The 113,662-nt window shown below is 73.4% G+C and carries 99 protein-coding genes, 4 tRNA genes, 1 pseudogene and 1 CRISPR repeat array (1 of these 105 cut by a window edge); of the genes and pseudogenes, 30 read left to right on the forward strand and 74 right to left on the reverse strand.

The window, feature by feature from the left end; genetic code table 11:
* Nucleotides 1–49 precede the first annotated feature (49 nt).
* The 8 genes from rplL to JQN72_RS11215 form a co-directional block, all read right to left on the reverse strand.
* On the reverse strand, nucleotides 50–445 hold the full coding sequence (gene rplL / locus JQN72_RS11180; RefSeq protein WP_204135276.1) for a 50S ribosomal protein L7/L12: 396 nt from the start codon (nucleotides 443–445) through the stop codon (nucleotides 50–52).
* 64 nt (nucleotides 446–509) lie between these two features.
* A complete protein-coding gene (gene rplJ / locus JQN72_RS11185; protein WP_204135277.1) occupies nucleotides 510–1,124 on the reverse strand; it encodes a 50S ribosomal protein L10 in 615 nt (204 codons plus the stop codon).
* Between the two features lie 296 nt (nucleotides 1,125–1,420).
* Nucleotides 1,421–2,233, reverse strand: a complete 813-nt coding sequence (locus tag JQN72_RS11190; RefSeq protein WP_204135278.1) for a hypothetical protein — start codon at nucleotides 2,231–2,233, stop codon at nucleotides 1,421–1,423.
* Nucleotides 2,234–2,422: 189 nt separating this feature from the next.
* Nucleotides 2,423–3,139 (reverse strand): 50S ribosomal protein L1, encoded by a 717-nt coding sequence (rplA, locus tag JQN72_RS11195; RefSeq protein ID WP_204135279.1) that lies wholly within the window; start codon nucleotides 3,137–3,139, stop codon nucleotides 2,423–2,425.
* Nucleotides 3,140–3,242: 103 nt separating this feature from the next.
* The gene (gene rplK, locus JQN72_RS11200; protein ID WP_204135280.1) at nucleotides 3,243–3,674 is read right to left on the reverse strand and encodes a 50S ribosomal protein L11; all 432 of its coding nucleotides are present in this window, start codon (nucleotides 3,672–3,674) and stop codon (nucleotides 3,243–3,245) included.
* 87 nt (nucleotides 3,675–3,761) lie between these two features.
* A complete protein-coding gene (nusG, locus tag JQN72_RS11205) occupies nucleotides 3,762–4,679 on the reverse strand; it encodes a transcription termination/antitermination protein NusG (RefSeq protein ID WP_307812628.1) in 918 nt (305 codons plus the stop codon).
* Nucleotides 4,680–4,742: 63 nt separating this feature from the next.
* A complete protein-coding gene (secE, locus tag JQN72_RS11210) occupies nucleotides 4,743–5,009 on the reverse strand; it encodes a preprotein translocase subunit SecE (RefSeq protein ID WP_204135281.1) in 267 nt (88 codons plus the stop codon).
* 107 nt (nucleotides 5,010–5,116) lie between these two features.
* Nucleotides 5,117–5,189 (reverse strand) — tRNA-Trp (locus JQN72_RS11215).
* Nucleotides 5,190–5,387: 198 nt separating this feature from the next.
* On the opposite strand from JQN72_RS11215, the gene JQN72_RS11220 reads away from it, so the two are divergent.
* The 3 genes from JQN72_RS11220 to JQN72_RS11230 all read left to right on the forward strand — a co-directional run bounded on the left by JQN72_RS11220 (nucleotide 5,388) and on the right by JQN72_RS11230 (nucleotide 8,256).
* A complete protein-coding gene (locus JQN72_RS11220) occupies nucleotides 5,388–6,689 on the forward strand; it encodes an aminotransferase class I/II-fold pyridoxal phosphate-dependent enzyme (RefSeq protein ID WP_204135282.1) in 1,302 nt (433 codons plus the stop codon).
* Nucleotides 6,690–6,694: 5 nt separating this feature from the next.
* The gene (locus JQN72_RS11225; RefSeq protein WP_204135283.1) at nucleotides 6,695–7,186 is read left to right on the forward strand and encodes a DUF5709 domain-containing protein; all 492 of its coding nucleotides are present in this window, start codon (nucleotides 6,695–6,697) and stop codon (nucleotides 7,184–7,186) included.
* A gap of 86 nt (nucleotides 7,187–7,272) precedes the next feature.
* The gene (locus JQN72_RS11230) at nucleotides 7,273–8,256 is read left to right on the forward strand and encodes an adenosine deaminase (protein WP_239100540.1); all 984 of its coding nucleotides are present in this window, start codon (nucleotides 7,273–7,275) and stop codon (nucleotides 8,254–8,256) included.
* Between the two features lie 307 nt (nucleotides 8,257–8,563).
* Here JQN72_RS11230 and JQN72_RS11235 read toward each other — a convergent pair whose 3' ends face one another.
* From JQN72_RS11235 to JQN72_RS11275, 9 genes are all read right to left on the reverse strand, one after another.
* Nucleotides 8,564–9,229 carry a hypothetical protein gene (locus tag JQN72_RS11235; protein ID WP_204135285.1) on the reverse strand — a complete coding sequence of 222 codons (666 nt, stop codon included), beginning with the start codon at nucleotides 9,227–9,229 and terminating at the stop codon, nucleotides 8,564–8,566.
* A gap of 405 nt (nucleotides 9,230–9,634) precedes the next feature.
* Nucleotides 9,635–10,720: a UDP-N-acetylmuramate dehydrogenase gene (locus tag JQN72_RS11240; protein WP_204135286.1), complete on the reverse strand. Its 1,086-nt coding sequence runs from the start codon at nucleotides 10,718–10,720 to the stop codon at nucleotides 9,635–9,637.
* A complete protein-coding gene (locus JQN72_RS11245) occupies nucleotides 10,720–11,142 on the reverse strand; it encodes a MaoC/PaaZ C-terminal domain-containing protein (protein WP_204135287.1) in 423 nt (140 codons plus the stop codon). The genes JQN72_RS11240 and JQN72_RS11245 overlap by 1 nt, the downstream gene beginning before the upstream one ends.
* Nucleotides 11,142–11,591 carry a MaoC family dehydratase N-terminal domain-containing protein gene (locus JQN72_RS11250; protein WP_204135288.1) on the reverse strand — a complete coding sequence of 150 codons (450 nt, stop codon included), beginning with the start codon at nucleotides 11,589–11,591 and terminating at the stop codon, nucleotides 11,142–11,144. The genes JQN72_RS11245 and JQN72_RS11250 overlap by 1 nt, the downstream gene beginning before the upstream one ends.
* A 96-nt stretch (nucleotides 11,592–11,687) precedes the next feature.
* A complete protein-coding gene (gene rpmG, locus JQN72_RS11255) occupies nucleotides 11,688–11,858 on the reverse strand; it encodes a 50S ribosomal protein L33 (RefSeq protein WP_204135289.1) in 171 nt (56 codons plus the stop codon).
* Between the two features lie 121 nt (nucleotides 11,859–11,979).
* Nucleotides 11,980–12,053 (reverse strand) — tRNA-Met (locus JQN72_RS11260).
* 50 nt (nucleotides 12,054–12,103) lie between these two features.
* A tRNA-Thr gene (locus JQN72_RS11265) sits at nucleotides 12,104–12,176 on the reverse strand.
* A 50-nt stretch (nucleotides 12,177–12,226) separates the two neighbouring features.
* Nucleotides 12,227–13,000 (reverse strand): helical backbone metal receptor, encoded by a 774-nt coding sequence (locus JQN72_RS11270; protein WP_307812630.1) that lies wholly within the window; start codon nucleotides 12,998–13,000, stop codon nucleotides 12,227–12,229.
* Between the two features lie 2 nt (nucleotides 13,001–13,002).
* Nucleotides 13,003–13,764, reverse strand: coding sequence for an SDR family NAD(P)-dependent oxidoreductase (locus JQN72_RS11275; RefSeq protein WP_204135290.1), 762 nt, complete (start codon nucleotides 13,762–13,764; stop codon nucleotides 13,003–13,005).
* 238 nt (nucleotides 13,765–14,002) lie between these two features.
* On the opposite strand from JQN72_RS11275, the gene JQN72_RS11280 reads away from it, so the two are divergent.
* Both JQN72_RS11280 and JQN72_RS11285 read left to right on the forward strand, forming a co-directional pair.
* Nucleotides 14,003–14,629, forward strand: a complete 627-nt coding sequence (locus JQN72_RS11280; protein ID WP_204135291.1) for a nucleotidyltransferase domain-containing protein — start codon at nucleotides 14,003–14,005, stop codon at nucleotides 14,627–14,629.
* Nucleotides 14,626–15,030 (forward strand): hypothetical protein, encoded by a 405-nt coding sequence (locus tag JQN72_RS11285; RefSeq protein WP_204135292.1) that lies wholly within the window; start codon nucleotides 14,626–14,628, stop codon nucleotides 15,028–15,030. The genes JQN72_RS11280 and JQN72_RS11285 overlap by 4 nt, the downstream gene beginning before the upstream one ends.
* 109 nt (nucleotides 15,031–15,139) lie before the next feature.
* Nucleotides 15,140–21,343: direct repeats of the CRISPR family, unit length 28 nt; unit sequence GGATGACCCCCGCGTGGGCGGGGACGAC.
* Between the two features lie 9 nt (nucleotides 21,344–21,352).
* On the opposite strand, the gene cas2e is transcribed toward JQN72_RS11285, so the two are convergent.
* The 10 genes from cas2e to JQN72_RS11335 form a co-directional block, all read right to left on the reverse strand.
* On the reverse strand, nucleotides 21,353–21,640 hold the full coding sequence (gene cas2e / locus JQN72_RS19050; protein WP_204135293.1) for a type I-E CRISPR-associated endoribonuclease Cas2e: 288 nt from the start codon (nucleotides 21,638–21,640) through the stop codon (nucleotides 21,353–21,355).
* Nucleotides 21,637–22,626 (reverse strand): type I-E CRISPR-associated endonuclease Cas1e, encoded by a 990-nt coding sequence (gene cas1e / locus JQN72_RS11295; protein WP_204135294.1) that lies wholly within the window; start codon nucleotides 22,624–22,626, stop codon nucleotides 21,637–21,639. Before cas1e ends, cas2e begins: the two co-directional genes overlap by 4 nt.
* Nucleotides 22,627–22,630: 4 nt before the next feature.
* A complete protein-coding gene (gene cas6e / locus JQN72_RS11300; RefSeq protein ID WP_204135295.1) occupies nucleotides 22,631–23,392 on the reverse strand; it encodes a type I-E CRISPR-associated protein Cas6/Cse3/CasE in 762 nt (253 codons plus the stop codon).
* A 3-nt stretch (nucleotides 23,393–23,395) separates the two neighbouring features.
* Entirely contained in the window at nucleotides 23,396–24,166 is a 771-nt protein-coding gene (gene cas5e / locus JQN72_RS11305) for a type I-E CRISPR-associated protein Cas5/CasD (RefSeq protein ID WP_204135296.1), read from the reverse strand.
* Entirely contained in the window at nucleotides 24,163–25,278 is a 1,116-nt protein-coding gene (gene cas7e / locus JQN72_RS11310; protein WP_204135297.1) for a type I-E CRISPR-associated protein Cas7/Cse4/CasC, read from the reverse strand. Before cas7e ends, cas5e begins: the two co-directional genes overlap by 4 nt.
* Nucleotides 25,275–25,847, reverse strand: coding sequence for a type I-E CRISPR-associated protein Cse2/CasB (gene casB / locus JQN72_RS11315; protein ID WP_204135298.1), 573 nt, complete (start codon nucleotides 25,845–25,847; stop codon nucleotides 25,275–25,277). Before casB ends, cas7e begins: the two co-directional genes overlap by 4 nt.
* Nucleotides 25,844–27,445, reverse strand: coding sequence for a type I-E CRISPR-associated protein Cse1/CasA (gene casA, locus JQN72_RS11320; RefSeq protein WP_204135299.1), 1,602 nt, complete (start codon nucleotides 27,443–27,445; stop codon nucleotides 25,844–25,846). Before casA ends, casB begins: the two co-directional genes overlap by 4 nt.
* Nucleotides 27,446–27,615: 170 nt before the next feature.
* A complete protein-coding gene (locus JQN72_RS11325; RefSeq protein ID WP_204135300.1) occupies nucleotides 27,616–30,396 on the reverse strand; it encodes a CRISPR-associated endonuclease Cas3'' in 2,781 nt (926 codons plus the stop codon).
* A gap of 5 nt (nucleotides 30,397–30,401) precedes the next feature.
* Entirely contained in the window at nucleotides 30,402–30,689 is a 288-nt protein-coding gene (locus JQN72_RS11330) for a hypothetical protein (protein ID WP_204135301.1), read from the reverse strand.
* A gap of 123 nt (nucleotides 30,690–30,812) precedes the next feature.
* Entirely contained in the window at nucleotides 30,813–34,379 is a 3,567-nt protein-coding gene (locus JQN72_RS11335; protein ID WP_374190896.1) for an ATP-binding cassette domain-containing protein, read from the reverse strand.
* A 113-nt stretch (nucleotides 34,380–34,492) separates the two neighbouring features.
* Here JQN72_RS11335 and JQN72_RS11340 point away from each other — a divergent pair, with 113 nt between their 5' ends.
* Both JQN72_RS11340 and JQN72_RS11345 read left to right on the forward strand, forming a co-directional pair.
* On the forward strand, nucleotides 34,493–34,837 hold the full coding sequence (locus JQN72_RS11340) for a Fic family protein (protein ID WP_204135302.1): 345 nt from the start codon (nucleotides 34,493–34,495) through the stop codon (nucleotides 34,835–34,837).
* Nucleotides 34,838–34,857: 20 nt separating this feature from the next.
* The gene (locus JQN72_RS11345) at nucleotides 34,858–35,097 is read left to right on the forward strand and encodes a hypothetical protein (protein ID WP_204135303.1); all 240 of its coding nucleotides are present in this window, start codon (nucleotides 34,858–34,860) and stop codon (nucleotides 35,095–35,097) included.
* Between the two features lie 21 nt (nucleotides 35,098–35,118).
* Here JQN72_RS11345 and icmF read toward each other — a convergent pair whose 3' ends face one another.
* Nucleotides 35,119–38,358, reverse strand: coding sequence for a fused isobutyryl-CoA mutase/GTPase IcmF (gene icmF, locus JQN72_RS11350; protein WP_204135304.1), 3,240 nt, complete (start codon nucleotides 38,356–38,358; stop codon nucleotides 35,119–35,121).
* A 71-nt stretch (nucleotides 38,359–38,429) separates the two neighbouring features.
* Nucleotides 38,430–39,551 carry a 5-methyltetrahydropteroyltriglutamate--homocysteine S-methyltransferase gene (locus JQN72_RS11355; protein WP_204135305.1) on the reverse strand — a complete coding sequence of 374 codons (1,122 nt, stop codon included), beginning with the start codon at nucleotides 39,549–39,551 and terminating at the stop codon, nucleotides 38,430–38,432.
* Between JQN72_RS11355 and JQN72_RS11360 the strand changes: the two are divergent.
* Nucleotides 39,548–40,054: pseudogene (locus tag JQN72_RS11360) on the forward strand (alpha/beta fold hydrolase); the annotation flags it as partial. The gene JQN72_RS11355 and the pseudogene JQN72_RS11360 overlap by 4 nt on opposite strands.
* Nucleotides 40,055–40,058: 4 nt before the next feature.
* On the opposite strand, the gene JQN72_RS11365 reads toward JQN72_RS11360, so the two are convergent.
* Nucleotides 40,059–41,066 carry a phosphotransferase gene (locus JQN72_RS11365; protein ID WP_204135307.1) on the reverse strand — a complete coding sequence of 336 codons (1,008 nt, stop codon included), beginning with the start codon at nucleotides 41,064–41,066 and terminating at the stop codon, nucleotides 40,059–40,061.
* Between the two features lie 358 nt (nucleotides 41,067–41,424).
* On the opposite strand from JQN72_RS11365, the gene JQN72_RS11370 reads away from it, so the two are divergent.
* Nucleotides 41,425–41,760 (forward strand): helix-turn-helix transcriptional regulator, encoded by a 336-nt coding sequence (locus tag JQN72_RS11370; protein WP_204135308.1) that lies wholly within the window; start codon nucleotides 41,425–41,427, stop codon nucleotides 41,758–41,760.
* Nucleotides 41,757–42,272 carry an SRPBCC domain-containing protein gene (locus JQN72_RS11375; protein WP_204135309.1) on the forward strand — a complete coding sequence of 172 codons (516 nt, stop codon included), beginning with the start codon at nucleotides 41,757–41,759 and terminating at the stop codon, nucleotides 42,270–42,272. Before JQN72_RS11370 ends, JQN72_RS11375 begins: the two co-directional genes overlap by 4 nt.
* A 30-nt stretch (nucleotides 42,273–42,302) precedes the next feature.
* On the opposite strand, the gene aroQ is transcribed toward JQN72_RS11375, so the two are convergent.
* The 4 genes from aroQ to JQN72_RS11395 all read right to left on the reverse strand — a co-directional run bounded on the left by aroQ (nucleotide 42,303) and on the right by JQN72_RS11395 (nucleotide 47,254).
* Nucleotides 42,303–42,746, reverse strand: a complete 444-nt coding sequence (gene aroQ / locus JQN72_RS11380; protein ID WP_204135310.1) for a type II 3-dehydroquinate dehydratase — start codon at nucleotides 42,744–42,746, stop codon at nucleotides 42,303–42,305.
* 47 nt (nucleotides 42,747–42,793) lie between these two features.
* The gene (locus JQN72_RS11385; protein WP_307812632.1) at nucleotides 42,794–45,418 is read right to left on the reverse strand and encodes a DUF4153 domain-containing protein; all 2,625 of its coding nucleotides are present in this window, start codon (nucleotides 45,416–45,418) and stop codon (nucleotides 42,794–42,796) included.
* Between the two features lie 23 nt (nucleotides 45,419–45,441).
* Entirely contained in the window at nucleotides 45,442–46,134 is a 693-nt protein-coding gene (locus JQN72_RS11390; RefSeq protein ID WP_204135312.1) for a response regulator transcription factor, read from the reverse strand.
* A 166-nt stretch (nucleotides 46,135–46,300) separates the two neighbouring features.
* Nucleotides 46,301–47,254 carry a GlxA family transcriptional regulator gene (locus JQN72_RS11395; RefSeq protein ID WP_204135313.1) on the reverse strand — a complete coding sequence of 318 codons (954 nt, stop codon included), beginning with the start codon at nucleotides 47,252–47,254 and terminating at the stop codon, nucleotides 46,301–46,303.
* An 82-nt stretch (nucleotides 47,255–47,336) separates the two neighbouring features.
* Here JQN72_RS11395 and JQN72_RS11400 point away from each other — a divergent pair, with 82 nt between their 5' ends.
* Nucleotides 47,337–47,540 (forward strand): hypothetical protein, encoded by a 204-nt coding sequence (locus JQN72_RS11400; protein WP_204135314.1) that lies wholly within the window; start codon nucleotides 47,337–47,339, stop codon nucleotides 47,538–47,540.
* On the opposite strand, the gene JQN72_RS11405 is transcribed toward JQN72_RS11400, so the two are convergent.
* The 11 genes from JQN72_RS11405 to JQN72_RS11455 form a co-directional block, all read right to left on the reverse strand.
* Complete coding sequence (locus JQN72_RS11405) at nucleotides 47,524–48,279, reverse strand: SRPBCC family protein (protein ID WP_204135315.1); 756 nt, start codon at nucleotides 48,277–48,279, stop codon at nucleotides 47,524–47,526. The genes JQN72_RS11400 and JQN72_RS11405 overlap by 17 nt on opposite strands.
* Nucleotides 48,280–48,286: 7 nt before the next feature.
* Nucleotides 48,287–49,132: a xanthine dehydrogenase family protein subunit M gene (locus tag JQN72_RS11410; protein WP_204135316.1), complete on the reverse strand. Its 846-nt coding sequence runs from the start codon at nucleotides 49,130–49,132 to the stop codon at nucleotides 48,287–48,289.
* Nucleotides 49,129–51,609, reverse strand: a complete 2,481-nt coding sequence (locus JQN72_RS11415) for a xanthine dehydrogenase family protein molybdopterin-binding subunit (protein ID WP_204135317.1) — start codon at nucleotides 51,607–51,609, stop codon at nucleotides 49,129–49,131. Before JQN72_RS11415 ends, JQN72_RS11410 begins: the two co-directional genes overlap by 4 nt.
* Nucleotides 51,606–52,091, reverse strand: a complete 486-nt coding sequence (locus tag JQN72_RS11420) for a (2Fe-2S)-binding protein (protein WP_204135318.1) — start codon at nucleotides 52,089–52,091, stop codon at nucleotides 51,606–51,608. The genes JQN72_RS11415 and JQN72_RS11420 overlap by 4 nt, the downstream gene beginning before the upstream one ends.
* A gap of 171 nt (nucleotides 52,092–52,262) precedes the next feature.
* Entirely contained in the window at nucleotides 52,263–53,411 is a 1,149-nt protein-coding gene (locus JQN72_RS11425) for an XdhC/CoxI family protein (protein ID WP_204135319.1), read from the reverse strand.
* Nucleotides 53,404–54,537: a VWA domain-containing protein gene (locus JQN72_RS11430; protein ID WP_307812634.1), complete on the reverse strand. Its 1,134-nt coding sequence runs from the start codon at nucleotides 54,535–54,537 to the stop codon at nucleotides 53,404–53,406. The genes JQN72_RS11425 and JQN72_RS11430 overlap by 8 nt, the downstream gene beginning before the upstream one ends.
* Before the next feature lie 3 nt (nucleotides 54,538–54,540).
* The gene (locus JQN72_RS11435; RefSeq protein WP_204135320.1) at nucleotides 54,541–55,431 is read right to left on the reverse strand and encodes a MoxR family ATPase; all 891 of its coding nucleotides are present in this window, start codon (nucleotides 55,429–55,431) and stop codon (nucleotides 54,541–54,543) included.
* Nucleotides 55,432–55,495: 64 nt separating this feature from the next.
* The gene (locus JQN72_RS18910) at nucleotides 55,496–55,834 is read right to left on the reverse strand and encodes a DUF202 domain-containing protein (protein ID WP_204135321.1); all 339 of its coding nucleotides are present in this window, start codon (nucleotides 55,832–55,834) and stop codon (nucleotides 55,496–55,498) included.
* Nucleotides 55,831–56,211, reverse strand: a complete 381-nt coding sequence (locus tag JQN72_RS11445) for a YidH family protein (protein ID WP_204135322.1) — start codon at nucleotides 56,209–56,211, stop codon at nucleotides 55,831–55,833. The genes JQN72_RS18910 and JQN72_RS11445 overlap by 4 nt, the downstream gene beginning before the upstream one ends.
* A 52-nt stretch (nucleotides 56,212–56,263) precedes the next feature.
* Nucleotides 56,264–56,854 (reverse strand): NTP transferase domain-containing protein, encoded by a 591-nt coding sequence (locus tag JQN72_RS11450; protein ID WP_204135323.1) that lies wholly within the window; start codon nucleotides 56,852–56,854, stop codon nucleotides 56,264–56,266.
* Nucleotides 56,855–56,900: 46 nt separating this feature from the next.
* Nucleotides 56,901–58,511 carry a choice-of-anchor I family protein gene (locus JQN72_RS11455; protein WP_204135324.1) on the reverse strand — a complete coding sequence of 537 codons (1,611 nt, stop codon included), beginning with the start codon at nucleotides 58,509–58,511 and terminating at the stop codon, nucleotides 56,901–56,903.
* A 144-nt stretch (nucleotides 58,512–58,655) separates the two neighbouring features.
* Here JQN72_RS11455 and JQN72_RS11460 point away from each other — a divergent pair, with 144 nt between their 5' ends.
* On the forward strand, nucleotides 58,656–59,762 hold the full coding sequence (locus tag JQN72_RS11460; RefSeq protein WP_204135325.1) for a DNA glycosylase AlkZ-like family protein: 1,107 nt from the start codon (nucleotides 58,656–58,658) through the stop codon (nucleotides 59,760–59,762).
* Nucleotides 59,763–59,814: 52 nt separating this feature from the next.
* Here JQN72_RS11460 and JQN72_RS11465 read toward each other — a convergent pair whose 3' ends face one another.
* A complete protein-coding gene (locus JQN72_RS11465; RefSeq protein ID WP_204135326.1) occupies nucleotides 59,815–60,237 on the reverse strand; it encodes a hypothetical protein in 423 nt (140 codons plus the stop codon).
* A gap of 284 nt (nucleotides 60,238–60,521) precedes the next feature.
* Here JQN72_RS11465 and JQN72_RS11470 point away from each other — a divergent pair, with 284 nt between their 5' ends.
* Nucleotides 60,522–60,800, forward strand: coding sequence for a DUF4212 domain-containing protein (locus JQN72_RS11470; protein WP_204135327.1), 279 nt, complete (start codon nucleotides 60,522–60,524; stop codon nucleotides 60,798–60,800).
* Nucleotides 60,797–62,500, forward strand: a complete 1,704-nt coding sequence (locus JQN72_RS11475; RefSeq protein ID WP_204135328.1) for a sodium:solute symporter family protein — start codon at nucleotides 60,797–60,799, stop codon at nucleotides 62,498–62,500. Before JQN72_RS11470 ends, JQN72_RS11475 begins: the two co-directional genes overlap by 4 nt.
* 299 nt (nucleotides 62,501–62,799) lie before the next feature.
* Here the strand turns inward: JQN72_RS11475 and JQN72_RS11480 are convergent, their stop codons facing one another.
* From JQN72_RS11480 to JQN72_RS11530, 11 genes are all read right to left on the reverse strand, one after another.
* Nucleotides 62,800–68,346 carry a carboxyl transferase domain-containing protein gene (locus JQN72_RS11480; protein ID WP_204135329.1) on the reverse strand — a complete coding sequence of 1,849 codons (5,547 nt, stop codon included), beginning with the start codon at nucleotides 68,344–68,346 and terminating at the stop codon, nucleotides 62,800–62,802.
* A gap of 73 nt (nucleotides 68,347–68,419) precedes the next feature.
* Nucleotides 68,420–69,148, reverse strand: a complete 729-nt coding sequence (locus JQN72_RS11485) for a TSUP family transporter (protein WP_204135330.1) — start codon at nucleotides 69,146–69,148, stop codon at nucleotides 68,420–68,422.
* A 3-nt stretch (nucleotides 69,149–69,151) separates the two neighbouring features.
* Nucleotides 69,152–70,591 (reverse strand): NAD-dependent succinate-semialdehyde dehydrogenase, encoded by a 1,440-nt coding sequence (locus tag JQN72_RS11490; RefSeq protein WP_204135331.1) that lies wholly within the window; start codon nucleotides 70,589–70,591, stop codon nucleotides 69,152–69,154.
* A 28-nt stretch (nucleotides 70,592–70,619) separates the two neighbouring features.
* The gene (locus JQN72_RS11495) at nucleotides 70,620–71,717 is read right to left on the reverse strand and encodes a Xaa-Pro peptidase family protein (RefSeq protein ID WP_204135332.1); all 1,098 of its coding nucleotides are present in this window, start codon (nucleotides 71,715–71,717) and stop codon (nucleotides 70,620–70,622) included.
* The gene (locus tag JQN72_RS11500) at nucleotides 71,710–73,983 is read right to left on the reverse strand and encodes a glycoside hydrolase family 31 protein (RefSeq protein WP_204135333.1); all 2,274 of its coding nucleotides are present in this window, start codon (nucleotides 73,981–73,983) and stop codon (nucleotides 71,710–71,712) included. Before JQN72_RS11500 ends, JQN72_RS11495 begins: the two co-directional genes overlap by 8 nt.
* Nucleotides 73,984–73,989: 6 nt before the next feature.
* The gene (locus JQN72_RS11505; RefSeq protein WP_204135334.1) at nucleotides 73,990–74,805 is read right to left on the reverse strand and encodes a carbohydrate ABC transporter permease; all 816 of its coding nucleotides are present in this window, start codon (nucleotides 74,803–74,805) and stop codon (nucleotides 73,990–73,992) included.
* A gap of 13 nt (nucleotides 74,806–74,818) precedes the next feature.
* Nucleotides 74,819–75,772, reverse strand: a complete 954-nt coding sequence (locus JQN72_RS11510; RefSeq protein ID WP_204135335.1) for a carbohydrate ABC transporter permease — start codon at nucleotides 75,770–75,772, stop codon at nucleotides 74,819–74,821.
* Nucleotides 75,773–75,782: 10 nt separating this feature from the next.
* Nucleotides 75,783–77,084 carry an ABC transporter substrate-binding protein gene (locus tag JQN72_RS11515; RefSeq protein ID WP_204135336.1) on the reverse strand — a complete coding sequence of 434 codons (1,302 nt, stop codon included), beginning with the start codon at nucleotides 77,082–77,084 and terminating at the stop codon, nucleotides 75,783–75,785.
* Nucleotides 77,085–77,087: 3 nt separating this feature from the next.
* Nucleotides 77,088–78,536, reverse strand: coding sequence for an L-fucose/L-arabinose isomerase family protein (locus JQN72_RS18915; RefSeq protein WP_204135337.1), 1,449 nt, complete (start codon nucleotides 78,534–78,536; stop codon nucleotides 77,088–77,090).
* On the reverse strand, nucleotides 78,533–79,423 hold the full coding sequence (locus JQN72_RS11525; protein ID WP_307812636.1) for an aldolase: 891 nt from the start codon (nucleotides 79,421–79,423) through the stop codon (nucleotides 78,533–78,535). Before JQN72_RS11525 ends, JQN72_RS18915 begins: the two co-directional genes overlap by 4 nt.
* A gap of 27 nt (nucleotides 79,424–79,450) precedes the next feature.
* On the reverse strand, nucleotides 79,451–80,380 hold the full coding sequence (locus tag JQN72_RS11530) for a carbohydrate kinase family protein (protein ID WP_204135338.1): 930 nt from the start codon (nucleotides 80,378–80,380) through the stop codon (nucleotides 79,451–79,453).
* A 103-nt stretch (nucleotides 80,381–80,483) separates the two neighbouring features.
* On the opposite strand from JQN72_RS11530, the gene JQN72_RS11535 reads away from it, so the two are divergent.
* A complete protein-coding gene (locus JQN72_RS11535; protein ID WP_204135339.1) occupies nucleotides 80,484–81,320 on the forward strand; it encodes a DeoR/GlpR family DNA-binding transcription regulator in 837 nt (278 codons plus the stop codon).
* 48 nt (nucleotides 81,321–81,368) lie between these two features.
* Here JQN72_RS11535 and JQN72_RS11540 read toward each other — a convergent pair.
* A tRNA-Tyr gene (locus JQN72_RS11540) sits at nucleotides 81,369–81,449 on the reverse strand.
* Nucleotides 81,450–81,514: 65 nt separating this feature from the next.
* Between JQN72_RS11540 and JQN72_RS11545 the strand changes: the two genes are divergently transcribed.
* The 3 genes from JQN72_RS11545 (at nucleotide 81,515) to JQN72_RS11555 (ending at nucleotide 85,809) form a co-directional block, all read left to right on the forward strand.
* Nucleotides 81,515–82,009, forward strand: coding sequence for a YajQ family cyclic di-GMP-binding protein (locus JQN72_RS11545; RefSeq protein ID WP_204135340.1), 495 nt, complete (start codon nucleotides 81,515–81,517; stop codon nucleotides 82,007–82,009).
* 345 nt (nucleotides 82,010–82,354) lie between these two features.
* Nucleotides 82,355–83,779 (forward strand): AAA family ATPase, encoded by a 1,425-nt coding sequence (locus JQN72_RS11550; protein ID WP_204135341.1) that lies wholly within the window; start codon nucleotides 82,355–82,357, stop codon nucleotides 83,777–83,779.
* On the forward strand, nucleotides 83,776–85,809 hold the full coding sequence (locus tag JQN72_RS11555; protein ID WP_204135342.1) for a VWA domain-containing protein: 2,034 nt from the start codon (nucleotides 83,776–83,778) through the stop codon (nucleotides 85,807–85,809). Before JQN72_RS11550 ends, JQN72_RS11555 begins: the two co-directional genes overlap by 4 nt.
* An 18-nt stretch (nucleotides 85,810–85,827) precedes the next feature.
* Here JQN72_RS11555 and JQN72_RS11560 read toward each other — a convergent pair whose 3' ends face one another.
* A complete protein-coding gene (locus JQN72_RS11560) occupies nucleotides 85,828–86,250 on the reverse strand; it encodes a hypothetical protein (RefSeq protein ID WP_204135343.1) in 423 nt (140 codons plus the stop codon).
* A gap of 14 nt (nucleotides 86,251–86,264) precedes the next feature.
* Nucleotides 86,265–87,143, reverse strand: a complete 879-nt coding sequence (locus tag JQN72_RS11565; RefSeq protein ID WP_204135344.1) for a CPBP family intramembrane glutamic endopeptidase — start codon at nucleotides 87,141–87,143, stop codon at nucleotides 86,265–86,267.
* A 275-nt stretch (nucleotides 87,144–87,418) separates the two neighbouring features.
* Here JQN72_RS11565 and JQN72_RS11570 point away from each other — a divergent pair, with 275 nt between their 5' ends.
* Both JQN72_RS11570 and JQN72_RS11575 read left to right on the forward strand, forming a co-directional pair.
* Complete coding sequence (locus tag JQN72_RS11570; RefSeq protein ID WP_204135345.1) at nucleotides 87,419–87,982, forward strand: hypothetical protein; 564 nt, start codon at nucleotides 87,419–87,421, stop codon at nucleotides 87,980–87,982.
* Nucleotides 87,983–87,995: 13 nt separating this feature from the next.
* On the forward strand, nucleotides 87,996–88,151 hold the full coding sequence (locus JQN72_RS11575) for a hypothetical protein (protein WP_204135346.1): 156 nt from the start codon (nucleotides 87,996–87,998) through the stop codon (nucleotides 88,149–88,151).
* Nucleotides 88,152–88,172: 21 nt separating this feature from the next.
* Here JQN72_RS11575 and pepN read toward each other — a convergent pair whose 3' ends face one another.
* Nucleotides 88,173–90,665, reverse strand: coding sequence for an aminopeptidase N (gene pepN, locus JQN72_RS11580; protein ID WP_204135347.1), 2,493 nt, complete (start codon nucleotides 90,663–90,665; stop codon nucleotides 88,173–88,175).
* A 99-nt stretch (nucleotides 90,666–90,764) separates the two neighbouring features.
* On the opposite strand from pepN, the gene JQN72_RS11585 reads away from it, so the two are divergent.
* From JQN72_RS11585 to JQN72_RS11625, 9 genes are all read left to right on the forward strand, one after another.
* Nucleotides 90,765–91,886 carry an alcohol dehydrogenase catalytic domain-containing protein gene (locus tag JQN72_RS11585; protein WP_204135348.1) on the forward strand — a complete coding sequence of 374 codons (1,122 nt, stop codon included), beginning with the start codon at nucleotides 90,765–90,767 and terminating at the stop codon, nucleotides 91,884–91,886.
* Nucleotides 91,883–92,329, forward strand: a complete 447-nt coding sequence (locus tag JQN72_RS11590; protein ID WP_204135349.1) for a thioesterase family protein — start codon at nucleotides 91,883–91,885, stop codon at nucleotides 92,327–92,329. The genes JQN72_RS11585 and JQN72_RS11590 overlap by 4 nt, the downstream gene beginning before the upstream one ends.
* Before the next feature lie 79 nt (nucleotides 92,330–92,408).
* On the forward strand, nucleotides 92,409–93,530 hold the full coding sequence (locus JQN72_RS11595) for an ROK family transcriptional regulator (RefSeq protein WP_204135350.1): 1,122 nt from the start codon (nucleotides 92,409–92,411) through the stop codon (nucleotides 93,528–93,530).
* Between the two features lie 53 nt (nucleotides 93,531–93,583).
* Nucleotides 93,584–94,936 carry an extracellular solute-binding protein gene (locus JQN72_RS11600; protein ID WP_204135351.1) on the forward strand — a complete coding sequence of 451 codons (1,353 nt, stop codon included), beginning with the start codon at nucleotides 93,584–93,586 and terminating at the stop codon, nucleotides 94,934–94,936.
* 122 nt (nucleotides 94,937–95,058) lie between these two features.
* Nucleotides 95,059–95,952 (forward strand): carbohydrate ABC transporter permease, encoded by an 894-nt coding sequence (locus tag JQN72_RS11605; RefSeq protein ID WP_204135352.1) that lies wholly within the window; start codon nucleotides 95,059–95,061, stop codon nucleotides 95,950–95,952.
* Nucleotides 95,952–96,791: a carbohydrate ABC transporter permease gene (locus JQN72_RS11610; RefSeq protein ID WP_204135353.1), complete on the forward strand. Its 840-nt coding sequence runs from the start codon at nucleotides 95,952–95,954 to the stop codon at nucleotides 96,789–96,791. Before JQN72_RS11605 ends, JQN72_RS11610 begins: the two co-directional genes overlap by 1 nt.
* On the forward strand, nucleotides 96,788–98,191 hold the full coding sequence (locus JQN72_RS11615; protein ID WP_204135354.1) for a glycoside hydrolase family 3 N-terminal domain-containing protein: 1,404 nt from the start codon (nucleotides 96,788–96,790) through the stop codon (nucleotides 98,189–98,191). Before JQN72_RS11610 ends, JQN72_RS11615 begins: the two co-directional genes overlap by 4 nt.
* Nucleotides 98,188–99,096 carry an ROK family protein gene (locus JQN72_RS11620; protein ID WP_204135355.1) on the forward strand — a complete coding sequence of 303 codons (909 nt, stop codon included), beginning with the start codon at nucleotides 98,188–98,190 and terminating at the stop codon, nucleotides 99,094–99,096. Before JQN72_RS11615 ends, JQN72_RS11620 begins: the two co-directional genes overlap by 4 nt.
* 10 nt (nucleotides 99,097–99,106) lie before the next feature.
* Nucleotides 99,107–99,892 (forward strand): glucosamine-6-phosphate deaminase, encoded by a 786-nt coding sequence (locus tag JQN72_RS11625; RefSeq protein WP_204135356.1) that lies wholly within the window; start codon nucleotides 99,107–99,109, stop codon nucleotides 99,890–99,892.
* Nucleotides 99,893–99,912: 20 nt separating this feature from the next.
* Here the strand turns inward: JQN72_RS11625 and htpX are convergent, their stop codons facing one another.
* From htpX to JQN72_RS11670, 9 genes are all read right to left on the reverse strand, one after another.
* On the reverse strand, nucleotides 99,913–100,797 hold the full coding sequence (htpX, locus tag JQN72_RS11630; protein ID WP_204135357.1) for a zinc metalloprotease HtpX: 885 nt from the start codon (nucleotides 100,795–100,797) through the stop codon (nucleotides 99,913–99,915).
* Nucleotides 100,798–100,837: 40 nt separating this feature from the next.
* The gene (locus JQN72_RS11635; protein WP_204135358.1) at nucleotides 100,838–102,298 is read right to left on the reverse strand and encodes a proton-conducting transporter membrane subunit; all 1,461 of its coding nucleotides are present in this window, start codon (nucleotides 102,296–102,298) and stop codon (nucleotides 100,838–100,840) included.
* On the reverse strand, nucleotides 102,295–103,764 hold the full coding sequence (locus tag JQN72_RS11640) for an NADH-quinone oxidoreductase subunit M (protein WP_307812637.1): 1,470 nt from the start codon (nucleotides 103,762–103,764) through the stop codon (nucleotides 102,295–102,297). The genes JQN72_RS11635 and JQN72_RS11640 overlap by 4 nt, the downstream gene beginning before the upstream one ends.
* Nucleotides 103,761–105,641: an NADH-quinone oxidoreductase subunit L gene (locus tag JQN72_RS11645; protein WP_204135360.1), complete on the reverse strand. Its 1,881-nt coding sequence runs from the start codon at nucleotides 105,639–105,641 to the stop codon at nucleotides 103,761–103,763. Before JQN72_RS11645 ends, JQN72_RS11640 begins: the two co-directional genes overlap by 4 nt.
* Nucleotides 105,638–105,955, reverse strand: coding sequence for an NADH-quinone oxidoreductase subunit NuoK (gene nuoK / locus JQN72_RS11650; RefSeq protein WP_204135361.1), 318 nt, complete (start codon nucleotides 105,953–105,955; stop codon nucleotides 105,638–105,640). Before nuoK ends, JQN72_RS11645 begins: the two co-directional genes overlap by 4 nt.
* Nucleotides 105,952–106,491 (reverse strand): NADH-quinone oxidoreductase subunit J, encoded by a 540-nt coding sequence (locus JQN72_RS11655; protein WP_204135362.1) that lies wholly within the window; start codon nucleotides 106,489–106,491, stop codon nucleotides 105,952–105,954. Before JQN72_RS11655 ends, nuoK begins: the two co-directional genes overlap by 4 nt.
* On the reverse strand, nucleotides 106,488–106,958 hold the full coding sequence (locus tag JQN72_RS11660) for a 4Fe-4S binding protein (protein WP_239100559.1): 471 nt from the start codon (nucleotides 106,956–106,958) through the stop codon (nucleotides 106,488–106,490). The genes JQN72_RS11655 and JQN72_RS11660 overlap by 4 nt, the downstream gene beginning before the upstream one ends.
* A gap of 74 nt (nucleotides 106,959–107,032) precedes the next feature.
* The gene (locus JQN72_RS11665) at nucleotides 107,033–107,989 is read right to left on the reverse strand and encodes a complex I subunit 1 family protein (RefSeq protein ID WP_204135364.1); all 957 of its coding nucleotides are present in this window, start codon (nucleotides 107,987–107,989) and stop codon (nucleotides 107,033–107,035) included.
* Nucleotides 107,986–108,507: an NADH-quinone oxidoreductase subunit C gene (locus JQN72_RS11670; protein ID WP_204135365.1), complete on the reverse strand. Its 522-nt coding sequence runs from the start codon at nucleotides 108,505–108,507 to the stop codon at nucleotides 107,986–107,988. The genes JQN72_RS11665 and JQN72_RS11670 overlap by 4 nt, the downstream gene beginning before the upstream one ends.
* Nucleotides 108,508–108,675: 168 nt before the next feature.
* Between JQN72_RS11670 and JQN72_RS11675 the strand changes: the two genes are divergently transcribed.
* Nucleotides 108,676–109,104 carry a hypothetical protein gene (locus JQN72_RS11675; protein WP_204135366.1) on the forward strand — a complete coding sequence of 143 codons (429 nt, stop codon included), beginning with the start codon at nucleotides 108,676–108,678 and terminating at the stop codon, nucleotides 109,102–109,104.
* Here JQN72_RS11675 and JQN72_RS18920 read toward each other — a convergent pair.
* The 4 genes in view from JQN72_RS18920 to JQN72_RS11695 are tightly spaced (at most 31 nt apart) and all read right to left on the reverse strand, a layout consistent with a single transcriptional unit that may run on beyond the window.
* Entirely contained in the window at nucleotides 109,093–111,414 is a 2,322-nt protein-coding gene (locus JQN72_RS18920) for a transglutaminase domain-containing protein (RefSeq protein WP_204135367.1), read from the reverse strand. The genes JQN72_RS11675 and JQN72_RS18920 overlap by 12 nt on opposite strands.
* On the reverse strand, nucleotides 111,411–112,610 hold the full coding sequence (locus tag JQN72_RS11685) for a DUF58 domain-containing protein (protein ID WP_204135368.1): 1,200 nt from the start codon (nucleotides 112,608–112,610) through the stop codon (nucleotides 111,411–111,413). Before JQN72_RS11685 ends, JQN72_RS18920 begins: the two co-directional genes overlap by 4 nt.
* Before the next feature lie 4 nt (nucleotides 112,611–112,614).
* On the reverse strand, nucleotides 112,615–113,592 hold the full coding sequence (locus JQN72_RS11690; protein ID WP_204135369.1) for a MoxR family ATPase: 978 nt from the start codon (nucleotides 113,590–113,592) through the stop codon (nucleotides 112,615–112,617).
* Nucleotides 113,593–113,623: 31 nt separating this feature from the next.
* Nucleotides 113,624–113,662: the final stretch of an Ig-like domain-containing protein gene (locus tag JQN72_RS11695; RefSeq protein WP_204135370.1), read on the reverse strand. The gene runs 6,144 nt beyond the window's last position; the window shows 39 of its 6,183 coding nt (coding positions 6,145–6,183); its start codon lies off the right edge, out of view — the gene reads right to left on this strand; its stop codon occupies nucleotides 113,624–113,626.

Here is a 113,662-nt window from a genome sequence, read left to right on the forward strand (position 1 = left end):
CGGGGGGGCCCCCACGGGTGGAGCGAGCGGCCCCCTCACGGGGACGGACTCACTTGAGGGTGACGGTGGCGCCGGCGCCCTCGAGCTGCTCCTTGGCCTTCTCGGCCGCGGCCTTGTCGACCTTCTCGAGGACGGGCTTCGGGGCGCCGTCGACGAGGTCCTTGGCCTCCTTGAGGCCGAGGGAGGTCAGCGCGCGGACCTCCTTGATGACGGCGATCTTCTTGTCGCCGGCGGCGTCGAGGATGACGTCGAACTCGTCCTGCTCGGCGGCGTCGCCGCCACCGGCCTCGCCACCCGCGGCGGCGGGGGCCGCACCGGCGACCGCGACGGGCGCGGCGGCGGTGACGTTGAAGGTGTCCTCGAACTGCTTGACGAACTCGGAGAGCTCGATGAGGGTCATCTCCTTGAAGGCGTCAAGGAGCTCGTCGGTGCTGAGCTTGGCCATGATGGGCGTCCTTTCTCTGCTGTTCTGCCGTGAGTGGCGGTTTCGGGGGTGAGCCGACCGGAGGTCAGCTCGCGTCGCCACCCTCGGCGACGTCGGTGGCCGGGGCGTCGGCCTCGGCGGGGGTCTCCTCGGCGGCCTCGGCAGGGGCGCCGGCGACCGGCCCCTCCGCCTCGACCTTGGCCCGCAGCGCCTCGACCACACGGGCCGTCTGCGACAGCGGAGCCGCGAAGAGGGAGACAGCGTTGCTGAGCGAGGCGTTCATGGCGCCGGCCAGCTTCGCGAGGAGCACCTCGCGGGACTCGAGGTCCGCGAGCTTGGTGATCTCCGCGGCGGAGAGGGCCTTGCCCTCGAGCACGCCGCCCTTGATCACCAGGAGGGGGTTGGCCTTGGCGAAGTCACGCAGACCCTTGGCGGCCTCCACCGCGTCGCCCTCGACGAAGGCGATCGCGGACGGACCGACGAGCTGACCGTCGAACGCGGTCACCCCGGCGTCCTTGGCGGCGAGCTGGGTCAGCGTGTTCTTGACCACGGCGTAGGTCGCGTTGCCACGCAGGGTGTTGCGCAGCTCGGTGATCTGCGCCACCGAGAGCCCCCGGTACTCCGTGAGGACGGCGGCGTTGGAGCTCTTGAACTTCTCCGAGAGCTCGGCGATGGCCGCAGCCTTGTCGGCACGTGACATTCGGGCCTCCTTCCGTCGGGTCGGACCGTCGGCGAGGGCCCCGGGAAAGAGAACGAGCCCCGGCGCAGGGCACGGGGCTCACGGGGGCGCGGACGGCTCTCGCCGCCCCGGCGCCCGGGGAACTACGCGGCCTACGCTGGCGCCCGCTCTCGCGGGACCTTCGGTCTCGGGCGGGAGCCCTCGACAACCGGCGGTCTTCGGTCGGGGTCAAGCGTACGGGACCGTGGCCCATGGCCCCAAATCACGGCGGCACCCGCATCGGACGCCGCCGTGATGTGAGTGTGTCGATGTGCGCGTCAGCCCAGGTCGGGCATCTGGAACGTCCCGACCTCGCTCGCGGGTGGGGCCGCGATGTCCACCTTCTTGCCCCAGTCGGAGTAGGTGACCGTCACCGCCTCGCCCGCGATGTCCATCCCCATGGACAGCGGCAGCCCCTCGGCGTCGAGGGTCATCTCGTAGGACATGCCGTCAGGCATCTGTGCGAGACCCTCCTTCGTGAGCCCGGGGATCGACTCGGCCTGCGTGTCCAGCGCCTCGTCGAGCTGCTCCTCGGTCAGCACGACCGAGTAGGTGACCGTGTCGGCGTCGACGGCGATGACCTCGGCCTCGGTGCCCTCGAAAACGATGAACTGGTGAGCCGGGTCGACGGTCGACGCCATCTGCTCCAGGACCGGCGCCATCATCCGGGACATCATGTCCTCGCCGTCCGGGTCGATCTTGATCCACGACCTGCCCCCGGTCATCTCCCCGACCGAGTCACCGGTCATGTACATGACGCCGTCGACGAGGAGCATCCGCACGGGCTCGTCCGCCTCGGCCGTCATGGTCATGGACATGGCCGGCGACCCGCTGCTGTAGTCGACGTCGATCTCCGACGAGCCGTCGCCCCCTGCGGCCACGGTCACGTGCGAGGTGCCCTGGGCCTCGACGGCTGCGGCGGTCGACTCCGCGAGCTCGGCGAGGTCGACGGTGTCACCCACCTGGACGCCCGTGGCCGCGGGGGCCTGCGAGGGCGTGCTCTCAGCACCGGTGTCGGCGACGGTCGAGCCACACGCCGCGAGTGCCATGGCGCCGCACAGAGCGACGACGGAGTGGATGGTGCGCTTCATGCGGTGCTCCCCCGGTGAGGTGTTGATGGACGAAGCCGCCGATCGGACGCTCCGATGGGAACAGCGTAGGGGCCGGGCCGGGGACGGATGGACCGGTTCGGCCGGTTCGAGCGAGGTCGTCGGAGCCGGGACGCGCCGGAGCCCGTCACACCCTGGCAGGGGTGACGGGCTCCGGCAGAGGGGCGGCGGTCAGGCGTCCACCGGCTCCTCAGTGAGGTTCTTCGTCTTGGCGGCGTCGAGCGGGATGCCCGGGCCCATCGTCGTCGACAGGGTCGCCTTGGTGATGTACCGGCCCTTGGAGGACGCCGGCTTGAGCCGGAGGACCTCGTCGAGGGCGGCGGCGTAGTTCTCGACGAGCGACTTCTCGTCGAAGGACGCCTTGCCGATGATGAAGTGGAGGTTCGCGTGCTTGTCGACGCGGAACTCGATCTTGCCGCCCTTGATGTCGGAGACGGCCTTGGCGGTGTCCATCGTCACGGTGCCGGTCTTCGGGTTCGGCATGAGCCCGCGCGGACCGAGGACCTTGCCGAGCCGGCCGACCTTGCCCATGAGGTCGGGCGTGGCGACGACGGCGTCGAAGTCGAGCCAACCGCCGGCGACCTTCTCGAGGAGGTCGTCGGAACCGACGAAGTCGGCGCCGGCCGCGGTGGCCGCCTCGGCCTTGTCGCCGTTGGCGAAGACGAGGACGCGGGCGGTCTTGCCCGTGCCGTGCGGGAGGTTGACCGTGCCGCGGACCATCTGGTCGGCCTTGCGGGGGTCGACGCCGAGCCGCATCGCGACCTCGACGGTCTCGTCGTACTTGGCCGACGCCGCCTTCTTGGCGAGGCGGACGGCCTCGAGCGGGCTGTACAGGGCGTCCGCGTCGATGGTCGAGGCGGCGGCCCGGTAGGCCTTGCTGCGCTTCATGTGCTGCTCCTGGTGGTGAGTGGTGGAGTCGTGGTCGTCGGGCCAGCGCATGGCCCTGCCACAGGGGCCGACCGGGCTCGGGGCCCGGCCGGGTGGACCGGGCTCAGAGCTCGGTCTCGATGCCCATCTGCCGCGCCGTACCGGCGATGATCTTCATCGCGGCGTCGACGTCGTTGGCGTTGAGGTCGGGCATCTTCGTCTCCGCGATCTCGCGGAGCTGGTCGTTGGTGAGCTTGCCCGCCTTGGTCTTGTGCGGCTCGCCCGAGCCCTTCTGGACACCGGCGGCCTTCTTGATGAGCTCGCTGGCCGGCGGGGTCTTCGTGATGAAGGTGAACGAGCGGTCTTCGTAGACCGTGATGACGACGGGGATGATGTTGCCGCGCTGGTGCTCGGTCGCCGCGTTGTACGCCTTGACGAACTCCATGATGTTGACACCGTGCTGACCGAGCGCGGGGCCGACGGGGGGCGCGGGGGTCGCGGCACCGGCCTGGATCTGCAGGCTGATGTAGCCGGACACCTTCTTCTTGGGGGGCATGACTGTCCTTCTTCGGTGGTGGTGGGCCGACGCCGTGGGCGATGACCCCTTTGCAGTGTCCGCGGGTCCCCGCGGAAGGGCCTTCGGTCAGATCTTGGCGACCTGGCTGAAGGAGAGCTCGACCGGGGTCTCCCGGCCGAAGATCGTGACGAGCACCTTGAGCTTCTGGGTGTCGGCGTTGATGTCGGAGATCGTCGCCGGGAGGGTCTCGAACGGGCCGTCCATGACGGTGACGGACTCCCCGACCTCGAAGTCGACGACGGTGGCCGTGGGCTCGGCGCCGGGAGCGGACGGCGCGGCACCGGTCGTGGCGGCGGCCGCGGCGGTCTCGAGGTCCGCCGGCTTGAGCATCGTGAAGACCTCGTCGAGGGTCAGCGGCACGGGCTGGTGGGCGTTGCCGACGAACCCGGTGACGCCCGGGGTGTGCCGGACGGCGCCCCACGACTCGTCGGTGAGGTCCATCCGGACCAGGACGTACCCGGGCATCCGGACCCGGCGGACGAGCTTGCGCTGCCCGCTCTTGATCTCGGTGACCTCCTCCATCGGCACCTGGACCTCGAAGATGTAGTCCTCCATGTTGAGGGACTGGGTGCGGTTCTCGAGGTTGGCCTTCACGCGGTTCTCGTAGCCCGCGTAGGAGTGGATGACGTACCAGTCGCCGAACTTGCCGGCGAGGTCGTCCTTGAACGCCTGGACCGGGTCGACGCCGGCGAGCACGTCGCCGTCCTCGTCGGTGACCGGGGCGTCGGCGGCGTCCTCGGCGACCGGCACCTCCGCGGGAGCGTCGGCCTCGACGGCGTCCTCGGTGGGCTCCTCCGCAGCGGGCTCGACGGGCTCCTCGGCCTCGGTCTCACCGGCCTGCGTGGCCTCGTCCGACCCGGCCGTGGCGTCGTCGAAGGACTCGGCGGCCTCGACGTCGGCCTCCTGGACCGTCAGGTCGTCGGGCTGCACCTCGGGGGCGTCGTCGGACGCCTCGTCGGGGGTGTCGGTCCACTGGTCGGACACGGGTGACCTCTTCTTCCTTCGTGATGCGGTGCCGGTGCGGGCGGGGGCTCGTGCGGGGGCGCGTCAGTTCCCGAGGACCAGGCCCACGAGCTTGCTGAAGCCGAAGTCCATGCCGGCGACGATCGCCATCATGACCGTGACGAACACGATGACGACGATCGTGTACTGGGTGAGCTCGGCCCGCGTCGGCCGGACGACCTTGCGCAGCTCGTCGAGGATCTGGCTGACGAACAGCGAGAGCGCACGGAACCACCGGACGACGGGGTTGCCGCCCTGGTCCTTGCCCTTGGCGGGCTTGGAGGGGGTCCTGGTCTGACCTACGTCAGTCACGGTGCCTCTTCACGTCGAGCTGCTTGTCGGATGCCTCGGCGCGGCACGACCGCGACAGGCAGCCCGGGAGGCGGGCCGCGGATCGTGGACGTACCACACGTGCGACGCAGGGCAGGAGGGACTCGAACCCCCAACCGCCGGTTTTGGAGACCGGTGCTCTACCAATTGAGCCACTGCCCTGTGGGACCCCTGGTTGGGTGGGGACCCGGGCGGTGCGACCGGACCCGGGCACGCCGAGATGGTGGTCACACCGAACCGACAGCATACGGGACGCCCCGGGCCCGGCGCGAACCGCGGACGGGCCGGGGCGGACGGACCGGCGTCTCGCGCGCGGGGGAGCCCTACACCGGCGGCGGAGCGTTCTGGGACGATGGCCCGGTGAGCACCGAAGCCGTGTCCTGTACCCCCCTCGCCGACCGCTCCCCCGACGCGCTGCGTGCGTTCCTCGACGAGCAGCGCACCGCGTACGCCACGCTCCAGGAGCGCGGCCTTCGCCTCGATCTCACCCGTGGCAAGCCGAGTGCCGAGCAGCTCGACCTCGCCGAGCGGATGCTCTCGCTGCCCGAGGGCCACACCGACCGCGACGGCGTCGACGTGCGCAACTACGGCGGGCTCGAGGGGCTGCTCGAGCTCCGCGAGATGTTCGCCGAGCTGCTCGGGGTGGACGTCGAGCAGCTCGTCGCCGGGGGCAACGCGAGCCTGACGATGATGCACGACGTCCTCGTGTACCACCTGATGTTCGGCGGCGTGGACTCGCCGCGGTCGTGGAAGGACGAGGAGAAGGTCACCTTCGTCTGTCCGGTGCCCGGCTACGACCGGCACTACGCGATGCTCGAGTCCTACGGCATCGAGATGGTGACCGTCCCGATGCTGGAGGACGGCCCGGACGTCGCGGCCGTCGAGGCGCTCGTCGAGGACGACCCGAGCGTCAAGGGCATGTGGATCGTGCCGACGTACGCCAACCCGGCCGGCTCGGTCGTCACCCAGGAGGTCGCCGCGCGGCTCGCCGCGATGCCGACCGCGGCCCCGGACTTCCGGCTGTTCTGGGACAACGCGTACGCCCTGCACCACCTGACGACGGACGAGGCGAAGTCGGCCGACATCGTGTCGCTCGCGTCGTCCGCGGGGAACCCGCACCGGCCGGTCGTCTTCGCCTCGACGAGCAAGATCACGTTGGCCGGGGCGGGGGTCGCGTTCCTCGCCGGCTCCCGCGAGACGGTGCGTTGGTACCTGTCGCACCTGAAGTTCGCCTCGATCGGGCCGGACAAGGTCAACCACCTGCGGCACGTGCAGTTCTTCGGCTCGCCGGACGGGGTGCGCGAGCACATGGCGAAGCACCGTGACGTCCTCGCGCCGAAGTTCGCGGCCGTCGACGCCGCGCTGACCGCCGAGCTCGAAGGCCTCCGCATCGCCGAGTGGACCCGCCCGCGCGGCGGGTACTTCGTGAACCTCGACGTGCCGGACGGCTGCGCGTCCCGGGTCGTGACGCTGGCGAAGGATGCCGGGATCGCGCTGACCCCGGCCGGCGCCTCCTTCCCGCACGGCACCGACCCCCGCGACCGGAACATCCGCCTCGCCCCGTCGTTCCCGGTGCTGGCCGAGGTCGAGACCGCGATGGCGGGGGTCGCGACGTGCGTCGCCCTCGCCGCCGCCGAGCAGCTGGTGGGCGACGTAGGCTGACGAGCATGTCCGAGAACCCGCAGCACAGCGACCCTCCGGCGCCGCTCGACCCTTCCCAGCTCCCGGCCGAGGACACCCTCGTCCCGGAGGACGTCGAGGACGTGCTGGACCGCGGCTACTCGCCGCCGGACGTCGACCGCTCCGCCGCGCACGGCCCCACCGTCGAGGAGCAGCTCCAGGGCGAGAGCCTCGAGGAGCGCATCGGCCAGGAGGTGCCCGAGGAGGGCACGGCGTACGGCGCTCCGGACGACGAGTCGGACCAGGGCTCCGAGCGTGTGGGTGGCGACGACCCCGACGCCATCCACGCCGAGGACGACTGGCTCGGTGACAGCGAGGTCGGGGACGACCGGGCGGGTCGCCTCGTCGCTCCCGACGAGGGTCTCGCCGAGGACGCCGAGAAGGACCTCGTCGGCGAGGACGTCGGTGTCGACGGTGCCGGGGCCTCCGCCGAGGAGGCGGCCGTCCACGTCGTCGACGAGGAGACCGGCGAGGAGTGAGCGAGGGCCCCGACGGCGCCGGCTCGTCCGCGCGGCCCGTCGCCGACCTGCCCAAGGCTCACCTGCACCTGCACTTCACCGGCTCGATGCGGGTCGGGACGGTCCGCGAGCTCGCGGCGTCCCACGGGCTGCGGCTGCCGGCCGTGCTGCGTGAGGGCTATCCGCCACGGTTCGAGGCGGCCGACGAGCGCGGCTGGTTCCGCTTCCAACGGTTGTACGACGCCGCGCGGGCGTGTGTCCGGGGCGAGGCGGACATGCGGCGGATCGTGCGCGAGGCGGCGTTCGACGACGCCGCCGAGGGGTCGCGGTGGCTCGAGCTGCAGGTGGACCCGACGTCGTACGCGCCGTTCGTCGGGGGGATCACGCCTGCTCTCGAGATCGTGCTGGACGAGGCGACGGCGGTGTCGCGCGAGCCAGGGGCGGCGCAGGTGGCCGTCATCGTGGCGGCATCCCGGATGCGGCACCCACTGGAGGCGCGCACCCTGGCCCGTCTGGCGGCGCAGCACGCGGGTGACGGGCCGGGGAGCGTCGTGGGTTTCGGGCTGTCGAACGACGAGCGCCGCGGGGACACAGGGGAGCTGGCACGGGCGTTCCGCATCGCGCGGCAGGCGGGTCTGGCGTCGGTGCCGCACGCGGGCGAGCTGCTCGGGCCGGAGGCCGTGGCCGCGACGCTCGAGACGATGGCGCCGGACCGGCTCGGGCACGGTGTGCGGACGGTCGAGGACCAGCGGGTGCTGGAACGGGTCGTGGGCGCGGGGGTCGCGTTCGAGGTGTGCCCGGGGTCGAACGTGTCGCTCGGGGTGTACGACGACGCCTCGGACGTGCCGCTGCGACGGCTGCTCGACGCAGGTGCGACGGTGGCGCTGGGGGCCGACGACCCGTTGATCTTCGCGTCGCGGCTCGTGGCGCAGTACGAGGCGGCGCGCTCCGTGCACGGGCTGAGCGACGCCGAGCTGGCGGGGCTCGCCCGGGCCTCGTTCGCGGCCAGCCGGGCTCCGGAGGCGGTACGGCGCGAGGCGGACCGGGACATCGAGGCCTGGCTGGTCCAGGAGGGTCCGAGGACGGGGTGACCGGCGGGGAGCCGACGCGCGCGGCGGTCGTGGGGGCTGGGGCGCGGGACGAGCGCGGCGGTGGTCGGTTCTCTGACGTCCATGTGCTCCGGATGCCGGGCCACCCCGGGCTCGTGACCCGCACGGCCCACCGACACGAGTGAGAGCGTGCGGCCCGACTCCGGACTCCAGGTGCTCCAGATCCCGGGCCACCCCGGCTCGTCTCCCGGCGCATCCGTACCTGTGCCCCGGGAGGCGAGCCACGAGACCCACCCCACGGGCCGACGGGTCGTGCTGCGGCCGCTGCGCGGGTGGGGCAGAGGTCCGTTCAGGCCGCGTCGGGACGCCGGTGCTCCTCGGAGGGCGGGTCATCGGCGGCTGAGTCATCGGCGGCCGGGTCGTCGGGGGCTACGGGGTGGTCGGCCAGGGGGTAGGTCACTGATCCGTCGGGCCTCGTCCACGGCCTGGGCGAGTACCAGCAGGGCGCCTCGCTCGGGCCGTCGAAGAACTCGTGCATCCACCACCAGTCCGGCGGGTTAGTGACCTGGGTCGTCTCGAGGTGCCCGGGGAAGCGTCGCGAGCCACCCCGCACACGTGCGATGAGCTCGGTCCGTGGCCACTCCTCGGGCGCCACCGCCGGCGGTCCGCCGAGGAGCGGCTCGGCCCGGAGCACTGCCACGGGGACGTTCACCTGCTGCTTCTCGGAGAGGGCGGCCCCGTCGGCCTGCGGGTCGGACGGCTCACGGCCGAGGTACAGGGCGAAGCCCGTTCCCTGCAGGGCATGCACCAGGTCGTCGAGGCGATGGCCTCCGGCGGAGGACTCGAGGCGGCCGAGCGTTGCCCGGGAGTAGCCCCGGAGCCTGGCGTACGCGCGTTGGCTGAGGCGTAGCCGGCGACGGTGAGCGCGCAGCGCCAGCCCGACCTCGTCGGCGAGGGTCAGGCTCGCTCGGGCGGCGAGCAGCTCTTTGGCGAAGGTCGGGTAGGCAGAGGGCATACCTTCATGCTGCGGAGGTGCGATCTCGGGGTCCAGGTCGCCGGTGGCCCCTGTGGACCGACGCGAGGCGACGCGCCGCTGTGGACGACCGGCTCCGGTGCCCTCCCGGCTTCCGGTGCCATCCCCTCGGAGCAACCCATACCAGTGCACCCGGAGATGGACCGCTGGCTCAGGAGACGATGCAAACCGCACCTGTGCGCCGGGGGCTGGGTCGGTGGCTCGGTATCGGGAGCACCTAGACGTCACGGACCGGACTCCTTCATGAACGTCCCGGACCCAACTGTTTCAGGATGCTGGGCGCCCCGCGTCCGGGACCGGTGCTGCCTTCGGCCGACGAGCGAGGGCGCGCCAGGCCGACCAGCCGAGTCGGCCGCGTCGACCGCGGCCGACGGCCGGTCCGGGCCCTCAGGGTCGACCCTCCTCGAGGCTCTGCCCCAGGAGCACCGGCTCGTTGACGAGCTCCACGCCGAAGGCCTCGCGCACCCCCGCGCGCACCTCACGGGCGAGGGCCACGACGTCGGCCGCGGACGCGGTCCCGCGGTTCGTCACCGCGAGGGTGTGCTTCGTCGACAGCGCCGCCGGCCCGGGCATCGCGTAGCCCTTCCCGAACCCGGCCCGCTCGATGAGCCAGGCCGCGGAGGTCTTGACCGTCCCGTCCGCACCCTCGAACCGCGGCGGGGAGACCTCCACCCCGAGCCGGGACGCCACCCGCTCCTGCAGGGCGTCGAACTCCTCCGCACCGAGCACGGGGTTCGTGAAGAACGACCCGCAGGACCACGTGTCGTGGTCGGCGTCGTCGAGCACCATCCCGCGCGAGCGCCGCTGGACGAGCACCGCCTCGCGGGCCTCGGCGAGCGGAACCCGCCCTCTGGCCTCCACTCCGAGCTGACGGGCGAGATCGGCGTAGGCCACCGGTCGGGACAGGTCGGCGAGGACGAGCTGGAACATGACGTCGAGGACGACGTACCGGTCGGTCCCCTTGAAGAGCGAGTGCCGGTAGGTGAACCGGCAGTCGGGCGAGGTCATCGTCCGGACCCGCTGCTCGGTGCGGTCCCACACCCGCACCCGGGCGATGGTCTGCGCGACCTCCTGCCCGTAGGCCCCGACGTTCTGGACCGGCGTCGCCCCGGTGGACCCGGGGATGCCGGACAGGGCCTCCACCCCGGACCACCCCTCGGCCACGGCCCGCTCCACGAACGGGTCCCACGGCTCCCCCGCCGCGACGACGACGTTCGCCCCACCGCACGAGTCCGACGAGTCGACGACCACCCCCCGGGTCGCCACCTTGACGACCGTGCCCGCGAACCCGTCGTCCGGGAGCACCAGGTTCGACCCGCCGCCGAGGACGAGGAGCGGCTCGTCCGCGTCGTCGACCTCCCGCACGGCGTCGACGAGCTCATCGGTGGTCTCCGCGACGACCATCCGCGCGGCCGGCCCACCGACCCGCATCGTCGTGTGCCCTGCGAGGGGCTCGTCCGTCAGCTCCTGCATCAGTCGAGGCGCACGACGGCGACGCAGCGCCCGAGGACCTTGACGCCGTCGCTCGTCGTCGTGACGTCGACGGTGACCCGCCCGGTCTCGGCGTCGACGGCCTTGACGGCCCCCTCGACGACGACCTCGGCACCGGCCTGCGGGACGACGACCGGCTTGGTGAAGCGCGTGCCGAACTCGAGGACCCGCCCCGCGTCGCCGGCCCACTCGGCGACGACCGTGCCGGACGCCCCCATCGTCCACATCCCGTGCGCGATGACGTCGGGGAGCCCGACCGAGCGCGCGAACTCCTCGTCCTGGTGGATGGGGTTCTGGTCCCCCGACGCGTTCGCGTACGCGACGAGCGTCTCGCGCGACACGGGCACGGTGACGGGCCCGACGGCGTCCCCGACGGACACCGACGACAGCGCACGGACGGCCATCAGCCCTCCCCTCCCCGGACGACGATGAGCGAGGTGACGGTGGAGAGCGCCTCCCCGGACGTGGTGGCGAGCTCGGTACGGGTCGTGACCATCGCGTGCCCCCCGGCCTCGCGTACCTGGTCGACCGTCAGCGAGCCGACGACCTCGTCGCCCGCGGTGATGGGCCGGTGGTGGACGAACCTCTCCTCGCCGTGGACGACGCGGCTGAAGTCGATGCCGGCCTCGGCGTCCTCGACGTACGCGGCCTCGGTGGCCTGGGCGAAGCGGACGGCCATCGTCGGCGGGGCCACGACGTCGGCGTACCCCGCGGCGCGGGCGGCCTCGGCGTCGGTGTGGACCGGGTCGGTGGCCCCCACCGCCCGAGCGAAGTCGGCGACGAGCGCGGCATCGACGGGGTAGGGACCGCTCGGCGGGTAGGTACGTCCGACGAAGTCGGGGTTCACGGCCATGGCGACCACTCTAGGGGTGCCGGCCGAGACCCCCGGACACGGCGAGAGGCCGCCGCACCAGGGGTGCAGGCGGCCTCGTCGGATGACGCGCTGGGGTCAGCGGGTCTCGCGGTGCTCGGTGTGCTTCTTGCAGCGCGGGCAGAACTTCGCCAGCTCGAGCCGGTCGGGGTCGTTGCGGCGGTTCTTCTTCGTGATGTAGTTGCGCTCCTTGCACTCCGTGCACGCCATGGTGATCTTCGGGCGGACGTCGGCGCTCTTGCTGGCCACGGGGCAACCTGCTCTCGGGAAACGGTGGTGGATCTGGGGGCGGCGCGGGCGCGGGGACCGCGCGGCACCAGCACAACAGGGTACGCGACCCGTGGTACTCCACGGAAATCGCACACCTGCGTAGCGGGAGCGGGGCTCGATCCCGCGACCTCACGATTATGAGTCGTGCGCTCTAACCAGCTGAGCTACCCCGCCTCGGGGAACGACCGGCTCCTGTCCCGGAGGACCTGACCCGACCGGACCAGAGCCCCCTGTCGGAATCGAACCGACGACCTTTTCCTTACCATGGAAACGCTCTGCCGACTGAGCTAAGGGGGCGGACGCCGGGCGTGGTCACGGCCCGGCAGGCCGACCGAGACACTACACGCTCAGGTCGGCTCGGATGAAATCCGGCGGGCCTCGAGCATCGACGGTCCGTACCAGGTGAGCAGGCGTCCGGAGACGAGCCGGACGGGGACCCGGGTGAACATCTCCGGACCGTCCCCGTCGGTGAACTCGTACGGCTCGTCGGGCAGCAGCACGAGGTCGGCGAGGGCGGGGTCGTCGAGCGCCCCGACCTCCGCCGCGGGGTAGCGGCCGACACCGTCTCCGCCGACGACCTCGTACCCGATCCGGGCGAGGAGGTCGGCCGTGAACGTGGGCCGGCCGACGACCATCCACGGGTCGCGCCAGACCGGGACGACGACCCGGGCGCGCGGTGCCGGCACCGGCTCGGCCCACGTATCCGCGACGTCACTCAGCCATCCCGGCTCGTCCAGGCCGAGAGCCTGCGTGACGAGGCGTCGCATCGACGTGAGCGCCTGCGGCACGGTCTCGATGTCGGTCACCCAGACGGCGAGGCCGCGCTCGCGCATCCGCCGGACGTCGAGCTCACGGTTCTCCTCCTTGTTCGCGACGACGAGGTCCGGCTCCAGCGCGGCGGCGGCCGCGAGGTCGGGGTTCTTCGTGCCCCGGACGCGCGGGACGTCGAGGCCGGCCGGGTGGGTGCACCAGTCGGTGGCCCCGACGAGCCGGTCGGGGCAGGTGGCGGCGAGCGCCTCGGTGAGCGACGGCACGAGCGAGACGACGCGGCGCGCCGGGCCCGGCAGGGGCACCGGCACGCCGAGGTCGTCGCGCAGGTCACGGCCGGACCCGGAGGGCACGGTCAGCGCGGGGCCATCCGGAGCGCACCGTCCATCCGGATGACCTCGCCGTTGAGGTAGTCGTGCTCGACGATCGACAGGGCCAGCTGGGCGTACTCGTCGGGGCGGGCGAGCCGTTGCGGGAACGGCACCCCTGCGGCGAGCGCCTGGCGGAACTCGTCGGAGACGGTGGCGAGCATCGGGGTCTCGACGATGCCGGGCGCGATGGTCACGACCCGGATGCCGTACTGGGCGAGGTCGCGGGCCGCCGGCAGCGTCAGCCCGACGATGCCGCCCTTGGACGAGCTGTACGCGGCCTGGCCGACCTGGCCGTCGTACGCGGCGATGCTCGCGGTGTTGACGACGACGCCGCGCTGGCCGTGCTCGTCGGGCTCGGTGGCGGCGATGGCCTCGGCCGCCACGGCCATCACGACGAAGGTGCCGAGCAGGTTGACCTCGAGGACCTTGCGGTAGAGGTCGATCGAGTGCGTCCCCTTCCGGCCGAGGATGCGTGCGGACGGCCCGATGCCGGCGCAGCTGACGACGACCCGCAGCGGGCGGCCCGGGTCGCCCGCAGCCTGGTCGACGGCGGCCCGGACGTCGGCCTCGGACGTGACGTCGGTGGGGAGGTACTCGACGCCCTGCACCTCGGGCGCCGATTTGCAGGCGTCGGGGAGGTCGAGGGCGAGCACCCGGGCGCCGGCGCCGGCCAGGGCGGCGGCGGTGGCCGCGCCGAGGCCGGAGGCGCCGCCGGTGACGACGGCGGAGATGTCTGCGGTCTGCATGGTCGTCATCCTGCCACCGCGCGGCACGTCCTCCCCGGCCCGTCAGGGCACGTACGGCTGCCCGACGACGTAGCGCGGATCCCCCGACCCTGCCCGATCCGTGTCCAGCGCACGCGCCTCGCCGATGACCTCCGCGACCGCCCCGGGAGGTCGTCACCGCGGGACGGGCTTCTTCGGCCCACCACTTGGCGCGCCAACTATAGTTGACTCAGACCAACAATAGTTGGATGATGCGCCCGTGGACCTGTCTTTTCCGCTTCTGACCATCGCTCCCACCCTCGACGCCGGGGTGTTGCAGGTGCTCGCGGCAACCACGTCCGGGTGCAGTGCGGCCGAGGTACACCGCCGTCTCGGTCGCGGTAGCGACGAAGGGGTCCGCAAGGTGCTGGCGCGCCTGGCCGAGCAGGGCATCGTGCTCGTCGAGACGCCGGTCAGGTACCCCGTCTACCGTCTCAACCGGGAGCACCTGGCGGCTCCTCACATCGAAGCGCTCACGCGCTTACGTGCCGAACTCGTGGACCGCATTCGCGACGACGTGTCGAGCTGGGAGATCACGCCCGTCCATGCCGGCTTGTTCGGCTCCTTCGCCCGGGGTACCGCCGACGCCGAAAGCGACGTCGACCTGCTGGTTGTGCGCGCACACCGGATGACCTCCTCCGACGAGGACACCTGGTTGGGTCAGGTGGACCGCCTCGACCGGCGGATTCACGCCTGGACGGGAAACCGCGCACAGGTCATCGACGTGGACGCCACCACTGTGGCGCGGATGGCCGACGAAGCCGACCCCTTGGTCGACTCCTGGCTGGCCGACGAGATCCTCCTGGTCGGCCAGCGCATCGTCGACCTGCTCCGAGGCGCACGATGACGCCGCGCCGACCGACCCGCGTCGTCACCTGCACGCCGAAGGAAGGCCGCGCTCGTCGCGACCAGGCCCAGGCGCTTCTCGACGTCGCTGAGCTCGTTCTCGGAGAGGAGCGGCGCGAGGCTCATGTCGCAGCCGCTCTCGCCGTGCTGGCCGGCATCGCAGCTACCGATGCCATCTGCGGGCTCAGCCTCGGCAGGTGGAGCCGAGGACAAGATCATGCTCAGGCAGTGAACCTGCTCGGCGAGGTCGCTCTCCGCGACACGACCTTGCCCACAAAGCTCCGACGCCTGCTGGCCGAGAAGGATGCCGCGCACTACTCGCCGAGCCTCATCACCGTCGAGAAGGCCAGGGCCATGGTGCGCCGGGCGACTGCTCTGCTCGCCGAGGCCGATCGGCTGTGACCTTCCCGATCCGTGACGACGCCGAGACGCGAGGAGTGCCGCGACGCGCCCCGGACCCCGCGTGGTTGGGAACCACGCCCTGCTCAAGCCGGGCGGCCGGGTCCTGAACGGATGATCCCCGCGTCGGCGGGGACGACGACACCTGGTGCAGCTCGACAGCGGGGATGGGGGGATGACCCCCGCATGGGCGGGGACGACTTCATCACCGCCGTGCTCGGTCCTGTCGTGATCGGATGACTCCCACGTGGGCGGGGACGACGCTCTGACGAGAGCGCACCGGATCGTGACGCGCAAATGACCCCCGCGTGGGCGGGGACGACTTGCGGCGCGGCTTCTTCTCCGGCGTCGCGTCCGGATGACCCCCGCGTGGGCGGGGACGACCTGCTCGTCCACGGCGGTCACCGGCCCCACCGCGGATGACCCCCGCGTGGGCGGGGACGACGCCGTGTCGTCACGGTGCGCGGTGTACATGATCGGATGACCCCCGCGTGGGCGGGGACGACACGGCGTCCGCGGAAATCCAGGTCGGCAAGGGCGGATGACCCCCGCGTGGGCGGGGACGACGACCCGCCGCGCTGTCTGCGGATGTGTCAGGGCGGATGACCCCCGCGTGGGCGGGGACGACGACCCGCCGCGCTGTCTGCGGATGTGTCAGGGCGGATGACCCCCGCGTGGGCGGGGACGACTTCCCCATCGGCACGAGCCGGAAGTTGGACCCGGGATGACCCCCGCGTGGGCGGGGACGACGCTGCGGAGTGTTCTTGGCCATGGGATCAGTCCGGATGACCCCCGCGTGGGCGGGGACGACTTCCGGACGGTCTCCCCGAGATCCTCGACGTCCGGATGACCCCCGCGTGGGCGGGGACGACGACAGTGCGGTGCGGATGGCTCCGGTGATGCCGGGATGACCCCCGCGTGGGCGGGGACGACGACTGGACAGAGCGACCGCAGGAGGCGAAGTGCGGATGACCCCCGCGTGGGCGGGGACGACAGCAGTGGACGACCTGGCGCCAACTCCTCGAGCGGATGACCCCCGCGTGGGCGGGGACGACGCCTCGATGTCGGCCTTGGACTTGGCGACGACGGGATGACCCCCGCGTGGGCGGGGACGACCAGTACGCGATGTTCCAGGACGACCCAGTCGGGGGATGACCCCCGCGTGGGCGGGGACGACCCACCGGCCCAGCCCGCGCCGTCGCCATCATCGGGATGACCCCCGCGTGGGCGGGGACGACTCAGGCAGAGAGTCGAAGACCGCGGCGAGCGACGGATGACCCCCGCGTGGGCGGGGACGACCGCCTGGCGGCCTCGAAGCCGGCTCCGTGGTACGGATGACCCCCGCGTGGGCGGGGACGACTTGGCGTCCCCGTCGACTGGCCGTGTGGCGCACGGATGACCCCCGCGTGGGCGGGGACGACATCCAGGCCGACGACGTCGCAGCCTCGCTGCGCGGATGACCCCCGCGTGGGCGGGGACGACACCAGGTCAGCGAGCACCCCGAACGGAGTGCGGGGATGACCCCCGCGTGGGCGGGGACGACGTCCGATGTCAGGTTGCCGGTGATCGTGATGAGGGATGACCCCCGCGTGGGCGGGGACGACTCCCTCTCCCCCGAGGCCTTCATCGAGGAGTACGGATGACCCCCGCGTGGGCGGGGACGACGGCTCGTGCACGGTCCTCACGTCGGTCTCCGTTGGATGACCCCCGCGTGGGCGGGGACGACCACCGGTCGCAGCGGTAGATGAGGGGCCCGAACGGATGACCCCCGCGTGGGCGGGGACGACGACTGGTACTCGATAGCCCGGCTGGCGTTGACGGGATGACCCCCGCGTGGGCGGGGACGACCGACGACGCCGGAGCGGGAACGCTCACCGGGTGGGGATGACCCCCGCGTGGGCGGGGACGACTGCAGGTCGGGCGCGAGCACGGTCTCGGTGAGGGGATGACCCCCGCGTGGGCGGGGACGACTACGTCTCACCCTCGGGGCGCCAGAACAGGCGCGGATGACCCCCGCGTGGGCGGGGACGACGACTACCGGCAGGCGGTCACGTCGATCACAGCGGGATGACCCCCGCGTGGGCGGGGACGACTACAGCGTCACCGGTGAACAGATCCTCGTCGAGGGATGACCCCCGCGTGGGCGGGGACGACCAGCCGCCGTACCGGACCAGCGCCGTCCACGTCGGATGACCCCCGCGTGGGCGGGGACGACGGGCACTTTCACCCGCACCCCAGCTACGTCCGCGGATGACCCCCGCGTGGGCGGGGACGACCGCACCCTCGAGGACGGCACCCGCCGTGCTGGCGGATGACCCCCGCGTGGGCGGGGACGACAACACCCTCGGCGCCCACGGACCCAGTTGAGCGGGATGACCCCCGCGTGGGCGGGGACGACACCGTGGAGGAGGTCCGCGTCCTCCTGGACGACTGGATGACCCCCGCGTGGGCGGGGACGACCGGGCGATCAGGTAGCCGGTCTGCTCGACGGAGGGATGACCCCCGCGTGGGCGGGGACGACGCGGGACGTGAGCCGCTCGACGGCCAGCATCGCGGATGACCCCCGCGTGGGCGGGGACGACAGCGATGTGGGTCATCGGGATGGAGGAGGACGGGGATGACCCCCGCGTGGGCGGGGACGACGTCTACAGCATGGACCTCTGGCACGAGGACGACGGATGACCCCCGCGTGGGCGGGGACGACATCGCCTCGTTGCGGGCCAGGAGGCCCCCGACCGGATGACCCCCGCGTGGGCGGGGACGACGACCCACCGCCGCAGGCCCGCGACGGCGACTGCGGATGACCCCCGCGTGGGCGGGGACGACACTTCACCGATGAGCAGCATGGCCGCCACAACCGGATGACCCCCGCGTGGGCGGGGACGACCTGACACGGAACCGGGCAGTGAATCCGCACCGGGGATGACCCCCGCGTGGGCGGGGACGACCGGGTTCTCGTGGTCCTCGTCCTCGCCTCCCGGGGATGACCCCCGCGTGGGCGGGGACGACAGGTTTCTGTTCTGGTTCCCGGAACTGAGGGACGGATGACCCCCGCGTGGGCGGGGACGACCCTCGGGCCGTGGCTCGCCGAGGTCTCCGGGACGGGATGACCCCCGCGTGGGCGGGGACGACTACCCTTTCCTCCCCCGTTGCGGGGGTGTGCAGGGATGACCCCCGCGTGGGCGGGGACGACGACCTACGACAACGCCGACGCCGAGGAGGAGAACGGATGACCCCCGCGTGGGCGGGGACGACCGGGGGTGTAGGGCACCTGGCCGCTGATGACGGGGATGACCCCCGCGTGGGCGGGGACGACATCGCGCAGTTCCGTGCGTTCGAGGAGCTGTCGGGATGACCCCCGCGTGGGCGGGGACGACTTGCAAACAACCACATTAAGGTGTTGAAGAAAGGGATGACCCCCGCGTGGGCGGGGACGACTGGACTGAACCTCCGGAACCTCAGTCCCAAAAAGGATGACCCCCGCGTGGGCGGGGACGACCGACGCTCAGCAGAAATGGGTGCCTGGTCAGGGTGGATGACCCCCGCGTGGGCGGGGACGACCGGCGACCCATTCGAGTCTTAATCTCCTCAACCGGATGACCCCCGCGTGGGCGGGGACGACTTGATCCCCGCCGACGCCGCCACGCAGTGGCCGGGATGACCCCCGCGTGGGCGGGGACGACGGATTTCGTATAGGCGGCCGCAGTGCTCATCGGGGATGACCCCCGCGTGGGCGGGGACGACATCCTGATCGTCACCGGGCTGATCGCCGCTATCGGATGACCCCCGCGTGGGCGGGGACGACTGTCGGTAACCTTACCGTCAGTAGCCGGAGTGAGGATGACCCCCGCGTGGGCGGGGACGACGAATTGCAGGCATTTAACTCTCGCAAAACCCAGGGATGACCCCCGCGTGGGCGGGGACGACGAATGTCGAACCCGACGCATTCCTCAGGCGACAGGATGACCCCCGCGTGGGCGGGGACGACCATCCTGGCCGATCCGGCTCTCTCACAACAAAGGGATGACCCCCGCGTGGGCGGGGACGACCGGCGGAGAGTACACGATCCAAGGCATGTACGGGGATGACCCCCGCGTGGGCGGGGACGACAGAGGAATGGCTGCAAAAGAAGCGCCGCACGGATTGCTCGTGGGATGACCCCCGCGTGGGCGGGGACGACTCTGCTAGCGCGCGCATCTTGCGAAGCGCGTACGGATGACCCCCGCGTGGGCGGGGACGACTCACCGGGAGCGAGGGGTCGTCACTTAAGCCTGGGATGACCCCCGCGTGGGCGGGGACGACTTGTTGACGGAACCGACGCATACGCTGTTGAGGGGATGACCCCCGCGTGGGCGGGGACGACGCATGAAGCCCGCCTCGCAACACTCGACGCCAAGGATGACCCCCGCGTGGGCGGGGACGACCCGCCATGAGACGGGAAGATGGTGGGGTCCTACGGATGACCCCCGCGTGGGCGGGGACGACTTCGAGTTCACCGCCCGCGAGTGGGGCTGGTTCGGATGACCCCCGCGTGGGCGGGGACGACCAACGGCATCTCTACGCTGAACCGCATGACCATGGGATGACCCCCGCGTGGGCGGGGACGACACCCCATCGAACTCCTGACGGCGGAACAGGGCGGGATGACCCCCGCGTGGGCGGGGACGACACGGGTCCACCGTGGCCTACTCCGACACCGTGCGGATGACCCCCGCGTGGGCGGGGACGACACCAGCCCACCCTCCTGTGAGGTCCTCGTGAACGGATGACCCCCGCGTGGGCGGGGACGACGATGAGCGCGTCGACGACGGCTGCAACGCTGAGGGATGACCCCCGCGTGGGCGGGGACGACGCGGCAGGGAAGTCGGCCTGGTTCGCGCTGGGGGGATGACCCCCGCGTGGGCGGGGACGACGCGAAGAAGAAGACCGCGAGAACCCAGTCAGGAGGATGACCCCCGCGTGGGCGGGGACGACTGCTGGATGCCGCCGGCGACGACGTCTCCGTCCGGATGACCCCCGCGTGGGCGGGGACGACCCGTCGCCACCCTGGGAGCCGGAGCCACCCTGGGGATGACCCCCGCGTGGGCGGGGACGACAGGGGAGGCTCAACAGACGCGCCAATGTGAACGGGATGACCCCCGCGTGGGCGGGGACGACGGCCGCCCGCGGGACGGGATCGTCCTCGACCTGGGATGACCCCCGCGTGGGCGGGGACGACACGTTCTCCACGTTCCTGAACGTGCGGCACGCCGGATGACCCCCGCGTGGGCGGGGACGACCCCTCCTGGCTGGGGTTGTTGATGGCCTCGAGCGGATGACCCCCGCGTGGGCGGGGACGACCTGCGAGAGGGCAACCACGTCACCTACGTCGACGGATGACCCCCGCGTGGGCGGGGACGACCCACCCTCGAACCGTTCGAGTCTCAGTGCAGCCGGATGACCCCCGCGTGGGCGGGGACGACACCTCGCCCGAGTTGATGCGGACGTTCGTGTCCGGATGACCCCCGCGTGGGCGGGGACGACTCCGGGAGGATGAACCACGAGGTGCCCGCGAGGGGATGACCCCCGCGTGGGCGGGGACGACGTGCTCGCCGCGCCCGTGTCCGAGACCTTCCAGGGATGACCCCCGCGTGGGCGGGGACGACACTATTCGAGAAATGCTCAAGTAATGAACGAAAGGATGACCCCCGCGTGGGCGGGGACGACACGTGGTGGGCCTGGTCGGCCGGCTCGGTGTCAGGATGACCCCCGCGTGGGCGGGGACGACGCGTGAACCTCGTGTTACAGTGACGCCTGTCGGGGATGACCCCCGCGTGGGCGGGGACGACAGAACGGTGGGGGTCGGCCGTCACCGTCCGGGCGGATGACCCCCGCGTGGGCGGGGACGACCGCTCGCGCGAGTCGAGCGCGCCGACGAGCTGCGGATGACCCCCGCGTGGGCGGGGACGACAAGAAGACCGCCCGCGCCCGAGCTGAGGGCGTGGGATGACCCCCGCGTGGGCGGGGACGACGTCGCCGCACTCGTTGCTGCGTGGCTGATCGGCGGATGACCCCCGCGTGGGCGGGGACGACATCCGATCTGACCGGATGAGAGGGCTCCACATGGGATGACCCCCGCGTGGGCGGGGACGACCCGAACGGCTGACCCCCGCGTGGTCGCGAAAAGGGATGACCCCCGCGTGGGCGGGGACGACGTCTGGTCTTCGGGGACCCACTCGCCCCACTGCGGATGACCCCCGCGTGGGCGGGGACGACCCGGGCTTCGGGGGACAGGTCCTTCAGCACCTCGGATGACCCCCGCGTGGGCGGGGACGACACTTGCTGATCAGGAGTTTTGCACGCGCGGGCGGGCCATGAGAGTCAGTCCGTCGAAATCGACGGGCCTCCAGCGCTCCCGCCCTGCGGTCCTCACGGCCCATCCCTGCTCGGTGGGAGCGGGTTCGATCATCACGGCATGCCCGTCACCAACCCGGTCCTCCAGAACGGCCCATATACGGTCCCGGATCCTGCGACCGGGTGAGCCGACGAAGACCCCGGCCTGTACCTCGACCATCCATCGCGTCAGGTGCCCACGCAGGCCCGGGGCAACGGCCACGAGGACGACGACAGTCACCAGGGGACCTCGGGTTCGGTCAGCTCCGGGCCGCTCAGGACGGCGTACCCCGACTCCAGGAATGCCGCGACCTCCGAGTCGGACCAGTTCGTCCCACCCGGAACCGAGCCGGCAGCCTCGTCCCACAGGGCGAGCAGGTCTCCCTCGTCCTGAGTTGCCCCGACGCCGAGGAGCCCCAGTACATCGCGCACGATCGTGGCCAACAGCCGCCGCTCCTTGAACACGTCCCGCATGGCCAGGCGGACGTCGGACTCCTTGGTGTGACCGGCGGCGACGGCATCGAACGCCACGGGAACGCTGGTCTCGGCCTTGTAGAGGTCCGCGATGTCGAGCACGAACGACACGGCGGAACCGGTGTGGACGAACCCCAGGGCAGGGCTGGCGCCCACACCGACGATGGCCGCGTGGGCCACCCCGTACAACGCCGAGTGTGCGGCGGACAAGGCTCTGTTGATGTCGTCACCGGCCGCGAACGCGTCACCAGGGCGGTAGTCGCGCTTCGCCCAGGGAACACCGGTGCGCGCAGACTCGGCGCGGTACACCTTCTTGACACGCGCGCCCTCCCGCCCCCGCAGCTGCTGCATCGTGGCCGAAGACACGTCCTCGCCGGGGAACCGCATCTGGTACATCTGTCTGGCGACCCCGAGCCGGTCGGTGGTCTTCGAGACCAGAGCGGCCTGCCGAACCGTGGCGGCTGCCGAGCGGCTCGGCCCCAGCCCCGCCGCGTACATCCGCACACCGTGCTCGCCGACCCAGCACATCGCGGTCCCCGAGTCCGCGAGGAGCCGTACTGCAGCGTGAGTGACACGGCTCCCCGGGCCTACCATGAGCGACGCGACGAACGCCGCCGGGACTCGCACGGTCCGCTCCCGGTTGACGATCACCACGGCGTTCTCGGCACGGTCGATGTGACAGCGCTCGACGTAGAGGATACTCACCCGGTCGGACACCCTGTGGATGTCGCTCGGGCCGGCCAGCCACCACATCGGATCAGCGCCGTCCGGGAGCGAGCGTCAGGAGGCCGCAGCCGTATGCCTTGCCCCCGCCGACACCGGAGACGAGTGACTCCCTCATCCGATCAGCGTCCACGACGGTCAGGAGTCCTTCGTACGTCGCGCTGCGGATCGTGACGGGCGCATCGCCGGGCCGACGCCGGAAACGCTCCTGGTTCCGCGCGACGACCTGCGCACGAGGATGCGAGTCCTCCCCCTCCACGGAGAAGCCCCATACGGCGTGGTCCTCGCGAGTCCTCTCGACCAACCACTGCAGCTGACTCTCGGCGGACAGCGCGGCGACCCGGACGCCCCTCGCCCGCGAACCGGTCAGTGCGGATGTCTGGGAGTCCGTCGGCGTCTGAGGGTTGCGAGTGCGCCACACGGGGTTGGCCCGCAGGCGGAACGAGAACTCGCGGCCGTTCACCACGAGGCCCAGCAACGATTCGTAGTCGCGCACATCCGCGGCTCCGCCATCGGCATCTGGCCACCCGGCGTCGTCGACCAGCTTCGCCCAGGACGGGTGTCGCTGGGTCAGGACGTAGAGCTGGGAGACGTGGGGCGACCCCACGTCAAGCCCGGGCATCGATTGCCCGCTCCTCACCGTCGCCCCCGGGTCCAGCCGCCACAGCACCCGCTCCCCCGGCAGGTGTTCCGGAAGCCCGCCCAGAACCTCTGCGTGGAGCCGTTGCGGACTCGTCAGAAGGCGTTGGGTGTGACGGCGAAGGGGGTTCAGGGGAACTCGTGACAGGTACGGCAACGGTCAACCTCCCAACAGCTCGAACGGATCGTGGCCACGCGCGCCGTCGGCCGGGACACCCGTCGGCACCTCCACCCACGCCGACCTGACCGGTCGTGAACGCATCACCCGACTCCCTGGCTCGAAGCTGGTCGGGACATCCCCTGCCAGCTCCGAACCCGCGGGGTCGTCGGTGACGACCGGCAGGGTTACGGTCGGTCCGGTGGCGCGCCGGACACGCCAGGCCGAGGCCTGCCAGGGAACCTGGGCCAGGACGGTGTCGAGACCTCCCGGCCAGAGGATCTGGTCGGCATCAGGCACGACCAGAGGTTGAGCAGGGACGCATGACCTGCGACCGAGCGCCAGCGGGAACGCCGGACGACGGACAGCTGCAGCAAGCGTCGCGAGCAGGTCCTCGGAGCCCTCCAACGCCGCAACGAAGACGGCGTCCGCGAGGTAGTAGCGCTTGGTCACGTGCGTGTACTTCTTCGGGGACGTGGACCTCTGCTGCCCCTTGGCGTTCGTCCCCGACGACGGCAACGGGACTCCGCGGTAGTCACTGACCGTGTGGTAGTCGCGCTGGAGCCGACCCGGCTGGTCGACCCGGACCCCGAGCCGCAGCTGCAGCAGGTCCTCGATGTCGTCGCTCCGCCGGCGCCCCTGCGCCGCCGCCAGCAACCCGATGACCCCGGACTTCGTCGGCTGCCCTTCGGTCTCACGGACGTTGAACTTGCTCGAGACACCCCAGCTCTGCATCGGGCCCGCGAGGCGGAGGACGAGCACGGACTCGCTCATCTGGACGCACCGACCGAGCGCAGGCCATCACCGACTCGGACGAGCAGCTCGTCGAAGCCCACCGACGGCCCGAAGGCCCGCTCGAGTGCGTCAGCGGAGTCGCCCGCCGCCTGGTAGCTGGCCACGACGAGCTCGGGCCGGTCACCCCATCGCTCGGTCTCCGCGGAGTAGAGGCCGGCGAGAACAACCTGCGACCCGGCCATCATCCCCGTCTCACGACCGCGCACGGGCGACTCGAACGCGCTCACGAGACTGACCGGCTGGTCGGTGCGGACGACGACGGCGACCAGGGCCGGCCGGGTCCGAGCGGCGAAGCTGTTCTGGTGGCCCGTCGGCATCGACGTCGTGAACGCCCGCACGAACTCCAGCACCCCGTCGACGGCGGCGTCCTCGTCCGCGAGGTTGTCGGCGAGCTGGTGCAGGCCGACCGTGGCGAAGCGGTACATCGTCGCCGAGCCGTACTCGACCGTCCCGATCATCCCGGCACCCGGCTCACCCTTCTCCTGCAGGTCGTCGACGGCGGTGAAGTAGTCGAACTGGGTCGGCGCCGCGTGGGTCGAAATCGCGTGCGCCACTTGCGTCGCAGCGTCGACGTTCAGATCGGTGACATCGGCGACCATCCGTCCGAAGAGCGCGACGTCGAGCGAGTGACCGTCCTTGAGGATGTCCCCCGCCTTGACCGTCTTGCCGGCGGCGGCAGGGTCGTCGGTCTCTCCCAGAGCGGCGACCAGCTGGTCGGCGATGGCGGCGACCTGGCCACGACTGCAGAACAGCAGGTACGACGTCTCGGCGTCCTTCTTGCCACCCGTGATCTTCAGCTCGCCGAGGCTCGCGGTGACTGCAGCGACCGCCCGCTCGGTGTCGATGCCCCGCTCCTCGAGCTCTCGCGTGAGGAGTGCGGTGAGCCGCCGGGTCCGCACGCCCTGCTGCTCCTTCGCGAGCCGGTCTGCGAACTGCTTCCGCGTGGCACGCTTCCAGGACTGCGAGGAGACGCGCAGACGGGTCACTCCCCCGTAGACCGCCTGCTTGGGGGTGCCGTTGTCGTCCCGGTTGATGTTGGACGGCGGGAGGTCCTGGAGGATGTGGACGTCGATGTACAGGGGCGTGGTCATGCCGGGTCCTTTCCGGTCGTTGCTGCTGGTCTCTGGAAGTACTGGCCGGCCCATCTCCGACGGATCCGGCCGACCTCCGCGGTGCGGTGCCAGGCCAGCAGGTCGAAGTACAAGGTGGTGTAGTCGAAGCCGGTGATGTTCGCGGCCTTGAGCTGTTGGACCAGGCCCCGAAGGTGGTAGATCACCTCGCCCGGCTCGTCCGCGGTGGCGGCACGGGCGAAGTGCGCGTCGACGGCCTGTTCGCTGTACTTGGGGCTGGAGCGGAGGTCATGCAGGGCGGCCCCCATCGGGCGACCGTTCACGTGCACCGGCGCTCCACCTCCTTGCTGGTGGAGCCCGAAGAGGGCCAGGGCCGCGTGTTCCGCCCGGAGGGCGTCCGTCACGCGACCGTCGGCGGTGAGCTTCGTGTAGAAGCGCCACATCCCCGGGACCTCGCCTGGTTCTCGCCCCAGACCCCGCCTGAAGGCGGCCAGGTCGGGCCCCATCTGCTGGGCGACGTGCATCTCGTCCCCCGCCTTGCTCATCCGCTCCCAATAGAACGGGGGGCGCTCGTTCTCCTGTGTGCTCACGTCGACTCCTTCGCTGTCTTCCGTGCCTCGCGTTCGGCATCCCGCGCCGCTCTCTCCGTCGGGAGCGCCTTGTTCAGCGCAGCGCGGAAGGATGCTTCGGCCGTGTTCAGCCGGCGCGGGAAGTCCTTCGCTCCGCGACCCATGACCGTGGCCGCCGGCGCGTCGTCGAGCAGGGGGTCTGCCACCTCCCATGAGCGGACCCACAGCTCGTGCTCCCATTGCGCCAGGGCGTAGGCCAGTGAGCCGATGTCGTCGCGCACCCCGAGGAACAGCTCACGGGCCGGCCGGTCGAGACCCGCGACGAAGCCGTCGCCGGGACGTTCGCCCTTGTCCCAGGGGATCTTGTCTCCGCCGACAGCCTCGCGCAGGTTCGCCTGAAGGCCGTTGAGGGCCCGCATGCACAGCTCGGCCTGCTCGACCGCGCCCCCGAGCGAGCTCTGCAGCATCTCGTCACCGACAGCCTGAAGGGGCACCGGGACCCGGTCGGCGATCGTGTTCTCCACCACGGCCGACTGGTTGCCGTACTCCACGCCCACGACGAAGGCATCGACGGGGTACTCGTCCGGGTCCACGGCCTCCACGAGGTGGCTGAGGGCTGCACACGTCGTACGCCCGCCGCCCCGAACGGAGTCGCCGTCGGGCTGGAGCGCCAGGAGGGCCGACAGTCCCCGCCAGGGCGACCGTCCCGCTTGGTGCCGGGCAGGGAGGAAGGCCGCACCACCCTTGTCCTTGTTCGTGCGCCACAGCGTGTGCGGCTCGAACCCAGGAGAGAAGTGCATCCGGTCGCCCGCGGCGACGATGACCCGGTCGACGACCTGCTCGCCGTTCGCGCCGACAGCGGTCCCCAGGCGGATCCGTCGCGACTGCCACGTCAGCAGCTCCAGCGGGCCCCTCGGCTGCTTGATCTCCCACTGTGCGGACAGCTGGCGCCGCCACGACGGTTCGTCGTCGCCACCGGGGTCGAGCACAGGCGTGTTGAGCGCCAGCGTCTCGAACAGTGTTCGTCCGAGCGGCATCGTGAACCCGAGGCCACCGAGGTAACCGACGGGGTTCCCCGTTGTCTTGCCCGCCTTGGCCCGCGGATCGTCCTTGGCGCCGGTCTTGATGGCGGCCGTGTCGAACGCGTGACACGCGAGGAGCCGCCGGGCGGCGACCGGTGCGCTGAGCGGGGGAACGGCTTCCTCGGGCGCGAAGCTGAACAACGGCACGTTGTTGCCACTCGCGACCTCGGGCATCAACAGCGCCGGCGAACTCCACCGCCCACTCAGCGCCTCGAGACCGCCCACCTGGTAGAAGGGCCGCTCCGGATGGAACAGGTCGAAGAGCTCGCCGTCGTCCGAGGCGAAGGTGTCGACGGCGGCCTCGTCGAAGAGTCCGGCTGCCAGCCGCGCCTGCCACCCTTCCTCACCAGGACGCCTGTCCACCGCGAGCGTCAGGGCGAGAAGCAGTCGGTACGTGGCCGCTGCCACCAACGGGTCGCCGTGGTCGAGTGAGTCGATCTCGTGCGCTCGGCGCAGTGCGTCTCCGAGCGACACCTCCACGGCAGTGCCGCCGATCAGGGCCGGGACCCACGGCTCATGCAACAGGTTGAAACTCATGAAGATCACCTAATGTGGAATGTGTTGCTCGTAGAGGTAACGATAACGCCCGGGTCGACAACAAGCAATCCTCGGCGGCTCACTACGCTCGTGCTGTCGCCGACCGCTCGGCGGTGTTCCTGTGGACTGCGTTGCCCGGGACCACGTCCCCGCCTCCGCGGGGGGCCTGGTCATCGCCCCACCTTGGTGATGACCAGGCCGAGGCGGCGGTCATAGCGGAGTCGCGCATCGTCCTCACCGACGAGGGACTCGTCGAGAACGACGACCTCGAGCCGACTGAGCAGCGGCACGTCCCGCCAGCCCGACAGTTGCTGCACGCCCGCGATCGCCTCGTTGTGTCGGAACCGGACAGTGTCCCCGAGAACCTCCCGCGCGAGGTCGCCGTCGTCCACCGCGGACTCCCCGTGCATGCCGAGCGTTCGACCGGAGCCCAGCGTGCGGAGCCTCCCGTCGTGGGTGCGTACGACGAGCGCGACCTCACGGGTCGGCTCGCCGTCGCGGACGACGGTGGCCTCCTCGCCGCTCTCGCGTACCTCGTGCAGGTGCAGGTTCGTGAGGTCACCCGAAGCCGTCGGCGACAGTGTGAAGGTGCCGGCGAACGCGGACCGCGCCTCGTCGGACTCCGCACTTTCGTCGTCGGATGCGCTGATGGCCTCGACCCACGGGACCGGGAGCGACTCGGCCATCCCGTACGCGGAGGCCACGAGTCCGGGCACCTCGGAGGGGATGCTCCAGCGTGCACCGTCCCCGAGCAGTGCGGCGGCCCGCAGCAACGCCGACCGTTCGTAGACCCGACCGAAGGACGGACACAGGTCCGGAGCGGCGTCGGCTCCAGGAGCGAACCCGGTCACGATCACGCGGGGCGCAGCCATCGCCGCAGGGCGGTCCGAGCTCGGACGGTCGTGCCGGTGCAGGCGGCCGACTCGCTGGAGCAGGAGGTCCATGGGGGCGATGTCGGTCACGAGAAGGTCGGCGTCGACATCGAAGGACTGTTCCGCGATCTGGGTCGCGACGACCACCAGCCGGTACGGACGCCCCGCGCCAGGGGACCGCGACGCCCCGAGCCGGTCGACCAGGTCGGCGACGCGTGCAGCCCGCTCGCCGGTCGTCAGCCGGCCGTGCACGAGCACGGTCTCGACACCCAAGGCATCGAGACCCTCGAAGACGTCCTGGGCACGCCGCACGGTGTTGACGATGACGAGGACGCACCCGCCTTCGGACACCTCCGCCGCGACCCGTTCGACGATCGGTGCCGCGTCCGCGGAGGCCGACCCGAGGGCCTCGACGTCGACCTCGAGGTCCGCGCGCCAGGGCGTCGTCGATGCCACCGAGAGAGTCGGGGCCCGGTCATCGACGCCGGGTACCGCCGCGAGGACGGACGGGTAGCCCGAGGGCTCGGGGAGGTCACCGTCGCCGGCCACTGCGCCACCCGACCAGCCGCGCACATAGGCGGACACCAGCCGGCCGCGCAGGGCAGGCGGCAGGGTCGCCGACATCAGGACGACGGGCACGCCCGCATCCGAGCACCAGCGCAGGAGCGTTTCGAGGAATGCCTGCATGTACACGTCGTAGGCATGGACCTCGTCGACGATGACGACCTTCCCGAGCAGGCCGGCATGCCGAAGAGACACGTACTTGGTCCGCGTGCCCGCGTAGAGGATCTGGTCGACCGTCCCGACCACTCCGGGCGCGAGCAAAGCACGATGTCTACCGAGCAGCCACTGCGCCGGGCCGGCCGTCTCGTGCACGACGCTGGGCGGGCCAGCGGTGTCGCTGCCCCCGTAGTCCCAGTCCGATACGCCGTACGCATCGGGCACGTCGCAGCCGACGTCGGCCAGCCTCTCCTGGGCGAGGGAGGCTCGGAAGGACTCGTTCGCCATGGCCCGCCCGTGGCGCAAGGAGACGACCATGTCCGGGTCGACCGTACGTACCCAGGTGCGCACCCGGTCGTACATCGCGTCGGTGGTGCCCTGGGTGGGCATCGCGAAGACGAACCCCCCGGCGCCGAACCTGTCGCCGAGGATCTCCGCGGCGGCGAAGGCGGCCTCGGTCTTCCCCTCTCCCATCGGCGCCTCGACGACGAGGAGCCCGGGCGCGGGCATATCGGCAGCCACGGTGCTCACGAGCTCCTGCAACGGGCGAGGCTCACGCCCGATGCGAGCCCGGAACACCTCGGGATCGGAGCGGAGTCGCTCCGGCGCCCATCCACCCGTGAGGCCGATCCGCCGCCAGCCGCCGACGGCCCGTGAACGCGCAGCATGGATGTCGAGGTCAGCAGGGCCGACACCCGGGAACTCGCTGGAGCTCGCGACCCAGTCGGCCATGCTGACCAGACCGGCGAGCGCCAGCTGCACTCCATGTGACGGGGCCGGTCCGTCGAGAACCTGTACGTCGAGTCCGAGCTCGGCGAGGACACGGTCGAACAGCGCGACCCGCGCCTGGCCCCACTCAGGGGTCCTCCCCTGCCCCGGGTTGAGGCGCGTCCGAGGTGAGCCGAATCGACCGTGGTGCCCCTCGATGACCGGAAGCACCCACGACGCCCCTGCGGCCCCCCGCTCGCCGAGGAAGTCGCCGAGCGCTCTGGCCCCCGCGATCGTGTGACGCCACGGTTTGTGCAGTGGCACCTCGCCGAAGCCGGCCGCCAGCACCGCCTCCTTAAGCTCGGTGGAGCCGCCGGGCAGGCGCATGAACTGGAAGGCGGGGCATGCCTTGCCGACGTCGTGCCACCCCGACAGGAGTCTCAGCAGGTCTCGCCCGCGCCCCGGCACACCGGCGTCGAGGCTGCGCTGGGCGCCGGCCGAGAGGAACTCGTCGTGGACCAGTTCCGCGACGGCTGCCGTGTCGAGGAGGTGGCCGATGAGCGAGTGTGGCCGCCCTCCCGCGTCCGACTTGGCCCAGAGCGCCGAGAGGCGCTCGCGCGACACCGGTTGACCGTCGTTGGTCGTGTCCATGCGCCTCACCCAACCTCAGGGGTCCGACAATCGCACTCCGACGAGTCGCGGACGCTCCTGTCGTGCCCGAGTTCACGTGGCGACCGGCGAACGAAGCCCATGTCGAGGATGTCGAGGCGGTGTTCGACACCGGCGGCACGCGCAAGTGCCGCTGCCAGCCACTCGAGGTCCCCGGCTGGATCTGGCGCGACACCACCCAGGACGTGCGGGACGCCGCGCTGTTCGACCAGGCCGGATGCGGCACCGAGGGCCCGACCTCCGGCCTCGTCGGTTACGTCGACGACGAGGCGCATGTCGGCACTGTCCAGGTGTTCATCGAGGCCGGCTACGAGGTCCACGCCTCGCCCACCCAGCGCCGCCGGGTCGTGCGGTACCCGCTGAGGCTGCCTGACGCGGACGCCCCGACCGGGCGCGCGTCAGCCGGCGAGGTGCCCCCAGTCGCCGGACAGCCGGTGCCAAGGCCCGGTGGCGGCGACCCGGCCGTCGACGAGTACGACGACCCGGTCGGCCTGGGCCAGTGCAGCGCGCTTCGAGGTCGCCCCGATGACGGTGGCGTGCCGGGCCCGTAGCGCCGACCACAGCTCGACCTCGGTGGCGGCGTCGAGCGCACTGGAGACATCATCGGCGAGGAGCAGCTCGGTGTCGGCGGCGAGCGCTCGGGCCAGGGCGAGCCGCTGCACCTGACCGCCGGAGAGACGGACCCCGCGGTGCCCCACGAGCGAGTCGTGCCCGCCGGCCTCGCGGACGTCGTCGCCGAGGCGCGCGTCAGCGATCGCACCTTCCAGCTGACGGCCGTGGCCGAGCACCACGTTGTCGGCGAACGTCCCGGACAGCACGCGCGGCACCTGCGCGACGTGCGAGACCTGACCGGGGCGCAGGAACAGCTGCGCGTCCTCGACCTCGACGCCGTTCCAGGTGATGGACCCGGTGTGCTCGAGCAGGCCCGACAGCGCCGACAGCAAGCTGGACTTGCCCGAGCCGACCTGGCCGAGGAGCAGCACGAGCTCACCGGCCTGCACCGTGAGGTCGACGCCTTCGACGCCGCGCGTCCCGTCGTCGTGGACGGCGCCGACGCCGGTGAGCCTGAGCTCCTCGAGCGGGACCCGTCCCGGCACGGGCACCGAGGGGGCAGCCCCGGCCACGAGGTCGATGCCCTCGGGAAGTCGCACGAGGTCGACCCCGCCCGCGAGGCGACTGGTGGCCTTCTGCCAGGCCCGCGTACCCGGCGCCTCGGTGACCACGGCCCCGGCGACGCGGCCGAACCAGTCGAAGCCGTTGACCGCACCGGAGACGAGGATGGCCGTGGCGAGCGACCAGCCGCCGACGACATAGGTGGCCCAGGCCGCGACCACACCGGCCTGCACCATGACGGTCGGCACGCCGTCGAGGACCGCCTGGACCCGATGCTCGAACACCGCAGCCCGCACGCGACCGGCGTCGACCCGACGCAGGTGCCGGTGCGCGGCGGGGGTCGCGGCGGCCAGCTTGAGGGTGCGCGCCGACTCGAGGACGGACACGACGGCTCGCCCGAACCGGGCTCTGGCCTTGGACGACTCGGCGGCCGAGCGTCCCGCGATGGGACGACCGAGCGCCGACGCGAAGGCCGCACCGAGCAGCACGACCAGCGGCACTCCCCCGGCGAGCAGGCTGCCGCCGAGGGCGGCCGTCACCACAGCGATGACGAGGCCGTTGGTGAAGTCGACCCAGCGGTCGGCGTACAAGGAGTAGCGGTCGGCATCCATCGAGCGGGCGACGACCTCGCCCGCCGGGGTGCGCTCGAGGCGGTGCTGGCGGGTCTGACCGATGAGGACCGACATCCGTACCCGGAGCATGACCTCGATCCACCAGCGCGGGTAGCGGCGGATGGCCTCGACGAGGAGGACCGGCGCGAGCATGACCGCGGTGGCGGTGGACAGGGTGAGGACGAGCGTCCTGGTGTCCCAGCCCGCCCCGCCGCCCAGGTGCTCCACCGCGAGACCCCACACCCAGCCGGTCAGCGCCCCGTAGGCACCGCCGAGGGCGGCCATCAGGAACATGAAGGCCGGCCAGACACCCCACGTCGGACGGACGAGCAGTGCCGAGGCGATGCCGCGCGCGAGTGACGGGCCGTCGCCCGGGTCCGGCAACGTGGGCGGCGGACCGGCCCGCCGGGCACCGGCGACCGTGGCGGGCTGCTCGGGAGCGGACGCCTGCGACGGGTCGGGCCGCTCGGGCTCATGCGCCGCGGGGACGGGTCCGAGGTCGTCGCCGCTGGCCTGCAGCAGTCTCCTGAACGGGCCTTCGGCGTGCGCGAGCTCGGCGCGGGGCCCCTGCTGGACGACGCGGCCGTGGTCGAGCACCGCGACCTGCGCCGCACGCCGCGTGGTGGAGAGCCGGTGCGCGACCAGGATCCCGGTGCGTCCGGTGAGCAGCCGGTCGGCAGCCTGGACCACGAGCGCCTCGGTGAGCGGGTCCATCCGGGCGGTGGCCTCGTCGAGGACTACGACGGACACGTCCCGGACGAGCAGCCGTGCGAACGCGACGAGCTGCTCCTCCCCCGCGGACAACGAGATGCCTCCGGGGCCGAGCAGCGTGTCGAGACCGTCGGGCAGGCCGCCCACCCAGCCCTCCAGCCCGAGCTGGGCGACGGAGTCCTCGACGCGGCCGCGGGGCAGGTCCTCGAACAGGGTGATGTTCTCGGCGAGCGTCCCCGCGAGCACCTCGGTGCGCTGGGTGACGACACCGACGGCAGAACGCAGCGCCTGCAGGTCGAGGTCGAGGACGTCGACCCCGCCGAGGAAGACCGTGCCGGGGTCTGGGTCCATCGCCCGCGACACGAGCGACGCGAGCGTCGACTTGCCCGACCCGGTGCGACCCACCAGGGCGCAGGTCTCGCCGCCGGTGATCCGCAGGTCGACGTCGCTCAGGGCGAAGTCACCCTGGGCGTAGCTGAAGGAGAGAGAGCGGAACTCGAGGTCGAGGGGGCCGGTCGGCACGACGTGGCCCCCGACGGGTTCCGGGGGTACGGCGAGGAGCTGTCGCAGACGGGTGACCGCACCGAGGCCGGCCTGGAGCTCGGGAAGGTGTTGGGCCATCCGGTCGACCTGCCCGACGAAGGTGCCGGTGACGAGGAAGAGAGTCACCAGCCGGGCCACGGACAGGCCACCACCGGCCACGAGGGCGACTCCGGCCACGGCGGTGGCGGCGAGCATGCCGTGCAGCAGCAGGCCGGTCCGGCGGGCGACCCGGGCCTCGAGGACGAGGACGGCGTCGAAGCGCCGGTGGACCTCGGCGGACAGCGCGCTGACGCGTGAGATGACGTACGCCTGGCCGAGACTGGTCCGCAGGTCGTCACGGGCGGTGACGCCTTCCTCCAGGGCGGCGGCATGGTCGGTCCAGGCCATCTCCTCGACGACCTTGCGCTCGGAGATCCGCGGCAGCAGCCGTCGCACGAGCAGGAAGGAGCCGGCCGCCGACGCCGGGAAGAGGAACCACGCGGGCCACCAGGTGAGACCTGCGACGACCCACATCGGGACGGAGGCGAAGATCGTCTTCAGGGCGTCCCAGGCCTGACGTCGCAGCATCGAGCCGATGTCGTGCGTGTCTCCGTCGACCCGGTCGAGGATCTCGCCGACGGCCTGCTCGTTGAGCGCGTCCAGGGGCTGGGCGAGCGCGGCGTCGACGAGGTCGTCGCGCAGCCGGCCCTCCGCGCGGTCGACGACCGCGGCCCACACCGTGCGCCCGACGGTGTCGAGGACGGCCGCGCCGAGGACGCACAACGCCAGCAGCCCGACGAGCCGGGTCGAGGGGTTCGCCGCGAGCATCCCCGCGACGACCGTGCCCAGCGTGCGCCCGAGCGCGCCCGTGGCCGACGTCGCGAGCGCGAGCGTGGTGGAGCGGCCCTTCAACCGGTGCAGGTCGAGCCGGCGCCCGGGAAGGTCTGGGCGCGCCTCGCCCGGGCTGTTCGCAGGCGAGGCGGGAGGGTGCGTGGTCGTCGTAGCCACCTCGGCAACGTACGTCGCGACACCGACACCCGGCATCCGCATTTCCGGGTGCAGCCGACCCCCCGGGCCGTGAGCCGATCCGACGGTGTCGCTCATCCCCGCCCACTGTCCCTATGTCTCGATCATTGCGCCATCGGGCGAAGTCTCCCGGCAGGTACCGCACGACCGACATCTACGTTCGCGACGACCGGGACGAACGCACGGTCTACGAGCGCCCCGACGCGGACTCCGTCCCCACGCTCATGGACGAGCTGGCCGCGGACCTCGCCTCCCTCCAACCGACCGAGCCCATGGTCCGTGGGGCGATGGCCCATCTGAACCTCGTGATGATCCACCCGTTCCGCGACGGCAACGGGCGGATGGCCGGGCGCTGTGGGCCGTCGTGGACCAGCTCGTCGAGACCCGCGGGCTACCTCCCCGCACCGCGGACGTGCTGTTCGACGCGATGCTGGGGCTGAGGGTGACCAGGCCGTCCTACGTGAGACGGTCCGACACCGAGGAGCGCACCGCCACTCGCGACCTCCAGCGACTCGTCGACTCCGGGCTACTTCACCCGCACGGCCAGACCCGGGGTCGCTACTACACGGCCGGCGACGAGCCAAGGGCCAGGGCGCAGGAAGTCCGCGCCGCACGGCCGGCGCTCACCGACCCGTACCCGGGGCTGATGGCCGAGATCAGGGCTGCGGTCGAGCACGCCGCGAGGCCTGCGGCCGACTGAGACCACGGACGCCCGGGACGGTCAGACGTTGCGGCGGTACTGGCCGCCGACCTCGAAGAACGCCTCGGTGACCTGCTGCAGCGAGCACACCCGGGCGGCGTCCATGAGCACCGCGAACACGTTCTCGCCGCTCGTCGCCGCGTCCTTCAGCCGGGCCAGTGCGGCCTCGGCCTCGTCACGGTGGGACTCCCGGAACGCACAGACCCGGGCCAGCTGGGACTCCTTCTCGGCCTCGGTCGCGCGCGCGAGCTCGACCTCGTGCGGGGTGACCTCGGCATCCGGACGGACGAAGGTGTTGACGCCGACGATCGGCAGCGACCCGTCGTGCTTGCGGTGCTCGTAGAGCATCGACTCGTCCTGGATCCGCCCGCGCTGGTAGCCGGTCTCCATCGCGCCCAGCACACCGCCTCGCTCGCTGATCCGGTCGAACTCGGCGAGCACCGCGGCCTCGACGAGGTCGGTCAGCTCGTCGACGACGAACGAGCCCTGCAGCGGGTTCTCGTTCATCGCCAGGCCCCACTCCTTGCCGATGACGAGCTGGATGGCGAGCGCTCGCCGCACCGACTCGGCCGATGGCGTCGTCACGGCCTCGTCGTAGGCGTTGGTGTGCAGGCTGTTCGCGTTGTCGTAGATCGCGACGAGCGCCTGCAGCGTCGTGCGGATGTCGTTGAAGTCCATCTCCTGCGCGTGCAGGGAGCGCCCGGAGGTCTGCACGTGGTACTTGAGCTTCTGGCTTCGCTCGTTCGCGCCGTACTTCTCGCGCATCGCGACCGCCCAGATGCGCCGCGCGACCCGGCCGATGACGGTGTACTCGGGGTCCATCCCGTTGCTGAAGAAGAAGGACAGGTTGGGGGCGAAGTCGTCGATGTCCATGCCCCGCGCGAGGTAGGCCTCAACGTACGTGAACCCGTTCGCGAGGGTGAAGGCGAGCTGGCTGATCGGGTTCGCCCCGGCCTCGGCGATGTGGTAGCCGCTGATCGAGACCGAGTAGAAGTTGCGCACCCGGTTCTCGATGAACCACTCCTGGATGTCGGCCATCATCCGCAGCGAGAACTCGGTGGAGAACAGGCAGGTGTTCTGGCCCTGGTCCTCCTTGAGGATGTCGGCCTGCACCGTGCCACGCACCGTCGCGAGGGCCCGGGCCCGGATCTCGTCGCGCTCCGCGTCGCTCGGCTCGCGGCCGTTCTCCGTGGTCCACGCCTCGACCTCGCGGTCCATGGCCGTGTTGAGGAAGAACGCGAGGATGGTGGGCGCCGGCCCGTTGATCGTCATCGAGACGCTCGTCGTCGGCGCCGTGAGGTCGAAGCCGTCGTACAGCGCTCTCATGTCGTCGAGCGTCGCCACCGACACCCCGGAGGTCCCGACCTTGCCGTAGACGTCCGGGCGCGGGTCGGGGTCGCGGCCGTAGAGCGTGACCGAGTCGAACGCCGTGGACAGGCGGGTCGCCGGCTGCCCCTCGGAGAGCAGCCGGAACCGGCGGTTGGTGCGGAACGGGTCGCCCTCGCCGGCGAACATCCGCGCCGGGTCCTCACCGTCCCGCTTGAACCGGAAGACCCCGGCCGTGAACGGGAACCAGCCGGGCAGGTTCTCGCGGCGCAGGAAGGACAGCAGGTCGCCGTCGTCCGTGTACCGCGGCAGCGACACGCGCCGGACCTCGTTTCCGGACAACGTCTCGCGGACGAGACGGGTGTGGACCTCCCGGTCGCGCACGGTGACGACCTGCTCGTCGCCGGAGTAGGACTCGACGACGCCGGGCCACTCCCCCAGCTGCCGGGTCAGCGCTGCGGGCAGGTCCTCGCGGGCCTGTTCCAGGAGCGCGTCGAGGTCGGTCGTGTCCTTCGCGGCCGCGGCCAGGGCATCCCGTGCGGCCCCGAGCCGCTGCACCCGTCGCGCGGCGTCGGCCCAGCGCTCGGTGTCGGAGTGGTAACCGCGGACGGTCTCGGCGATCTCGGAGAGGTACCGCACCCGCTGCGGCGGGACGACCTGGCGGATGGTGCTCGAGTGCCGGACGTCGACGGGCCGCAGCGTCCCCTCGGCGAGGGGGAGCCCGTGCTCGCCGAGCAGGCCGCGCAGCTCCTGGTAGAGCGCCGTGACGCCGTCGTCGTCGAACGTCGCGGCCGAGGTGCCGAAGACCGGCATGTCCTCGGGCCGCTTGCCGAACGCCTCCCGGTTGCGGACGAGCTGCCGGCCGACGTCGCGCAGGGCGTCGGCCGCGCCGCGGCGCTCGAACTTGTTGACCGCGACGACGTCGGCGAGGTCGAGCATGTCGATCTTCTCGAGCTGGCTGGCCGCGCCGAACTCGGGCGTCATGACGTAGAGGTTGACGTCGGCGTAGGACGTGATGGCGGCGTCGCCCTGCCCGATGCCCGGGGTCTCGACGACGACGAGGTCGTAGCCCGCCGCCTTGAGGACGGTGATGACGTCGGGCAGCGCGTCGGGCACCTCGCGGCCGCCGCGCGTCGCCAGCGACCGGTAGTAGACGCGGTCGCCGTCGAGGCTGTTCATCCGGATCCGGTCACCGAGCAGTGCCCCACCGCCGCGGCGGCGGGTGGGGTCGATGGCGACGCAGGCGACGCGCAGCTTGTCCTGCTGGTCCACGCGCAGGCGGCGGACGAGCTCGTCGGTGAGGCTGGACTTGCCGGAGCCGCCGGTGCCGGTGATCCCGAGGACCGGGACGGTCCGCGCGGCGGCCGCCCGCTCGAGGTCGGCGCGGAAGGCCTCGTCCAGGTGGCCCGTCTCGGCACCGGTGACGGCCCGGGCGACGGCCGTGCGGTCGCCGGAGAGCACGGCCTCGGCCGTCGTGGGCGCCGCCTCCCACAGGTCGGTGTCGCAGGCCTCGACGACCTGGTTGACCATCCCGGGCAGGCCGAGGCGCTGGCCGTCCTCGGGGCTGAAGATCGTGACGCCGGCCTCGCGGAGCCGGGCGATCTCGGCCGGGACGATGACCCCTCCTCCGCCGCCGACGACCCGCACGTGACCGGCCCCGGCCTCGCGCAGCAGCTGCACGAGGTACTCGAAGTACTCGACGTGCCCGCCCTGGTACGAGCTGACGGCGACGCCCTGGGCGTCCTCGTCGAGCGCGGCGTCGACGACCTCCTGGACCGAGCGGTTGTGCCCGAGGTGGACGACCTCGGCGCCCTGGCTCTGCATGATCCGCCGCATGATGTTGATCGAGGCGTCGTGTCCGTCGAACAGGCTCGAGGCGGTGACGATGCGGACGGGGTGGGTCGGGACGTGGAGCTCGGGGGGCTGCGCCGCCATCGGATGTCCTTCCGGGGTCGCCGGTGGGTCTCCCGAGATAGTAGGACGTCCTAGTAGTTACTCGGAAGTCGTCATCCCCAGACCTCGTCGGCGACCTCGACGATGAGCCGCAGCTTGGCGAGCTCCTCGTCCTGGCTGAGCGCGTTGCCCTCGACCGTCGAGGAGAACCCGCACTGCGGCGACAGGCACAGCTGCTCGAGCGGCACGTACTTCGCCGCCTCGTCGATGCGGCGCTTGAGCGCGTCCTTGTCCTCCAGCTGCGGGGTCTTCGTCGTGACGAGCCCGAGCACGACCTGCTTGCCGGGCGGGACGAACCGCAGCGGCTCGAAGCCGCCGGAACGCTCGTCGTCGTACTCGAGGAAGAAGCCGTCGACGGCCAGGTCGGAGAACAGCGCCTCGGCGACGAAGTCGTAGCCGCCCTCGGCCGCCCACGACGACCGGAAGTTGCCGCGACACATGTGGGTCGTGACGCGCAGCGGCTCCGGCCGGTCCCCGATGGCCGCGTTGAGCGTGCGGATGTACCGCTCGTGCTGGTGGTCCGGGTCCTCGCCGCGGGCCCGCTGCTCCTCGCGCTGCTGCGGGTCGTTGAGGTAGGCCAGGCTCGTGTCGTCGAGCTGGGCGTACGTGCAGCCGAGGTCGGCGACGCGGCGCAGCTGCTCCGAGTACGCGGTGGCGAGGTCGGACCAGAACTGCTCACGGTCGGGGTACGCCTCGGGCGAGATCGCCGCCGTGCCGCCGCGGTAGTGGACCATGCTCGGCGACGGCATCGTCAGCTTGGGCGTCATCCCGGGCGCCTCCTCGGCGGCGGTCCGGGCGAGGTACTCGAAGTCGTCGCCGAAGATCGTGTGACCCAGCCGGACCCGGTCGTGCACCGCGAGCGCGGCGGACTCGAAGTCGATGTCGCCGCCCGCGTTGCGGAAGTGGACCTGGATCTTCTCGTCGGTGCTGGCGATCCCCTCGAGCTGGTAGATGAAGTCCATGTGCCACGAGGTGCGCCGGAACTCGCCGTCGGTGACGGTCTGCAGGCCGGCGTCACGCTGGAGGCCGACGACCTCGCGGATCGCCTCGTCCTCGGTCTCGCGCAGGGTGTCGTCGTCGGCGTGCCGTCGGCGGGCGTCGAGCAGCCGCTGCGGCCGCAGCAGGCTGCCCACGTGGTCGGCACGGAACGGCGGCAGCTGGCGGTCGGTGCTCATCCACCGACCGTAGCGTGGCGCGAAACCCGGTGGCCCCCTCCGCGTGGGTGCGCTTTCATCGGGTCATGCTGCTGACCCATGACGACGTCGTCGAGCTGCTGGACCACCTCCGCGTGGAGCGCGCCACCGTCGTCGGCTCGTCACTCGGGGGCCGGGTCGCGCTCGAGCTGGCCGCCGAGCACCCGGAGCGGGTCGAACGGCTCGTCCTGCTGTGCCCGGCGCTCCGCGGCCTGGACCCGACGCCGGACGTCGAGGCGTTCGGGGCCGAGGAGGCCGATCCGCCCCCCGGCGTGCGCCGGGTCGACGTCGACCCGGCCCGGGTCGAGGTCCCCGCCCTCGTCGTCGCGGGCGAGCTGGACCTCGACCTGTTCCGCACGGTCGCGGCGCACCTCGCGGACACCATGCCGCGGGCCGAGCTGCTGACCCTGCCGTGGGCGGCGCACCTGCCGAGCCTGGAGCGACCGGACGAGGTCACCGCGCTGCTCGTCGGCCGTGAGGCCTGAGTCGCTACCGGGTGGCGCGGGCGAACGGATCGGTGTCGGTGGCCACGAGCAGCCAGTCGGCCGCCGCCCGCACGTGGCCGGGGTCGACGGCCGACACCGGGACGTCGTCGACCAGCCGCTGCCAGGACAGTGCCCGGTGCAGGCACGAGACCCGGTCGGCGGACGGGAGGAGGGCGCGCAGCGCGTCGCGGGAGGCGAGGTCGGTCCATGGCTCGAGCGCGGCGTCGACGACCCGGCCGACGAGTGGGTCGCCGGCCCCGCCCTGGCGCTCGGCGAGGATCCACAGCGGGATGCGGAACGCCGTGAACGGATGCGCCCACACGGCGTCACCGAGGTCGATGAACGCGACCGGCGACCCGGCCTCGTGGAAGGCGTTGCCCAGGTGGAGGTCGTTGTGCTGCAGCGTGGCCGGCATCCCGGACGCGACGAGCGCCTCGGCGGCGTCGGCGACCAGGGGCAGCCCGGCGTCGACCTCCCGCCGTTCGCCGTCCGAGAGCCGCCGTGGGTCGCCCGTCGGCAGGGCGTACAGGGTGTCCGCGAGGTCGGCCGCCCATCCGGCCGCCGCGTCCTCGGGGAACGCGGCCATGCCGGTGGCGAGCAGCGCGTCGGCGTGCGGCGCGAGCTCGCGCTGGAGCCTGCCCCAGCCGGCGACGAGCTCGACCCACGCGTCCTCGCCGACGTCGTCGCGGTCCCACAGCGGCACCCCGACGTCGCGCGTCGCCAGCCATCCGTGGTCGGCCTCGGCGGCGACGACGGGCGCCATCCGCCCGGGCGCGATTCGGTCGACGACGGTGACGAGCGCGGCCTCGAAGGCCTGCGAGGGCGCGTTCTCCTTGACCCACACGCGGCCATCGTCGGTGTCGACGTGCAGCACCGTGGACCAGAAGCGCACCCGGTCCTGGACGACCGGACCGGTGGGCGTGAGCCCGGCGTCCGCCAGCGCGGGCAGCAGCCACGCCTCCAGCTCGGCGCGCCAGGCCGCGCTGGACCAGAGGGCCGGCAGGTCTCGCACACCGCCGACGCTAGCCGCCGGAAGCCGGCCCGGGTCGGCGCCGTGGGGACGGAAGCCTGATGGCCGAGGTTCTCCGAGCGCAACGACGGACAGGCAATGCCCGACTCCACCGGTGACGACGCCGGGTAGGAGGCGCGTCCGCGCAGGTCGCAGGCCGGCTTCCCGAGCGCCCCCTGCGACTGCCTGTCCGATGATCCGGCCCGACGGCGCGAAACCCTGACCGCCCTTTGCCTGTCCGACGACGCGCCCCACGACGTGAACCCTGACCGCGTTTGCCTGTCCGGCCGATCCGGCGCCGCCGGCCGACGCGAACCCTCGGACGTTGACATGTGACATTTTAGTCACCTATTGTTCCGGCGTGCAGGACGACCTGGTCTTCAAGGCGCTCGCCGACCCCACGCGGCGCCTCGTCCTCGACGCCCTGTACGAGCAGGACGGTCGCACCCTCGGCGAGCTCGAGACCGTCGTCGCCGACCGCACCGACATGACCCGCTTCGGGGTCTCCAAGCACCTCAGGGTGCTCGAGGAGGCGGGCCTGGTCACCACCCGGAAGGAGGGGCGGCGCAAGCTGCACTTCCTCAACCCGGTCCCCATCCGGCTGGTCCACGACCGCTGGATCGACAAGTTCACCGAGCACCACGTGCTGGCGCTCACCGACCTGAAACGCGCACTGGAAGAGAAGGACCCACCATGACCGACGACACGACCACGGACGCACCCGAGCGCGACGCCCCCGAGATGCAGGTGTTCCGCGTCTACATCGAGGCCACCGCCCAGCAGGTGTGGGACGGCATCACGAGCTCGGAGTTCACGACCAGGTACGGCTATGGCGGCGGGGTCGACTACGACCTCACCCCCGGCGGCGACTACGTCGCCCACACGACCGAGCAGATGAAGGAGATGGGGATGGGCGACGTCGCCGTCACCGGCCGCGTCCTCGAGGCCGACCCACCCCGGCGGCTCGTCCAGACCTGGGTGGCCGCATGGCACGGCGAGGAGACCACCCTGACATGGGAGCTCACCGAGTACCCCGGCCCCCTCACCGGCCTCACCCTGACCCACGACTGCACCGGCGCCCAGAACACCGCCCGCGACGTCGAGGGCACCGGCGACGCGATCCAGGGTGGCGGCGGCTGGCCGTGGGTGCTCGCCGGCCTCAAGACGCTGCTGGAGACCGGGCGGCCGATGGTCGGCTCCGGCGGCTGACCGGCGAGCGTGGCGTCCACCCCGGGGCGGTCACCCGGTCGCGTGCTCCGCGACCCAGGTGACCGCCTCGGCGTACCCGGGGACGCCCCGTCCGATGACGTGGTGGTCGCAGACGTCGGTGAGGTAGGAGAAGTGCCGGAACTCCTCGCGCGCGTGGATGTCACTGATGTGCACCTCGACCCTCGGCACCCGGCAGGCAGCGAGCGCGTCCCGGACCGCCACCGACGTGTGGGTGTACCCGGCCGCGTTGAGGACGATCCCGGCGATGCCCGCCCGGCCCTCCTGGACCCAGTCCACGAGCGTCCCCTCGTGGTTGGTCTGCCGGAAGTCGACGACCATCCCGTGGGCCTGCGCGGTCTCCCGGCAGAGCGCCTCGACGTCGGCCAGGGTCTCGTGCCCGTAGACCTCGGGCTGCCGCTCGCCGAGCAGGTTGAGGTTCGGGCCGTTGAGCACGAGCACGGTGCGGGCGTCCATGGTCGGCGAGCATGCCATGCCATCGCCCCCCACCGGTCGAGCCGGCGTCAGCGGCTGTAGCTGTCGCTGAGCAGCGGCGCGCAGGAGGCGGCGGAGCGCACGTCCGGGTCGACGACGGGCAGGTCGGCGACGGCGGCGTCCGCGCGGAGCCGGCCGACGTTGGCCTCCAGCCAGTCCTCGCCCGCGCCGTTCGCGAGGTCGACGACGCGGTCACGCAGCACACAGGCGGCCATGTCCCGGGGCAGCCGCTCGGCGATGACGGGGGCGGCGTCCGCGGAGAGCGTCGACAGGTAGAGCGTGTCGACCTTCCCCGTGGCCTCGAAGCGGTCGATGTTGCGGGCGGCCACCCACCCGTCCGGGTTCATCGCGGCGAAGCCGAGGGTGAAGACCGCGCCGGAGACGAGGACGACCCGGGCGACCCAGCCCCAGGAGAGCCGCAGGACGGCACCGAGCATGAGCAGGACGACGAGCCCGAGCCACAGCTCGACGCCGTCGACGAACAGCCGCAGGACGGTGAAGCCGAAGGCCTCCTGGTACAGCGACATGCCGTAGAGGGCGGACGCGACGACCGCGAGCGTGCACGCGCCGAGCAGACCGAGCAGCACCCGGATGGCGAGCCGGTCGCCGCGCGTGCGTCGCGAGGCGACCCGCAACGTCGCCGCCATGACGAGCACGGTGAGGAACGTCGCGACGGTCAGCTGCCCGAACCCCTGGTGGACGTACTCGGCGTGGGTGAGGCCCTCGGTCTCGCGCAGGTAGGTGCGCCCCCCGAAGATCGCGGTGCCCCGGGCGACGAGGAACCCGACGAAGAGCAGCACGACCCCGGCGACGGGCACCCCCCACTCCCAGACGGCCCGGGACCGGGGGGCCGCGCGCAGGACGACCCGGTCAACGACCGGCGGGTTGAGCGCGAGGTACGCCCCGGCCAGGGCGACGCCGCCGACGAGGACGAAGAGGAACGTCCGCCCGACGATGCTGTCCCAGCCGAGGTCGGGCACGAGTGCCTCGGCCCACGCGCCGAAGAGGGAGTCCGCGGTCGCGAAGAGGCCACCGAAAACGACGAGGAGCAGGGCGGTGACGGCGGCGGTGCGCAGCACGGGCCAGAGGAGCCGCCCCCGCCCGGTCGCGCTGAGGGTGCGGCCGAGCAGGGGCAGCCCGCGCAGCCCGGAGAGCGGCCAGGCGGCACCGCTCGCGACCATCGCGAGGACCCCGTGGGCGCGGGTCAGCCCCACCGCGGCGACGGTGACGCCGGCGAGGACCGACAGGACGACCACGCCTCCGGCGTCGCGGACCAGGGTCGTCGTCGCGAGCAGTGCGGCCGTGACGCCGCAGGCGACGGTCCAGGGGTGTCGCCGGTTCCGCGCGACGACCCACATGAGCGCACCGGTGGCGAGCAGGACGAGCCAGGTGGCGAGCCCGATCTCCCGGTCGAACCAGGTGAGGGCGGCGAACCCGCCGATGCCCAGCGCGGCGACGAGGGCCCCGGGTCGCGGCCGCTTGTCCGGCTCGGGCCAGAACCGCTCGACGAGGGCGTCGGTCGCCCCGGGGCCGTCGCCGTACGGCGCGGGGGCCGGGGGCGCGGCCGGCGGAGGCGCAGGGGACGGAGCGGGGATCGGGGTCGTCGGCACGGTGGCCTCCTCTGTCGTGGGGCGGGGCGCGGCGGTCCCGTCGCGCAGGTGGGTCGGACGGTCGGGTCTCGGGGTGACGGGCATCGTGACCCGCAGATGGGCGCCGGGGGCGTCCGCGGCGGTCGGGACGACCTCGACGCGGCCGCCGTGCAGCTCGCACACCCAGCGGACGATCGCGAGGCCCAGCCCGGTGCCTCCTCCGGAGTCGTCACCGGTTCCGAAGCGCTCGAAGACCCGATCGGCGCGCTCGGCAGGGATACCGGGTCCGTCGTCGTGGACGTCGAGCACCCAGGTGCCGGGTCCCTCGGCGCGGGCGGAGAGCCGCACCTCACCGGAGGGCGGGCTGTGCCGCACCGCGTTGTCGACGAGGTTGGCGACGAGCTGGGCCAGGCGCGCGGCGTCGGCGCTCACGGTGAGGTCCGCGGGCTCGACGCCGTGGGTGAGCCGGACCGGACGCTCCGTCACGGCGGACTCGGCGGCGACCCGGGACAGGACGTCCCCGACCCGGACCGGCGCGAGCGTCAGGGGGGCCACCCCGGCGTCGATCCGGGACAGGTCGAGGAGGTCGCCGACGAGGTCGCTCAGCCGCTCGGCCTGCGCGAGGGCCGCGGCGAGGTTCTCCGGACCGGGCGTCACGACGCCGTCGGCGAGGTTCTCCAGGAGTGCGCGCTGCGCGGTGAGCGGTGTCCGCAGCTCGTGCGAGACCGTGGCGACGAGCCGGCGGCGCTCGAGGTCGGCGCCCGCGAGGTCGGCCGCCATCGCGTTGAAGGCGTGCGCGAGCTGGCCGACCTCGTCCGACGAGGTCGCGGTGACCCGCTGCCCGTAGTCGCCGGCGGCCATCCGCCGGGCGGCGGCGGTCATCTCCCGCAGCGGCGCGGTCATCCCGCGGGCCAGCCACTGGGTCACCCCGAGGGCCGCGGCGATGGACACGGGGACGCTGGTCCACCACGGGACGCCCGCCTGCCGGGCGACCCCCGCCACGACGACGGACGCGACGACGCTGACCCCGACGAGCAGCCCGAGCTTGACCTTGATGGAGGTCACCCCGTCGAGCGGACGGTCGGGGTTCACGCGCCCGGCTCCAGGGCGTAGCCGACGCCGTGCACGGTGCGCACCCGGTCGGCACCGATCTTGGCGCGCAGCGCCTTGACGTGGCTGTCCAGCGTGCGGGTGCCGGAGGCGTCGCCCCAGCCCCACACCTCGCGCATGAGGACCTCCCGCGATCGGACGGCGCCGGGCTCGGCCGCGAGCGAGCACAGGAGGTCGAACTCGAGCGGCGTGAGGTGCACCGAGGCGCCGTCGACGGTGACCTTCCGGGTCGCGGGGTCCACGACGAGGCCGCCGACGTCGACCCGGCCGGTGGCGTGCGCGAGCGCCTTGGCCCGCTCGACCCGCCGCAGCAGCGCGCGGAGGCGGGCGACGACCTCGCGCATCGAGAAGGGCTTGGTGACGTAGTCGTCCGCGCCGACGCCGAGCCCGACGAGCAGGTCGGTCTCGTCGTCGCGTGCGGTGAGCATCAGGACCGGCACCGGGCGGACCGCCTGGATGCGGCGGCACACCTCGAGGCCGTCGAAGCCCGGGAGCATGACGTCGAGCAGCACGACGTCCGGCGCGTGCTGCTCGAACGCGGTGACGGCGCCGGGCCCGTCGACGGCCGAGACGACGACGAACCCCTCGGCGCGCAGCCGGTCGGTCACGGCCTGGTTGATCGTCGGCTCGTCCTCGACGACGAGCACGGTGGTCGGGGTCCCCTCGGTCATGGGCACGAGCGTAGGGAGCGTGGGGTGCGGGCCGTGGGTGGCTCGTGTGGAGATCGTGTGGAGATCGGAGGCACGGGGTGGGCGAGGTGCCGAACGGGCGCGACCGCGCTCCGCGCCACCGCGGCCCGGCTGCGCGACCCGGTCGACCACCCCTGAGCCGGCCGGCTCAGCCGGGGACCCGGTGCTGGCTGCGGAACGCCGTCGGGGACAGCCCGGTGCACCGGGTGAAGTGGTGCCGCAGCAGCGCGGCGGTGCCGAAGCCCGCCTCGCTCGCGACGTGCTCGACCGGCAGGTCGCTCTCCTCGAGCAGCTCGCGGGCCCGCAGGACGCGCTGGTCGACCAGCCACTGGTGCGGCGTGGTTCCGGTCTCGGCGACGAACCGGCGGGCGAAGGTCCGGGGCGACATCGAGGCCCGCCGTGCGAGGGTCGCCACGGTGTGCTGCTCCCCGAGGGTCTCCGCCATGAAGCCGAGGACCTCGCCGAGCGACTCGGCCTCGGTCGTCGGCACCGGTCGGTCGATGAACTGGCGCTGTCCGCCGTCCCGGTGCGGTGGGACGACCATCCGCCGCGCGATCCGGGTCGCGACGCCCGTCCCCAGCTCGGTGCGCACCAGGTGCAGGCAGGCGTCGATACCGGCCGCGGTGCCCGCGCCCGTGATGATCCGGCCGTCCTGGACGTAGAGGACATCGGCGTCGACGGTGACCGCCGGGTAGCGCTGCGCCAGGTCGGCGGCATCCCGCCAGTGCGCTGCCGCCCGCCGGCCGTCGAGGACCCCGGCGGCAGCGAGGGTGAACGCACCCGAGCACAGGGACAGCACCCAGGCACCCCGGTCGACCGCGTCGCGCAGCACCTCGACGACCGCGGGAGACGGCGACGCGGCCGCCGGGGAGGCCGGGACCGCGACGAGGTCGGCGTCGCCCACGGCGTCGAGGCCGTGGGCCGCGGTCACGCTCGTGCCGTTGCCCGAGGACAGTGGACCCGGCCGCTCCGCACAGACCCGGAAGTCGAACGGCTCGATGCCCTCGTCGGAGCGGTCCATGCCGAAGACCTCGTCCAGCACGGCGTACTCGAAGAGCTGGACGGGCTCCTGCAGCAGCACGGCGACGGAGCGGAGGGGCATCCGCCGAGTATGGCAGGTTCTTGACGGAGTTCGGCATTCCTGCCACTCGTGGCAGGTACTGCATGGTCGTCAAGATCGAGCCATGAACACCGTCATGGCCATCGCCCAGCTCCTGCTCACCCTCGCCGGCATCGCCGTCGTCGTCGGCCCCGTCGTGGTGCTCACCGAGATGGCCCATCGCCGGGCCGAGGCAGAAGGCCGCACCTGGCGCTCGTTCCCGCCGGACCCCGAGGACGCCGACGCGCGGCGCCTCGCGGACGACCTCCGGTTCAGCCGCGACCGATGAGCCAGCCGATGACGACGCCCACGACGCCGACGACGACGTAGGGGGCGTACGTCCGGACGAGCACCGGCAGCACCGTGGCGCCGAGGTCGAGAGCGCCGTCGTCGGACGAGGCCTTCGGCGCCGGTCGGGGGGCCGGGGCAGGGGTCGGGGCCGCGGGAGCGGCGCCGGCACCGGGGGCCGCGGAGGTCGACACCGCCGCGGGCTCGGCGTCCGTGGCCGGCACAGCGGCCGCGCCCTCGGCGGCGGGTTCGGTGGCCGGCGCCGATGCCGGCTCCTCTGCCGCCGGCGCCGAGCCGGCCTGGGCCAGCTCGCCCTCGATGCACGAGATGAACTGGCCGAGCAGCTTGTCCGAGACGTCCTGCATCACGCTGCGTCCGAACTGGGCGGGCTTGCCGGTGACGGCGAGGTCGGTGGCGACGTCGACCTTGGTCCCCGAGCCCTCGGGCGCGAGCTGGATGGTGACCGTGGCCCCGGCCGTGCCGTTGCCCCGCTTGTCCTTGCCCTTGGCCTCGATGACGGCGTGGTGCGCAGCGTCGTCCTTCTCGACGAACTGGCCACTTCCGGAGTACTGCATCGCGATCGGGCCGAGCTTGACCTTGACGGTTCCCGAGAACCCGTCGTCGGTCACCTCGGTGACGGTGGCACCCGGGAAACACCCACCGACCCGTTCGAGGTCCATGAAGGTGTTCCAGGTCGTGTCGACATCGGCGGGGACGGTGAACGAGTGAGTCAGCTCCATGGGTGCATCATTGCATCGCACTCCGGACGGCGCGGCGAGTGAGCACGGTCGCGAGATGCCGACGGTAGTCGGCATCCCCGTTGAGGTCGCTGGGCGGGCTGGTCCCCTCGGCCGCCGCGGCGCAGGCATCGGCGAGCCCCGAGTCGTCCTTCCCCACCAGGGCCTGCTCCACCGCCGTGGCGCGCATCGGGGTGGAACCCATGTTCGTCAGGCCCACCTTGGCCTCCGCGATGGACCCGCCGTCGACCCGTACCGCCGCGGCGACGCCCACGATGGACCACTGGTGCGAGACCCGGACGAACTTCTCGTACGCGCTGCCCCAGCCGGTGTGCTTCGGGACACGGATCTCGGTGAGCAGCTCGCCGTCGCCGACCGCGGTCTCGAAGAGGTTCCGGAAGAACTCCGCCGCCGGGACGGTGCGCTCGCCGCCCGGTCCGACGACGACGAGGGTGGCGTCGAGTGCGAGGACCGGCGCCCCGACGTCGCCCGCGGGGTCCGCGTGGACGAGCGCGCCACCGATCGTGCCGCGATGGCGGATCTGTGGGTCGGCGACGGTCTCGACGGCCCGGGCGAGCAGCCCGGCGTGCTCGGCGACGAGAGGGTCGGCGACGACGTCGCTGTAGGGCGTCATCGCCCCGATGGCGAGGTGGTCACCACCGTCGCGCACGCCACGCAGCGCCTCGATCCGGCCGAGGTCGACGACCGTCTCGGGCGCGCCCAGCCGCATCCGCAGGATCGGGAGCAGCGACTGGCCGCCCGCCATCACCTTGGCGTCGTCTCCGGCCTGCGCGAGCGCCGCGAGGGCGTCCTCCAGGCTCGTCGGGGCCACGTAGTCGAATGCTGCGGGGATCACTGCACCACTCCGTCCGTCGTACCGGCCGCGGGATCCTGGTTGGGGGCCCCTTCGTCGAAGTGCGCCTGCTGCGCGGGGGTCGTGTCGGCGTGCTGGGTGCCGCCGCCGGACCGGATCGCCTTCCACACCCGTTCGGGCGTGCACGGCATCTCGACGTCGTCGACGCCCATCGGCCGCAGAGCGTCGACGACCGCGTTGACGACCGCGGGAGTCGACGCGATGGTCCCGGCCTCGCCGACGCCCTTGGTCCCGAGGCTGTTCGACGTCGACGGCGAGGTCGTGTGGTCGGTGACGAAGCTGATCGTGTCCGCGGAGGTCGGGAGGGTGTAGTCGACGAACGAGCCGGAGACGAGCGTGCCCTGCTCGTCGTACTCCGCCCCCTCCCAGAGCGCCTGGGCGATGCCCTGGACGAGCCCGCCGTGCACCTGCCCCTCGACGATGAGCGGGTTGATAATGGTGCCGATGTCGTCGACGCAGACGTACGTGCGCATCCTCGTGGCGCCGGTCTCGGTGTCGACCTCCATCGCGCACAGGTGGGTGCCGTGCGGGAAGGAGAAGTTCACGGGGTCGTACGTGGCGTCGGCGTCGATGCTCGGCTCGACGCCCTCGGGGTAGTCGTGGCCGGTCCAGGCGGCCAGCGCGACGTCGGTGATGCCGACGCCCTTGTCGGTGCCCTTGACGGTGAACCTGCCCTCGGTGAACTCGAGGTCGTCGACGCTCGCCTCGAGCATGTGCGCGGCGAGCGGCCTGGCCTTCTCGATGACCTTGTCCGCGGCCCGCACGAGCGCTTCGCCGCCGACGACGAGCGATCGCGACCCGTAGGTGTCCATGCCCTTCGGCGCGATCTGGGTGTCGCCGTGCAGGACCTCGACGCTCTCGAAGGGGACCCCGAGCCGGTCGGCGACGATCTGGCTCCACGCCGTCTCGTGGCCCTGGCCGTGCGCCGACGCCCCGGTGACGACCTCGACCGTGCCGGTGGCGAGCATCCGGATGCTCGCGCTCTCCCAGCCGCCGGCGCCGTAGTCGAGCGAGCCGAGCACCCGCGACGGGGCCAGGCCGCACATCTCGGTGAAGGTCGAGACGCCGATGCCCAGCTGCACCGGGTCACCGGACTCCCGCCGCCGCTGCTGCTCGGCCCGCAGCTCGTCGTAGCCGAACAGCTCCTTCGCCCGGGCGGTCGCGGCCTCGTAGTTGCCGGAGTCGTAGGTCATCCCGGCGACCGTCGTGAACGGGAACTCCTCGTGCCCGATCCAGTTCTTCTCGCGGATCTCGAGAGGGTCGACCCCGACCTCGGCGGCGAGCTCGTCCATGAGCCGCTCGATGGCGTAGGTCGCCTCGGGCCGGCCCGCGCCGCGGTAGGCGTCGACCCACGTCTTGTTCGTGTAGTAGGTGGTGCAGTTGAACTGGTAGGCGCCGAACTTGTAGATGGAGTTGAACATCCACGCGCCGAGGACGGGCACGCCGCCACCGACGATGGCGGCGTAGGCGCCGAGGTCGGCCATGAGGTCGACCTTGAGGGCGGTCACGGTGCCGTCCTTCTCGGCGGCCAGGGTCAGCTTCTGCCACTGGTCGCGGCCGTGGTGCGCGGAGACCATCGTCTCGGAGCGGGTCTCGGTGTACTTGCACGGCTTGCCGAGCGTGCGGGCCACGGCGAGCGTGACGAACTCCTCGGGCGTCGACTGCAGCTTCCCGCCGAACCCGCCGCCGACGTCCGGGGCGATGACCCGGATCTTGGACTCCGGCAGCCCGGTGGTGGCGGCGATGCAGAACCGCAGGACGTGCGGCACCTGGGTCGCCGACCACATGACGACCTGCTCCCCCGTGGGGTCGACGACCGTCGAGCGTGGCTCCATGAACGCGGGGATGAGCCGCTGCTGCCGGTACTCGCGCTCGATGACGATGCCGCTCTCGCGGGCCGTGGCGATCGCCTCGTCGACATCGCCGCCACTGCCCTGCGCCGCGGAGTCGAGCTGCCAGAAGGCGCTCTTGTTCGTCTCCAGCGCGGGGTGGGCGAGGACCTCGTCCGTCGCGGCCCGCTTGAGGTCGAGGACCGCGGGGAGCTCCTCGAGGTCGACGTCGACGAGCTCGGCGGCGTCGCGTGCCTGGGCCGCGGTGCGGGCGGCGACGACGGCCACGATCTCGCCGGCGTGCGCCACGCGCTCGAGCGGCATCGGCAGGTGGTCGGGGGTCTTCTGGTCCGGGCTGATCGGCCACGCGGTGATGTTGACGCCCTGGATGTCGGCGATGTCGGACCCGGTGAGGACGGCGATGACGCCCGGCGCGGCCTTGGCGGCGGCGGTGTCGACCCCGTTGATCGTCGCGTGCGCGAAGGGGCTGCGCACCATCGCGAGGTGCAGCATGCCCGGGAGCTGGATGTTGTCGGTCCACCGCGTGCGCCCGGTGACCAGACGCCGGTCCTCCTTGCGCCGGCGGGCGGTGCCGATCTCGGCGGTGGGACGGTCGTCGACGGCGGTCATCGGGCCCCGCTCCCCTCGCCGGAGGTCGAGCCCGCGACGGCGGCCACGGCCTTGACGATGTTGTGGTAGCCGGTGCAGCGACAGAGGTTGCCCTCCATGCCCTGGCGGATCTCGTCCTCGGTGGGGTGCGGGTTCTCGGTGAGGAGGTCGACCGCCTGCATGATCATGCCGGGGGTGCAGTAGCCGCACTGGAGGGCGTGGTTCTCGTGGAAGGCCGCCTGCATCGGGTGGAGCTCGCCGTCGACCGCGAGGCCCTCGATCGTCGTGACCTCGTGGCCGTCGGCCTGGACGGCGAGGACGTTGCAGGACTTGACGCTGCGTCCGTCGAGATGGACGGTGCAGGCCCCGCAGTTGCTCGTGTCGCACCCGACGACGGTGCCGACCTTGCCGACCACCTCGCGCAGGTAGTGGACGAGCAGCGTCCGGGGCTCGACCTCGTCGGTGTAGGGGACGCCGTCGACGCTGACGGTGATCCGAGTCATCCTTGACTCCTTCGCAGGGGACCGATGTCGTACTCGTGATCTTGCTTCACGCACCCCCCGCTGACAAGCGCTTCCCGGCGTCCCCACCGGTCAGGCGCCCCGGGGACGCGGCGCATGCCCCCGGGGGCACTTGCCCGACGGGAAAGCCGTCGGACCCCGCCCGCTCGCCGGTCAGGTCGCGTGGTGGTGGATGGGCCCGCCGACGTCCTGGAGCCGCGACCCGCCACCGCCCCACTGGAGGGCGACGATCTCGGCGGCGATGGACACGGCCGTCTCCTCCGGGGTCCGCGCGCCGAGGTCGAGCCCGATGGGGCTGGACAGCCGCGCGAGCTCCGCCTCGGTCATCCCCGCCTCGCGGAGCCGCTCGAGCCGGTCCTCGTGGGTGCGTCGGCTGCCCATCGCCCCGACGTAGGCGACCTCGGGCAGGCGGAGGGCGACCTCGAGCACCGGGACGTCGAACTTCGGGTCGTGCGTGAGCACGCAGACGACGGTCCGGGCGTCGACCGCTCCGGCCTCGACCTCGCCCTCGAGGTACCGGTGCGGCCACTCGACGACGACCTCGTCGGCCGCCGGGAAGCGGCTGGCGGTGGCGAAGACGGGCCGGGCGTCGCACACCGTCACCCGGTAGCCGAGGAAGCTCCCGACGTGCGCCACCGCGGCGGCGAAGTCGATGGCCCCGAAGACGAGCATCCGCGGGCGCGGCGCGAAGGCCGAGACGAAGACCCGCATCCCCTCGCCGCGGCGCTCGCCGTCCGGCCCGTACGTGAGGGTCTCGGTGCGCCCGGCGGCGAGCAGGCCGCGGGCGTCGTCGGTGACCGCGGCGTCGGCACGTGGCGAGCCGAGGCTGCCGGGCGCGGCCGCGCCGTCGGACCGTTCGTCGTCCTCCGGGCGCACGACGATCCGGCGTCCGAGCCACGCGGGGTCCGGGTGCTCGATGACGGTCGCGACCGCCACCGGGCGTCCGGCCTCGACGTCCGCGGCGACGTCGCCGAGGCCGGGGAAGGTCTCCTGCGACACCTTCTCGACGAAGACGTCGAGGATGCCGCCGCAGGTGAGGCCGACGGCGAAGGCGTCGTCGTCGGAGACGCCGTAGCGCTGCAGCACTGGGGTGCCGTCGGCGACGACCTCCTGCCCGAGCTCGTAGACCGCGCCCTCGACGCAGCCGCCCGAGACCGAGCCGACCGCCTCGCCGCCCGGCCCGACGAGCATCGAGGCACCGGCGGGTCGAGGGGCGGAGCGGAACGTCGCGACGACCGTGCCGACCCCGACGGTCTCGCCGGCCCGCCACCAGTCCATGAGCTCGCCCAGGACGTCACGCATCCGCGACCACCTCCGTGAGTTCGGTCAGTGCCGCCATGGAGTGTCCGGCGACGAAGTCGTGAACGTGCGGCAGCACCGCCATGATGCCTCCCTGGACCGGCTCGTACCCCGCCTTGCCCCGATGCGGGTTCACCCAGACCACCCGGTGGGCCACCTGCGCGAGGCGGCGCACCTGCTCCCCGAGGGCCTCCGGGTGGTCGCGCTCCCAGCCGTCGCTGAACACGACCACGACGGCTCCACGGGCCATCCCGCGGCGGCCCCACCGGTCGAGGAAGGCCTTCAGACCCTCGGCGAGCCGGGTCCCACCGGACCAGTCGGGGATGCTCCGGCCCGCCGCGACGATGGCCCGGTCGGGGTCGCGGTGCTGCAGCGGCCTGGTCACGTGCGTCAGCCGGGTCCCGAGGGTGAAGACCTCCGTGGGCACGCCGGACACGCAGTAGACGTGCGCGAGGCGGACGAGGGCGTCGGCGTAGGGGGTCATCGACCCGGACACGTCGACGAGGAGGACGACGCGCCGTGGACGGGCCGCCCGACGCCGCCAGGCGATGTCGCCGGGCTCACCCATCCGCTGCAGCGTCGAGCGCAGCGTGCGGCGGGCGTCGACGCCCCCGCGCCGCGCGCGGGACCAGCGGTGCGCCCGCCGGCGCGGCGCCCGGGGGCGCAACCGGGCGAAGAGCGCCGCGAGCTGCTCGCGCTCGGCGCGGGAGAGGGTCGCGACGTCCCGATGGCGGAGCACCTCGACGGCACTCGCCCGGGCCGTCGTGACGTCCTCGTCCCGACCGTCGGCCGCGTCGGGGGCCCCGGCGTCGAGCCCCGCCACGGGTGTGGACCGGCGGACGGGCTCACGCGGCGTGGTGCCTGCCCGGGTGCCGCCGAACCACTCGGCGAAGACGAGGTCGTGCCGCTCGAGGTCGGCGGGTGAGCCGCACAGTGTCGACCGCCCGGCGTGGTGCACCGCGCCCGGGTCGTCGAGACCGAGTGCGGCGACGGCCTCCAGGTAGGTGCGCTCGCGGTCGGCCGTGACGTGGACGCCGGCGGCGCGCAGCGCCCGGGCGAACCCGAGGAGCAGCTCCTCGGGGGGCCGGACGTGGTCGGCCACGTCCGGGTGGGCGGGGGTGTCGGCCACGGCTCAGCGGGTGAGCAGGACGTCGAGGGCCTTCTTGACCCGCTCGGCGTCCTCCCGGTACTTCACCGCGACGCCGAGCGTCGCTGCGGCGGTCGCGGTGTCGAGGGTGCGGGTGCCGAGCTCGTGCAGCGCCCGTGCCCAGTCGAGGGTCTCGGCCACGCCGGGCGGCTTGAGCAGCTCGCGGTCCTCGCGCACCGCGTGGACCGCCCGGACGACCTGGGCCGCGAGCTGCTCGGACACCTCCGGGGCCCGGGTGCGGACGATCGCGAGCTCGCGCTCGATCCCGGGGTGCTCGAGCCAGTGGTAGAGGCAGCGGCGCTTGAGCGCGTCGTGCAGCTCGCGGGTGCGGTTCGAGGTGAGGACGACGACCGGCGGGGTGGCGGCCGCGACCGGGCCGAGCTCGGGGATCGTCACCTGCCAGGTGGACAGCACCTCGAGGAGGAAGGCCTCGAACTCGTCGTCGGCGCGGTCGACCTCGTCGACGAGGAGGACCGCGGGCGCCTCGCGCAGCGCACGGAGCACGGGTCTGGCGAGGAGGAACCGCTCGTCGAAGAGGTCCGCCTCGAGCGTCCGGATGTCCTGCGGCCCGCCGGACACGGCCTCGAGGGCGCGCACGTGGAGGATCTGGCGCGGGAAGTCCCAGTCGTAGAGCGCCTGCGAGGCGTCGATGCCCTCGTAGCACTGGAGGCGGATGAGCGGCAGGTCCATGGCATCGGCGAGGGCCTCGGCGAGCGCGGTCTTCCCGGTGCCCGGCTCGCCCTCCATGAGCAGCGGACGGCCGAGACGGAGCGAGAGCCACGCGACCGTGGCCAGGGCCTCGTCCGCGAGGTAGCCGACGCCGCCGAGCCCGGTCGCGAGATCGGGGGCCGTGGCGAACGTCGTCCTCGGGTCCATGGCCCCAGCATCACCCACGAGGGGGTCCCGGGGAAGGGCGACCGTCGTACCGGCCGGGGAGGTGTCAGGACAGCCGGACGACGGCTGCCGCGACCTCGCCGAGCGCGAGGGCACCCAGCACGACCGCGACGACCCCGGGCAGCCGGCCGTCCGCGAGGACGGCGAACTGCGGATCGTCCGGGTGGCTCCGCGACATCCCGCGCGACCTCAGCGCCTCGACGACGACCCAGCCCGCGAGCGCCGTGACGAGCAGCGTGGGGGCGACGACGAGCGGCCCGAGGGTCTCGAGCGTGAGCCGGCCGATCGTCAGGGAGCCGATGACGAGGGCGAGTCCGGTGCGTCGCCAGGCGAGCGTCGTGCGCTCCTGCTGCATCCCGCGGTCACGCTGCACCTCCTCGCTCACCCGCCGACCCCCCGCAGGAGGCTGCTCACGGCGAGGACGGTCCCGACCAGCGCGACGGCGACGAGCACGACGGCCATCGCCGGGTTCGCGGGCAGTGTCGTGTTCTCGCGCATGGCGCGCTCGGTGCGTGCCCAGGTGCGGAAGGACGTCACCGCGACGAGCAGCCCGGCCGCGGCGAGGAGCCCGGCGAGGAGGTACTGGACGGTGTCGTGGAGCGGGAGGTCCAGCGCGTCGAGGGCGGCGGCCCCCGCGAGGAGCGCCAGGCCGGTGCGGATCCAGGCGAGGAACGTCCGCTCGTTGGCCAGGGAGAAGCGCGGGTCGGGGTCCGTGCCGTGGCCGTAGACGCTCGCCGGCCACCGTCGCTTCTCCTCGCTCATGGCCCCATGATGTCGGAGACCGCGCCGCCGGCCCCCACGGGCCGAGTGCGGGTCAGCCGTCCAGGGCGTCCGGAGTGTCGGCGTCGGCACCCGTGGCGAGGTCCCCGCACTCGACCGGTGTCGGCGGATGCGCGGCCAGGTGGTCGCGGGCCCCGCGGTCGCCGCGGGCGGTCGCCACGACCGGCTCCCAGTGCTCGCGGCCGAGGACGACCGGGTGGCCGGGAACGCCCTGGTAGGTCGCACGCAGGAGCACTCCCGGCCCCACGCCGCGTCCGGCGCCGAGGACGCGGCGGTAGACCCGGGTCCCGACGTCGGGCAGGTCGACGAGGGTCACGAGCGCGGCGTCGAGGTCGGGAGGCGCGGCTTCCGCGAGGTGGCCGAGCCCGGCGCGCAACGAGGCACCCATTCCCTCGTCCCAGTCGTCGGCGACGACGACCTGCGCCCCGGCCGCCTCGGCGACCGCGCGGGGCTCCTCGACGGCTGCGCCGAGGACGACGACGACGTGCTCGAGCCCGGCTGCGACGAGCCGGTCCAGGGTGGTCTCGAGCAGCGTCGGGCCACCGGGGGTGGGCCGGACGAGGGCCTTCGGGCCACCCATCCGGCGCCCGGCCCCGGCAGCGAGGAGCAGGCCGGCCGTGCGCATGCCGGCCAGCCTGCCAGCCCGCGTCCCCGCATGCGGATCGGGTCGGTCAGCGCGTCGCGACCGACCAGATCGTCGTCGTGCCCGACACCTCGTTGCCGACGACGAGGAGCGGGGACCGGTTGGGGCTCTGCGAGGCCGGGATGAACAGCACGCCCTCGGGGCCGAGATCACCGGCCTCACCCGCCTCGGCGTCGGCCGCGGGGTCGGTCGACCGGTTCGACGCGTAGCCGGCCACGCGCCCGTGCGCAGGGTCGGTGACGTCGATGGCGACGATGCCGCTGGTGCGCTCGAGCCCGACGAACGCGTAGGTGCGCCCGCGCAGCCGGCCGAGGTCGAGGCCCTCGGGCTCCGGGCCCTTGTCGTCGCTGCGGCTGTCGACGGAGTCGTTGTCGTCGTTGTTCGCGTTGAACAGCGACGGCTGCTGCTCGGCGACGAGCTGCTCGAGGGCGTCGCCGGAGTCCCAGACGAGCCTCCCGGTGCGTGCGTCGCGGACCGACACCGAGCGGGCACCGAAGGCGTCGAGCCCGGTGTAGCCGTCCGGCCCGTGCGCCGAGGTGGTGGTCACGGTGAGCCGGCCGAGGGCACCCTTCTCCTGCAGCGCCGCGGCGTCGGGGAAGGCCGCCGGGTCGAGGGTCAGGTCCGCGACGCGCTCCTCCTCCGCGAAGCAGTCGTACTCGCGGGCGTCGCCCTCGTTGGCGGTCACGAGGTAGGTGTGTCCACCGGACGTGTAGTGGCCGAGCGAGTCCGGCTGGTACAGGCCGCGGACGGGCCGGGGCGCGATGTGCACGCCGCCGTCCTTGTCGGAGGCGTCGAGCCCCTGCCCGGTCGTGTCGTGGTCCTTCGTCCCGAGCGGTGCGATGCGGGTGACCCGGGCGGAGCGCAGGTCGACCGTGGCCACGGCGTTGTTCTCCTGGAGGGTCACCCAGGCGGTGCGTCCGTCGGTGGTCACGTACTCGGGCTCGAGGTCCTGCGAGACGGTCGCACCCGGCCCGAAGACCCGGACCCCGGCGGCGCGGAGCCGGTCCGCGTGACGGTCCCAGCGGTGGAAGTCGGCGGTGCGCACGACGGCGCGCGCGGGCCCGCGGCGGAGGTCGACGACCGAGACGCTGCCCTCGGGGTCGGACTGTCCGGCGCAGTACCCCTCGGGCTCGCCCTCGTTCGCGACGACGGCGTAGTGGCCGTCCGGGGTGAAGGTCACCATGTCCGGGAGGGCGCCGACGGTGACCCGCCCGCGCTCTGCGCCGGTCCGGGCGTCGAAGAACGCGAGGCTGCCGGGGGCGGTCTTGTCGTCCGCCTCCTCGGCGACGGCGACGAGCCCGCGGTGCACCGCGACGCTGTTGGCGCCCGGGGTGTCGAGCGTGGCGACCCGGCGGGGCCTGGCCGGCCGCGAGATGTCGAGGACGTCGACCGTGCCCGCGCCCGAGCTGACGACGAACAGCCGCTGGGTGGCGGGGTCGTGGGCGGTGATCTCGGAGCCGCCCTCGTCGAACAGGCCGGTCCGGTAGGTGCCGAGCGGGGTGAGCACGACCTCCGGGGACCGGCCGGGCCCGTGGTGGTGGCCACCGGCCAGGGCGGGGGCCGGGCCGGCGAGCAGCGCGGTGGCGGCGAGGGACGTCGTGGCGAGGACGGCGACGGGGGCCGTGGGGCGCAGGCGCATGGCCGGGGACGGTAGGAGCGCTGCACGGCCGGGAGGTGGATGCTGGATGACGGGCCGATGGCGCGACGGTGTCGGCGCGGCGACCCCGTTGGGGCGATGCGGCGGCGTCGGAGCCATGACGGACGGCGCAGCTAGGGTCGGTGGATGGTGCAGCGGCTGTCGCGGTCCGACGCCCGCCGCGTCGCGGTCCGGGCCCAGCTCCTCGGCCACGACCGGCCGCGCGATGCCCTCGAGGTCGTCCGGCACCTCGCGTGCGTCCAGATGGACCTCACCGCCCATGTCGCCCCGAACGCCGACCTCGTCCTGTGGAGCCGGCTCGGGGCCGCCTACTCCCCGGGGTCGCTCGACGACCTCCTCGAGGCGCGTGAGCTCGTCGAGGTGCGCGGCTTCCTCCGCCCCGCCGAGGACGTCGCGCTGTACCTCGCCGAGATGTCGGAGTGGCCGGGCAGTGAACCGCTCGAGGACTGGCAGCGGCGGCTCGAGGGATGGGTGGCCGACAACCACGCCTGCCGCGACGACGTCCTGACCCGCCTCCGCTCCGAGGGCCCTCTGCCGGCACGCGACATCCCGGACACCTGCGCGCGGCCGTGGCGCTCGTCCGGGTGGACGAACAGCAAGAACGTTCAGCGGCTGCTCGGCCTCATGGAGGCCCGTGGCGAGGTCGCGGTGTCGTCGCGGGAGAACCGGGAGCGGGTGTGGGACCTCGCCTCACGGGTGTACCCGGAGGTCGAGCCCCTACCGCTCGCCGAGGCCGCCGCCGAACGGGACCGGCGCCGGCTCGCCGCGCTCGGCATCGCGCGGGCGTCGGCGGCGGAGACGCCGGGCGAGCCGAACCACGTGGGCCGGGCCGGCGTCGAGGCCGTGGTCGAGGGGGTACGCGGCCGGTGGAGGGTCGACCAGACCCTGCTCGATGCGTCGTTCCACGGGCGGACCGCCCTCTTGTCCCCGCTGGACCGGCTCGTGTTCGACCGGAAGCGGGTCTCCGAGATCTTCGCGTTCGACTACCAGCTCGAGATGTACAAGCCCCCGGCGAAGCGCCGGTGGGGCTACTTCGCCCTGCCGGTCCTGCACGGTGACCGTCTCGTCGGGAAGGTCGACGCGCACAGCGACCTCGACGCCGGGCTGCTGCGGGTGCACGCCGTCCACTGGGACGTGGAGCCCACCGCGGCGATGCGCGACGGCGTCGATCGCGAGCTGCGGTCGCTCGCCGGCCTCGTCGGGGTCGACCTCGCACGGGACGACGGCCCGTGAGCGACCCCGGTCGGTGCGATCACCAGCGGGGCTCCGGGCCGGGAGACTCGGGTCAGGCCTCGGCGGGCTGCATCCAGAGCTGCCGGCTGCCGACCGCTGCCAGCACCCCGGCCCCGAGACACATCACCAGGCCCGGGCCCGGGAGCCAGCCGGCGAACCCCACGAGCGACAGCAGATGCACGATCTGCCACCCCGTGAGCCCGACGGCGACCACGGCCAGCACGAACCCCTGGAAGGCCGAGATCCGCCGCTTGGGCATGAGCGCCCCCGCGAGGCCGAAGACGGCTGCGTAGGCGACCCACAGCCCCGCCCCGCGCGAGCCGTTGACGGTCCCGAGCGCCGTGTAGATCCACGGCAGGAAGGACCCGAGGAGCGCCATCGCGGAGGCGAGGAGCAGCCGTTTGCGACCCTGCTCCATCCGGCCGCGGGTGCGCGTGGTCGGAGCGGGTGCGGGAGCGGCGGTGCTCTGGCTCATGCCCGGGATGGTAGGCGCCCGCCGCACGCCGTGTCCGCAGCGCGCAGAGGCGGACGGGACGAGCGGCGAGCCGCGGCCGACGAGTGGCCGGATCCGACCGCTCGTGGCGTCGGACCGACCGTTCGTCGTGGGGTGGCGCCCTTCACACCCCCCGGCCGACCGTTCGCCGCAGGTTCGGTGCGCCTCCCCTCCACGTCGTTGAGTTGCCAGCCCGCGCAGAGTTTCATTGCGGCCAACCGGGCCGGACAGGGGCTCGGCGGATTCGCAAGGAGGCGAGTTCCCGTATGGACGACCGACAGCGCCAGGAGTACTGGCGCAAGAACCTCACCTTGATGAGCGTGCTGTTGGTGATCTGGGCCCTGGTGTCGTACGGCGCCGGGATCCTCTTCGTCGACGCCCTCAACAAGGTCAGCTTCCTGGGCTTCCCCCTGGGCTTCTGGTTCGCGCAGCAGGGCTCGATCATCGTCTTCGTCATTCTCATCGGTGTCTACGTGTGGCGGATGGACAAGCTCGACGCGGAGTACGGCGTCGAGGAGTACGAAGGCGAGGTGCACCACTCGTGACCGAGATCCAGCTGTGGACGCTCGTCTTCGTCGTCATCACCTTCAGCCTCTACATCTTCATCGCCTACCGCAGCCGGGTGTCCGACACGGCGGGCTTCTACGTCGCCGGCGGTGGCATCCCCGCCCCGGCCAACGGTGCGGCCATCGCCGCGGACTGGATGAGCGCCGCGTCGTTCATCTCGCTCGCCGGCATCGTCGCCTTCGCGGGCAACGGCTACGGCGGGTCCGTCTACCTCATGGGCTGGACGGGCGGCTACGTGCTGCTCGCCCTGCTCCTCGCGCCGTACCTGCGCAAGTTCGGGAAGTACACGATCCCGGACTTCGTCGGCGACCGGTACAACGAGACCGCCCGCCTCGTCGCGGTCGTGGCGGCGATCGTCGTGTCGTTCGTCTACGTCGCCGGGCAGATGGCCGGCGTCGGCGTCGTCTTCACACGCTTCCTCAGCGTCAACACGACGACGGGCGTCGTCATCGGCATGGCGATCGTGTTCTTCTACGCCGTCCTCGGCGGGATGAAGGGCATCACCTGGACCCAGGTGACGCAGTACACGGTCCTCATCATCGCCTACATCATCCCGGCGGTCGCGGTCTCCGCGAAGGTCACCGGGGTCGCCCTCCCGCAGATCGGGTTCGGGACGATCCTCGACGAGCTCAACGGGCTCCAGGCCGACCTCGGGCTGGACTCGTACACCGAGGCGTTCACCCAGACGTCGATGGCGAACATGGTGCTCATCACCGCGGCGCTGATGTTCGGCACGGCGGGCCTGCCGCACGTCATCGTCCGCTTCTACACGGCGAAGTCCGTGCGGGCGGCGCGCTACTCGGCGCTGTGGGCACTGTTCTTCATCGCGCTGCTCTACACGACCGCCCCGTCGGTCGCGGCGTTCTCGAAGTACAACATCATCAACGAGCTCGGTGGCACGAACGGCATCGCGCTCTCCGAGGCGCCCTCGTGGTTCACCACGTGGGCGGACGTCGGGCTCATCACCCAGTCGGGTGAGGCCGCGGCGCCGATCTCGGAGCTCGCCTCCGACGCGACCATCACGTTCACCGACGTGACGATCAACAACGACATCATCGTCCTCGCGAGCCCGGAGATCGGCGGCCTCCCCGCCCCGATCGTCGGCCTCGTCGCGGCCGGTGCGCTCGCCGCGGCGCTGTCCACCGCGTCCGGTCTGCTGCTCGTCATCTCGTCGTCGGTCGCGAACGACGTCTACTACAAGAAGATCAACCCGCAGGCCTCCGAGAAGCAGCAGCTGCTCGTCGGCCGGATCGCGATGGGCGCGGCGATCGTCGTCGCCGGCTACCTCGGCATCAACCCGCCCGGGTTCGTCGCCCAGGTCGTCGCCCTCGCCTTCGGGTTGGCCGCGGCCAGCTTCTTCCCGGCGCTGGTCCTCGGGATCTTCTGGAAGAACTGCACGGCCATCGGCGCCATGACCGGCATGATCGTCGGCCTCGGTGTGACGTTCGCGTACATGCTGTGGACGATCCCGATCTACGGCGGCTCCGACGGCATCCTCGGGATCCCCCCGACGGGTATCGGCACGATCGGCATGATCATCAACTTCGTCGTGACGATCGTCGTCTCGCAGGTGACGCCGAAGCCCTCGCCCGAGATGCAGGAGCTCGTCGAGGAGATCCGCTACCCCGGCCGCACCAGGCTCGTCGCGGCCCACGCGGAGGGCAAGGACCTGCACTGACGGTCCCCCTCCCACGGCGGACGGGCCGGTGACCTCGGTGGTCACCGGCCCGTCGTCGCGTGTGCGGCACGTCCGAACTTTCCGGCCCTGTGCGGCACGTCCGAACTTTCCGGCCCTGTGCGGCACGTCCGAACTTTCCGGCGCGGTGCGGCTCGTCCGAGCTTTCCGGCGCGGTGCGGCTCGTCCGAACCTTTTCGCCTGGTGCGGGAACCCTCGGTCACGCACCCCGAAGTTCGGGGTGCGTGACCGAACCTTCCGGCATGAGGCGAGAAAGTCGTGGCGGGTCGGTGGGCGGGCGCTCAGACCCGAGCGGCGTCCGCGGCCGGGACCTCCCCGGGGTCGAGCTCGGCCTCCAGCGCCGCGATGATCCGCGGACGGAGCTCCTCGGGCGCGATGACGGCGTCGACCGAGCCGACCTCCACCGCCCGGTGGATGTCGTGGACGCGGTCGAACTCGGCGGCCACGGTGCCGAGCATCTCGGCCCGCACGGCCTGGCGGACGGTCGCGAGCTCGGTGGCGAGCACCGGACGCTCGGCGGCGTCGGCCTCGCGCAGCCGGGCCTCGAGGTCGCCGACCCTCGGGTCGGCCGCGGTGCGGGCGTCGACGTCGCGCGCGAAGACGACCGCCGCGGCCGGCGCCCCGCCGATGACCGACGCGAACGAGCCCTCGACGGCCAGCACCGTCATCCGCTCGTTGAGCGCCTTGGAGAACACGACGAACGCCCCGCCGTGGTAGCGAGAGACGACGACGAAGACGATCGGGCCCTCGAAGTTGACGATCGCCCGACCGATCTCGGCGCCGTACTCGAGCTGCAGGGCCCGCATCGACTCCGGTGAGCCGTCGAAGCCCGACAGGTTCGCGAGGACGACGAGCGGCCGGTTGCCCGACGCGGCGTTGATGGCCCGGGCGGCCTTCTTCGACGAGCGCGGGAAGAGCGTCCCGGCCGTGTAGGTGTCCGGGCCGTCCGTGGGTGGGAAGCCGCGCCTCGGCACCGACCTCGACTCGATGCCGAGCAGCGCGACCGGCAGGCCACCGATCCGGGCGTCGAAGACGACCGCGGTCTCGGCGTCGGCCATGCCGGCCCAGCGCTCGAGCGTCCCGTGGTCCTGGTCGGCCACCGCGCGCATGAGCGTGCGGATGTCGAAGGCCTTCTTGCGGTCGGGGTTGGTCCGCGCCGAGAAGATGTCGCCGACGGTCGTGAAGTCGCTGCCGTCCATCGCGTGGGGGTACGTCGTGACGTCGCGGTCGACCGGGTCGCTCGTCGGGGCCCGCCGGGGGCCGGACTCCCCGGGCGCCACCCAGGTGGACTCGTAGTGCGCGAGGAGGATCCCGTAGGCGTCGGCGAGGTCCTTGGCCCAGTACTGCGCCTGGCCGTTCGGGCCCATGACGCGGTCGTAGCCACCGATGCCGAAGTTGTCCTCGGCGCTGACCCCGCCGGAGAAGTCGAGCGACTGCTTGCCGGTGAGCACCATCGCCGAGTCGGGCGTCATGACGAGCACGCCGCGGGTGTGCATGAGCATCGTCGCCTCGGCGTTCCAGTACGGCTGGGCCCCGACGTTGATGCCGGCGACGACGACGTTGATCTCGCCGCCGGCCTGGGTGAACTCGACGATCCGCTTGAGCGCCTTGGCGACCCAGTCCATGTTCTCGGTGCCCGAGTCCATCGCGATCCGGGCGCCGGCCGACAGGGCGAACCACTCGACCGGCAGGCCGCGCTCCTCGGCGAGGTCGATCGCCGCGATGACCCGCCGGCACTCGGCCTCGGCCACCGACCCGAGCGACCGCAGCGGGTCGCCGCAGAGCAGCACCCGGGTGACGCCCTCGGGGTGCAGCGGGGTGGGCGTCGTGACGACGCCGCAGATCAGCCCGGCCGTGTTCTCGCCGTAGGGCCGGTCGACCGGGACGAGCCGGCCGGTGTCGTCGAGGTCGTACTCGACCGCCTCGCCCTCGCCGCCCGCGATCATCGACACGAGCTCGTACGGGTAGACCAGGCCGCGCCGGCGCGCCCGGACGACCTTCTCGTCGTAGGCGTCGAGCGGCCGCAGCCGCTCGGTCGGCGGCTGCTCGACGGTGAAGGTGACCCCCGAGCCCGGTTGGTACATGAACCGGGCGCAGATCGGGACGGTGTGCCCGTGGTCGCCGGCGATCGAGCCCTCGATCCGGACCTCCTCGACCCCGGCGCCGGCGGTGATCGGGGCCACCTTGCCCTGGAGGGCGGTCAGCTGGTCGAGATCGGCCTCGACCGGCGGCCAGATGTGCAGCCACACGTGGTTCATGTCGAGACGTGCCCCGCCGCCGATCGTCGCCCGGGCACGCCGCACCGCCTCCAGGCAGTTCGCGAGCGCCCGCTCGACGTGCGGCAGGGCGGCGACCCGGCCGTCCTCGCCCCGGACGACGGCCAGCTGGCGCACCTGGGCGAGCGCGACGAGCCGCTGGTCCTGCGGGTTGTCCCGGGCGACGGCGTGGATGAGGAGGACGTCGTCGGGCGCCTCCAGCCGCGAGATGTCGAAGTCGCGCAGCCGCCAGAGGTTGAGCCGTCGGCCGACCATCGGATGCACCCCGCGCACCGGGAGGTCCTCGAGGAGCGAGCCGTCCTCCTGGGCCCGGAAGGTGAAGTAGCCGACCTCGCGGTCGTCGTCCGGGACGACGCCGACGGCGACCCGGCGGCAGGCGTGGGCGAACGGCATCGCGGTGAGCCGGTCGCGCAGCGCCTCCGAGGCGGCCTCCGGATCCGACGGCATGTCGCCGTAGTGGAGGTAGAGGTCGACGACCACCTGGTGCCCCGGCTGCCGGGCGGCGACGGCCCGTTCGAGCAGCCCGGCGAGCGGCCCGTCCGGCGTCAGCTCGTCGTAGGTCGCGACGGTGCTGACGAGGCGGGTGTCGCGCTCGTCGAGGCGGTAGTCGGCGACGACCACGCTGCGACCGTCGACGGCCTCCTCGTGCAGCCCGTCGAGGTGGTACTCGCGGTAGTGCCGCTTGACGAGCACCTCGAGCATCGGCTCGGCAGTCGTCACGCCCCGGGCGCGCAGCCGGTCGCCGAGGAAGCGGACGATGCGCTCGGGGATCGCGGCGAGGGCGTCGATCCGAGCCGTGCGGTCCGGGCCCGGGGGCAGGGCGTCGATCTCCTCGAGCTCGGCCTCGACCGAGCCCAGGACGGAGGCGCGATCGGCGTCGACGAGCGGCTGGTCGAACCACCGGAACCGGACGCTGCGGGCGAGGTCGCCGACGATCGGGAAGCGCAGCTGGGTCGCGACGACGAGGCGGTCCAGAAGGTCGCGGACCTCGGCGTCCTCGGGCGGCTCGGGCGCCGGCTCGGCGAGCCAGCGGCGGAGGATGGCCGTCGCCATCGCGACCTCGGGCGTCGAGCGCTGTTGGGAGAGGAAGACCCGGAAGACCGCGCCCTCGAGGTCCGGCGTCCGGTCGAACCCGGAGACGCCGTGGTGGACGAGCACGCGCTCGAGCCGCGCGACGAAGTCCGCGGGCAGCCCGCCGCGCTCGGTGTCGAGGGTCTGGAGGAAGGTACGGAAGTGCTCCCGCGGGCTGTGCACCCGGTTCTCGACGTGGGTCTCCTGGCCGACCGGGCGGTTGCGCCCGAGCTCCGCGAGGTCGGCGAAGACGGTGAGCAGCGCGACCTCGTCCCTGACCGCGACGGCCCCGTCGCCCGCCAGCTCGTCCCGGGCCGCGAGGTAGGACTCCAACGCCCGGGACTCGTGCGCCGGGTCGAGGTCGTAGCCGAGGATCATCGCCGACAGGTCGGCGATCCCCCGTTTCGCGCGCTGGGCGGCGTCGCCGTCGCTGGCGGCCTCCGGCAGGTCGAGGTCGACCTCGGCGCCGGCCGGCGTGTCGGCCTCGGCGGCGTCCTCGACCGGCTCCAGGCGGACGAGCGGGGCGCCGGTCTCGACCTGGCTGCCGGTGGCGACGAGCAGCTCCCTGACCCGTGCCGGGAAGGGCGCCGGCAGCACGGTCTCCATCTTCATCGACTCGAGGACGAGAACCGGGGACCCGGCCGCGACCTCGCCGCCGACCGGCACGGGGGTGGCGACGACCAGGGCCGGTGCGGGCGAGCGGAGCACGCCGCCCTCGTCCCGGCTGACCCGGTGGGTGACGCCGTCGACCTCGACGAGCTGCACGGGTCCGCTGGCCGCGGTGACGAGCCGGTGGGTGCGGTCGCCCACCCGGAGCCGGCTGCCGTGCTGCCCGATCCGCTCGAGCTCGGCCTCGACGGCGTGGCCGACGCCCGCGGGGTCGGCCACCGTGACCCGGAAGCGCGCCGGGCCGGTACGAAGCACGGTCACCTTGTAGGCCGTGCCGCGCAGGGTGAGGTCGACCGCTCGCCCCACGGCGTGCTGGACCTGCGGGCGACCGCCGCGCGCGGTCTCGAGGAGGCGGGCGCGTTCGATGGCCTCGGCGTCGAGATAGGACTCGATCCCGGCGGCGACGAGCGCGACGCCGGAGTGCTCGGTGGCGACGAGCCGCCCCTCGGCCCGGACCCGGTCGATCCATCCGGTGTCGGCCGTGCCGTCGATGACCTCGGGCTGGGCGAGCAGGTCGAGGATGAACGACTTGTTCGTCGCGCCGCCGTCGATGACGACGGTCGTCTCGCGCATGGCCCGCCGCAGCCGGGCCAGCGCCTGCTCGCGGTCGGACCCGTACGCGATGATCTTCGCGATCATCGAGTCGAAGTCGGCCGGGATCGAGTCGCCTTCCGCGACACCCGTGTCGACGCGGATGCCGGGGCCGGCCGGGAGCTCGAGGTGGACGATCCGCCCCGGCGCCGGGGCGAAGTCGCGGTCGGGGTCCTCGGCGTTGAGGCGCGCCTCGACGGCGTGCCCGAGCTCGTCCGGGCGCTCGCCCTCGAGCCGGCCGCCCTCGGCGACGTGGATCTGCAGCCGGACGAGGTCGGTGCGGGTCACGACCTCGGTGATCGGGTGCTCGACCTGGAGGCGGGTGTTGACCTCGAGGAACGCGAAGAGCCGGTCGCCCGGGTGGTAGAGGAACTCGACGGTGCCGGCGCCGGCGTACCCGACGGCGACGGCGAGCCGCTCGGCGGACGCCTTGAGCTCGGCGGCCTGGTCGTCGTCGAGCAGCGGTGAGGCGGACTCCTCGATGACCTTCTGGTTGCGGCGCTGCACCGAGCAGTCGCGGACCCCGATGGCCCAGGCCGTGCCCTGGCCGTCGGCGATGACCTGGACCTCGACATGCCGGGCGCCGGTGACGAGCTTCTCGAGGAAGACGACGCCGGACCCGAAGGCGCGCTCGGCCTCGTCGCGGGTGCGCTGGTAGGCGTCCTCGAGCTCGGCGTCGGAGGCGACCTTGCGGATCCCGCGCCCGCCGCCGCCGGCGGTCGCCTTGAGCATCAGCGGGTAGCCGATCCGGGCCGCGGCGGCCTTCGCGTCCTCGAGGGTGTCGACGCCGCCCTTGCTCCACGGGGCGACGGGGACGCCGACCTCCTCGGCGATGAGCTTGGAGCCGATCTTGTCGCCGAGCTTGCGCATGGCCTCGGGGCTCGGGCCGATGAAGGTCACGCCGATGTCGCGGCACAGCTCGGCGAACTCGGGACTTTCGGCGACGAAGCCCCAGCCGACCCACACGGCGTCGGCCCCGGTCTCCAGCAACGCGGTCCGCAGCCGCTCGTGGTTCAGGTAGGGGCGCTCGGCCGCCGGGCCGAGGTCGTAGGCGAGGTCGGACTCGCGGACGAACATCGCCGTCCGCTCCCCCTCCGTGTGCAGGGCGACGACCTCGGTGCGCGGCTCCCCCGTTCCCCGCTCGGCGTTGAGGTCGCGCACGGCGTGCACGAGCCGCATCGCGGCCTCTCCTCGGTTGACGACGGCGATCCGCGAGAACATGCGCCCGAGCCTGCCACCGATCTCCCGTGACGCGCGAGTAACGGTCGCGCCCCGTGGTGTCGCCCCGACGCGGTCAGATCGCGAGGAGTCCCTTGACGACGGTCGAGAGCGCACCGAGCACCGCGAGCGCGAGTACGGCCCGCCCCGCGCGCTCGGCGCTGACCCGCCGCGAGAGGAGGTCGCCCGCGAGCAGCCCGACGGCGAGCGCGGCGAGGGCGACGAGGACGACCCGCGCGTCGAGCCCGCCGATCCCACCCTTGGCGGTGAGCGAGGCACCGTTGACGAGAACCGAGTACAGCTGGAAGGTCGCGACGAACCGCCGGTGGTCCCAGCGCGTGCTCGTCGCGTACAGGACCATCGCCGGGCCGCCGACCCCCGCCGTGACGTTCATGAAGCCGCTCGTCGCGCCGGCCGCCACGGCACCGGCAGGCCCGTGGCCGACCTCGACCCGGCGGGTGAGGTGGACGATCGCGAGCGCCACGAGGACGAGGCTGCCGACGAGGACGAGGAGCGGCGGTCCCGGCACGTTCCGGGCCACCCAGGCCCCGGCCGGGATGACGACGAGGGCCGGGACGGCGAGCAGCAGGCCGCGCCGCCACTCGACCTCCCGCCAGGTCCGGGCGAGGACGACGACGCAGACGACCATCCCGAGGAGGTTGGCGAGGAGCACTCCCTCGAACGGGCCTGCCACGAGGACGAGGATCGGCGCGCTGACGAGGGCGAAGCCGACGCCCGTGACCCGCTGGGTCAGGGCGCCGGCGAGGACGCCGACCGGGAGCCAGACGAGGTGGTCGACGCCCACGGGTCAGAGGCCCAGCGCGACGTACCGGGTGTCCTGAAACTCCTCGAGCCCGGCGGCGGCCCCCTCGCGGCCGAGGCCGGACTGCTTGACGCCGCCCATTGGCGCGAAGACGACGGTGGGCAGCGCGTTGTTGGCACCGACGACCCCGACCTCGAGCCGTTCCGCCATCCGCCAGATCCGGGAAGAGTCGCGCGACCAGAAGTAGCCGGCCAGCCCCATCTCCGTCGCGTTGGCCCGCGCGAGGGCCTCGTCCTCGTCGCGGAATCGGAAGACGGCCGCGGCCGGGCCGAAGACCTCCTCGGTGCCGATCCGCGCCTCGTCGGGCACGTCGGCGAGCAGGGTCGGCGCGAGATACGTGCCGGCGCCGGGCAGCTCCGCCTCGCGGGTGAGCCGGGTCGCCCCCGCCGCCAGGGCCTCGTCGACGAGGGCGGTGACGGCCTCGACCCGGCTGCCGTCGATGACCGGCCCGAGGTCGGGCAGCGGGTCGGCCAGGCCGTCCCCGACGGTCATCGCGTCGACGGCCTCGACCAGCCGGCCCGTGAACTCCTCGTAGACGCGCTCGTGGACGACAAAGCGGTTGGCGGCGATGCACGACTGACCGGTGTTGCGGAACTTCGCGAGGAGCGCCCCCTCGACGGCGGCGTCGAGGTCGGCGTCCTCGAAGACGACGAACGCCGCGTCCCCACCGAGCTCGAGGAGCGGGCGGACGACGCGACGAGCGGCGGTCGTCATGACCTCGCGCCCCACGCCGGTCGACCCGGTGAAGCTCACCGCGCGGACGGCCCGGTGCTCGAGCAGGGCGGTCGTCAGCTCGCGGGGCGGGCCGTGGACGAGGTTGACGACGCCGTCGGGGACGCCGGCGTCGACGAGGCACCGGACCAGCTCGGTGACGGCCAGGGGCGCCTTCTCGGACACGCGGGCGACGACGGTGCACCCGGCGGCCAGCGCGGGCGCGAGCTTGCGGGCCTGGATCGAGCACGGGAAGTTCCACGGCGTGAGCGAGGCGACCACGCCGACGGGACGTCGCACGGTGAGGTGGCGCCTGTCGGCGGCCTCGTGCGGCACGACGACGCCTTCGGGGCGGCGGGCCTCCTCGGCGAACCACCGGAGGTACTCGGCGGACGCAGTGACCTCGCCGACCGCCTCGGGCAGCCGCTTGCCGGCCTCGAGCGCGAGCAGCCGGCCGATGCTGTCGCGGCGCTCGAGCAGCAGGTCCGCCGCGTCGCGCAGGACGTCGGCCCGGGCCCGAGCGGTGCGCTCGCTCCACGCAGGCAGGGCGGCGGCGGCCGCGTCGGCGGCGCGGACCGCGTCGTCCGGCCCACCCCAGGCGACGTGTCCGGCGACCGAGCCGTCGGCGGGCGCCAGCACGTCGACGACGTCGTCGGACGGCTCCCACCGGCCGTCGACGAGGTGGTGGGCGGTGGGCAGGTCGGGTGCGGTCATCGGGTGCTCCTCGGGTCGGGGTCGGCGGTCAGGCCCGCACGAGGACGCCGGGGCGGGGTCGCCCGCCGACGTCGACGGTGGGCCACTCGGGGTCGTGGACGAGGAGGTCGGGGCCGTCGTCGCGGACGACGGCTGTGTCCTCGACCTTCCACCGGTCGGTGCTCGGGTTCCAGGCGAGGACCGACCCGCGGGGGACGGTCGCGTCGGAGCCCGGGTGGGCGGGGAACTCCCGCGGCTGCCAGCCGGTGAACCCGCCCTGGTGGTGGCGGTGCCACGCGTCGGGGTCGAAGCCCTCGGCGGCGTAGCCCGCGACCCCGGCGGACACCACGTCCCCGATCCGGGCGCCGGGGACGGAGGCGTCGAGGAATCGTTGCTCGACCCGCAGCAACCGGGTGTGGGCGTCCCGGTCCGCGGCGGACAACGGCGCGAACGACACCCAGCGGGTGACGCTCGCGACGAGGCCGTCCCGACGGGCGCAGCAGACGAGCATCGCCCGCGCACCCAGCGGCTCCCCCGTCGGCAGCGGGTGGCGGTGCCGGCCGCCGCGGTCGCCGCCCGCGACCATGAGCACGACCGGGTCGAGCCCGTCGGCCAGCAACGCGTCGGCGAGCCGGCCGGCGGCGCGGTACTCGGTGTCGTCGGGCGTCAGGGCGAGCGCGGCCCGGGTGGCCGCCGAGGCGGCGTCGTGGCACACCTGCGCGAGGGTGGCCTGCTGCTGGGCGTCGAGGACCCGTCGGAGGGCGGCGAGGTCGGCGGCCAGGGGGACGTCGTCCCCGCGGGGCCGGTCGGCGCCGACGTCCGGGCCGGTCGGCAGGCGCGCGTCGCGGCCCTCCCACCACGGGACGACGGCCCACTCGACGGGCAGGCCCGCCAGCTCCGTGTCGCGCAGCCTCGGCGCTTCGATGGCGTTCGTCACCACGACCGCGGTGGGTCCGGTCCCCGGGTCGCCGAGCTCCACGACGACGTCGAGGCACGCCGCGTCGAGGGTCTGGGGGACGTGGACCCGCGCCCCGAGCAGCCAGGTGAGCGCGGCCGGCTCGCGCAGCACGAGCCGACGGACGCCCGCGTGCCGGGCGAGGTCGTCGAGGGCCGCCAGCCGGCCGGCGAAGCCGGTCACATCAGCCATGCCGGACCGCGCCGTCGAGCCCGAGCTCGACCGGCGACCCGTCGAAGCCGACGAACCGACGCGGTCCCTCCGCGACGTCGCCGTAGGCGTGCAGGGTCCACGGGCGGTCGACGAGGTCGTCGGTCGAGCGGACGTCCGGGCCGACCTCGACGCGCGGCAGGACGGCACCGGCGCGCACGAGGACGGGCATCTCGTCGAGCCGGACCTCCACCTCGTGGAAGCCGGGACCCGTGAAGGACCCTTCGCCGTCGAGCTCGCGCCACGTCCCGGCGGGGACGTAGAACCGGCGCCGCACCGGGGCGGTCCCGTCGTCGAAGACGGGGACGACGAGGAGGTCGGAGCCGACCATGAAGACATCGTCGACCGACTGGGCCACGGGGTCGTCGGGGAACTCCAGCCCGAGCGGACGCAGGACCGGCCAGCCGTGGGCCAGGGACTCGTGGGCCACCTGCCACAGCGTCGGGAGCATCGCGTAGCGGAGCCGGACCCAGTGGCGCGCGGCGTCGAGCGCCTCGTCGCCGAACGCCCACGGCTCGCGCGGTCGGAGCCCGTGCGCCCGCATGAGCGGCGAGAACGCGCCGAGCTGGGTCCAGCGGACGTACAGGCCCGGGGTGAGCTCGGGGCCGAAGAAACCGCCGATGTCGTGGCTCCACAGGCCCGGGGCGCTCACGGCGTAGGACAGCCCACCGCGGACCGTCGCCTGCATCCCGGCGACCGTCGACTCCGCGTCGCCGCCCCACTGGCCGGGGTACCGGTGCGAGCCGGCCCAGCCGCTGCGGCCCCACACGAGCGGAGCCCGGCCGGTCGCCCGGCCGATGACGTCGCTGACCGTGCGGTTGTAGACCAGCGGGTAGAGGTTGTGGGCGTACTGCGGCGGCGTGCCGTCGAAGAGCGCGACGTCGTCGGGCAGGGCCTCCCCGAAGTCGGTCTTGAAGACGGCGACCCCGTCGGCCAGGAACGGCTCGTGCATCTCCTGCCACCAGGCGCGGGCCTCGGGGTTCGTGAAGTCGACGAGAGCACGCATCCGGCCGTCCGGCGTCGGCGTCTTGCGGATGCCCGCGAGAGTGCCGTCGGTGTGCCGGACGAGGTAGCCCTTCTCCTCGGCCTCGGCGAACCGCGGGCTCACCGGGTCGAGGTAGGGCAGCTCCCAGACCGACAGCCGCACACCGCGCTCGGCGAGCGCCTCGACGAACGCCCGCCGGTCGCCGAAGCGGGTCTCGTTCCAGATGAAGTCGCAGTTGAGCCGGTCGACCACGAGCCAGTCCGGGTCGAGGTGGAGCACGTCGAGCGGCACCTCGTGCCGGCGCATGGTGTCGGCGACCTCGAGCATCTCCGGCCGGTCGTGGTAGCGGCAGCGACCCATCCAGTAGCCGAAGGCCCAGAGCGGCGGCACCTCGCCCCGACCCGTGAGCGCGGTGTACTCGGTGAGACGCTCCTTCGGGGTCCCACCGACGACGAGGTAGAGGTCGAGGACCTCGTCGGCGACGGTGAGCCCGAGCACCGACGGGCGCTCGTGCCCGACGTCGGCGGTCAGGACGGCGCCGGTGTTGACGAAGGCGCTGTACCCGACGCTGGAGTGCCACACCGGGACGGGCTTGTAGGCGAGTCCCGTGCCAGTGCCGCACGCGTCCTCGCTGCGCAGCACGAGGCGCTGGCCCTGCTTGGCCAGCCGGCCGAACTGCTCGCCGAAGCCGAGGACGTCCTCGCCCGGTGCGATCTCGAGGTTGAGAGTGAGCCCGGCGTCGTCGGCGACGACCGTGGGTGCCGTCATGAGCCCGGCCACCTGCCGCAGCCGGTGCGCCGAGCGCAGCACCGGCCGTCCGGTCGCGTCCTCGACGGCCAGCGAGAACGGCGCACGCCCCACCCGCAGCCGCGCCTCCCCCGTCGACACGACGACCTCGCCCTCGACCTCCTCGACGGCGAGGGCCGTGGCGTCGGGAGCGGGGTCGACGACGATCCCCATCCCGGTGCCGTCGTCCTCGAGCACGGGATGGCCTGCCGGTGCGACGGTGAGGCGCAGCACCGACGGCGTCGGGGCGCTCACCCGCAGCGTGTACGGCGTGACGTCGGCGTCGGGCAGCTCGAGGGTCGGCAGGTTCGGCATCTGCGTCTCGATGCCCTGCTCGAGGGGCGGCTCGCCGGTGAGCCAGCCGGGCATGATGCCCAGCTGGACGCCGCGCAGGGCGTCGACCTCGAGCGAGACCTCGGTCGCGTCGGGGGTGGCGTGCACCGCACGGAGCCGGCGTAGGAGGAGCGGGTGGGGCACGGAAAACTATCCCTTCACGGAGCCGGCGGTGAGGCCGGCGACGAAGTAGCGCTGGAGGAAGACGTACGCGACGACGAGCGGCGCCGACGCGACGATGACCCCGGTGAACAGGAGGGGGTAGTTCGTGAGGAACTCGCCCTGGAAGTTGAGCAGCGCGAGCGGCAGCGTGACCTTCGCCGGGTCGTGGATGAACAGCAGGGGGTACAGCAGGTCGTTCCACTGGATGACGAAGAGGAAGATCGCCGTCGCGGCGAGCGAGGGCAGCGACACCGGCAGCGCGATGGAGCGGTAGGTCCGCCACGGCCCCGCGCCGTCGATCGAGCCGGCCTCGAACAGCTCGCGCGGCAGGGTCCGCATGAAGCCGGTGAGGATGAACACGGCGACGGGCAGCGTCGCGACGATCTCGACGAGGACCAGACCGAGGCGGCTGTCGAGCAGACCGAGCCGCTGCCACAGGACGTACTGGGGGATCATGTTCGACTGTGCGGGGACCGCCATACCGAGGACGAGGAAGCCGTACAGCGCGAAGCCCTTCCACCCCGGGATCCGGGACAGGCCGTACGCGGCGAGGCTGCCGATGACGAGGGTGAGCGCGACCGCGGTCACCGTGACGACGGTGCTGTTGACGAAGGCCGTCCCCATGCTCGCGTCGGTGAGCACCGAGCCGTAGTTCGTCGGCGCCAGCGTGGACGGCGGCCCGAACGGGGCGTCGAACAGCTGCTCGGTCGTCTTGAACGAGCCGGTGAGCACGACGAGCAGGGGGATGATGATGAGGAGGGCGTAGACGCCGAGGACGACCCGGCGGCCGAGGGACCCGACCATGGTGCTGCTCCTTTCAGGCGCCGTGCTGGGTGAGGCGCACGGCCCGCCGCTGGAGCAGGCTCACGACGGCGATGATGAGCATGAAGACGATCGACTCCGCTGCGGCGTATCCGAACTTGGAGTTCGTGAACGTCGTGTAGATGCGGGTCGAGAGGATGTCGAGAGAGCCCTTCGGCGGGTTGCCGCCGAGGCCGAGGATGAGGTCGAACGCCTTGAACGACTGGATCGTCGTGTAGGCGACGACGATGGCCGTCGCCGGCGCGATGAGCGGCCAGGTGACGAAACGGAACCGCTGCCACTGACTCGCGCCGTCGAGCGAGGCCGACTCGTACAGCTCGGCCGGGATCTGCTGCAGCCCGGCGATGAAGATGACCATGAGCTGACCGGCGTGCGCCCACACCTGGGCCAGGGCGACCCAGAAGATGGCCTGGTCGGCGTTCCCGAGGAACGCGCTGCGCAGACCGTCCAGGCCGATGCCGCCCAGGACCTGGTTGATGAGGCCGAAGTTCGGGTCGTACATGAACTTCCACACGAAGGCCACGGACACCGACGACAGGATCGCCGGCAGGAAGAACAGGGCCCGCAACGCCGTGGAGGACCGCGAGTTGCGCTGGAGGAGCACCGCGAGGAGCAGCGACAGCGCCGTCTGGGCGATGACGACGACGAAAAGGAACTTGAGGTTGTTGGTCAGCGCCCCGCGGAAGAGGTCGTCGTTGGAGACGATCGACCCGAAGTTCGAGGTGCCGACGTTCGCGAAGTCGGCGCTGAACCCGTCCCAGTCCGTCACGGAGTACTGGAAGGCCTGGAGGGTCGGTCCGGCGAAGAACACGAGATAGAGGAGGAGCGCCGGGACGGGGAAGAACCAGAGCCCCGGGTGCACCCGCCCGTGGGCGCCTCGGCGGCGCCCACGGCGGGGACGGTCGGCGGCCGGGGTGACCCCGGCACGGGTCTCGGTCGTGGCGGTCATCGTGGGCTGCTCACTGACCGCGCTGCTGGTCGACGACCCGCTGGGCCTCGGCGGCGGCGGCGTCCGGCGACTTCCCGCCGACGACGGCGATGCAGGCTCCCTCGACGGCCGTGCGGATGTCGAGGTTGTTGAACTGGAACCGCGGCGCGAGGAGCGTCTTGCGGGTCAGCCAGGGCGCGATCGCCTTGAGGTCGGGGTTGGTGTACTCCACGTCCTTGACGGTGACGTTCTGGCTCGTTCCGTTCGCGTACACCCCGGCGACCTCGGGCGTCGAGAGGTACTCGAGCCACGCCAGGGCGGCGGCCTGGTTCTTCGAGGCGGAGTTGACGCCGAGGACGAACGTCGCGTTGTAGATGCCCTCGTACTTCGCCTCGTCCGCCGACACCGTGATCGGGGCGATGAGGTCCATGTCGAACTCCGCGCCGAGGGCCCGGACGGCCGCGATGTGGTAGCTGCCCGTGGCGAGCATCGCGGCCTTCTTCGTCGCGAAGATCTGCTGGCAGGGCTCCACCGCGGTGCCGGTGGCGTTGTCCTGGAAGTAGGGCTTGAGCTGGACGTACTGCTGGAGCGTCGTGAGGAACCAGTCGTCGGTGCACTTGTACTCGCCCGACTCGATCTTCGTACACATGTCGTCGCTGGGGGCGTTGTTCATCACCATGGCGTTGAACAGCTGGCCGGCGTTGCCGGGGTCCCCGCCGGGCCAGGCGATCGGCACGACGCCCTGGGACTTGAGGTCGTCGCACAACCCGAGGAAGCCGTCCCAGTCCTTGGGCGCCGAGCCGCCGCCGGCCTTGGACACGAGGTCGGCGTTCGTGACGGGCATGTTGAAGACGACCTGGTACGGGTAGCCGAACTGGGTGTCGTCCTGTTTCCCGGCCTCGATGAGCGCCGGGTCGAAGTTCTGGACGAAGTCCTGGTTCGAGACGTCGGTGTACAGCCCGGCCTCGACCATGTCGACGAACTGCGCGCCGCGGAAGGCGACGAACACGTCGCCGACCGAGCCGCCGCGGATCCGCTGGAGCGCGGACGACTGGTAGTCGTTCGAGGGCGAGATGTCCTGGCGTACGGACACGTCGGGCGTCGTCGCGGCGAACTTCTTGATGAGGTCGTCGAAGACCTGCTTGTCCTCCGCCCGCCAGTGGGCGAACGAGATGTCTCCGGAGGCCTCGCCGCTGATCGACGCGGCGCCGGTGCTCGTGGAGCCACCGGTGCTGCCCGGGCCGGCGCATCCGGCGAGGACGGCGCCGACGCCTCCGGCGCCGACGAGCTGGAGGGCGGCGCGGCGGCTGAAGCCTTGCTGACGCGTGTTCATGGACTACTCCTTTGGATCCACGGGGGCGAACTCGATGACGGGGATGCCGAGCTGGTCGGCGGCGGTGCGGAGCGCGGGACGGACGTCGGTCCACGCGAGCACCGTGTGGTGCGGGAAGCCGTGGGTGACGAGGCTCTGGACGACCTCGGCCGCGGAGGCGTCGAGGCGGACGGCGGCGGTGTTGCCCTGGAACCGGTTCGGCTCCGGGAGGGACTCGCCGGAGGCGATGAGCAGACGCAGGCCGCCGCGCTCGGGGTCCTCGGTGAGCCGGGCCATGACGACCGGCCCCGTCCGCAGGGGGAAGTCGCCGGCGACGCCGATCTTGCGGTTGCAATGGATGCTCTGGGTCGCGTCGGCCGGGTCGGCCGCGAGCGAGGTCGCCGCGGCCCCGCAATGCCACAGCCGGACCAGGTTGGCCTCGGCGTCGAGGTCGACGGTGTCGACGAGGTACGTCGTCCCGGAGCCGAGCGCCTCGAGGAGGAGCATCGTCACCGCGCCGTAGACGTCGCGCTCGCACGCGGTCGGCGTGCCCTCGTCCGCGAGCCGCGAGAGCGAGGAGCACGGACATACGCCGAGCGAGCCGGGGAACTCCGGCCAGCAGCGGATGGCCATCCCGGACAGCTCGCCGTCGTCGCGCCACGAGCGCATGGCCGTCGTCACCCCCGCCGAACGCGACACCTGGTCGGCGTCGACGGCGGCGAGCGAGGGCTGGGCGGCCGTCGCGGCGGCCCGCTCGGTCTCGCGCCGCTGCTCGTCGACGGCGCCCACCCGGCCGAACATGTCCTCGACGGAGATCTGCTGGACCTCGATGCCGAGGAGCGAGGAGAGGAGGTCGGCGTCGTACCGGCTGGGGGTGAACCCGGTCGGGGCGTCCCCGACGAGCCCGAGGGTGCGCCCGCGCAGCGTCCCCAGGGCGGAGGCGACCGCGTCGGGGTCCTCGGCCCGCGGGCCCGTCGTGGTGGGCAGGTCGGGGACGGCGGGCAACCGCCCAGCCAGCGCCTCCCTGATCACGTCGCGGACCCCGGGCTCGCCCGGGTCGCCGTACACGAGGCGCGGGGTGCGGCCCGCGTGGACGACGAGCGCGTGCCCGAAGAGGTTGGCGCCGCACAGGCTGTTGAGCCACAGCCGGTCGCCGACCGGGCCCGGCTCACGGAAGGACCACAGGAGGACGGGCGCCTCCAGGTCCGAGTACAGGCGCAGCGCCGGCGAGGCGTCCGAGAACGACGCGCACACGTTGACGACGAGGTCCGCGCCCTCGAGCGGCACCTCGGCGGCCGCGTCGAGGTCCTCGGGGGTCATGACGAGGTTCGTCGGGCCGACGACCTCGGCCCCGAGCTCCTCGAGCAGGGCCCGGGCCTGGGCGGCCCGTTCGGCGGCCACGTCGACCGCGAAGGTCGGCCGGGCCGTCGGGATGACGACGACGCGAGGACGGCCGGTGGTCGCGGCGGTCACCGGGCCACCCCGGCGTCGACGATCTCGCCGAGCCGCTGCAGCCGCGGTACGGAGACCTCGCGCAGGTCGCGGGCGACGTCGTCGCTGCCGACGACCGAGGCCCAGACGGCGCGGCCGGCGAGGAAGCCGGAGGCACCCTCGGCGCAGGCGAGCTCGACGGCGCGGGGGAAGAGGTCGGCGGGGACGCCCGAGGACAGGACGACCCACGGGGACTCGACGGCGGCGGTGATGGCCGCGCAGCCTCGTCGGATCGCGGCCTCGTCACCCTGGCCCTTCGACGGCACCTCGGCCTTGTAGAGGTCGGCCCCGAGGCCGCCGAGCTCCTGGGCGGCCTCGACGACGCAGGCGTCCCAGTCCCAGGCGCGGCCGTCCCGCGGCGCCTTGGCCACCGGCTCGATGATGCTGACGAGCCCGGCCGAACGGCAGCGCTCGACGAACCGACGGACCATCCCGACGCGCAGAGCGCCGTCCTGGTCGGGGCGGTGGATGACGAGGAGCTTCATCGCGACGGCACCCTGGTCGCGGACGGCTGCGGGGTCGACCGCCTCGTCGATCTCGACGTCGGTGACGTGCTCGCCGTTGCCGGCGACGAAGTGGTCGGCGGCGGCGATGAGGCCGCAGGAGGGGTCGACCGCCCCCTCCTCGACGACGGCGTCGAAGGCGAACTGCTTGTCGACGAGGACGGCACTGGCGTACGGGGTGAGGACGCGGGCGGCCTCGACCTTGAACCGACGCAGCTGCTCGTCCGTGACGGGCTCGCTCTGGTGCTCGGCGAACATCGAACGCATCGCCTCGCGCTGGTCGACGGCGAGCATCGCGAAGCCGCCGCTCGGACGGGCGAGCCGGTCCAGGCCGATGGCGTTCGGGGTGGGGATCCTGCTGGTCACTGAAGGTCTCCTGGGGACGAAGGGGGGTCAGGCGTGGGCGGGGTCGTGATCGGGCAGGAGGGCGAGGACCCTCTCGTGGTCCGGGACCGCGGAACGCCCGTCCAGCCCCGTGCAGGCGAGCGCAGCGACGACGTTGGCGTAGGCGAGCGCGGCCGGGAGGTCGTCGGACCGCACGTGCGCCGCGAGCAGGGCGCCGTGGAAGACGTCACCGGCGCCGAGGGTGCTCAGGACGTCGACCGCGACGCCCGGTGCGTGGTGGGTCGGGCGCGAGGGGTCAGCGCCGTAGGAACCGCGCCCGCCGTCGGTGGCGACGACCCGGCGGGCCCCGTCGGCGTGGGCCGCCCGGAGGAGGTCCTCGACGGCGCGCTCGCCGTGGACCCGGCGCAGGGCCACGACGGTCGGGACGAACAGGTCGACGCCGTCGGGGGCGAAGCCGGGGATCGGGTTCCCGGCGTCGACGGAGAGGCGCGGCCGGGTCGCGAGCGCGGGGTCGACGAGGGCGCGGACGGCCGGCCAGCCCAGGTGGTCGGCGTGGACCCATTCCGCGCCGCGGACGAGGTCGACCCCCCGCGTCGTGTCGACCGGCGGACCGGGGCGGGCGCTGATGGCGCGGGTGCCCCGCGAGCGGTCGACGACGATGACACTGGCCGCCGAGCGTCGTCCCGTGGCCACGGTGACCCCGGAGACGTCGACGCCCTCGTCCCGCAGGTCGGCCAGGATGCGCTCGCCGTCGGCGTCGTCCCCCACCGTCCCGACGAACGCGGCCGGGACGCCGAGCCGGGCAGCGGTGACCGCCGCCGTCGCGGCCGGACCTCCGCCGGCGGACGTCAGCTCCTCGGCGAGGACGCGGTCGTCGGCGCCGGGGTAGCCGGGCACGAGAGCGATCGAGTCCATCGTCGCCGCACCGACGAAGACGACCGGGTGGCGTCCGGTCGGAGTGACGGCGGTGTCGCTCATGGCATCTCCTTCGAGGCCCGACGCGTCCGTGAGGACGACTGATGTAGCGACACTAACAGTGAATGTTGGAAAGTCAACATCTTTCGTCGACTACTCTGCAGACATGGCGGATGAGGATGTGCGGTCCGACGACCCGACCGCGATGCGGTACACGAGCGCCCCGCACCGGCGGGCGTGGATCGTCGACCGGCTCCGTGAGACCGGGTTCATCTCCGTCGCCAGCCTGACGAGCGACCTCGGCGTCTCCGACATGACGGTGCGTCGCGACCTGCGGAAGCTGGAGGACCGGGGCGAGGTCCGAGTCGTCCACGGCGGGGTCAGCCTGCGGCACGGACCCTTGCACGACCCCGCGTTCGCCGGGCGCTCCGGCCTCCAGGCCGACGCCAAGGACGCCATCGCCCGCGAGGCGAGCCGGCTCGTCTCGCACACCGACATCCTCGCCGTCGACGCCGGGACGACGGCCTACGCCGTGGCCCGGGCCCTGCCGTCGGACTTCGCCGGGACGGTCGTCACCCACTCGGTGCCCGTCATCCAGCTGCTCCTGCGCCGCGACCGGGTCCGGGTCGTCGGCCTGGGGGGTGAGCTGCTCCACGAGAGCCAGGCGTTCGCCGGGCAGATGGCCGTCGACGCCATCCGCAGCCTGCGGGTCGGCACGCTCTTCCTCGGTGCGGCGGCAGTCGACGAGCGCGGGGTGTACGTCGCGACCGACAACGAGCGTCCGACGAAGCTCGCGCTCATCGACATCGCCGACCGGGTCGTGCTCCTCGCCGACCGGACGAAGTTCACCGCGGCCGCCCCGGTCCTGCTGTGCCCGTTGGACCGGATCGACCTCCTCGTCACCGACGAGCCGCTCCCCGCGGACGCCCGCGACCCCCTCCGGGACGCGTCGATCCCCGTGCTCCACGCCCTGAGCGACACCGCGCGGACGGGTCGGGCCTGACGCAACGGACCCCCGGTCGTCGTGACGACCGGGGGTCCAGGCACTCGGTGGCAGGTGAAGGATTCGAACCTTCGAAGCTTTCGCGACGGATTTACAGTCCGCTCCCATTGGCCGCTCGGGCAACCTGCCGCGTGCGCATGGAAGGATAGCAAGCCGCATCCGCGCCGCCGAATCGAGATCCTGGAGGAACGGGCATGGCCGACAGCAGCTTCGACATCGTGAGCCAGTACGACAAGCAGGAGGTCGCCAACGCGGTCAACACCGCCGCCAAGGAGATCGGGAACCGCTACGACTTCAAGGGCGTCGGCGCGAGGGTCGAGCTCGCCGGCGAGGTCATCCGGATGGAGGCGAACACCGAGGAGCGCTGCAACGCCGTCCTCGACGTCGTCCAGACCTGGCTGGTCAAGCGGAAGGTCTCGCTCAAGCACCTCGACGTCCCCGAGGCGGGCCCGCGCCTGTCCGGCAAGGAGTACAAGCTCGACGTCCCGCTCAAGGAGGGCATCTCCTCCGAGAACGCGAAGAAGATCACGAAGGTCATCCGGGACGAGGGGCCGAGGTCGGTCAAGACCCAGATCCAGGGCGACGAGGTCCGGGTGACGAGCAAGTCACGCGACGACCTCCAGGTCGTGCAGCGGCTGCTCAAGGAGCAGGACCTCGACATTGCCCTGTCGTACACGAACTACCGCTGACCCGGGGGCGAGAGCCGCTCGCCGCTCGGATGACACGACCCGTGAAGCCCGGGTCCCATCTGTCATCACGCACGAAGCCCGGGCTTCACCGCTCGCCCCACGGGTCCCCGGACCGCGCAGCCGACGCCCACCGCTCGTCCGGGCCCGCGGCAGGAGCCCGGCGTCCAACCCACGGTCCTCACGCAGGAGCCGGGCGTCGAAGCCACGGCCGGGGGCAGGAGCCGGCGTCGAACCCGCCATGCCGGGGCAGGGACCGGCGTCGAACCCGCCATGCCGGGGCAGGAGCCGGCGTCGAACCCACCCTCCGATCCCCCGAGTGCCGGAAGGCTGACGTAGCGTGAGGTGATGAGCGACCTCACGGTCCCCGCGGCCACCACCCCGCGCACCTCCCCACCGTCCATCGCGACCGCCGGCGAGCTGCGCGCCTCGGGCCACACGGCCCGCGGCGTGCACACCGAGATCCGCGAGAACCTCCTCACCGCGCTGCGCGAGGGGCGCGACCCCTGGCCCGGCCTGCACGGCTTCGGCCGCACCGTCGTCCCCCAGCTCGAACGCGCCCTCATCGCGGGCCACGACGTCGTGCTCCTCGGCGAGCGCGGCCAGGGCAAGACCCGCCTGCTGCGCAGCCTCGTCGGCCTCCTCGACGAGTGGACGCCGGTCATCGACGGCTCCGACCTCGGCGAGCACCCGTTCGAGCCGATCACCACCGAGTCCCGGCGGCGGGCCGACGAGCTCGGCGACGCCCTGCCCGTGGCCTGGCGGCACCGCGACGAGCGCTACGCCGAGAAGCTCGCCACCCCCGACACCTCCGTTGCCGACCTCATCGGCGACGTCGACCCGATGCGGGTGGCCGAGGGCCGCCGGCTGGGCGACCCCGAGACCATCCACTTCGGGCTCGTGCCGCGCAGCCACCGCGGCATCGTCGCGATCAACGAGCTGCCCGACCTCGCCGAGCGCATCCAGGTGGCGATGCTCAACGTCATGGAGGAGCGCGACGTCCAGATCCGCGGGTACGTCCTGCGGCTGCCGCTCGACGTCCTCGTGGTCGCCTCCGCCAACCCCGAGGACTACACGAACCGCGGCCGGATCATCACCCCGCTCAAGGACCGCTTCGGCGCCGAGATCCGCACCCACTACCCGCACGAGCTCGACGCCGAGGTCGCGGTCATCCGCCAGGAGGCCGACCTCGTCGCCACGGTGCCCGACGCGCTCGTCGAGATCGTCGCGCGCTTCACCCGCGGCCTGCGCGGGTCGAGCTCGGTCGACCAGCGCTCCGGGGTCTCGGCCCGTTTCGCCATCGCCGCCGCCGAGACCGTGGCCGCCGCGGCCCTGCACCGCGCGACGACGCAGGGCGAGGAGCACGCCGTGGCGCGGGTCGTCGACCTCGAGGCGGCCCTGGACGTCCTGCGTGGCAAGGTCGAGCTCGAGACCGGCGAGGAGGGGCGCGAGCGCGAGATCCTCGGCCACCTGCTGCGCACCGCCACGGCCGAGACGGCACGCGCCCGCCTCGGCGGCGTCGATCTCGCGCTGCTCGTCGAGGCCATCGAGGACGGCGCGCTCGTCACGACCGGTGAGCAGGTGAGCGCCCGCGTGTTCCTGGACGCCCTGCCCGTGCTCGGCGAGTCCGACCTCTACGACGCCGTCGCCGAGCGCTTCGGCGCGACGAACGAGGGTGAGCGCGCCAGTGCCGTCGAGCTCGCGCTCGAAGGGCTCTACCTCGCGCGGCGGATCAGCAAGGACAGCGGCGACGGCGAGACGGTGTACGGGTGAGCCCGGCCTCTCGTCCCTCGCGCCGGTCCTCGTACGCGCGCTACGACGGCGGGCCCGACCCGCTCGCGCCCCCGGTCGACCTGCGCGAGGCGCTCGACGCCATCGGCGAGGACGTCATGGCCGGGTACTCCCCCGAACGCGCGATGCGCGAGCTGCTGCGGCAGGGCACCCGCGACCGCAGCGGGCTCGACGACCTCGCCCGGCGGGTGGCCGAGAAGCGCCGCGAGATGCTCCAGAGGCACGGCCTCGACGGCACGATGGAGCAGGTACGCAAGCTGCTCGACGAGGCCGTCCTCGCCGAGCGCAAGCAGCTGGCCCGCGACCTCGACGACGACGCCCGCTTCGCCGAGATGCGCATCGAGGGCCTGCCGCCCACTCCGGCCGCGGCCGTCACCGAGCTGTCCGACTACCCGTGGCGCTCCTCGGAGGGCCGCTCGACGTACGAGCAGATCAAGGACCTCCTCGGCCGCGAGCTCCTCGACCAGCGCTTCGCCGGGATGAAGCAGGCCCTCGAGGGCGCCACCGACGAGGACCGGGCAGCCGTCGAGGAGATGATGCGTGACCTCGGCGACCTCCTCGAGGCCCACGCCCGCGGCGAGGACACCGAGCAGCAGTTCCGCGACTTCATGGACAAGCACGGCGACTTCTTCCCGGAGCAGCCGGAGACCGTCGAGGAGCTCGTCGACGCCCTCGCGCAGCGCTCCGCGGCGGCCCAACGGATGCTCAACTCGATGTCGCCCGAGCAGCGCGAGGAGCTCATGCAGCTCTCCCAGCAGGCGTTCGGCTCGCCCGCGCTGATGGAGCAGCTCTCGCGGATCGACGGCCTCCTCCAGGGGCTGCGCCCCGGCGAGGACTGGGGCGGCTCGGAGCGGTTCGAGGGCGAGCAGGGACTCGGCCTCGGCGACGGCACCGGCGTACTCCAGGACCTCGCCGAGCTCGACGCCCTCGCCGAGCAGCTCGCCCAGTCCCACCCGGGCGCGCGGATGGACGACGTCGACCTCGACGCCCTGGCCCGACAGCTCGGCGACGACGCCGTCGTCGACGCCCGGTCCCTCGCCGACCTCGAGAAGGCCTTGCGGGACAGCGGGATGCTCACCCGCTCCGCCGACGGCTCACTGCGGCTCTCCCCCAAGGCGATGCGCGAGCTCGGCAGGTCGCTGCTGCGCGACGTCGCCGGCCGGCTGAGCAGCCGCGGCGGTCAGCGCGACGTCCGGCAGGCGGGTGCGGCGGGCGAGCAGTCCGGCGCCACCCGGGCGTGGCAGTTCGGCGACACCGAGCCGTGGGACACGACCCGGACGATGACCAACGCCATCACCCGGGTGGCGTCCGAGGGGCGCCCGACGACGGGCGGCGTCCGGCTCGACATCCGCGACGTCGAGGTCACCGAGACCGAGGCCCGCACCCGGGCGGCCGTGGCGCTGCTCGTCGACACCTCGTTCTCGATGGCGATGGACGGCCGCTGGGTGCCGATGAAGCGCACCGCGCTCGCGCTGCACCAGCTCATCTCCACCCGGTTCCGCGGCGACCACCTGCAGCTCGTCTCGTTCGCCCGGTACGCGCAGACGATGGACATCGAGACCCTGACCGCGCTCGACGCCGAATGGGACAAGGGGACGAACCTGCACCACGCGCTGCTGCTCGCGAACCGGCACTTCCGGGCGCACCCGAACGAGCAGCCCGTGCTGCTCGTCGTCACCGACGGCGAGCCCACGTCGCACCTCGAGCCGGGCGGGTCGGTGTTCTTCGACTACCCCCCGCACCCGCGCACCCTGGCGCTCGCGGTCCGCGAGCTCGACACCGCGGCCCGGCTCGGCGCGCAGACGACGTTCTTCCGGCTCGGCGAGGACCCCGGCCTGGCCAGGTTCGTCGACTCGATGGCCCGCCGTGCGGGCGGGAGGGTCGTCGCACCGGAGCTCGGCGACCTCGGTGCGGCCGTGGTCGGGTCCTACCTCGGGGGCCGCACCGGTGGGCAGGCGGCGTTCGGCTCCTACCGCGACCTGTTCGGCGGCCGCGGCTTCTGGGCCGGCTGACCGTATCCCGCGACGGGCTCAGGACCTCGACCCGATGAAGAAGGCCGTCGCCCGGTTGGTCCACAGCATCTCCACGACGGCGAGCGCGAGGACGATGTCGATCAAGGACTCGGCCGCGGCCTGCAGGCCGATCGTGAGGAGGCCGTAGACGGCCGCGGCGAGCCGCAGGGTCATGCTCGCCGTGACGAGCACCCGGGCCACCCGCGAGCCACGGGCGAGGGCCACCCCGACGGCGACGGTCACGAGACCGAGGGACACGAAGACCGCCGCGATCGCGCTGATCGTGTCGTGCGCCATCCCCGTGGGCTCCCGGAACTCCGCGTCGTCCGCCAGGAACCACAGCGCCCCTCCGACGAAGACGTCGAAGAGGCCGGCCAGATAGGTGAGCACGAGGACGACGGTGACCGTGACCGGGCGTTCCGGCGTGTGCGACGACGACATGGCTGCTCCCTCACTCAGGACCGGACGAGGTGTGGGTCGGACGCGGCCGGGTGCCGCAGGTGCCACTGCGCGGTGAGCACGCCGAGCACGAGCATCGTCGCGGCCGCGACCCAGCCGAACTCGCCGAGGACGGTCTGCGGCCCGGTGAACAGCTGTGCGTCACCCCGGAACGGCGGGCAACCGGATGTCGCGCACTCCGGGACTGCCGAGCCGAGCGAGGCCGCGAAGCCCGTGGCGACCGTCCCGTTCCAGGCGCCGTGCGCGAGGACGCCGGCCCAGACCCCGTGGCTGCGTTCGGTGAGCACCCCGACGAAGAGGACGAACCCGCTGGTCGCGACGGTGAACGCCGGGAGCCCGCCGACGAAGCCGTAGCCCCACCAGAGCACGGCCGGCAGGTGGTAGACCCACCACACCGGGACGATGACCGCGGCCGAGAGCCAGAAGCCCCGGTGGCGCCGGAGCAGCGGCCAGAGGAACCCCCGCCACCCGACCTCCTCGCCCACGGCCGTCAGCGACCCGGAGAGCGCGAGGACCGGGGTGAGGACGAGGAGCGAGCCGAGCACGCCCGGACGGACCTCGACCCCCGAGACCGCGGCGAGGACCCAGGTGACCGCGAGGACGACGGCCGGGGGCAGGAAGGCGAGCAGCAGGTGCCGCGTCGGACGCCCCAGCCGGACCCGGCCACCGGCGAGGAGGACGGCCGCGAGCGCACCGACGGCCGGAGCGAACATCACCGGGACCGCGATCCGACCGAGGTCGCCCGGCCCCGGACGCAGGACGAGGACGGCTCCCCCGTAGAACGCCACGAGGGCCAGGACGAAGACGACGACCCGGCGGCGGTCCCGGACCGGGTTCTCCCGCGCGGTCGCGGCCTGCGACGGCGACGTCGCCACGGTGCACCTCCGTTCGGCCCGGGACGCGTCGCCCGCTCGCCGGCGTCCCTGCCGCCTACTGTCCGCCTGTCGCGTGCGCCTCGCCACCCCGCCGGCACGCCATCCCGGTCAAGGCTGCGTGCTCGCCGAGTGACGGGCCCCGAGGTGAGCCGACATGACCGCACCCCAGGACGCGGCGGCCCTGCTCGCGCACCGTCGTCGGCGTGCGGAGGGCGCGATCGCTGGCTAGCGTCGGACCACACCCGGCCGGCCGGCCCCGTCCCGAGGAGCAGCCCATGTCCCGTCGCCACGTCGTGCTCGCGCTCCTCGCCGCAGCCCTCCTCGGCCTCGGCTCCGTCGGCCCGGCGTCGGCCGCCCCGACCGGCTGCACGACGACGACCGAGTGGGTCCACGAGGGCAGCTCGCACTACTACGGCCGCGGCAAGGTCACGTGCACCACCGGCCGGTACACGGTCAAGCTCCAGTGCCGCAACCAGCAGACCGGGGTCGGCTACGTCCGCTACGGGGGGTCCGCCGTCGACGCGCCGTCGACCGCGACCGCCACATGTCTCAGCGGCAACGTCGCCGAGCAGGTGCAGGCCGCCGAGGACCCGCGCCCGACGACGGTGGCCGGCTGTGTCACGTGGATGGAGTGGGTCCACTCGGGCAGCACCCACTACTACGGTCGCGGCCGGGCGCAGTGCGACGGCGGCACCTACCGGGCGCAGATCCAGTGCCACGACCTGCAGAGCGGGCGGACCTACCTCGCGTACGGCACGACCGTCACCGCGCCGGCCACCTCGACCGGTCTGTGCCGCAGCGGCAACGTCGCGGGGACCGTGACCGCGGCCCCACGCTGACCTGCGCCGACCCGTGACGCCCCCCGCCACGATGCGGGCCGTCGCGCTCACCCGGCACGGGGGCCCGGAGGTGCTCGAGGCTCGCCGGGCCCCGCTGGAGGAGGCGGCTCGCGCCCCGGAGGAGCTGGAGACCCGCCGCCACGTCGGCGGGCTCGTCCTCGTCCCCTGACGCGCCCGCCCGCCGCGCGGCTCAGCGGGGGTCGTAGCGGCGGCGGCCGGCGAGGGCCTCGCGCAGCGCGTGGTCGGCATCGACGAGCGAGCGCCGCACCCCGGGCGTGAGGTCGTCCCGCGCGAGGAGCGCGGTGGAGGCGTCCAGCGAGGCCTCCTCGACGAGCGAGCCGGGGTGCAGCAGGGTCGCGACCCGTTCGACGGCGTCCTCCCCCATCCGCTCCGAGAGGTGGACGAGCAGGTCCCCGACCCGGTCGACGTAGGGGCGCACGAGCTCCGGGTCCGGGGCCACCCAGAAGGCCGCGGCCAGCGACAGGGCCCCGTAGTTCGACAGGGCCGGGTCGTCGCGCAGCATCTCCCAGGCCCAGCGCTTCGCCTCCGGCGTCGGACGCACGGCCCGCACCCCGAGCGCGGCGAGCCGGCCCGCGAGCGAGCGGTCTGCGGCCTCCGCGGCGTCGACCTCGGCATCGGTCAGGGCGCCCAGGGTCGCGAGCCGGCGCAGGACGAGCCAGCGGAAGTCGTCGTCGTCGGCCAGGGCCGCGGGCAGGCCCTCTCCCACCGCCCAGCGCCGCAGCCGGTCCTCGTCCGTCCCGAAGCGCACCCAGGACCGGGCCGCCACGAGCGCGAGGGCGTCCCCGGCCCGCCCGTCGACGGCACGCGACCGCTCGCCGAGCGCGTCCGCCGCGGCAGCGAGCCGGCGGCGGGCGTCCGCACGCTCCGGTGGCGGGAGGAAGCGGCCGACCACGGTCTCGTCCGCGACGAGGAGGACCCTGGACAGCACCGCGGCGTCGTCCTCGAGCGGCCACGCCCCGGCCACGGTGTCGACGACGAGGCGCGGGTCGACCTCGGCACGGGCCATCTGCCCGAGCAGGGCCGTCCAGACGACCTGGCGGGCGACCGGGTCCGGGACCTGCGCCAGCCGGTCGGGCAGCAGGGCGAGCGTCGTGTCGTCGAGGACGACCTCGGCCCAGGTCAGGTCGGCCGCGTTCGGGACGACGAGCGCCGTCGGCGCGACGCCGGCGAGACCCTCGACGGTCACCGGGTCGCCCGCGAGCGTGACGTCGGCCCGGAACACCTCGGCGGCGCCGTCGAAGGCCGCGACATCGAGGGCGTGCGGCCGGTCCGCGGGGTGGGCCGCGGGCACGGTCCGGGTGACGACTCCGGTGCCGCGGTCGACGGCCACCCGGTCGGCCCCCGCCGTCCGCAGCCACGCCTGCGCCCAGGCGTCGAGCGGGCGCCCGGCCGCGGTCTCCATCGCCGCGAGGAACTGTCCGAGCTCACCGTTGCCGAAGGCGTGCTCGCGCAGGTAGGCCCCGACCCCGGCGACGAAGGCGTCGTCCCCGATGTGCGCGATGAGCTGGCGCAGCACCGACGCGCCCTTGGCGTACGAGATGCCGTCGAAGTTCTGCAGCGCCGAGAGGGCGTCCGGTGCCGGGGAGCCCGCCACCGGGTGCGTGCTCGGCGAGCGCTCGGCCGCGTAGCCCCACAGCTTGCGGACGATCCCGAACTCGACGAAGGCCTCGGGCGCACCGAGGGCGTCGGTCACCGCCCGGTACGCCATGTACTCCGCGAAGGACTCGTTGAGCCACAGGTCGTCCCACCAGCGCATCGTCACGAGGTCGCCGAACCACATGTGCGCCATCTCGTGCGCGACCGTGCTGTCGAGGGTGAGCTGCTGGTCGGGGGTGACGGCGCCCCGGAAGACGTAGGTGTCCCGGAACGTCACGCACCCGGGGTTCTCCATCGCGCCGGCGTTGAACTCCGGGACGAAGACCTGGTGGTACTCGCCGAAGGGGTACCGGAGGTCGAACAGCCGGTGGTAGTGGTCGAGGCAGGTGCGGGTGGTGTCCAGCAGGTGGTCGGCGCGGGCCCGCAGGTGCGGCTCCAGCGAGCGGCGGGCGTGGACACCGAGGGGGATGCCGTCGTGCTCGGCGGTGACCGACGCCCACGGGCCGGCGCACACGGTGACGAAGTAGGTGGCGAGCGGCCGCGTCGTCGCGAGCTCCCAGCGACCCGGCGCCACCCGCCTGGCACCCCCGTTGCCGAGCACGCTCCAGTGCTCGGGGGCCCGGACACGGACGGTGTAGGGCGCCTTGAGGTCCGGCTGGTCGAGGCATGCGAGGACGGTCGGTGCGGCGTCGAGGAACAGGTGCCCGTAGACGTAGTCCTCGTCGTCCGCGGGGTCGGTGGAGCGGTGCAGCCCCTGGCCGTCGTGGCTGTAGCGCATGGTCGCCTCGACCTCGAGGACGTTCTCCGCGGCCAGGTCGGTCAGCGGCAGGCGGCCGCCGTCGAGCGCGGCCGGGTCGAGCTCGCGACCGTTGAGCACGGCCCGGTGGAGGGTGACCGGCCGGACGTCGGCGAAGGTGCTCGCCCCCGGCTCCCGGGAGGTGAAGCGCAGGACGGTCCGCGACCCGAAGGTCTCGGCCCCGCGGTCGAGGTCGAGCTCGAGGTCGACCGCCTCGACGGTGACGAGGGCGGCGCGGGCGGTGGCCTCCGCGCGGGTGAGGGAGCGCATCGGGCCATTGCACCAGACCCGCGGTGGGGCCGTGCGCACGAGGCGCTCTGTGCGCTCCGCACCCGTGGCTCGCGGGCTGCCGTCGCTAGGGTTTCGGGCATGCGTGCGGCCGTGCTCCAGTCCATCGGCGCGACAGCCCCCTTCGTCGCGTCCACGCCCCTCGTCGTCGAGGACCTCGAGCTCGACGAGCCGGGCCCGGGCGAGGTCCTCGTCCGGGTGGAGGCCGCGGGGCTGTGCCACTCCGACCTCTCGGTCGTCGACGGCACCCGCCCCCGCCCCGTCCCGATGGCCCTCGGCCACGAGGGCGCCGGCGTCGTCGAGGCGCTCGGCGCCGGCGTCGACGACCTCGCCGTGGGCGACCGCGTCGTCACCGTCTTCGTACCCAGCTGCGGCGCCTGTCCGCCGTGCGCCGAGGGTCGTCCCGCCCTGTGCGAGCCGGGCGCCGCGGCCAACACGGCGGGCACGCTCACGGGTGGGAACGTCCGGCTGCGGCGCCCCGACGGGACCCCGGTCCACCACCACCTCGGGGTCTCCTGCTTCGCGGAGCACGCCGTCGTGCACCGCCGCTCGCTCGTGCGGGTCGACCCCGAGCTCCCCCCGGAGCACGCCGCACTGTTCGGCTGCGCGGTGCTCACCGGGGTTGGCGCCGTCGTGACGACCGCGCAGGTCAGGGCCGGTGAGTCCGTCGCTGTCGTGGGTCTCGGCGGGGTGGGGCTGGCCGCGCTCCTCGGCGCGCTCGCCGCAGGCGCCCGCCGGGTCGTGGCGATCGACCTCGACCCCGCCAAGCGGGACCTCGCGCTCGAGCTCGGCGCGACGGACACCTACGACGCCGCGGACCCCGAGTGCGTGGCGCAGGTCCGCGCCGCGACCGGTGGCGGGGTCGAGCACGCCGTCGAGACGGCGGGCGCGGTCGCCGCTCTCGAGACCGCCTACGCGGTGACCCGCCGCGGCGGCACGACGACCACCGCGGGCCTCTCCCACCCCGACCGGACGATGGCCCTCCAGCACCTCTCGCTCGTCGCCGAGGAGCGCACGCTCAAGGGCAGCTACGTCGGGGGCGCGGTGCCGGTCCGGGACGTCCCCCGCTACGTCGAGCTCTTCCGGCGTGGCCGGCTCCCGGTCGACCGGCTGCTCGCCCCCAGCCGTCCGCTCGGCGAGGTCAACGCCGCCCTCGACGACCTCTCCCACGGCCGCGTCGTCCGCCAGGTGCTCGTGCCGTGAGCCTCGACGACGTCCCCCGGGAGCGCGGCTCGTACGTCCGGTTCACCGACTTCCGCACCCGCTGGGCCGACAACGACCAGTTCGGCCACCTCAACAACGCCCTCTACTACGGGCTCTTCGACAGCGCCGTGAACCTCGCCCTCACCGAGGAGACCGGGTTCGACCCGCTCGCCGACCCCGAGGTCTTCTACGTCGTGGAGAGCGGGTGCCGCTACCACGCCGCGCTCGCCTACCCCGGGGTCGTCGAGGTCGGCGTGCGCGTCACCCGGCTCGGCGGCAGCAGCGTCACCTACGACGTCGCGGTGTTCGGGCCGGACGAGCAGCTCGCGGCGGCGACCGGACGGTTCGTCCACGTGCACGTGGACCGCCGCACCGGGCGGCCCGCGCCGCTCGCCGGCGAGCGGCGTGCAGCCCTGGCGCGCGCGTACGGAGTCGAACCCTGACGCCCGCGGCGAGGCCGCCAGGTCACGATCCGGTCACGACTCTTGCGGAGATTTAGTTAGTAACCTTTACTAACCGCTCATGAACGCCCCGCGCCGCGTCCGCACCTCTGCGGCCGTCCTGCCCGCGGACGGACGGCGGCAGAACCTCTCGCTCGTGCTGCAGACCCTGCGCCGGCTCGGTCCGAGCAGCCGCGCGCAGCTGGCCCGCGAGGTCGGGGTCACGAAGGTGACGATGTCCGACCTCGTCGCGGAGCTCATCTCCGAGGGCCGGGTCCGGGACGCGGGCACCGCGGCCCAGCAGGGCCCCGGCAAGCCCGCCACGCTCGTCGACCTCGACCCGGCCGGGCTCCTCACCGTCGCCGTCGACCTCTCGGTGCCCGCCCGGCTGCAGGCCGCGGTCGTCGACATCACCGGCGAGATGCTCCACCTCGAGGTGCGCGAGGCCGCCGTGGACACCGAGAGCGGACGGGGGGTCGACCCCGGCGTCGTCGTCGAGCTCGTCCGGAGCGTCCTCGCCACCGCCCCCCACCCGGTCCTCGGGATCGGCATCGGCACGCCGGGCGTCGTCGACGCCCGGGGCTCGGTCCGCACGGCACCGAACCTCGGCTGGACCGACGTCGCCCTGCACGACCTCGTGAGCGACGCCACCGGCCTGCCGGTCCTCGTGACGAACGACTCCGACGCCGCGACGCAGGCCGAGCTCAGCTCCTCCCCCGGCAGCGAGGACCTCGTCCTCGTGCAGGTCGGACGCGGCGTCGGCTGCGGCATCGTCAGCGGCGGCCGCCGGGTCGTGGGCGCGCACCACGCCGCCGGTGAGATCGGGCACGTCACCGTGGGCACCGACGTCGGGGAGCCCTGCTCCTGCGGGCGGCGCGGCTGCCTCGAGACGTGGCTCTCCGTCCCCCGTCTGCGCGCCGCGCTCGACGCCGCCGACCCCGACGACGTCGTCACCGTCGGCGGCCGCCGCCTCGCCGTCGCCCTCGCACCGCTCGTCGCCGCGCTCGACCTCTCGGAGGTCGTGCTCGCCGGGCCGCCCGAGCTCCTCGAGCCCCTCGTGCCGGTCGTCGCCGACGGCCTGTCCGAGCGGCTCCTGCCCAGCCCGGACGGGCCCCTCGTCGTCCGTCTCGCCACCCACCCGGACGACATCGTCCTGCGTGGCGCGGCGGCACTGGTCCTCTGGGACCGGCTCGGGGTCGTCTGACCCCTCCCCAGGGGGCCACCCGGCCCCGCCACCACCCGAAAGGAACCATCGAGATGCTCCGGCGCCTACCCCTTGTCGCTCTCACCGGCGCGGCCCTCGTTCTCTCCGCCTGCTCGGGCGGGACCGACGCAGCCACGCCCGACCCCACCGACACCGCCGCCAACGCGGACAAGACCGTCACGATGTGGGTCGCCGGCGGCGACACCCCGGACGAGCTGCGCACCTACCTCACGGACACCTTCAAGGAGCGGACCGGCGCGACGCTGGCCATCGAGGAGCAGTCCTGGGGCGACCTCATCCCCAAGCTGACCACCGCCCTGCCCGACGCCGACAACACCCCTGACGTCGTCGAGGTCGGCAACACCCAGAGCCCGACGTTCACCAACGTCGGTGCGTTCATGGACCTCACCGACATGTACGACGAGCTCGGGGGCGACAAGCTCCTGCAGTCCTTCGTCGAGGCCGGCTCGGTCGACGACACGAAGTACGCGCTCCCCTACTACTTCGGCTCGCGCTACATGTTCGTCCGCAAGGACCTGTGGAAGGAGGCCGGCGTCGCGGAGCCCACCTCGCTCGACGAGTTCAACAGCGCCGTCGCCACGATCGCGCAGGACAACCCGCGGGACATCAAGAACTTCTCCGGCTTCTTCATCGGCGGCCAGGACTGGCGCAACGGCATCTCCTGGATCTTCGCCAACGGCGGTGACCTCGCCAAGAAGGAGAACGGCCAGTGGGTCTCGACCCTCGCCGACCCGAGCTCGGTGAAGGGCCTGGAGCAGCTGCAGAAGATCTACCAGGACGCGAGCCAGGCCCCGGCCGACGCCAAGGACCAGTCGCCGTGGCTGTACATCAACGACAGCGACACCATCACCGACGACAACGGTGAGGCCGCCGGCAAGACCTCCCTCGCCGCCGCGACGATCATGGCCCCGGGCTGGGCGCACTGGTCGATCGGCGAGCTCGCCGAGAAGGACGGCGAGCAGGTCCGCGAGTGGGACGACTCCACCTTCGGCGTCTTCCCGCTGCCCGGCACGGACGGCAACCCGGCCCCGGTCTTCGCCGGTGGCTCGAACATCGCGGTCTCGGCGCAGACGAAGAACCCCGAGCTCGCCAAGGAGCTCATGCGGATCATCTTCTCCGAGGAGTACCAGAAGATGCTCGGTGGCGCCGGCCTCGGCCCGGCCAACTCGGACTACGTCAGCTCGCTCGGTGACGACGAGTTCGCCCAGGCGCTCATCGACTCGGCGAGCAACTCGAAGCTGACCCCGGCCGCTCCGGGCTGGGCCGCGGTCGAGTCGGCGCTGGTCCTCGAGGAGTTCTTCGGCAAGATCCGCGACGCGAAGGACCTCACGGCCCTCGCGCAGGAGTACGACGCCAAGATCACCCCGATGCTCAACGCCCAGTGAGCCGCTCCCCGGTGCCGGTGACCGCTCCCGGCACCGGGGACGCCCCGGGCGTGGCCACCGCGCCCCCGGACCGACGCCCCGGTCAGCCCACCCGCCCCCGTACCGACCGAGGGAACCCCACCATGTCCTCGCGGAGCTCTCGCCGCCTCCCCTACCTCCTCACCCTGCCGACCCTCGTCCTGCTGCTCGCCGCCCTCGGCTACCCCGTCGCGTGGCAGCTCGTGACCAGCCTGCGCCGGTACGGGCTCATGCAGCAGTTCGGCGCACCGGCCCCCTGGGTCGGTGTCGACAACTACGTCGCCCTGGTCACCGACCCCTCGCTGTGGACCGTCGTCGTCCGCTCGGTCGTGTTCTGCGTCGTCACCGCGCTGGTCAGCGTCGTGGTCGGCGGGCTCATCGCCCTCCTCATGGACGCCGTGCCCCGCTGGGCCCGGCTCGTGCTCCAGGTCTGTCTGCTCGTCGCCTGGGCCATGCCGATCGTCGCCGCGATGACGGTCTGGGTGTGGCTCGTCGACTGGCGCCGCGGCGTGCTCAACTGGCTCCTCGTCGAGGTGGGTGTCGAGAGCGCCTACGGCCACAACTGGCTCGCCCAGCCGACCTCGTTCTTCGTCATCGCCTCGGCGATCGTCGTGTGGATGAGCGTGCCGTTCATCGCGCTCAGCGTCTACGCCGGGCTGACCCAGCTGAGCCCCGACGTCCTCGAGGCCGCCCAGCTCGACGGTGCCGGGTGGTTCCGGCGGCTGCGGCACATCGTGCTCCCCCTCGTCGCCCCGGTCATCTCGATCGTGCTGCTGCTGCAGCTCATCTGGGACCTGCGGGTGTTCACCCAGATCAAGATCCTCCAGGACGCCGGCTCCGTGGCGAGCGAGACCGACCTGCTCGGCACGTACGTCTACCGGCTCGGCACCGGCACCGGCGACTTCGGGACGGCGAGCGCGGTCAGCGTCCTCATGCTCGTCCTCACCATCGCCCTCAGCTGGTACTACGTCCGCTCCCTCATGGCCCAGGAGTCCTGATGCGCCGCCACCGCACCTCCCGGGTGCTCCTCTCCGTCCTCGCCCTCGTCGTCTCGCTCGTCTGGGCCTTCCCCGTCTACTGGATGCTCAACTCGGCGTTCCTGCCGAACGTCGTCCTGCAGAGCACGACCCCGACCTTCGTGCCGTTCGGCGGCTCGCTGCGCAACTTCTCCGCCGTGGTCGACGACCCCGCCTTCCTCAGGGCCCTCGGGGTGTCGCTCGTCGTGACGCTGACGACGGTCGTCGCCGCGATCGTCGTCGCCTTCTTCGGGGCGCTCGCGATCAGCCGGTTCCGGTTCCGCGGACGCTCCTCGTTCGTCCTCGCCCTGCTGCTCATCCAGATGCTCCCCGCCGAGGGCCTCTTCATCGCGCAGTACAAGATGATGTCCTCGCTCGGGCTGCTCAACCACGCCCTCGGGCTCGCCGTGCTGTACACCGCGGCCGTCGTCCCGTTCACGATCTGGATGCTGCGCGGGTTCGTCGCCGGGGTACCGGCCGAGCTCGAGGAGGCCGCGATGGTCGACGGCCTCTCCCGCACCCAGGCGTTCCTGCGGATCACCTTCCCCCTCCTCGCGCCGGGGCTCGTCGCGTCCGGTGTCTACGCCTTCCTCCAGGCGTGGAACGAGTTCACCGTCGCCCTCGTCGTCATGACCGCCGAGGACTCGCGCACCCTGCCGCTCTGGCTGCGCGGGTTCGTCCAGGCCAGCGCGACCCGGGAGACCGACTGGGGCCAGGTCATGGCGGCCTCGACGCTCGTCGCGGTGCCGGTCATCGTCTTCTTCCTCGTCGTGCAGGGCCGGATGAGCAGCGGCCTCGTCGGAGGGGCGGTCAAGGGATGAGCCTCGCCGAGGACGTCACCGCGACGCTCCAGCCGGGGTTCGCGGGGACGCAGGTCCCCGACTGGCTCGTCGCCGCCCGCGACGACGGCCTGCGGTCGGTGTGTCTCTACGGCCACAACGTCGGCCCCCACGGCGGCGTCGAGGAGGTATGCGCCTCCCTGCGCGAGACGCTGCCCGGCGTGCTCGTCGCAGCGGACGAGGAGGGCGGCGACGTCACCCGCGTCCACTACCCCCAGGGGTCGACCGCCGTGGGCAACGCCGTCCTGGGCCGCATCGACGACCCCGCCGTCACCCGTGCCGCGGCGGCCGCGATCGGCGCCGAGCTCGCCGCGCTCGGCATCGGCCTGGACCTCGCACCGGTCCTCGACGTCAACTCCTCGCCGCAGAACCCGGTCATCGGGGTGCGCAGCCTCGGCGCCGACCCCGCGCTCGTCGCCCGGCACGGGGCCGCCTGGGTCGAGGGGCTCCAGGGCACGGGCGTCGCCGCGTGCGCCAAGCACTTCCCGGGGCATGGGGACACCGTCGCCGACTCCCACCACGACCTGCCGTCGGTCACGGCTCCCGCCGAGGTGCTGCGCGAGCGCGAGCTCGCCCCGTTCCGGGCGGCCGTGGACGCCGGGGTCGCGGCGGTGATGACGTCGCACATCGTGCTCACCGCCCTCGACCCAGACCGGCCGGCGACGTTCTCGCCCACCGTCCTCGGGCTGCTCCGCGAGGACCTCGGCTTCTCCGGCGTCGTCGTGAGCGACGCCCTCGACATGGCGGGGGCGAGCGCCGAGACCGGTATCCCCGAGGCCGCGGTCCGGGCCCTGGCCGCCGGGGTCGACCTCCTCTGCCTCGGCCCGGACACCGGCGGGGAGCTGCTCGAGCGGACCCGGTCCGCCGTCCTCGAGGCCGTGCGCTCCGGCCGGCTGCCGGGTGAGCGGGTCGAGGAGGCAGCCGCCCGGGTCCGCGCCCTCGCCCTCCGCTGGCGTCCCGAGCCCGCCCCGCATCCCGCCGGCACCGGACCGGCCGTGCCGGACGCCGCCGTCGCCGCCACCTTCGCGACCTCCCCGGCCGTCGCCGACTTCGTCGACGACCCGGCACCCCTCGCCGTCGTCCAGGTCGAGTCCCGTGCCAACCTGGCCGTCGGCACGGTGGCCTGGGGTCCGGCCGCCCTCGGCCGGACGGTCGCCGAGGCCGACGTCGCGCAGGGTGCCAAGGTCGCCGTCGTCGGCCGCGGCCTGGGTCCGGACCACCACGCGCACGGCACGGTGGCACGGCTCCGGGAGTCCGGCCACCGTGTGCTCGTCGTCGAGTCCGGCTGGCCCCGTGGCGGAGCCGACGTCGAGACCTGGGGCGGCAGCCCCGCCGTCGCCGAGGTGCTCCTCGGCATGCTCGGTGGGAAGGTGTCCGGATGAGGCTCGGCATCGACATCGGGGGGACGAAGACCGCCGCCCTCGTCCTGGGCGAGGACGGGGCCGTCCTGACCCATGCCTCCTCACCGTCCGGGAAGGGGCCCACCGAGACCCTCGCGACCGCCGTCGCCGTCGCCGACGAGGTCGCCTCCGCCGTGGGCGGCTGGGGCGCAGTGACGAGTGTCGGGGCGTGCATGCCCGGCCTCGTCGACCCCGGCTCCGGCGTCGTCCGGCACGCGGTCAACCTCGACGTCGCGACGCTCGACCTCGCCGGGGGGATCCAGGCGGCCACCGGCCGCCGGCCCAGTGTCGACAACGACGTCAAGGCCGCGGCGCTCGGCGCGCACCACGTCGTCCGGCCGGGCACCGGTGCGGCGACCACCGCCTACCTCAACGTCGGGACCGGCCTGGCCGCGGCGATCGTCCACGACGGCTCGGTCATCCGGGGTGCCGGTGGCGCGGCCGGGGAGATCGGCCACCTGCCGGTCGGGTCCGGCGAGCCGTGCTCGTGCGGGCAGACCGGCTGCCTCGAGACCGTGGCCTCCGGCCGGGCCCTGTCCCGGATGTGGTCGCGCCCCGCTGCCGAGCTCTTCCCGGCGGCCGAGCAGGGTGACGAGGCCGCGTGCCGGGTCGTCGCGACGCTCGCGCACGGCATCGCCCTCGCCGTCCAGGTCCTCGTCCTCGCGGGCGCCGAGCTCATCGTCGTCGGCGGGGGGCTGACCCGCGACGCGTCCGCGCTCGGCAGCGCCGTCCGGTCCGACATCGAGGAGCGCGCCGCGACGTCCCCGTTCCTCGCCCGGCTCGGGCTGGCGACGCGGTTCCGCCTGCTCGACCACGAGACGCCCGTCGCGGCCGTCGGTGCGGCGCTGCTGCCCCCGCCGGTCACGGCCGACCTCGCGACCGCGTAGAGGGGTTCGGATGGAGGTTCTCGTCAGCAGCACCCCCGACGAGGCGGCGTCGCGCGCGGCCGAGGTCGTCCTCGAGGGGCTGGCCGGCGCCGACGGCGACCCGGTGCTGGGGCTCGCCACCGGCTCCTCGCCGCTCGGGCTCTACCGCGAGCTCGGGCGGGCCGTGCAGGAGGGCCGAGCCGACTTCTCCCGGACGCACGGCGTCGCCCTCGACGAGTACGTGGGCCTGCCGCCCGGCCATCCGGAGGGCTACCGGCAGGTGCTGCTGCGCGAGGTGTGCGACGTCGTCGGCCTCGACCCGGAGCGGCTCGCCGTGCCGGACGGGACGGTGCCCGACCTCGCGGCGCTGCAGCGGGCCGCGGCCGCGTACGAGCAGCGGATCCGCGAGCTCGGTGGGGTGGACGTCCAGGTCCTCGGGATCGGCGCGAACGGCCACCTGGGCTTCAACGAGCCCGGTTCGGCGCTCACCTCACGGACCCGGGTCAAGCGGCTCTCGCAGCGGACCCGGCAGGACAACGCGCGGTTCTTCACCGGCCTCGACGACGTCCCCACGCACTGCCTCACCCAGGGGCTGGGGACGATCCTCGCCGCGCGGCGGCTCGTCCTCGTCGCGACGGGCGAGGCGAAGACGGAGGCCGTCGCGTCCGCGCTCGAGGGCGCGCTCACCGCGTCGGTCCCGGCGTCGGTCCTCCAGTGGCACCCGGACACCGTCGTGTGCCTCGACGAGGCGGCCGCGGCCGGGCTGCGCAACCGGGCGTACTACGACGACGCCGCGGCCGGGCTGCCCGAGCGCTGAAGGCCCGGGCAGCGGGCGCGTCAGGGCTCGATCCGGTGGCCGTAGGCCATCTGCTCGAGGCGGGCGATGCGCTCCGCCATCGGCGGGTGGGTGGACATCAGCCGCGAGACGTCCTGGGCGCGGAACGGGTTGGCGATCATCATGTGGCTCGCGTTGACGACCTTCTGGGTCGGGGCGAGCGGTGCCCTGGCCACGCCGAGCTCGAGCTTGCGCAGCGCGCTCGCGAGGGCGAGCGGGTCGCCGGTGAGCCGGGCGCCGTCCTCGTCGGCGTCGTACTCGCGGGTGCGGGAGATGGCCATCTGCACGACGAGCGCGGCGATCGGGGCGAGGAGCGCGAGGGCCAGGCCCGCGATGGGGTTGCGGTCCTCGTCGCTGCCGCCGCCGAACATCGCGCTGAACATGAAGAACTGGCCGATCGAGGAGATGACGCCCGCGATCGCCGCCGCGACCGAGCCGGTGAGGATGTCGCGGTTGTAGACGTGCATGAGCTCGTGGCCGAGCACGCCGCGCAGCTCACGCTCGTCGAGCAGCCCGAGGATGCCCTCGGTGCAGCAGACGGCGGCGTTCTCGGGGTTGCGCCCGGTGGCGAAGGCGTTCGGTGCCTGGGTGGGTGAGACGTACAGCCGCGGCATCGGCTTGTTCGCGCTCGTGGAGAGGTCGCGGACGATCCGGTACATCGCGGGCGCCTGCGCCTCGGTCACGGGGTAGGCGTGCATCGCCTTGATGGCGAGCTTGTCCGAGTTCCAGTAGCCGTAGAACGTCGTGCCCACGCCGATGAGCGCGAAGACGAGGATGAACACGCTGCTCCCGGTGCCCTGGGCGAGGAACCAGCCGATCGCGAGCAGGAGGGCCCACAGGCCGCCGAGGAGCGCGGCGGTCTTGAGGCCGTTGAAATGGTTGTGCATGCCCGGTCAACGCTCCCGATGCGCCCGGTAGTTCCGTGAGTCAGGAGGCGGACGCGAGGAGGACGTGCGGCAGGGCGCTGGTCACGACGAGGACGACCCCGCCGAGGACGAGCACGACCACCGAGGACCGGCGCCGCCCCGTCCCCGGCTCCTCGAGCGCCGTCGGGGTGGTGCCGGCGCCGAGCAGCACCGCCACCCACCGCAGGTAGACCGCGATGCCGAGCACGACGGCGAGGACCCCGGCGAGCGCGACCGGCCAGACACCCGCGGTCACCGGCGCCGAGAGGGCGAGGATCTTGGTCACGAGGCCGATCACCCCCGGCGGCAGCCCGGCGAGGACGAGCAGCGCGATCAGCAGCGCCCCGCCGGCCAGGGGTTCGCGGCGCAGGAGCCCGCGGGTCGCCTCGAGCGTGCGGGCGCCGGTGCGGGACAGGACGGCGAACGCGACGGCGGACGCCGCGGCGTAGGCGAGCACGTAGGCCGCGGCCGCCCGGGCACCGGCGTCCGAGAGCGCCGTGAGGGGGACGAGCACCCATCCGGCCTGGGCGATCGTCGACCACGCGAGGAGCCGGACGGGGTCGTCCTGGCGGAGTGCGACGACGGTCCCGAGGAGCAGCGAGGCCACGGCGGGCAGCCCGAGGACGAGGACGACCGGGGTGGTGGCGCCGCCGAGGTCGACGAGCGCCCCCGCGACGACGAGGAGCGCGGCGACGGCGGACAGCTTCGAGGCCGTCGCGAGGAAGAGCGCCGTGCCGAGGTCGGTCGTCGCGTAAGCCTGGGGGGTCCACGCGTGGAAGGGCACGAGGGAGAGCTTGAAGCCGAGCCCGGCGACGAGCACGGTGACCGCGAGGAGGAGGACGGCCCGCTGTTCGGGCACGGCCCACGCGGCCGCCGCGCTCGGCCTGGAGAACGCGGCGTCCCCGGTGGCGGTGAGCCACAGCGCGGCGCCGAGGACGAGGAGCGCGAAGGACGCCAGGGACGTGACGAGCAGGCTGAGCGCCCCGTGGACGGCCGGCCGGCTGCCCCGCAGGGCGACGAGGGCGACCGCGGGCACGGTGGCCAGCTCGAGGGCGACGAGCCAGGTGCCGAGGTCACGGGCGGCCGCCACCGCCACGCCACCCGTCGTCGCGGCGAGCAGCAGCGTCGCCGTCACCGCACCGTCCCGGGGCCGCGGCCGGCCGTCGTGCAGCAGGGCCAGGCCGGCGGCCGCCGCGAGCAGCACCGCCGCCTGCAGGGTGCTCGTGCGCGGGCCGGCGGTCCAGAGGCAGGCGCCGTCCGGCGCGGGGAGGCAGAGCGTGCGCAGCGGCGCGTCGGCCCCGGCGACGGTGCCGCGGAGCGCGAGCCCGGCTCCCACGACGAGCGTCACGGCCGCGAGGGGCAGGGCCCAGCGACCGGCCCGTCCCCCCGCGAGCGCGTCGCCCGCGAGGACGAGGACGACCCCCGCAGCGGGGGCGAGCGCCGGGGCGAGGACGAGCCAGTCGACCGAGACGAGCGCGCTCACCGGGCCCCCACCACCCCGGCGACGGCGTCGGCCGTCACCGACATCACGAGCATCGGTGCGACCCCGAGGACGACGACGGCGAGCGCGAGGGCGGCGAGGATCCAGCGCTCCATCCCGCTCGTGTCGGGGGTCCGGGCGACGTCCGGGTCGGGCCGGTCCCCGACCCACACGATGCCCGCCACCCGCAGCGAGTAGGCCGCGGCGAGGGCCGCCCCGACCGCGGCGACGACGGCACAGACGACGAGGACGACGCGGGGCCGGTCGTCCGCCGGGGCCCAGGCCGCGTACACCGCCAGCACCTCGCCCCAGAACCCGGCGAGGCCGGGCAGCCCCAGGCTCGCGGCGAGCCCGAGGACGAGGACGAAGCCGAGCCGCGGCGAGGTCTCGCGCAGGGCCGGCCGGGGCACGGCGAGGTCGACGTCCCCCCACCGGTGTTTGAGCCCGCCGACGAGCACGAAGAGCAGGGCAGAGACGACGCCGTGCGCGACGTTGCCGTACAGCGCGGCCTGGAGCCCGGTCTGCGACCCCGCGGCGAGCGCGAGGACGACGAACCCCATGTGCGCGACGGACGAGTACGCCACGAGCCGCTTGAGGTCGCGCTCGACGAGGCAGACGAGCCCGCCCCAGACGACCCCGACCGCGCCGGCGACCGCGAATCCCGGGGCCAGCACGCCGAAGCCCTCCGGGACGCTCGCGACGGGCAGCCGGACCAGGCCGTACGTGCCCATCTTGAGCAGCACCGCGGCGAGGAGCACCGACCCGGCGGTGGGAGCCGTCGTATGGGCGGGAGGCAGCCAGGTGTGCAGCGGGACGACGGGCACCTTGACCGCGAGCCCGACGACGAGGAGCACCGCGACCCCGAGCTGGACACCCGTGCCGAGCCCGGCCCCACCGGCGAGCGCGCGCAGGTCGGCCGTGCCGGCCGAGGCGACGAGGAGCAGGATGCCGAGCAGCATCGTCGTCGACCCCACCGCCGTGTACAGGACGAAGCGCTGGGCCGCCTCGGTGCGGGCCCGGGGGTCGTGCGGGTCCCCGTAGCGTCCGACGAGGACCCACATCGGGACGAGCACGACCTCGAAGGCGACGAGGAAGAGGACGGCGTCGCGCGCGGCGAAGGTCGCGAGGGCCCCGGCCTCGACGACGAGCAGGCAGCCGAGGAAGGTCGCCGGGGAGCCCCCGGCCGGCACCTCGACCCACGCGTGCAGCGCGACGAGGAGCCCGATGCCCGCCGTGAGGAGGAGCAGCGGCGTCGAGACGCCGTCGACGCCGAAGGACCACCGGACCCCGAGCTCGGGCAGCCACGGCCGGTCGACCTCGGCGCCGAGCACCACGACCGCCACGGCGAGGCCGAGCGTCAGCGCGGCCGTCACCGCGGTGAGCAGCCTCGCGGGTCGGACTCCCAGGGCGCGTCCCCCGCTGACCAGCCACAGCCCGGCCGCGGCCGGGAGCGCGAGGAGCAGGCTCACGACCACAGGACCACCCCCAGGCCGCCGAGGACGACGACGGCCCCGAGGACGAGACCGACCCCGGCGCTCGGCCGCTCGCCACGGTGCAGACGTTCACCGGCCCAGCCGGTGGCACGGGTGGCGACGGCGGAACCCCGGACGTAGGCGTCGACGACCTCGGTGTCGACGAAGGCGACGACGCGGGCCAGACGCAGGACCGGGCGGGCGACGAGGCGGCGGTAGAGGGCGTCCGCCCCGAGGCCGCGGTCGGCCACGGGCACGAGGCGCCGGGCGAGGACGTCGGCCGGGTCGCGGTCGAGACCGCCGCGCAGCGCGACCGCGACGCCGACCCCGACGACGAGGGTCGTCAGGAGCAGCCACAGGAGGGAGATGGGGGCCAGCCGGAACGCCCCGGTGACGACGACGAGACCGCCGAGGACGGACAGCCCGACGAGCAGCCAGAGCACCACGGTCACCGCGACCGGCACCCGTCCGGCGCTGGGGCGCTGCCGGGTGTGCACGGTGAGGACGAGGTAGCCCCGGGTGCTGTAGGCGGCGGTGACGGCCGAGGTGAGGACGAGCGCGACGAGCACGAGCAGGCCGGGGCCGTCGACCGCCACGGCGCCGTCCCAGACGGTGGCGAGCACGTGCTCCTTGGACTGGCCGCCCACGACGAGCGGCACACCGGCGAGGGACAGGAACCCGGCGGCGAAGGCGACCCGCAGCACCGGCGCCGCACCGGCGGCACCGCGCAGCGCGACCGCGAGCGTCCCGCCCGCGGCGAGCGCGGCCCAGCCGACGGCGAGGAAGAGGAGGGACTTGAACAGGGCGTGCGCCCAGAGGTGGAACAGCCCGGCGTCCGGCCCCGCCTCGGCGGGTGCGGCCGCGACGCCCGCGAGCATGACGGCGACCTGGCTCACGGTGGACCACGCGAGCATCCGCTTGAGGTCGCTCTGCGCGAAGGCGAGCAGCGCCCCGAGCAGCATGGTCACCGAGACCGCGAGGCCGAGGAACCACCGGGCGGTCGGGCTGTCGGCGAACACCGGGTAGACCGAGGCGAGGACGACCGTGCCGGCCGCGACCATCGTCGCGGCGTGGATGAGGGCGCTCGCCGGGGTCGGGCCCTCCATCGCGTCGGCGAGCCAGTCCTGGAACGGCACCTGCGCCGACTTGCCGAGGACCCCGATGACGAGCAGGACGAGCAGGAGCGCCCGGACCCGGGCGTCCGGCGCCTCGCAGGCGGTCAGCGCGGCCCCCACGGTCGAGCCGTCGGCCAGTGCTGCGTCGACGCACGCGTCCGGGCGGTCCCACGCGGCGAGCACGGCGGCGAGGGAGGTGGTCCCGGCTCCGGCCGCGAGCCCGACGACGCCGAGCACGAAGCCGATGTCCGCGACCCGGGTGACGAGGAACGCCTTGAGCGCGGCCCGCCGGGCGCTCGGCCGCCGGGACCAGTGCCCGACGAGGAGGTAGGAGCACCACCCCATGACCTCCCACCCGACGACGGTGAGGAGCAGGTCGCCGGAGTGGACGACGAGCAGCATCGCCGAGGTGAAGAGCGAGACGGTGGCCGCGAACTGGCCGTACCGGTCGTCCGTGGCGAGGTACCACGTCGAGTAGACCTGCACGGCGAGCGCGACGAGCACGACCACGGTCGCGAGGGCTGCGCGGGTGGGGTCGCTGAGGAGGTCGAGCGGGACGAGCAGCTCCCCCGCGCGCAGCCGCGGCCCCGGGGAGACGGTGGTGGGACGCCCGGCGAGGCCCCACGCGATGCCGGCGAGGAGCAGCGTGACGGCAGCGGCACCGACGGCCACCGCGCCGGCCAGGCGGTCGTCGCGCCGCACCGCGACGCCGAGCACCGCGGCCAGCGCCGGGAGCCCGACGACGAGCCAGGGCGTCATCGGCCCGCGTCCCCGGCGGCGCCCGGGAGGTCGAGGTCGATGGACCCCCGCCGACGGAAGACGGCGAGGACGACGGCCAGCGCGACGACGACCTCGGCCGCCGCGATGGTGATGACGAAGAGCGGGAGCACGCTGCCGGCCGCCCAGCGGTCGCCGCCGGAGGCCTGCGCGGCGACGAGCAGGACGAGGCCGCCGCTCAGGACGAGCTCGACGCCCACGAGGACGAGGACGGCGTTGCGGCGCACGGCGACGCCCGCGACGCCGGTGCCGACGAGGACGGCGGCGAGCAGGTACGGACCGGCGAGGTGGATCACGGGACCTCCCCGGCGGCCTCCCCGGCGGCTGCGCCGGACGGCGCGGGCCGGGACCGGGCGACGGCGAGTGCGCCGACGAGGGCCGCGAGCAGGAGGAGCGACAGCAGCTCGAACGGCCACACCCAGGTGCCGAAGAGCTGTTCGGCGACGGCGGAGGACGGCACGTCCGCGACCGCGACCGTGCCGTCCGCGAGCGGGACGAGCACCGTCGCGAGGAGCCCGGCGGTGGCGGCGCCGAGGGCGGCGGCGCCGGCGGCGCGCCACGGTCCGGCGGCGTGCGCGCGGTCCGGGCCGATCGGCGCGCGGGTCAGCATGAGCGCGAAGAGGACGAGGACGACGACCGCGCCGACGTACACGAGGACGAGGACGAGCGCGACGAGCTCGCCGCCGAGCACGAGCAGCGCGCCGGCCACCCCGAGCAGGGCGACGACGAGCCACAGCGCGGCCCGGACGACGTGCCGGGTCGAGACCGCGAGCACGCCGCCGACCACGGCGAGCAGCCCGCAGGCGGCGAACGCGACGTCGAGCGGGGTCACGGGCGCCCTCCCCGGGCACCCCGCGGCGGGCGGCTCGCGGCGGTGACCTCGGCCGGCGGCGCGGAGCCCTCGTCGAGGGCCGGCGGGGGCGGGACGGTCGCCATCCAGCCGCCGAGCCGGTCCTTCTCGTGGAGCAGGTCGCGGATGTCGACCTCGGCGTACTCGAACTGCGGGCTCCAGAAGAGGGCGTCGAACGGACAGACCTCGATGCAGATGCCGCAGTACATGCACAGCGAGAAGTCGATGGCGAAGCGGTCGAGGACGTTGCGCTGGCGCTCTCGGCCGCCGGGGGTCGTCGCCGGGACCGTCTCCTTGTGCGAGTCGATGTAGATGCACCAGTCCGGGCACTCGCGCGCGCAGAGCATGCACGAGGTGCAGTTCTCCTCGAGGAGCGCGATGACGCCGCGGCTGCGCGGAGGCAGGGACGGCGCGACGTCCGGGTACTCGGCGGTGTGGCTCGGCCGCATCGCGGTGCGCGCAGTGGTCGCAAGCCCCTTGAGGACGCCCGGCAGCCCGCCGCGGCCCCGGCGGTCGTCGGCGGTCACCATCCCGCCACCACCCCGGCGCCGGTGAGCACGAGCTGGAGCAGCGCGAGCGGCACGAGCCACACCCAGGCCAGCCGCTGCAGCTGGTCCTCGCGCAGCCGGGGCCAGGCCACCCGCACCCAGACGACGACGAGCGCGACGACCAGCCCCTTGAGGAGGGTCCACAGCCAGCCGAGCGCCTCCGGGAGGGGGCCGTGCCAGCCGCCGAGCCAGAGGACGGCGAAGAGCAGCGACATGACGACGATCCCGGCGTACTCGGCGAGCAGGAAGAACGCGAAGCGCAGCCCGGTGTACTCGGTCCAGGCGCCCATGACGATCTCGGCGTCGGCGACCGGCATGTCGAACGGTGGGCGCTGCAGCTCGGCGACGGCCGCGACGAGGAACACGACCGCGCCCGGGAGCTGCCAGAGCAGCCACCACGGCGTCCAGGCGTCCGCGAGGCCCAGCAGCGAGAGCGAGCCGCCGGCGAGCGCGACCGAGGCGACCGCGAGCACGATCGGCAGCTCGTAGGAGACGAGCTGGGCCGCCGCCCGCAGGCCGCCGATGAGCGAGTACTTGTTCGCGCTGGACCAGCCGGCCATGAGCGTGCCGAGGGCGCCGACCGAGGTGGCCGCGAGGACGAGGACGACCGACCCGGGGACGTCGGCCGCGGCGACACCGGGGTGCACCGGCACGGTCGCGAGCGCGACGAGGTACGGGACGAGGGCCACGGCCGGGGCGAGCCGGAAGACCCAGCGGTCGGCGGCCGCGGGCGTGAGGTCCTCCTTCTGCACGAACTTCACGCCGTCGGCGACGAGCTGGGCCCAGCCGTGGAAGCCGCCGGCGTACATCGGGCCGAGCCGGCCCTGCATGTGCGCCATGACCTTGTGCTCGGCCTGCCCGACGAGCAGCGGCAGGACGAGGAACGCCGCGAGGGCGGCCGCGGCCCGCAGGGCGGCCTCGAGGAGGGTCATCGCGGACCCCACTCCGGCGGCGGCACGCCCGGGGCCTGGACCCGCCTGCGGCTCGGCGAGCGGGCGGAGTCGTGCCCCTCCCCGGGCTCCTTGCCGCCGGGCCACGGCTTGCTCGCCCGGGCCGCGAGCCGGAAGGACTTGCGCAGCGGGGTGCCCTCGAAGCCGTCGGGCAGGAGGAGCGGCCGCAGGCCGAGACCGGTGCCGTCGTCGAAGCCCTCGACCGGGATGCCGAACATCTCGTGCGTCTCGCGCTCGTGCCAGGCCGCACCCGGGAAGACGCCGGTGAGGGACGGGACCGGCTCGCCGTCCGCCACCCGGGTCGTGAGGAGGAGCCCGCGCAGGGCGCCGGGGGTGCCGACGTCGAGCAGGTGGCACACGACGTCGAAGCCCGGTGCGGCGTCGTCGTCGGTGTGGTCGACGGCCGTGACCCAGTCCAGGAACGCGAAGCCCTCGTCCCGCGCCGCGGCGACGGCCTCCCGCCACCCTCCGGGCGGGGCCTCTCGCGTCTCGTCCGTCACGCCCGGCAGCCTAGCGATCCGGCGCGGTGATGCCCGGTGGCGAGGACGTCCGTCCGCAGCCGTCCACGAGCCGCACGGCCACCGGGCACCCCGAACCCGCCTCGTCCGGACCCCGCCGTCGGTAGAGTCCACCCCCGGCGGACGAGGGACCCGAGGAGAGGCCTGACGGTGGTGGACGACGACCCGGAGGTGGACGCCGACACCATCCCGCGGTCCCGGCTCAGGGCGGTGTGGGGACCACACGGCCCCACCGAGGCGCCGCGCCTGGTCCCCGGGCCCCCGGAGCCGGTCCGGCCGGCTAACCGGCGGGTCTCGACCGGGCTCGAGGAGCGGGTCCGGTCGTGGGCACCGCCCGCGGCCGATCCCGAGCCGGCACCGCAGACGCAGACCATCCGCATCACGCTCCCGCCGCGGGCCCCGGAGCCCGATCCCTCCCCGACGCCCGCTCCCGCTGTCGCCCGGCCACCCGACCGGCACCGCGGCTACGCGCCGGCCGCGGGCGCGGTGGACCTCGCCCCCGAGCGGCCGACCCCGTTCACCGAGCCACCTCGGCGCCGGTGGTTCGGACGGCTGCGGCGCCGCGGCTCAGCGGGCTGACCGGACGGCGACGAGCCGTCCGGCGTGGATGCCCGACGGCACCCGCAGCCGGACGCCCGCCCGCTCGGGCAGCAGCGAGGCCAGGCTGACGTGCCGGCGCCAGCGGGTGCGCCACCCGACGCGCTCCGCGAGGTCGCTACGCACCCGCGCGGCGTGGGTCCACGCCCGCCGGGCCACGGTGTCGTCGGCGTCGGCGGGTCCGTAGGTGGCGACGTCCACGGCACGCGCCGCGTCCGCGACGGCCTCGCCGCCCACGGCCCGGGCGACCTCGCGCCGGGTGTCCCGCAGGGACACCTCGTACCCGGCGTCGCGCAGGGTCCCGACGACGTCCCGCCAGGCCGCTGCCGCACGCACGGCCGGGGGGCCGCGCCGGGACCGCACCGCCCGGCGCCCGGCCTTGCCGAGGACGAGCAGCGCGGTCCACAGGGCGGCGGCCAGGGCGGGTCCGCCCACGGCGCCGAGCGCCACCTGCGCCCACACCGGGAGCTCGGGCCCGACCTCCGGCGCCGTCGTGCGGCTCCGCCCGTTCGTGGACTCGTCGAGCGAGAAGCCGTCCTCGCTGCTCGGGGGGCGCTGCGCGAGCGGCGGGGGCACCGCGGCGGCCCGGCTGCGGTCCTGCTCGCGGACGGCCCGCGGCGACGGCTTCCGGTCGCGTGGGGGGACGAACTCGTCGGGCGCGAGGAGGGTCCAGGTGCCGCCCTCGTGGACCTCGACCCAGGCCCGGACGTCCTGGCCGCGGACCACGCCGTCACTGCCCGGCACGGCTCCGAGGACGACCCGGGCGGGCATCCCGAGGTAGGCCGCGGTGAGTGCCAGCGTGGCGGCGAACTGCTCGTCGTTGCCGGCCGGCTCGCGCTCGGCGACGAACGTCGCGAGGCGTCCGAGGGAGTGCCCCGGGAGGATCGTCTCCTCGCCCGGCCCTCCGTCGCTGTACGCACCGGTCGTGCGCAGCCGGGTCGCCACGGCACGCAGCTGCGCCAGCGGGTCGGTGCCGGCCGGGCCGGACGCCGCGACGAGCCGCGCGGCGGTCTGGGCGAGGACGGGGTCGACCGGCGGGGTGGCGGGCGGGACGGCCGCCGGGGCACCGAGCTGCTCGTCGAGGACGTAGGTCTCGCCCGTCTCGAGCCCGCCGGGCATGACGGCGCTCCCGGTGTCGAGGTTGTAGCGCAGCTCCTCCTCGCGGTCCTGGGCCTCCGGGCCCCGGAAGGCGATCCGGGTCTCGCCACCGAGGGTCGGGAGCCAGACCCGCAGGTCGCGGCGACCCGCCCACCCCGGGCCCACGGTGACCCGTGCGCTGGCCGCCTCCCCGCCGTCCGGGCGGGGGATACGCGCCCCGACCCGCAGGAAGCCGCCGGACGATCCCGGGGACCCGGGAGCGGCGTCCCCGGCCGCCCAGACCGTGCCGGAGTACGTGTCGACCGTCGCGAGCCGGAGGAGCGTGCCCGGCGGCAGGCCGGTGACCCGCACGAGCTCGAGGTTCGCGAGGTCGTCCGCCACGGGCCGGAAGGACCGGAAGGCCGCGAGCGGGCTCGGGCGGTCGGTGGTCGCGAGCGGAGGGACGACGTGCTCGCGCAGGACGGTGCGGCGCTCGGTGCCGAGCGCCGGGGTCGCGGCCAGGACGACGACCGAGGCGACCGTGAGGAGCAGGCCCGCCGTGGCGAACCGCTCGAGATGCGCCCCGCTGTGCGTGGTGACCGACCGCCGGGCCCGCACCGACCCCCAGACGACCCCGGCGACGAGGACCGCGACGCCGCGGACGGCCACGCCGGACGGGGTGAGCACCCCGAGCGCGGCGGCGACGACGAACACCGCGGCCGGGACGGCCATCGGGCGGTACGCGGCCGTGCTGCGGAGGGCGAGCAGCGTCGTCGCCGCACCGCCGACCAGGGCCAGGACGAACGGCAGGAGGCTGAGCGGGCCGGCGCCGTCCAGCGGTGGCAGGGTCGTGAGCAGGCGCTGCCAGCCCTCGGTGAGGGTCTCGCCCAGGGCGGCCCACGCCGAGGGCGTCGGCAGCGCGCCGGCAGCCGTGCCGCGCAGGGTCAGCGGCGGCGCGGCCACGAGCACGACAGCGGCGAGGACGGGGGGGAGCAGGAACCACGGGAGCCGCAGCCGGTCGACCGCGGCCCCGGACACGACACCCACGCCGAGCCCGACCGCGGTCGTCACGACCCAGGCCGGGCCGTCGAACGTGCCCACGAGGACGCTGAGCGCGGCACCGAGGAGCACGGTCGCGCCCGCGGCGTCGACGGCGAGGTCGAGCGGGCGGCGCCGGAGGCGCGCCCGCTCCCGGCGGGTCGTCGGCGTGCTCACGACGCCTCCACGACGCGGACGAGCCGGGCGAGGTCCGCGAGCGAGCCCATCGTGAGGTACGTGACGCCGAGGACGGTGGACGTCGAGCTCCGCTCGCCCGGCGCCACCCGCAGGACGTGCAGCCGGACGTGACCCCCGAGATGGCCCACGACCCGCTGGACCTCGGAGAACGGGGTGTCCGGACCGGTCACGACGACGGCGATGCTCGTCCCGGGTGCGAGCCCGTGCAGCCGGGCCGCGAGGTTGGGCAGGGCCGTGCGGTCGGGCTCGACCCGGGAGAACCCGTCGAGGGTGCGGGCCACCCCGGCCCGGTCGACCGCGTGCGCGCCGGCGACGACCGTCACGTCCATCTCGTCCCGCAGGGCCCGCACGGCGATGGAGGCCGCGGCGGTGACGGCCTCCTCGAACGTCTCCTCGTCCGGGTACCGGGCGGAGCGGGCGTCGAGGAGCACGCCGACGTGCGAGCGCCGGGTGTCGGTGTACCCCTTGACCATGAGGGTCGTCGACCCGGCGGCCGCCGACACCCGCGCCGAGGACTGCCAGTGGATGTGGCGGCGGTCGTCGCCCGGCAGGTACTCGCGCAGCGTGTGGAAGTCGAGGTCCGACACGGACGGGTCCGAGGTGGGGGTCCCCTCGAGGTCACGGACGAGCCCCGCGTCGAGCGAGGGGAGCGGGACGACGACGGGGTGGACGAAGAGCTCGAGGACCCGCGAGGCGTTGATCGTGCGCCGGGCGAGCCCGAACGGGTCCCCGAGGACTGTCGTCACCGGGCCCACGACGATGACCCCGCGCCGCTCGGTGCGGATGGTGAAGGGGAAGCTGAGCCGCAGGCCCGGGCCGAGCCAGGGCATCCGGAACGCCTCGAGCCGCTCGCCCACCGGGACCTCGAGGTCGGCCGGGGGCACCCGGCGGCTGCGGCCGTTCGTGACGACGAGCGAGCCGTCGGCGTCGGCCCCCGGACGGACCCGCCCCGGCCGGACGTCGAGCTCGAGGCCCACCCGCGAGCCGCCCGCGGCCATGAGCATCCCGAGGGCGAGCAGCACGAGCAGGCCGAGCCCGAGGACCCGCAGCTCGCCCCACCCGAGGAGCCACCCGGTGACGAGGGCGGCGACACCGACGAGCGCGGCCCACCATCCGGTGGCGGTCACGACGGACCGCTCCCGGAGGAGGTCGAGCAGGCGGCGCAGGTCGGTCACGTCGTCAGCGCTCCCCCGCCGGCAGGGTGACGGTCTCGAACAACTCGTCGATGACGTCCAGCACCGTGACGCCGTCGAACTCGGCGTCGGCGTCGAGGAGCAGCCGGTGCTGCATGACCGGCACGGCGATGTCCTTGAGGTCGTCGGGGACGACGTAGTTGCGGCCCTGGCCCGCCGCCCAGGCCTTGGCGGCGTGCACGTAGCCGAGCAGCCCGCGCACGGAGAGCCCGAGCCGCACGTGCCGGTGTGCGCGGGAGGCCTCGGCGAGCTCCTGCGCGAACAGCAGCAGCGGACGCGACACGTGGACCGAGCCCGCGACCTCGCGCATCCGCAGGACCTGGGCCCCGTCGATGACCTCCCGGACCGCGGCGGCGCGGTCGCGCACGGCGAGGCCGGAGAGGACCTCGACGGTCGCGTCCGCGTCCGGGTAGCCGATCGCGGTCTTCATGAGGAAGCGGTCGAGCTGGGCCTCGGGCAGCCGGTAGGTGCCGGCCTGCTCGATCGGGTTCTGGGTCGCGATGACCATGAACGGGTCCGGCACGTCGTGGGTCACGCCGTCGACGGTGACCCGGCCCTCCTCCATGACCTCGAGGAGGGACGACTGGGTCTTCGGCGAGGCGCGGTTGATCTCGTCGGCGAGGACGACGTTGGCGAAGACCGGTCCGGGCCGGAACTCGAAGACCTGCCGGCGCGGGTCGTAGATCGACGCGCCGGTGACGTCGCTCGGCAGGAGGTCCGGGGTGAACTGGATGCGCTGGTGGCTGCCGCGGACCGAGCCGGCGAGCGCCCGGGCCAGGCTCGTCTTGCCGGTGCCCGGCACGTCCTCGAGGAGGAGGTGCCCACCCGCGGCGAGACAGGCGACGGACAGCTGGACGACGCGCCGCTTGCCGATGAGCGCCTCGCCGACGGTGTCGACGATGGTCGCGAAGGTCTCGCCGAACCAGGCGATCTCGTCGGCGTGCGCCAGGGTCTGCGTACTCATCGGGTCCTCGGGGGTCGGGGGCGTCGGAGGGTCATGGGGCGGTCCAGTCCGTCGTCACGGGGCTGTCCGG

It is taken from the genome of Phycicoccus sp. CSK15P-2, from assembly GCF_016888005.1.
Classification (GTDB): Bacteria; Actinomycetota; Actinomycetes; order Actinomycetales; family Dermatophilaceae; genus Phycicoccus.

What these genes read in the sequence shown, in the direction of transcription:
- rplL (WP_204135276.1), bottom strand. Translation starts at nt 445, where the DNA reads ATGGCCAAGCTCAGCACCGACGAGCTCCTTGACGCCTTCAAGGAGATG.
- rplJ (WP_204135277.1), bottom strand. Translation starts at nt 1,124, where the DNA reads ATGTCACGTGCCGACAAGGCTGCGGCCATCGCCGAGCTCTCGGAGAAG.
- JQN72_RS11190 (WP_204135278.1), bottom strand. Translation starts at nt 2,233, where the DNA reads ATGAAGCGCACCATCCACTCCGTCGTCGCTCTGTGCGGCGCCATGGCA.
- rplA (WP_204135279.1), bottom strand. Translation starts at nt 3,139, where the DNA reads ATGAAGCGCAGCAAGGCCTACCGGGCCGCCGCCTCGACCATCGACGCG.
- rplK (WP_204135280.1), bottom strand. Translation starts at nt 3,674, where the DNA reads ATGCCCCCCAAGAAGAAGGTGTCCGGCTACATCAGCCTGCAGATCCAG.
- JQN72_RS11225 (WP_204135283.1), top strand. Translation starts at nt 6,695, where the DNA reads ATGTCCGAGAACCCGCAGCACAGCGACCCTCCGGCGCCGCTCGACCCT.
- JQN72_RS11230 (WP_239100540.1), top strand. Translation starts at nt 7,273, where the DNA reads ATGCGGGTCGGGACGGTCCGCGAGCTCGCGGCGTCCCACGGGCTGCGG.
- JQN72_RS11235 (WP_204135285.1), bottom strand. Translation starts at nt 9,229, where the DNA reads ATGCCCTCTGCCTACCCGACCTTCGCCAAAGAGCTGCTCGCCGCCCGA.
- JQN72_RS11240 (WP_204135286.1), bottom strand. Translation starts at nt 10,720, where the DNA reads ATGCAGGAGCTGACGGACGAGCCCCTCGCAGGGCACACGACGATGCGG.
- JQN72_RS11245 (WP_204135287.1), bottom strand. Translation starts at nt 11,142, where the DNA reads ATGGCCGTCCGTGCGCTGTCGTCGGTGTCCGTCGGGGACGCCGTCGGG.
- JQN72_RS11250 (WP_204135288.1), bottom strand. Translation starts at nt 11,591, where the DNA reads ATGGCCGTGAACCCCGACTTCGTCGGACGTACCTACCCGCCGAGCGGT.
- JQN72_RS11275 (WP_204135290.1), bottom strand. Translation starts at nt 13,764, where the DNA reads ATGCAGACCGCAGACATCTCCGCCGTCGTCACCGGCGGCGCCTCCGGC.
- JQN72_RS11285 (WP_204135292.1), top strand. Translation starts at nt 14,626, where the DNA reads ATGACGCCGCGCCGACCGACCCGCGTCGTCACCTGCACGCCGAAGGAA.
- cas1e (WP_204135294.1), bottom strand. Translation starts at nt 22,626, where the DNA reads ATGTGGTGGCTGGCCGGCCCGAGCGACATCCACAGGGTGTCCGACCGG.
- cas5e (WP_204135296.1), bottom strand. Translation starts at nt 24,166, where the DNA reads ATGAGCGAGTCCGTGCTCGTCCTCCGCCTCGCGGGCCCGATGCAGAGC.
- cas7e (WP_204135297.1), bottom strand. Translation starts at nt 25,278, where the DNA reads ATGACCACGCCCCTGTACATCGACGTCCACATCCTCCAGGACCTCCCG.
- casA (WP_204135299.1), bottom strand. Translation starts at nt 27,445, where the DNA reads ATGAGTTTCAACCTGTTGCATGAGCCGTGGGTCCCGGCCCTGATCGGC.
- JQN72_RS11325 (WP_204135300.1), bottom strand. Translation starts at nt 30,396, where the DNA reads ATGGACACGACCAACGACGGTCAACCGGTGTCGCGCGAGCGCCTCTCG.
- JQN72_RS11330 (WP_204135301.1), bottom strand. Translation starts at nt 30,689, where the DNA reads ATGCGCCTCGTCGTCGACGTAACCGACGAGGCCGGAGGTCGGGCCCTC.
- JQN72_RS11340 (WP_204135302.1), top strand. Translation starts at nt 34,493, where the DNA reads ATGTCTCGATCATTGCGCCATCGGGCGAAGTCTCCCGGCAGGTACCGC.
- icmF (WP_204135304.1), bottom strand. Translation starts at nt 38,358, where the DNA reads ATGGCGGCGCAGCCCCCCGAGCTCCACGTCCCGACCCACCCCGTCCGC.
- JQN72_RS11355 (WP_204135305.1), bottom strand. Translation starts at nt 39,551, where the DNA reads ATGAGCACCGACCGCCAGCTGCCGCCGTTCCGTGCCGACCACGTGGGC.
- JQN72_RS11375 (WP_204135309.1), top strand. Translation starts at nt 41,757, where the DNA reads ATGACCGACGACACGACCACGGACGCACCCGAGCGCGACGCCCCCGAG.
- aroQ (WP_204135310.1), bottom strand. Translation starts at nt 42,746, where the DNA reads ATGGACGCCCGCACCGTGCTCGTGCTCAACGGCCCGAACCTCAACCTG.
- JQN72_RS11390 (WP_204135312.1), bottom strand. Translation starts at nt 46,134, where the DNA reads ATGACCGAGGGGACCCCGACCACCGTGCTCGTCGTCGAGGACGAGCCG.
- JQN72_RS11395 (WP_204135313.1), bottom strand. Translation starts at nt 47,254, where the DNA reads ATGCCCCTCCGCTCCGTCGCCGTGCTGCTGCAGGAGCCCGTCCAGCTC.
- JQN72_RS11400 (WP_204135314.1), top strand. Translation starts at nt 47,337, where the DNA reads ATGAACACCGTCATGGCCATCGCCCAGCTCCTGCTCACCCTCGCCGGC.
- JQN72_RS11405 (WP_204135315.1), bottom strand. Translation starts at nt 48,279, where the DNA reads ATGGAGCTGACTCACTCGTTCACCGTCCCCGCCGATGTCGACACGACC.
- JQN72_RS11415 (WP_204135317.1), bottom strand. Translation starts at nt 51,609, where the DNA reads ATGACCGCCGTCGACGACCGTCCCACCGCCGAGATCGGCACCGCCCGC.
- JQN72_RS11420 (WP_204135318.1), bottom strand. Translation starts at nt 52,091, where the DNA reads ATGACTCGGATCACCGTCAGCGTCGACGGCGTCCCCTACACCGACGAG.
- JQN72_RS11425 (WP_204135319.1), bottom strand. Translation starts at nt 53,411, where the DNA reads ATGCGTGACGTCCTGGGCGAGCTCATGGACTGGTGGCGGGCCGGCGAG.
- JQN72_RS11435 (WP_204135320.1), bottom strand. Translation starts at nt 55,431, where the DNA reads ATGGACCCGAGGACGACGTTCGCCACGGCCCCCGATCTCGCGACCGGG.
- JQN72_RS11445 (WP_204135322.1), bottom strand. Translation starts at nt 56,211, where the DNA reads ATGAGCGAGGAGAAGCGACGGTGGCCGGCGAGCGTCTACGGCCACGGC.
- JQN72_RS11450 (WP_204135323.1), bottom strand. Translation starts at nt 56,854, where the DNA reads ATGCGCACGGCCGGCCTGCTCCTCGCTGCCGGGGCCGGGCGCCGGATG.
- JQN72_RS11455 (WP_204135324.1), bottom strand. Translation starts at nt 58,511, where the DNA reads ATGCGCCTGCGCCCCACGGCCCCCGTCGCCGTCCTCGCCACGACGTCC.
- JQN72_RS11460 (WP_204135325.1), top strand. Translation starts at nt 58,656, where the DNA reads ATGGTGCAGCGGCTGTCGCGGTCCGACGCCCGCCGCGTCGCGGTCCGG.
- JQN72_RS11465 (WP_204135326.1), bottom strand. Translation starts at nt 60,237, where the DNA reads ATGAGCCAGAGCACCGCCGCTCCCGCACCCGCTCCGACCACGCGCACC.
- JQN72_RS11470 (WP_204135327.1), top strand. Translation starts at nt 60,522, where the DNA reads ATGGACGACCGACAGCGCCAGGAGTACTGGCGCAAGAACCTCACCTTG.
- JQN72_RS11480 (WP_204135329.1), bottom strand. Translation starts at nt 68,346, where the DNA reads ATGTTCTCGCGGATCGCCGTCGTCAACCGAGGAGAGGCCGCGATGCGG.
- JQN72_RS11490 (WP_204135331.1), bottom strand. Translation starts at nt 70,591, where the DNA reads ATGACCGCACCCGACCTGCCCACCGCCCACCACCTCGTCGACGGCCGG.
- JQN72_RS11495 (WP_204135332.1), bottom strand. Translation starts at nt 71,717, where the DNA reads ATGGCTGATGTGACCGGCTTCGCCGGCCGGCTGGCGGCCCTCGACGAC.
- JQN72_RS11505 (WP_204135334.1), bottom strand. Translation starts at nt 74,805, where the DNA reads ATGGTCGGGTCCCTCGGCCGCCGGGTCGTCCTCGGCGTCTACGCCCTC.
- JQN72_RS11510 (WP_204135335.1), bottom strand. Translation starts at nt 75,772, where the DNA reads ATGACCGCCACGACCGAGACCCGTGCCGGGGTCACCCCGGCCGCCGAC.
- JQN72_RS11515 (WP_204135336.1), bottom strand. Translation starts at nt 77,084, where the DNA reads ATGAACACGCGTCAGCAAGGCTTCAGCCGCCGCGCCGCCCTCCAGCTC.
- JQN72_RS11530 (WP_204135338.1), bottom strand. Translation starts at nt 80,380, where the DNA reads ATGAGCGACACCGCCGTCACTCCGACCGGACGCCACCCGGTCGTCTTC.
- JQN72_RS11535 (WP_204135339.1), top strand. Translation starts at nt 80,484, where the DNA reads ATGGCGGATGAGGATGTGCGGTCCGACGACCCGACCGCGATGCGGTAC.
- JQN72_RS11545 (WP_204135340.1), top strand. Translation starts at nt 81,515, where the DNA reads ATGGCCGACAGCAGCTTCGACATCGTGAGCCAGTACGACAAGCAGGAG.
- JQN72_RS11550 (WP_204135341.1), top strand. Translation starts at nt 82,355, where the DNA reads ATGAGCGACCTCACGGTCCCCGCGGCCACCACCCCGCGCACCTCCCCA.
- JQN72_RS11560 (WP_204135343.1), bottom strand. Translation starts at nt 86,250, where the DNA reads ATGTCGTCGTCGCACACGCCGGAACGCCCGGTCACGGTCACCGTCGTC.
- JQN72_RS11570 (WP_204135345.1), top strand. Translation starts at nt 87,419, where the DNA reads ATGTCCCGTCGCCACGTCGTGCTCGCGCTCCTCGCCGCAGCCCTCCTC.
- pepN (WP_204135347.1), bottom strand. Translation starts at nt 90,665, where the DNA reads ATGCGCTCCCTCACCCGCGCGGAGGCCACCGCCCGCGCCGCCCTCGTC.
- JQN72_RS11585 (WP_204135348.1), top strand. Translation starts at nt 90,765, where the DNA reads ATGCGTGCGGCCGTGCTCCAGTCCATCGGCGCGACAGCCCCCTTCGTC.
- JQN72_RS11595 (WP_204135350.1), top strand. Translation starts at nt 92,409, where the DNA reads ATGAACGCCCCGCGCCGCGTCCGCACCTCTGCGGCCGTCCTGCCCGCG.
- JQN72_RS11600 (WP_204135351.1), top strand. Translation starts at nt 93,584, where the DNA reads ATGCTCCGGCGCCTACCCCTTGTCGCTCTCACCGGCGCGGCCCTCGTT.
- JQN72_RS11605 (WP_204135352.1), top strand. Translation starts at nt 95,059, where the DNA reads ATGTCCTCGCGGAGCTCTCGCCGCCTCCCCTACCTCCTCACCCTGCCG.
- JQN72_RS11610 (WP_204135353.1), top strand. Translation starts at nt 95,952, where the DNA reads ATGCGCCGCCACCGCACCTCCCGGGTGCTCCTCTCCGTCCTCGCCCTC.
- JQN72_RS11615 (WP_204135354.1), top strand. Translation starts at nt 96,788, where the DNA reads ATGAGCCTCGCCGAGGACGTCACCGCGACGCTCCAGCCGGGGTTCGCG.
- JQN72_RS11620 (WP_204135355.1), top strand. Translation starts at nt 98,188, where the DNA reads ATGAGGCTCGGCATCGACATCGGGGGGACGAAGACCGCCGCCCTCGTC.
- JQN72_RS11625 (WP_204135356.1), top strand. Translation starts at nt 99,107, where the DNA reads ATGGAGGTTCTCGTCAGCAGCACCCCCGACGAGGCGGCGTCGCGCGCG.
- htpX (WP_204135357.1), bottom strand. Translation starts at nt 100,797, where the DNA reads ATGCACAACCATTTCAACGGCCTCAAGACCGCCGCGCTCCTCGGCGGC.
- JQN72_RS11645 (WP_204135360.1), bottom strand. Translation starts at nt 105,641, where the DNA reads ATGACGCCCTGGCTCGTCGTCGGGCTCCCGGCGCTGGCCGCGGTGCTC.
- JQN72_RS11660 (WP_239100559.1), bottom strand. Translation starts at nt 106,958, where the DNA reads ATGCGGCCGAGCCACACCGCCGAGTACCCGGACGTCGCGCCGTCCCTG.
- JQN72_RS11665 (WP_204135364.1), bottom strand. Translation starts at nt 107,989, where the DNA reads ATGACCCTCCTCGAGGCCGCCCTGCGGGCCGCGGCCGCCCTCGCGGCG.
- JQN72_RS11690 (WP_204135369.1), bottom strand. Translation starts at nt 113,592, where the DNA reads ATGAGTACGCAGACCCTGGCGCACGCCGACGAGATCGCCTGGTTCGGC.